Source organism: Brucella lupini (assembly GCF_002252535.1).
GTDB lineage: Bacteria > Pseudomonadota > Alphaproteobacteria > Rhizobiales > Rhizobiaceae > Brucella > Brucella anthropi.
Window position 1 is genome coordinate 57,672 of the sequence record NZ_NNRN01000054.1, and the last position, 86,832, is coordinate 144,503.

Sequence of the window (86,832 nt, forward strand, 5' to 3'; positions counted from 1 at the left end):
CAAAACCAGCAAGGATTCCGGTCTCTTCGCTGCGGATGGAATGGCGCCGGTTCTGACGACACATGGCGGGTTTATCGAACATCACGTTGAACTCAATGAGCAGGTGCAAGCGGGACAAAAAGTGGCTAGTCAGAGAAATTCATTTGGGGAAGTCGTGGCTGAATATTCCGCGCCCGTGGCGGGCAAAGTCGGTGCCAGGCGTACCGATGCCTCATGCGAGCCGGGCACGCCGATCGTCTTCCTCTTATTTGATAGCGCAACCGCCACCGGAACCGGTGGTTTGGCCGAATAAGCGCAATAAAACCTGCAACAGATGAGAGCATGAACATGAAGGTCAGACATTTCTTACTGACAGCACTGGTCGCCGTCAGCTTCGGCGTTCCAAATGGCGCGAGCGCTCAGGACAAGACCGAATCTGAACGGAATCTCGAAGCTTTCCCGGCAGCACCGTCGGGCTCTTACCGTTATGTCATCCATCTTCCGCCACTGGAGAAAGAACAGGATGCCAAGGTTGAAATTATCGCGGGCCGCAACGCAACCGTGGACTGCAATATCAGCTGGTTTGGTGGAAGTTTAACGCCGAGCACCGTCGAGGGCTGGGGCTTTGATTATTTCACTCTGGCGGCAAGCGACCGCATGTCGGGTACGCTCATGGCTTGTCCGGAGGACAGCAAGCGAACCGACTTCGTGCCGGTTCGGGGTGAGAACTTCATGCTCCGCTACAACAGCCGGCTTCCGATCGTCATCTATGCGAAAGATGGCTTTGAAATCCGCTATAGAATCTGGAAGCCATCCGACGAAACGCTCAACGCGAAACGAGGATAGCAGACCCTCGATAAGTTCAGGTGGAGTAATGAAACAATGCCCGGATGCTCAGCATCCGGGCATTGTTTGTATCCGACTTACTGGCTGAAATTCCGTCCATCGGCACGTTTTGAAAAACGCAACACGATGAACCCGGCGAGACCGGCAACGAGCGAGCCAATCAATATGCCGATTTTCGCCTCGTTCTGCAGCAACACGTCATCGAAAGCGAGAAGCGAGATGAAGAGGCTCATCGTGAAGCCGATACCGCACAGAAGCGTCGTTCCCAGCATTTGCGGCCAGCTTGCCCCGGCGGGCAGGCCGACGATTCCGGTTTTCACCAGCAGCAACACCGCGCCAAATATGCCGACAAGCTTGCCGATGGCCAGACCGGCGGCAACACCCATCGTCACCGGTGCGAAGAAGGCTTCCATGCCGAGACCGGAGAAGCTGACGCCTGCATTGGCGAAGCCGAATATGGGCACGATGATGAACGAAACCGGCTTGATGAGGCTATGCTCGAGCAGATGCAGCGGGCTTTCGGAGACGGTCGCTTCAGGCTTCGCGGGGGTGCGTTTGATCGGAATGGTCAGCGCAAGCAAAACGCCTGCAATGGTCGCGTGAACGCCCGAGCGATAGGTGAAGAACCACAGCACGAGGCCCAGCAGAAGATAAGGTGTCAGACGCTTAACGCCGCTCAGGTTCAAGGCGACCAGGGCAGCGACGACTGCTGCAGCCAAACCAAGGTCCATCAGTGAAACGCCGGTTGTATAAAACAATCCGATGACAATCACTGCGCCGAGGTCGTCAATGATGGCAAGAGCTGCAAGAAACACCTTCAGCGATGTCGGAACTCTTGGCCCCAGCAAGGAAATAACACCGAGCGCGAACGCGATATCGGTCGCAGCCGGGATCGCCCAACCATGGGCAGCACCGTTATTGAGATTGAAGGCAAGGTAGACGAGCGCCGGCACTGCCATACCTGCCGCTGCTGCTGCACCGGGCAGAATGCGGCGTGGCCATGACGAAAGGTGGCCGTCAACCATCTCGCGCTTGATCTCCAGCCCGACCATGAGGAAGAACACTGCCATCAGCGCGTCATTGACCCAGTGCTGGACAGAAAGCGGTCCGAGATAGGCATGAAGGGCGCCAAAATAAGCTTCTGAAAACTGCGAGTTCGCCACCAGCAATGCCGCTGCTGCAGAAGCTATAAGCAGCAGGCCGCCTGACGACTCACTATCAAGAAAATTGCGTATAGTATTTTGAATGCGACCAGCCATGGCAGCTCCCTGACAGAAACGGTTAAAAACAGTCTCCGTATTCAGGGTAATCCCTGGGCGCACGCAGCACACGCCATGAAGCCAAGATAGCGACAAATTCTGCGCTTTCAAGTCGTTTATGGAGTTGGAATTCGATTTCTGACGGTATTTATGTGGTGTTACAAGTAAATATGTATAGTTTTTGATTTTTATTTAAATTACTCGATGATTTATCATATTGTAGTTTTATAAATCTTGTTATTTCTTGTTTATCGAGGTTTTAATTTTGATAGAATACCGCTTCGAGCTTTGAGATTATATCAAAATTCAGCAGGTCTGGCCAATGGCGGACTGGACGCTTGACAAGCCGCGCCCAGCTTTCCATGCTCGGCGACACAATTTGAACAAAATTATTCTGGGAACGGAGAGCAGATATGACAATGGGAAAGTTCACCCGGCGCGGTGTGGTTGCTGCATTTGCAGGAATTGTGGCTGTCGGAGCCAGCATCGCTCTTGCACAGGCTCCCGCCTTCTTTCGTATAGGCACCGGAGGAACAGCGGGCACCTATTATCCGATCGGTGGCTTGATCGCCAACGCGATTTCCGGGGCAGGGGATAAAGGCGTTCCCGGTCTGGTGGCGACGGCGGTTTCATCGAACGGTTCGGTCGCCAATATCAACGCTATTCAGTCCGGATCGCTGGAATCCGGCTTCACCCAGTCGGACGTGGCTTACTGGGCGCATACCGGCACCGGTCTTTATGACGGCAAGGGCAAGGTCGAAGATCTGCGCCTGATTGCTACGCTCTACCCCGAAACCATTCATCTGGTCGCCCGCAAGGATGCAGGAATCAAATCCGTTGCCGATCTCAAGGGAAAGCGCGTTTCCATCGATGAGCCGGGATCGGGTACGATTGTTGATGCCCGCATCGTGTTGGAAGCGTATGGATTGAGCGAAAGCGACATCAAGGCTGAACATCTGAAGCCGGGACCTGCAGGAGAGCGTCTGAAGGACGGCGCGCTCGATGCCTATTTCTTCGTTGGCGGCTATCCGACCGGTGCAATCTCCGAACTGGCCACATCGAACGGTATATCGCTGGTTCCGATTTCCGGTCCGGAAGCGCAGAAGATTCTTGAGAAATACTCGTTCTTCTCGAAGGATGCTGTTCCTGCCGATACCTACAAGGATGTCGGTCAGACCGAGACTCTGGCAGTCGCTGCGCAATGGGTGACGAGCGCCAAGCAACCGGATGAACTCGTCTACAACATCACCAAAACCCTGTTTAACGACGACAGCCGAAAAGCACTCGATGCCGGGCACGCAAAGGGCAAGCTCATCAAGCTTGATACGGCAACGACCAGCCTTGGCATTCCGCTACATCCCGGCGCAGAACGCTTCTACAAGGAAGCAGGCGTTCTGAAATAAGCCGACCATTCCGGTTCGGATGAACAAGTTGCACGGAGTTTCACCGGAACTCCGTGCATTTGCTTCCAGTCCGGTACAAAGCATCTTTCAGGTATATAAGCATTTTAAAACAAGCGATTAGAGTGTTTTTTGATTCAAGTGGATCAGCTGCGCTCTGGATGGAGAGGCCAGTATGGTGAGCGAGCAAGAGGCGAAACTGTCGCCCATGGAACTGGATGAAGCCAAGGCGCGCGAGCTAGAAGAGAAATTCGACTCCGAGATTCGCTTTCGCCCGCTGAGGCCGCTCGCAGCCCGCATCGTTGGCGCGCTGCTGATCGCACTTTCCATCTTCCACTATTACACTGCGGGTTTCGGCCTTCTGTCGGAAATGGTGCATCGCGGTATTCACCTTTCCTTCGTACTCGGTCTCGTCTTTCTTGTTTTCCCGTTTTCCCGCAAGGGATACGACAAGCCCACCACATCGTCGTGGCTGAGACCGCTCGGCATTTCCATTATCGATTGGGCGCTGGCAATCATCGCGGTCGTGTCCGTCGCCCACGTTCCAATGATACCGCTCGACGATCTGGCTTTCCGCGTCGGCAATCCGACGACCACGGATGTCGTTCTCGGCGGCCTTCTCATTCTGGTCCTTCTGGAAGCGACGCGACGCTCCGTCGGCTGGCCACTGCCGATCATATCGGTCCTGTTCATGCTCTATGCGCTCTATGGGCAGCATATGCCGGGCATTCTCGTGCATCCCGGTGCAACGGTCAGCCAGCTTGTCGATCATCTTTATCTGACGACACAAGGTATCTACGGTATCGCGCTCGGTGTGGTCGCGACCTATGTTTTCCATTTCGTGCTGTTTGGGGTTTTTGCAACCCGCATCGGTCTCGGTCAGCTGTTTCTGGACTGCGCGGCCTGGGTGGCAGGCCGTTTCGCAGGCGGTCCGGCAAAGGTCTCCATTTTTGGCTCCGCCTTGTTCGGCATGATTTCGGGCTCGTCGGTCGCCAATACGGTGACAGTCGGTTCGCTGACGATCCCGGCGATGATCCGGCTCGGTTATAAACGCCACTTTGCCGCTGCCGTGGAATCAGCATCATCGACAGGCGGGCAGATCACGCCGCCGATCATGGGCGCTGCGGCGTTCCTGATGATCGAATTTCTGAACCTGCCTTATACGACGATCATTCTGGCAGCCATCGTGCCAGCCTTCATGCATTTCTTCGGCGTTCTGATGCAGGTTCATTTCGAAGCCAAGCGCAACGGCTTGCGCGGCATGACGAAGGAAGAACTGCCTGACCTGAAGGAAGCATTCAAGCGCGACTGGCCGACCGTTATTCCGCTGATCGTGCTGATCGGTGTTCTGCTGTCGGGTTATACGCCTTATCTGGCTGCGTTTTGGGGCATTACGCTCTGTATTGCGGTGGGATTGCTCAATCCGCGCAAGCGCATGTCGATAGGCGAGATTTTTGACGGACTGCGCGACGGCGCCAAATATGCACTCGCCGTTGGCGCTGCGGCGGCCACCGTCGGCATTATCGTCGGCGTGGTGACGCTTACCGGCGTTGGCTTCAAGATTTCCTATATCGTGACTTCGACTGCAGGCCAGCTTGCCACCTATTTCGGTACCATTCTGCCTGCCGCCTGGTTCGGTCCGCAGACACTGACGCTGCTTTTCACGCTCGTCATGACGGGGATTGTCTGCATTCTGATGGGCTGTGGAATTCCGACGACAGCCAATTATATCATCATGGCGACAATTGCCGCGCCCGCGCTGGGGCTGCTGGGTGTTGAGCCCATTGTGGCTCACTTCTTTGTCTTTTATTACGGGGTGCTGGCGGATATCACGCCGCCTGTTGCGCTTGCCGCCTATGCGGCGGCAGGTATGGCGGGCGCCGATCCGTTCAAGACAGGCAATACGGCCTTCCGGCTCGGTCTCGGCAAGGTGCTCGTGCCGTTTGTCTTCGTCTTCTCTCCGTCACTCCTGCTGGTTACATCGGACTTCAACTGGCCGGATTTCCTGGTGGCGTTCCTTGGTTGCGCCATAGGCATCACCGCTCTGGGTGCCGCATTGTCAGGTTTCTTCCTGGTGCGGACCAAGGCCTGGGAAAATGTCCTGATGATTTTTGCAGCCATTCTTCTGGTCGCGCCGGAGATTTACTCGTCGATCGTGGGGCTGCTGCTGCTGGTGCCGGTTGTGGTTCGCCATCTCTCTTCGGTGAGGCAGCCACAGGCTGTGTAGGGATTATCGGATCGATGACGCACGGTCGGCAACAAGCCATGCGTCATCGCCGAAACAGCGTTACTGGTTGATTTCAGGCTCGACGAGCTTCTTCAGCTTGTCCAGACATTCTTGCCAGCCGAGATAACAGGCTTCAGCCGGAATTATATCGGGGACGCCCTGCTGTTCGATGTTGATTTCCGTTCCGACCGAAACGGCTTTCAAGGTTATCGTGACCTTCATTTCGCCGGGCAGGTTCGGATCGTCGAAACTGTCCGTATAGACCAGCCGTTCTCCCGGAACGAGTTCCACATATGTGCCGCCAAAGGAATGGCTGTGACCGGTTGTGAAATTCCGGAACGACATTCTGTGTTTGCCGCCGACCTTTGCGTCCAGTTCATAGACGGTGCAAGTGAAGCCATATGGCGGCAACCAGCTGGCCACCGCATCCGGCTCGACGAATGCGCGATAAACCTTCTCCGGCTTGGTGGCAAATACACGGTGCAGGCGAATAGTGCTGGGCATGGTTTCCTCCCTTTGTCGGTTTTCTGTTCAATGGGTATTGGCGGGGTGTTTGAAGAGCAGGCTTATATACCGCTTGAGATGGTCGACACTTTCCACCGCACGCAGCGGATCACCGCTTGCCTTGGCGATGATGAAAGCGCCTTGAATGACCGCCTGCGTATGCAGAGCCAGGCTTTCAGCGGTGAACTCACCTGCAACCGGATAGCGTTCCATCGCGGCTGCGATATCCGGAACAAGCGTGTCTGCATGGCTTGAAATGCTGTCCCAGCAGGCATCGCGGATCACGGAATTGGTCTCGTAGACCTCCTGTGTCATGGTGCCGACGAGACAGGTGAAATCAGGCAACTCGCCTTGAATCAGCTGCTTACGCAACTCGACATAGGCCAGCACGCGCTCAAGCGGGTCTTCGGGAGCATGATAGGTGGCCTCCGCAAAGAACGTGCCGGTCATTTCCGACCAGTAATTCGCGGCAGCAACGGCCAGATCTTTCTTGCTGGAAAAATGATGAAAGAAAGCACCTTTGGATAAGGACGCTTTGTTGCAGATGTCATCGACCGTCGTTGCGGCATAACCCTTGGTGCGAATAACGCTTAATGCTGCATCAAGCAGGTTGGACCGGGTCATTGGATTTTGTTTGCGTGCCATAATCGTGCTCCTTAAGATACAATACCAACTGGTTGGTATGAAATCAAGTGGCCAACCGACGTATCACTATTTGCTGCGGGGAGGGCTGTCGGTGATTGCGATGCGGATGATTCTGAAAGTTGGTTTGGATTCGAGTACAGGGCCGGGTTTGTGGATAAGTTTGATGTCATTGAAAAAGCCCGGAAATCGGGTGTTCTGCAGCAAAATCGAAAATTCTTATTCTTTCTTCGTGACCCTTGCTTGACACTTGTTCGAGAACCCCTTAAACGACCGCTCACACCGGACGGAAACGCCGGTGCGACGCAACCGAAAGGTTGCCGAGAAATGCGCGGGTGTAGCTCAGTTGGTTAGAGTGCCGGCCTGTCACGCCGGAGGTCGCGGGTTCGAGCCCCGTCACTCGCGCCACTTTCCTCTCAACAAATCACTAGATTGAACGTTGACACGAAAGTGGCGCCTACCGCCGTTTTTGCTTCTTTCAAGCCAGAATTGCTGATCGTGAACGGGCATTGAAATGCCCTGTGAATGATTTTTGCAATATCGCAATTCTTCTCCAAACACGCGCTTGACACTTGTTCGAGAACCCCTTAAACGACCGCTCACACCGGACGGAAACGCCGGTGCGACGCAGCCGCAAGGTTGCCGAGAAATGCGCGGGTGTAGCTCAGTTGGTTAGAGTGCCGGCCTGTCACGCCGGAGGTCGCGGGTTCGAGCCCCGTCACTCGCGCCACTTTCCTCTCAACAAATCGATAGATTGAACGTTGACACGAAAGTGGCGCCCACCGCCTTGTCTCTCGGGTCGCCGCATCTTCAAAGAATCTTGATGGAATTGCCGGAGCGTAGCTGTTTCGCCGAACCGTACGCCTGCTATTTGGAAAACTGCTTCCAGGATAGATAGGCGACTGACAGGATGATCGCGGCAATGGCGAGAAGATCGCCGCTGGCGAGCAGATAATGGCTCATACGTGACCTCCTTGCGATACTTTGGCCGACAATGTGCTTCATGATAGCCGGGGCGAACGCGATCTGAAGGCATGGCTTCGCAAAGCTTGCAGCATTTGGAACGCTTCCATTCCAACTTTCTCGATAAACGCGAACGGAATTTCTCAATGTCCGCGCCGCAGGCACTTCGCGACAATTTGAGTTGGCGAGAAGCGGCCCATTTGGTCCATGCATTGCCATGGAACGAATTTCCTGTTTTCAATCGCGTGAAATCGGATGACAGGAACGGATCGCTGCGACGATGACCCGACGCGCTTATCTTGGTGTGCTTGCAACGTTTTTGATTCTTGCCGGGTGTGGCACACCCCGCGCTGTGCTGTGGCATGGACCGAATTCAAGCCCGCAATCGGTGGCCGCAGCCGAAGCCGCTATCGTCAAGCCTGCAAAACCGGCGGCGGTAGTTCCTATTTATGTTGCGACGAGCCGCCAGCGCTCGGATAATTTCTCGCAGCCTTACAATTCAAAGCGCTCGGAAACGCTGAATTTTGCGCAGGTTGATGTCGGGATTCCGGCAGCTCACGTCAAAGGACAAGTTGAGTCTACCGGCTACAAGCCTGATCCCGCCAAAAATTTCGCTGCCACGGCATTCCAGCCTTACGACAATGCCGAGCAGTTTCTCGCGCAATTGAATGCCGCCCTGGCGAAGCAGGGACCGAAGGACAAGGAAATCCTGATCTTCGTGCATGGCTACAACAATAATTTTGCCGACAGCACATTCCGCACTGCGCAATTTGTCCATGATTACAAAATGAAGTCGGTGGCGGTCGAATATGCCTGGCCGTCGGGCGGCGATCTTGGGCTTTATGTCTATGATCGTGATAGCGCGGACTTCGCACGTGACGGTCTGGCGCGATTGCTGGAACTCGTCGCCCGCAGCAAGGCGGAGCGTATTGTTCTCGTCGGGCACTCCATGGGCAGCTTCGTGACTATGGAGGCTCTGAGAACCTTGTCGCTCCGTGGCGAAAAGAATGTGCTGCGTCGCATCAATGCGCTGTTGCTCGCCGCACCGGACATCGATCTCGACGTGTTCGAAAAACAGATCAAGGATATCGATCCCATGCCGCGCCCAACGGCGGTGATGACATCGCGCAGCGATCGCGCGCTCGGGGTCTCATCCTTTATTACGGGCGGCCATGCGCGAGTAGGGGACGGCACCAGTATTCCGACGCTCCAGAAATATGGAATCGCGGTGATCGACGCTACCGATTTGGATGGAGGCGAACATAATGTCTTTGCATCGTCGCCATCGCTCATGGCTCTGGTCAGTGATGGCAGCCTTTCGCTGGATGCTCTGAACGGGCGGGAGAAGCAGACAACGGGGCAGGCGGTGCTGGCAGACGGTGCCTCTGCAATCAAGGGAGCTGCATCGCTTGTGCTTTATCTGCCCGGTAGGCTGGTCGGGGCAACGGCTTCTGCTGCTCCATGAGTTCATTTTAAAGCGAGAGCTGAAACCCCCAACTTTCATTCCCAAGTTGCAGGCAATTGATTCTCCTGGCGATTGCTAAGCCGACCAGTCCGTGCGACTTTTCCTCACGAAATTATGATCTTTTCATGTTATACGGGTTTTCAGTGGGATATGCGGGCTTGATGCCATGGCTTGTTAAGCATCTTGGCTCGTCTTTGCCCAATAGATCATGCCGGAGGGGTTGCGCTTGCGAACGCGCTGCGATAACCGTCCCGGCGAAAAGCGCTTAGTTCGCACGGCATGCCTTTTGAAGCTGCTTGGGCGACGAGGTTGCAACAGATGCAATGTGTCGCATGGTCGTCAGCTCCAAAAAGCTTATGACAGGCGGCGCAGCCTCGTATTCAAGCCGGATAAAGGACCATGAACGAGCTTTTAAGTTCCTACCTGCCGATCGTCATCTTTCTCGGCATTGCGATGGTAATTGGTGTAGCCCTCCTGGTTGCGCCGTTTCTTGTCGCCTATAGACAGCCCGACCCCGAAAAGCTTTCTGCTTACGAGTGCGGCTTCAATGCCTTCGATGACGCCCGTATGAAGTTCGACATCCGTTTCTATCTGGTGTCGATTCTTTTCATCATCTTCGATCTGGAAGTCGCCTTCCTTTTCCCATGGGCTGTGTCCTTTGGCGAAATTGGCTGGTTCGGCTTTGCATCGATGATGGTGTTCCTTGGCGTTCTGACCATCGGTTTCATTTATGAATGGAAGAAGGGAGCGCTGGAATGGGATTGACCACAGCCAACACAACGCTCGTGGCTCCGCAGCCGAAGGGCATTCTTGACCCGCGCACGGGCAAACCTGTCGGTTCCGACGATGCATTCTTCAACGATCTGAACAGCGAACTGTCCGACAAGGGGTTCATTGTCACATCCGCTGACGCTCTGATTACCTGGGCGCGTACCGGTTCGCTGATGTGGATGACCTTCGGTCTCGCCTGCTGCGCCGTGGAAATGATGCACATTTCCATGCCGCGCTACGACGCCGAGCGCTTCGGTATCGCTCCGCGCGCATCACCGCGTCAGTCCGACGTGATGATCGTTGCCGGCACGCTGACCAACAAGATGGCACCCGCTCTCCGCAAGGTCTACGACCAGATGCCGGAGCCGCGTTACGTTATCTCGATGGGTTCCTGCGCCAATGGCGGCGGCTACTACCACTATTCCTATTCGGTGGTGCGTGGCTGCGATCGCGTGGTTCCGGTCGATATTTATGTTCCGGGTTGCCCTCCGACCGCTGAAGCACTGCTCTACGGCATTCTGATGCTTCAGAAAAAGATCCGTCGCACGGGTACGATTGAGCGCTGAGCCGGTTATCGACCGGTTTGCGCAAGACAAGTTTTGTTAGGGTTCGACTGCCTGCCATCCCCTGAAAAGGGCCTCCCAAAAGGCAAGTGCGGTGTGAGTTCTAAAGAAGGAAGTTAGGAAAATGAGCGAAGAAGCTCTCGGTGAACTTTCCGGCTATATCAAGGAACGCCTCGGCGACGCGATCGAAGAGGCGAAACTTGCCTATGGCGAGTTGACGCTTTCGGTTCCGGCCGCGAGCATCATCAGCGTTCTGACCTTCCTACGTGACGACGTGCAGTGCCAGTTCGTCAACCTGACGGATATTTCAGGCGTCGACTATCCGCAGCGCGCCAAGCGCTTCGATGTCGTTTATCAGCTGATGTCTCCGCGCCAGAACCAGCGCATCCGCGTCAAGGTTCAGGCTGACGAAGATACGCTGGTGCCTTCCGCAGTGCCGGTCTTCGTTGGTGCCGAATGGTTCGAGCGCGAAACCTACGACATGTACGGCGTTCTCTTCTCCGGCCATCCGGATTTGCGCCGCATCCTGACCGACTATGGTTTTGAAGGCCATCCGCTGCGCAAGGACTTCCCGCTCACCGGCTTCGTTGAAGTTCGTTATAACGACGAGCTGAAGCGTGTCGTGTACGAGCCTGTCCAGCTGCGTCAGGAATTCCGCAACTTCGACTTCCTCTCGCCTTGGGAAGGAACGGATTACGTTCTGCCGGGCGACGAGAAAGCCAAGGCGAACTGAGGGCATACTCATGGGCGCAGGCGAAAGATTGAACGGTCAATGTCTTTGCGGAGAGGTGAAGTTCACTGCTTCTCCGGTGAAGATGGAAATGGATGTCTGCCATTGCAGCATGTGCCGGCGTTGGTCGGGGGGTGCTTTCATGGCCGTCAATTGCGGCACTTCGGTTGAAATCGAAAACGAAGCTGCCCTGGCGACTTACTCTTCTTCGGAATGGGGCGAACGCCGCTTCTGCTCGAAGTGCGGTTCGTCGCTGTTCTGGCGCGGTGTCCATGATGGAATGACGGTTGTTTCGATGCAGGCCTTTGCCGAGCCGGAACGTTTTCATTTCGCCGAAGAAATCTTCATCGATAACAAGCCTGCGAATTACGATTTTGCCAATGACACCCACCGGATGACCGGCGAGGAGTTCTTGGCGGCTCTTGCAGCCAAACAGGAAGCTGAACATGGCTGAGACTCAGGTCCGCAATTTCAATATCAACTTCGGTCCGCAGCACCCTGCCGCGCACGGCGTGCTGCGTCTGGTGCTTGAACTCGACGGTGAAGTCGTCGAGCGCGTCGATCCGCATATCGGTCTGCTGCATCGCGGCACCGAAAAGCTGATGGAAGCCAAGACCTATCTTCAGGCTCTGCCTTATCTCGACCGCCTCGATTACGTGGCGCCGATGAACCAGGAGCACGCCTATGCACTCGCCGTCGAACGCCTTCTGGGCATCGATGTGCCGAAGCGTGGCCAGCTGATCCGCGTTCTCTATTCGGAAATCGGCCGTATTCTGAACCATCTTCTGAACGTGACCACGCAGGCCATGGACGTCGGTGCGTTGACGCCGCCGCTCTGGGGCTTCGAAGAGCGCGAAAAGCTGATGGTGTTCTACGAACGCGCTTGTGGCGCACGTATGCACGCAGCCTATTTCCGTCCGGGTGGCGTCCATCAGGACCTGCCGGATCAGCTCGTTGAAGACATCGGCAAATGGATCGATCCGTTCTTCAATACGCTCAACAATCTTGATGATCTCATCACGCCGAACCGTATTTTCAAGCAGCGTAACGTCGATATCGGCGTCGTGAAGCTGGAAGATGCATGGGCATGGGGCTTCTCGGGCGTCATGGTGCGTGGTTCAGGCGCGGCATGGGATCTGCGCAAGTCGCAGCCTTACGAGTGCTACAACGAGATGGAATTCGACATTCCGATCGGCAAGAACGGCGACTGCTATGATCGCTACCTGATCCGTATGGAAGAAATGCGCCAGTCGGCACGCATCATGCGCCAGTGCGTTGATCTTCTGCTCGGCAAGGAGCGCGTCGGTCCGGTTTCCAATGCCGACAACAAGATCGTGCCGCCTAAGCGCGGCGAGATGAAGCGCTCGATGGAAGCGCTTATCCATCACTTCAAGCTTTACACGGAAGGCTATCACGTGCCTGCCGGTGAAGTTTACGCAGCAGTTGAAGCACCGAAGGGTGAATTTGGCGTCTTCCTCGTGTCGGACGGCTCCAACAAGCCTTATCGCTGCAAGCTGCGCGCTCCGGGCTTTGCCCATCTTCAAGCCATGGATTTCCTGTGCCGCGGCCATATGCTGGCTGACGTGTCGGCAATTCTTGGCTCGCTCGATATCGTGTTTGGTGAGGTTGACCGCTGATGTCCGTTCGCCGTCTCGCAGATGATGCCGTCCAGCCAGCCGCTTTCGCGTTCAACGCGGAAAATCAGGCATGGGCGCACAAGACGATCGCAAAATTCCCCGAAGGCCGTCAGCAGTCGGCTGTTATTCCGTTGCTCATGCGTGCGCAGGAGCAGGACGGCTGGGTCACGAAAGCTGCTATTGAACATGTCGCAGGCATGCTCGAAATGCCGCTGATCCGCGTTCTGGAAGTCGCGACTTTCTATACGCAGTTCCAGCTGAAGCCGGTTGGCACACGCGCTCACATTCAGGTTTGCGGCACCACGCCATGCATGCTGCGTGGTTCGGAAGCGCTGATGGATGTCTGCCGTCACAAGATCAACCACGACCCGTTCGAGCTCAATGCCGACGGAACGCTGTCGTGGGAAGAAGTGGAATGCCAGGGCGCCTGCGCCAACGCACCGATGGTCATGATCTTCAAGGATGCCTATGAAGATCTGACGCCGGAGCGTCTTGCCGAAATCATCGATGCTTTTGAAGCTGGCAAGGGCGACACCGTGAAGCCGGGCCCGCAGGATGGACGTGTGACGTCCGAGCCGATCAACGGCCTGACCGCTCTGACCGAAGATCTCGACTACAAGAAGGTCGGTCTTGAGACCCGCAAGGCATCCGATGCCGCCGCAGCCAAGGCGAAGGCCGAAGCTGAAGAGAAGGCAAAGGCTGAAGCCGCCGCAAAAGCTGCCGACGAAGCGAAGAACGTCGCTCCGTCGAATGCTGCAAAGCCGGTAACCAATGCGCCTGAAACCGATCCGGCGCTCAAGACGCCTTCGGATGTCAAGGTGTCGAAGGCTGCCGAAAAGGCCGCGTCGGTCGACAGCAAGCAGGCATTCAAGCTTGATGACAAGAACCGCCCGGTTGCCATGGAGCGTCCGGAAGCTGTCGATGATCTGAAGCTGATTTCCGGCGTTGGCCCGAAGATTGAGGAAACCCTGCATGAGCTGGGCATCTTCACCTTCAAGCAGGTCGCTTCCTGGAAGAAGGCCGAGCGCGAGTGGGTCGACGGCTATCTCAGCTTCCACGGTCGCATCGAGCGTGAAGACTGGGTAAAGCAGGCCAAGGCTTTGGCCAAGGGCGGCGTCGAGGAATACATCAAGGTATTCGGAAAGAAGCCGGTATGATGACTTCGATATTGGCAAACACGAACGGAAACAGGTGAGACATGCTGGCTGATAAAGATCGCATCTTCACCAATATTTACGGCTTCAAGGATCAGTCCCTGAAGGGTGCCATGGCGCGCGGCCATTGGGACAACACCAAGGGTCTGATCGAAAAGGGCCGTGACTGGATCATCGACGAGATGAAAGCGTCGGGCCTGCGTGGCCGTGGCGGCGCAGGCTTCCCGACGGGTCTCAAGTGGTCGTTCATGCCGAAGCAGAGCGACGGTCGCCCGCATTATCTGGTCGTCAATGCCGACGAATCCGAGCCGGGCACCTGCAAGGACCGCGAAATTCTGCGCCACGATCCGCATACGCTGATCGAAGGCTGCGTAATCGCCGGTTGCGCCATGGGCGCACACACCGCCTATATTTATATTCGCGGCGAGTTCATGCGTGAGCGTGAAGCGCTGCAGGCCGCTATCGACGAGTGCTACGAAGCCGGTCTGCTCGGCAAGGGCAACAAGTGCGGCTGGGATATGGATGTTCTCGTATCCCACGGCGCCGGTGCTTACATCTGTGGCGAAGAAACGGCTCTGCTCGAAAGCCTTGAAGGCAAGAAGGGCCAGCCGCGTCTGAAGCCTCCATTCCCGGCAAATATGGGCCTTTATGGCTGCCCGACGACCGTGAACAACGTGGAATCGATTGCCGTTGCGCCGACGATCCTGCGTCGTGGCGCGGCCTGGTTCTCGTCCATCGGACGCCCGAACAACGTCGGCACCAAGCTGTTCCAGATTTCGGGTCATGTGAACACGCCTTGCGTCATCGAAGAAGGCCTCGGCATTCCGTTTCGTGATCTGATTGAAAAGCACGGCGGCGGCATTCGTGGCGGCTGGGACAATCTGCTGGCGGTTATTCCTGGCGGTGCATCGTGCCCGGTCATCAAGGGCGAAGACATGATGGATGCCATCATGGACTTTGACGGCATGCGCGATAAGAAATCGTCGTTCGGCACCGGCGGCCTGATCGTCATGGACAAGTCCACCGACATCATCAAGGCGATTGCCCGTCTGGCAGCGTTCTTCAAGCACGAGAGCTGTGGCCAGTGCACGCCTTGCCGCGAAGGCACCGGCTGGATGTGGCGCGTGATGGAACGCATGGTCAAGGGTAACGCGCAGAAGCGTGAAATCGACATGCTGTTTGATGTGACCAAGCAGATTGAAGGTCACACGATCTGCGCTCTCGGTGATGCTGCTGCATGGCCTATTCAGGGCCTGATCCGCAATTTCCGTCCGGAAATTGAAAAGCGCATTGACGATTATACCCGCAACGCCGTTCAGAGCCGCAATATCCGTCTGGAAGCAGCGGAATAAGGCTTAACGAGTTGCATGCGGTTTGAAGAAGACCGCTCGAAAGTTTGAGATCTGGAAGATGCGGCATAAGCCGCAGGTTTGGATAAGCGATGGCAAATATTAAGGTTGACGGCACAGAGATCGAAGTACCCGATCACTATACGCTCCTTCAGGCTGCCGAAGCCGCGGGGGCTGAAGTCCCGCGTTTTTGTTTCCACGAACGGCTTTCCATCGCCGGAAACTGCCGCATGTGCCTTGTTGAAGTAAAGGGCGGACCGCCGAAGCCGGCGGCATCCTGCGCCATGGGCGTGCGCGATCTGCGTCCCGGCCCGAATGGCGAAGCGCCTGAAATCTTCACCAATACGCCGATGGTCAAGAAGGCCCGCGAAGGCGTGATGGAATTCCTGCTCATCAACCACCCGCTGGATTGCCCGATCTGCGATCAGGGCGGTGAGTGCGATCTGCAGGATCAGGCAATGGCTTTCGGCACCGACGGTTCGCGCTATCGCGAGAACAAGCGTGCCGTTGAAAACAAATATATCGGTCCGCTCGTCAAGACGGTGATGACGCGCTGCATTCACTGCACGCGCTGCGTCCGCTTCACGACGGAAGTTGCGGGCATTTCGGAACTCGGCCTCATCGGTCGTGGCGAAGACGCCGAGATCACCACCTATCTCGAACGCGCCATGACGTCGGAACTGCAGGGCAACGTTATCGATCTTTGCCCGGTTGGCGCTCTGACCTCGCGTCCTTACGCGTTCCAGGCCCGTCCGTGGGAACTGAACAAGACCGAAACCATCGATGTGATGGATGCGGTCGGTTCGAACATCCGCGTCGACACCCGTGGCCGCGAAGTGATGCGCGTCATGCCGCGTGTCAATGAAGCGGTGAACGAAGAGTGGATTTCCGACAAGACCCGCTTCATCTGGGATGGCCTGCGCACCCAGCGCCTCGACCGCCCTTATGTTCGCAGGGATGGCCGTCTGGCCGCCGCAAGCTGGCCGGAAGCTTTTGCCGCTATTGCTGCCAAGGTCTCCGCAACCTCCGCCGACAAGATTGGCGCAGTCGCTGGCGATCTGGCTTCGGTTGAAGAAATCTATGCGCTGAAGGGCCTGATGGCTTCGCTCGGCTCCGCCAATATCGATAGCCGTCAGGATGGCGCTGCTCTCGATCCGGCGCTGGGTCGTGCAAGCTATCTCTTTAACGCAACGATAGAAGGCATTGAAAACGCTGATGCTTTGCTCATCATCGGTTCCAATCCGCGCGTGGAAGCCGCAGTCCTGAACGCACGTATTCGCAAGCGTCAGCGCATGGGTCATTTCCCGGTCGCCCTGATCGGCGAACAGGCTGAACTGCGCTACGAATATGAATATCTGGGTGCTGGCGCTGAAACGCTTGGCTCGCTCGCTGCTGGCAAAAACGCATTCCGCGACGTGCTGGCCAAGGCCGAGCGTCCGCTGATCATCATCGGTCAGGGCGCGCTCACCGGCGAAAACGGTTCTGCAGTTTTGTCGACCGCAGCCAAGCTTGCTCAGGACGTCGGCGCCATCAAGGACGAGTGGAACGGCTTCTCCGTTCTGCACACTGCCGCTTCGCGCGTTGGTGCTCTGGATCTCGGCTTCGTGCCGGGTGAGGGCGGCAAGGTGGCTGGCGACATGCTGGGTAATCTTGATGTCGTGTTCCTGCTCGGTGCAGACGAACTCGACATGACCAAAAAGGGTTCGAGCTTCGTCGTTTACATCGGCACGCACGGCGATGCCGGCGCACACGCTGCCGACGTTATTCTGCCGGGCGCAGCCTACACGGAAAAGTCGGGCACCTGGCTCAACACCGAAGGTCGCGTGCAGCTTGGCAGCCGCGCCGGTTTCGCACCGGGCGAGGCAAAGGAAGACTGGGCAATCCTGCGCGCTCTTTCCGACAGCCTTGGCAAGCGCCTGCCGTTCGATTCGATGCAGCAGCTTCGCGCCAAGCTCTATGCGGACTATCCGCATATGCTGGCCATCGACACCATCACGCCTGCTTGCGCCGACGATCTCGTCGCGCTGGCAGCGAAAGCATCCAATCCGGGCGGCGGCGCTGCGTTCGTTTCCCCGGTCAAGGACTTCTACCTGACGAACCCAATTGCGCGCGCTTCCGCCGTCATGGCCGAATGCTCGGCGCTCGCGGCTGGCGGCTTCCAGCAGGCTGCCGAGTAAGCGAGAGAGAGACGGAACAATGGAAGGTATTTTTGCAGCTTACGTCTTGCCCGCGCTTATCATAGCGCTGAAGTCGGTCGTTCTGCTCGTCGTATTGCTGATCGTCGTCGCTTACCTGCTTTACGCAGATCGCAAGATCTGGGCAGCGGTACAGCTTCGCCGCGGTCCGAACGTTGTCGGTCCCTGGGGTCTGTTCCAGGCTTTCGCCGACTTGTTGAAGTTCGTCTTCAAGGAACCAATCATTCCGTCTGGCGCAAACAAGGGTGTCTTCCTCCTTGCGCCTTTCGTTTCTGCCGTGCTTGCAATGGCAACCTGGGCGGTCATTCCGGTCAATGAAGGCTGGGCCATCGCCAATATCAATGTCGGCATTCTCTATATCTTCGCCATTTCTTCGCTCGAAGTTTACGGCGTGATCATGGGTGGCTGGGCATCGAACTCGAAGTATCCGTTCCTCGGTGCGCTTCGTTCGGCTGCACAGATGGTTTCCTACGAAGTTTCCATCGGCTTCGTGATTGTCACGGTTCTGCTGACGGTTGGCTCGCTCAACCTCACCGACATCGTGCTTTCGCAGAATACGGGCCTTGGAACCATGCTTGGCCTTCCGGCTTCGTTCCTCGACTGGAACTGGCTGGCTCTGTTCCCGATGTTCGTGATCTTCTTCATTTCGGCACTTGCCGAAACGAACCGTCCGCCATTCGACCTCGTCGAAGCTGAATCCGAACTCGTGGCCGGTCACATGATCGAATATTCGTCCACGCCGTTCCTTCTGTTCTTCCTTGGCGAGTATGTGGCGATCACGCTGATGTGCGCCCTGATGACGACGCTCTTCCTCGGCGGCTGGCTGCCTCCGGTGGACGTGTGGTTCCTCAACTGGGTTCCGGGCATCATCTGGTTCATGCTGAAGCTCTGCTTCTGCTTCTTCCTCTTCGCAATGGTGAAGGCTTTCGTTCCGCGTTACCGCTACGACCAGCTGATGCGCCTTGGCTGGAAAGTGTTCCTGCCGATCTCGCTCTTCATGGTTGTCGCAACCGCGACCTTCCTCAAAGTCTTCGGTCTGGCGTAAGGAGTAATAACTATGGCTTCATTCGCTCAAGCAGCCAAATCGCTCCTGCTCAAGGAATTCGTCGGCGCGTTCTTTCTTTCCATGCGCCAGTTCTTCGCGCCCAAAGCGACGTTGAACTACCCGCATGAAAAGGGTCCGGTCTCTCCGCGTTTCCGTGGGGAGCATGCGCTGCGCCGTTACCCGAACGGTGAAGAACGCTGCATCGCCTGCAAGCTTTGCGAAGCGATCTGCCCGGCGCAGGCCATCACCATCGAGGCCGGTCCGCGCCGCAACGACGGCACCCGCCGCACGGTGCGTTACGACATCGATATGGTGAAGTGCATCTATTGCGGCTTCTGCCAGGAAGCATGCCCGGTGGATGCCATCGTGGAAGGTCCGAATTTCGAATTCGCGACCGAAACCCGCGAAGAACTCTACTATGACAAGGACAAGCTCCTTGCCAATGGCGACCGTTGGGAACGCGAAATCGCGCGCAATATCGCGATGGATGCGCCATATCGCTGATTGGTTTTGCTGAAACCTCGTTTCGGCATCCGGTTTGAAAAGCGGCAACAGGAAGGGGCGGCCCATCTTGTTGCTGGAATTTAAGTTTCGCGAATATTCGCGGCAAACAAAGACTAAAGCGAGCGAGGCAATAAGGCTTTGCTCACGGAAAGGTGTTGGGGGATCCCCATGCTGACAGGTATTGCGGCAGCGTTTTTCTATCTGTTCGCTTTCATCATGATCGCCAGTGCGTTCATGGTGATTGCGGCACGCAACCCCGTGCATTCGGTGCTGTTTCTGATCCTCACGTTCTTCAATGCGGCAGCTCTGTTCCTGCTGACCGGGGCCGAGTTCCTCGCCATGATCCTGCTCGTCGTTTACGTCGGTGCAGTGGCGGTTCTCTTCCTCTTCGTCGTCATGATGCTGGATGTGGACTTCTCCGAACTGAAGCGCGGCGCATTGCAATATGCACCGGTCGGCGCTCTGGTCGGTCTGATCTTGCTCGGCGAACTGATCTTCGTGTTCGCAAGCAACATGTTTGCGCCGAAGCTGGGGCAGGGTTCCGTGCCGATCCCGAATATCGCCGAGCGGAGCAATACCGCTGCACTGGGTGACATTCTCTACACCGACTTCGTCTTCTACTTCCAGGTTGCTGGTCTCGTCCTTCTGGTCGCGATGATCGGCGCCATCGTTCTGACGCTGCGGCACAAGCCGAATGTCAAGCGCCAGTCCATCCCGACCCAGGTAGCTCGCACGCCCGAAACGGCGATCGAGATCAAGAAGGTCGAAACGGGCAAAGGCATCTGAGGATAAGCATATGGAAATCGGTATCGCCCACTATCTCACCGTTTCGGCCATCCTGTTTACGCTTGGCGTCTTCGGCATCTTCCTGAACCGCAAGAACGTCATCGTCATCCTGATGTCGATCGAATTGATCCTTTTGTCGGTCAATCTCAATTTCGTGGCGTTCTCCAGCCAGCTCGGCGACATGGTCGGGCAGGTCTTCGCCCTTTTCGTTCTGACTGTTGCGGCTGCCGAAGCAGCCATCGGTCTGGCAATTCTCGTTGTTTTCTTCCGTAATCGCGGCTCCATCGCGGTGGAAGACGTCAATGTTATGAAAGGTTGACGGGCAAATGCTCTATTACGCGATCGTCTTCCTTCCGCTTCTCGGCTTCCTGATTGCCGGTCTCTTCGGCAATCAGATCGGAGCCAAGGCGAGCGAATACATCACTTCCGGTTTCATGGTCATCGTCGCGATCCTGTCCTGGGTCGTCTTCTTCCAGATTCCGCTCGGCCACGATGCAGAAACCGTCCGCATCCCGGTTCTTCACTGGGTGACGTCGGGCGCGCTTTCCTTTGACTGGTCGCTGCGCGTCGATACGCTCACCGGCGTCATGCTGGTCGTGGTGAACTCGGTGTCGGCTCTCGTGCATATCTATTCCATTGGATATATGCACCACGATCCGCATCGTCCGCGCTTCTTCGCCTATCTGTCGCTCTTCACTTTCGCCATGCTCATGCTGGTCACGTCGGACAATCTGGTCCAGATGTTCTTCGGCTGGGAAGGCGTGGGTCTGGCTTCGTACCTCCTGATCGGTTTCTGGTTCCAGAAGCCTTCGGCCAATGCAGCCGCCATGAAGGCGTTCGTCGTCAACCGCGTCGGCGACTTCGGCTTCCTGCTCGGCATCTTCGGCGTGTTCGCGCTGTTCCAGTCGGTCGACTACAACACGATCTTCGCTGCCGCAGCCAATTATCTGCCGGCTGAAGGCGCTGCCGATGCCAATCAGGTCGTTCTGAACTTCCTCGGCTATCAGCTCGACAAGCAGGGCGCGATCACGATCACCTGTCTGCTGCTCTTCATGGGCGCGATGGGCAAGTCGGCGCAGTTCCTGCTGCACACCTGGCTTCCGGACGCCATGGAAGGCCCGACCCCGGTTTCGGCTCTCATTCACGCCGCTACCATGGTTACCGCGGGCGTGTTCATGGTCGCCCGCATGTCGCCGATCTTTGAACTGTCGCAGACCGCACTTCTGGTCGTGACCATCATCGGCGCCACCACTGCCTTCTTTGCGGCAACGGTCGCTCTCGTGCAGAACGACATCAAGCGCGTGATCGCCTATTCGACCTGTTCGCAGCTCGGCTATATGTTCGCAGCGCTCGGTGTAGGTGCCTATGGCGCCGCCGTGTTCCACCTGTTCACGCACGCTTTCTTCAAGGCGCTTTTGTTCCTTTGCGCCGGTTCGGTTATCCATGCCGTTTCGGAAGAGCAGGACATGCGTCGCATGGGCGGCCTGCGCAAGCTGATCCCCATCACCTACTGGATGATGGTCATCGGTACGGTTGCCATTACGGGCCTCGGTATTCCGGGCACGATCATCGGCACCGCCGGTTTCTTCTCCAAGGATGCGATCATCGAATCCGTCTTCGCTTCGCACAGTGCTGCCAGCGGCTACGCTTCGACGCTTCTCATCGTTGCAGCGCTCTTCACGAGCTTCTATTCATGGCGTCTGATTTTCATGACCTTCCACGGCAAGCCGCGCGCTTCGGCGGAAGTCATGCATCACGTCCATGAATCGCCAGCCGTCATGTTCGTTCCGCTGCTGATCCTCGGCGTCGGTGCACTCTTTGCCGGTGTCGTGTTCAAGGAACTCTTCTTCGGCCACGAATATGCCGAATTCTGGAAGGGCGCGCTGTTCACTTCGGCTGCCAACCAGATCCTTGAGGAATACCACCATGTTCCTCTGTGGGTTAAGCTGTCGCCGTTCATCTCGATGGTTCTCGGCTTCATCGTCGCCTGGATCTTCTACATCCGCTCGCCGGAAACGCCGAAGGCGCTGGCTGCCCGTCATCGTGGCCTCTACCAGTTCCTTCTCAACAAGTGGTACTTCGACGAACTGTACGATTTCCTCTTCGTACGTCCGGCTCGCTGGCTTGGCCGCTTGTTCTGGAAGGGTGGCGACGGCTGGCTTATTGACGGCTTCGGCCCGGATGGCATCTCGGCTCGCGTGCTCGATGTCACCAACCGCGTCGTCAAGATGCAGTCCGGATACCTTTATCACTACGCATTCGCGATGCTGATCGGCGTCGCCGCGCTCGTCACTTGGATGATGCTCGGGAGCTCTTTCTGATGACCGACTGGCCAATTCTCTCAACGGTCACGTTTCTGCCGCTTGTCGGCGCGTTACTGATCCTTCTGATCAAGGACGACAGCGAGGCTTCGCGTCGCAATATCCGCAATGTCGCGCTGCTGACGACGATATTCGTCTTCATCCTGTCGCTCGTCATCTGGGCAGGGTTCGATAATTCGAACCCCGGCTTCCAGATGGTCGAACAGATCGACTGGATGGGTGGCGGCATCAGCTACCACATGGGCGTGGACGGTATCTCCGTCCTGTTCGTGGTGCTGTCGGCTTTCCTCATGCCCTTCTGCATTCTCGCAAGCTGGATATCGGTGGAAAAGCGCGTCAAGGAATACATGATCGCGTTCCTCATTCTGGAAACGCTGATGATCGGCGTGTTCTGCGCGCTCGACCTGTTCCTGTTCTACGTGTTCTTCGAAGCAAGCCTTATCCCGATGTTCATCATCATTGGCGTGTGGGGCGGCAAGCGTCGCGTCTATGCGAGCTTGAAGTTCTTCCTCTACACGCTTCTGGGCTCGGTTCTGATGCTTATCGCCATCATGGCCATGTACTGGCAGGCTGGCACGATGAACATCGTGGAACTGCAGAAGTACAGCTTCCCTGCTGGGATGCAGACATGGTTATGGCTCGCCTTCTTCGCGTCCTTTGCCGTGAAGATGCCGATGTGGCCGGTCCATACCTGGTTGCCGGATGCGCACGTTGAAGCACCGACGGCAGGCTCGGTCATTCTGGCCGGTATCCTGCTGAAGCTCGGCGGTTACGGCTTCCTGCGCTTCTCGCTGCCGATGTTTCCGCTGGCGTCCGCCGATTTCGCTCCGCTGATCTTCACGCTGTCGGTCATAGCCATCATCTACACGTCCCTGGTCGCTCTGGTTCAGGAAGACATCAAGAAGCTGATCGCCTATTCGTCGGTTGCCCACATGGCCTATGTGACCATGGGTATCTTTGCCGCGAACGAGCAGGGCATTCAGGGCGCCATCTTCCAGATGCTGTCGCACGGTATCGTGTCGGGCGCGCTCTTCCTCTGCGTCGGCGTGATCTATGATCGCATGCATACCCGTGAAATTGCGGCGTTCGGCGGTCTGGTGAACAACATGCCGAAATATGCGGTGGCCTTCCTCATCTTCACGATGGCGAATGTGGGCCTGCCGGGTACTTCGGGCTTCATCGGTGAATTCCTGACGCTGTTCGGTGTGTTCCGGGTCAATACCTGGGTGGCACTGTTCGCAACCACGGGTGTCATCCTCTCGGCGGCTTATGCGCTCTGGCTCTACCGTCAGGTAGTCTTCGGCGCATTGACGAAGGAAAGCCTGAAGGCGCTCCTCGACTTGAGCCCGCGTGAGAAGATCATTCTCTACCCGCTTGTGGCGCTCACCATCTTCTTCGGTGTGTATCCGACCCCGGTCTTCGACGTGACCGCCGGTGCCGTGAACGCCCTGGTCCAACATTACGACGCAGCACTCGCGGGCACCGCGAGCGCCGTGCTGGCACAGTAAGAAATAAAGGCGTAGGTCATGCAGACTGATCTGATAGCTCATCTGACCCTTGCAGCACCGGAGGTTCTCCTTGCTGTAGGCGCCTTGGCACTGCTCATGATTGGCGTGTTCTCCGGCGAACGGGCGACCACGCTCGTCAACGGATTATCCGTCGCGGTGCTTATTGCAGCGCTGGCTCTGGTGGTCCTTTTCCCAACGAACGGCGCCGCATTCGGCGGTGCCATCGTCAATGACAGCTTCAGCCGCTTCATGAAGGTGCTGACGCTGATCGGCTCCATCGTGACGCTGATCATGTCGGTCGGCTTCGCCAAGGCGGAGAAGTTCGACAAGTTCGAGTTCCCGGTCCTGATCGTGATTTCCACGCTCGGCATGTTGCTGATGGTTTCAGCATCCAACATGCTGTCGCTCTATCTCGGTCTCGAACTGCAATCGCTGGCGCTCTACGTTCTGGCAGCATTCAACCGCGATAGCGTCCGTTCGACGGAAGCTGGTCTGAAATACTTCGTTCTCGGTTCGCTTTCCTCGGGCATGCTGCTTTACGGCATTTCACTCGTCTACGGTTACACCGGCCACATCGGCTTTACCGAAATTGCCCAGGCCGTCTCCGGTGGTCAGCGTGAACTCGGTCTGGTGTTCGGTCTCGTCTTCATTCTGGCCGGTCTGGCATTCAAGATTTCTGCCGTTCCGTTCCACATGTGGACGCCGGACGTCTATGAAGGCGCGCCGACCCCGGTAACGGCATTTTTTGCCGCCGCCCCGAAGATGGCTGCCATGGCGCTCATCATTCGCGTCGTCTCCGAAGCCTTTGCTCCGGTCACCCATGACTGGCAGCAGGTCGTGATTTTCATCGCGCTTGCCTCGATGGTCCTCGGTGCGTTTGCCGCCATCGGCCAGCGTAACATCAAGCGCCTGATGGCTTATTCCTCGATCAGCCATATGGGCTATGCGCTCGTTGGTCTGGCCGCCGGAACGGTGATCGGCGTGAAGGGCGTGATGATCTACATGGCAATCTACCTTGCCATGACGCTCGGCACCTTCGCGTTCATTCTTGCAATGCGCACCAAGGACGGCAATGTGGAGAGCATTGAGGACTTGGCCGGTCTGTCCCGCACCAATCCGGTGCTGGCAACGATCATGACCATCTTCCTGTTCTCGCTCGCCGGAATTCCGCCGCTCGCCGGTTTCTTCGGAAAGTGGTACACCTTCCTTGCCGCCGTTGAAGCAGGCCTCTATCCGCTTGCCATCATCGGTATCGTGGCTTCGGTCGTGGGCGCGTTCTATTACCTGCGCATGATCAAGATCATGTGGTTCGATGAGCCGACGGGTGGTTTCGTTCCGGTCGCAGGCGAGCTTCGTCTCGTTCTCGGCGTAACGGGTGCCTTCGTGCTCTTCTACGTCTTCCTTGCTGGTCCGATCGGCGGATTTGCCGAAGCCGCAGCCAAGACGTTTTTCTAAAGCATGTCTCCCAAAAGTGGGAACCGCCTTCGCGGGGAAATCAGTTCACTGGACTGATTTCTGGTCCCGCTACGATAGGATGAAGACATGCGTAGGAATATAATGAGAGAGCAAAAGGCGGAAGCATAAATGAGTTTTGCGCTTTCGCCTGTTGCGGCAAATGAGGGCTACCGTCTCGAAACTTTCGAGACGGTAGGTTCCACCAATGCGGTTGCTCTGGAACGGGCAGCCAGCGGTGATCCGGGCAAGCTCTGGCTTGTTACGAAGAAACAGGAAAGCGGTCGCGGAAGACGGGGCCGTGCCTGGTCTACGCCGGAAGGCAATCTTGCCTCCACGCTGCTTCTTGTTGAATCCTATGAAATGAAGACGGCTGCGACGCTTGGTTTTGTTGCCGGCTTGTCGCTTGCCGATGCACTTGATGCGGTATTCGCTGCGACGGGGCCTGCCGTGCCGCCGACAATCGGCCTGAAATGGCCGAATGACGTGCTGGTCAATGGCGCGAAACTCACCGGCATCCTGCTTGAATCGTCCATTCTGGCGAAGAATTTGTTCGCCGTTGCCATCGGTATCGGGACCAATGTGGTCGCCTTTCCCGATGACCTGCCTTATGCAGCAACGTCGTTGCAGGCTCTCGGCAGCAAATGCGATGCCGAGACTTTGTTTGCAGCCTTGTCGGATGCCTGGTCGGTCAACTATCGCGTCTGGAATGAAGGGCGCGGTCTCGACGATATTCGCAAGCGCTGGCTGCAGCGCGCGCATGGCCTTGGCCAGAATGTAACCATGCAGGTTGAAGGCCGTATCATCGAAGGTCGTTTTGAGACAATCGATGAGGCATGCCGTTTTGTTATTCGCGAGGACGAAGGCTCGCGAGTTGCGGTAACGGCTGGCGATGTCTATTTCGGAACTGCTGCTACAATTCGCAAATAATTGTTTTGTTTTGTCTTGCTAGGGTTGCAACAGGACAACTTTAGGTCCAGTTGATGCCGCAAGGCGGGATTAATCACAGAGGAAATTTCATGGCCCGATCCAATACTACTGAACTCGTCTTTCTGCCGCTTGGCGGCGTAGGCGAAATCGGCATGAATTTGGCCATGTATGGCTTCGGTCCTGCGGATAACCGTGAATGGCTTGTCGTGGATATGGGGGTGAGCTTTGCGGGGCCTGAACAGCCAGGCGCTGATCTCATCCTGCCGGATATCCGCTATCTCGAGGCTGAAAAGCACAATCTGCGCGGCATCGTTATCACCCATGCGCATGAAGACCATTTCGGTGCTTTGCTCGATCTGTGGCCGCGCCTGAAGGTTCCGGTTTATGCGACGCCATTCACCGCCGGTCTACTTGAAGCCAAGCGACAGTCGGAACACGGTGCGCCCGAAATTCCAATCACGATCTACAAGGCAGGCGAGAAATTCGAAGTCGGGCCTTTCAAGCTTGAAGCTGTCGCAGTAACCCACTCCATTCCCGAGCCGGTTTCGCTGGCTATTACGACACCGCTCGGCACGGTCGTGCATACGGGTGACTGGAAGATGGACCCGGAACCATCGCTCGGACCGGTTATCGATGAGGCGCGTTTCCGCGCTATCGGTGATGCAGGCGTTCTGGCGCTGATCTGCGATTCCACCAATGCTTTGCGCGAGGGCGAGTCTCCTTCGGAACGTCAGGTGGGCGAGAGCCTGCGCGAGTTGATTGAAAATGCGCGCGGTCGTGTGGCCATCACCACTTTCTCTTCCAATGTCGGTCGTATCCGGTCGATTACCGAAGCAGCACGCGATGCGGGCCGTCAGGTGCTGGTGGTTGGGCGTTCGATGAAGCGCGCCATCTCCGTCGCCACAGAACTTGGCTATATGGAAGGCTTGCCGGAATATCTCAGCGAAGAGGATTACGGCTATATTCCACGCGAAAACGTGGTGATGATCCTTACCGGCAGTCAGGGCGAACCGCGCGCGGCACTCGCCAAACTGGCGCGTGACGAAATGCGCAGCCTCGCGCTGACGGTGGGCGATACGGTCATTTATTCATCGCGTGCCATCCCGGGCAATGAAAAATCCATTCTCGACATCAAGAACCGCCTGATTGATCGCGGTATCAAGATCATCGGTGATGAGGATGCATTGGTCCATGTGTCGGGCCATCCACGGCGCAGCGAATTGCGTCGCATGTATTCCTGGGTTCGTCCGCAAATTCTGGTGCCGGTGCATGGCGAAGCCGCTCATCTGGTCGCGCAAGGTTCTCTTGGCGCGATGGAGGGCATCGAGCAGGTCGCGCAGGTGCGTGACGGCGACATGCTGCGTCTGGCACCCGGCAAGGCCGAAATTATCGATGAAGCGCCGGTTGGCCGGATTTACAAGGACGGCAAGCTGATCGGTGACGAGGAAGAAATCGGCATGGTCGAGCGTCGCAAGCTCGCTTATGTCGGTCATGTCGCCGTTTCGGTGCTGCTGGACCGTGAACACAAGATCATCGATGAGCCCGACCTTGTGACTTTCGGGGTGCCGGAGGAAAACGCACAGGGCGATCTGTTGGAAGACATCCTGCTGGATGCAGCCATCGAGGCCATCGACAGCATTCCGCGCGTTCGCCGCAAGGATATCGAGCTTGTCCGGGAGTCCGTGCGCCGTGCCGTTCGCGCTGCGGCAAATGAAGCATGGGGCAAAAAGCCGGTAGTGACCGTATTCGTGAATAGGATACGGTAGTCATACGGATTGCAAAATGACCGGCATGGGAGGTGCTGATGCTCGAACGCTTGAACCACGTGGCGATTGCCGTTCCGGATATCGGTGCGGCGGCAGCGCTTTATCGCGGCAAGCTCGGTGCGAAAGTCACCGAGCCGCAGGCACTGCCTGAACATGGCGTAACCGTGGTTTTTATCGACGTCGGCAACACCAAGATCGAATTGCTGGAACCGTTGGGTGAGGGGTCGCCGATTGCGGCGTTTCTGGAAAAGAATCCTTCCGGCGGGATGCACCATCTGTGCTATGAGGTTGCGGACATAATTGCTGCTCGCGACCGCCTCAAGGCGGAAGGTGCGCGTATTCTTGGAGATGGCGAGCCGAAGACCGGCGCCCATGGCAAACCGGTTCTGTTCCTGCATCCCAAGGATTTCAACGGCACACTGATCGAACTGGAAGAGGTGTAATCATGTCTCTGGTTTCAGGAATCGCGATTTACTTCATCATCTGGTGGACGACGCTGTTCGCGCTGCTGCCTGTTGGCTTGCGCACGCAGGCTGAAGAAAACGAAGTGACTTTGGGCACGGTGGCCAGCGCTCCGGCAAAACCACGCATCGGTCGTGCCTTTCTGCGGACGACCATCGTCGCAACACTCATCTTCCTGCTCTATTATTATGTGACGCAGATCAGCGGTTTCGGCCTCGATGATATCCCGCATTTCTTCCCGGATCTGACCTGAGCATTCGTTCACGTTCCGACATGAATTTTTGAGGCTGCCTAAATTATAGGCAGCCTTTCTTTTGTATAAAGAAAAGTGGACGCGCCTACCATGGGTTGCGTCAGATATCGAGCTCGTTGGCGTAACGTATTGAATTTACGACACAGCACAACCCGGCGTCATTTGTGACAGCGATAGCGCTCCCTGAGCAATGTTCTTCATATAAATCGATTTATACTTAAGTGAAATTTAATACTTGAATGCGCAGAGGGCGCTGCGATAAATCCCACAAAATCAATGTGTTATTGCAAGCTATAAAATAGGGAAACTGCGGAAAGCATGGAGGTGCTACAAGTTCAAAAAAAAAGCAAGGCTTTCGCCTTGCTAATCAAATACGCGTTCGATCCGTTTCCATTTGACTGGCGGCTGCGAAAGTCGCGCCTGGATCCATCCTCCCAAGACTTTGACCGCGTGAAACCAACGGTTTTATTCCGTTGTTGCTCTTATGCTGAAAAAAATAGCGAACTGCACAGCTTTTGTCACGAAAAATCTTCTATGGCGTCATATTTCTTTCGCAAATTTTCCCGAATGAGAGTGATATATCTGTAATATATTGAATTTGAATGTGAATCCGGAAGCCGCATTTCGCGTCTCTGGTTCTTTCGACAGGCGATCATGGTTGTGGATGGGGAAATCCGCTATCGCGAAAGCTTTTCAGGCGGGTTTCCAACCGGTGTATAACCCGGTAAGAAACCGACAAATATGCTTAATTTTTGCCTGATTCTTGAAGCACTCAGGCAGTCCCTCTTGATTGGTGGTTACGATGCGTCTGTCGCGGTATTTTTTGCCTATTCTGAAGGAAAACCCCAAGGAGGCGGAAATCGTCTCCCACAGGCTGATGCTGCGCTCGGGCATGATCCGTCAACAGTCGGCCGGCATCTATTCCTGGCTGCCGATCGGTCTGAAGGTTCTCAACAAGGTCTGCGATATCATTCGTGAAGAGCAGAACCGCGCGGGCGCCAATGAAATCCTGATGCCGACCATCCAGTCCGCAGACCTGTGGCGCGAAAGCGGTCGCTACGATGCCTATGGCAAGGAAATGCTGCGCATTCAGGACCGTCAGGAGCGCGATATGCTCTTCGGTCCGACCAATGAGGAAATGGTCACCGACATTTTCCGCTCCTATGTGCGCTCCTACAAGGATCTGCCGCTCAATCTCTACCACATCCAGTGGAAGTTCCGCGACGAAGTGCGCCCGCGTTTCGGCGTCATGCGTTCGCGCGAATTTCTGATGAAGGACGCCTATTCGTTCGACCTCGATTATGAGGGCGCGAAAATGGCTTACTACCGTATGTTCGTGTCTTATCTGCGCACTTTTGCACGTGTTGGCCTGCAGGCCATCCCGATGCGCGCCGATACGGGACCGATTGGCGGCGACCTCAGCCACGAATTCATCATTTTGGCGGAAACGGGCGAAAGCCAGGTTTTCTGCGACAAGGCCTATCTCGATCTGGCCGTGCCGGGCGCGGACACCGATTTCCGCAACGATGCGCAGCTGACCGATATCGTCAATCGCTGGACGACGCCTTATGCGGCAACCGACGAAATGCACGACGAGGCCGACTGGTCCAAGGTGAAGCCGGAAGATCAGGTCTCTGCACGTGGCATCGAAGTGGGGCACATCTTCCATTTCGGCACGAAATATTCCGAACCGATGGGCGCGAAAGTGCAGGGTCCGGATGGCAAGGAACATCTGGTTTCCATGGGTTCCTACGGCATCGGTCCGTCGCGCCTTGTTGCGGCAGCCATTGAAGCCTTCCACGACGATGCGGGCATCATCTGGCCGAAATCCATCGCGCCGTTCGGTGCCGGTATCGTCAACATGAAGCCGGGCGACGAAGGCTGCGACGCTGTAAGCGAGAAGATCTACGAAGCGCTGACCAATGCAGGCGTCGATCCTCTGCTGGACGACACGGATGACCGTCCGGGTGCAAAGTTCGCCACGATGGACCTGATCGGCCTGCCGACGCAGGTGATCGTTGGCCCGCGTGGCGTTGCCGCCGGTGAAGTCGAGATCAAGGATCGCAAGACCGGTGAACGCCAGAGCCTGAGCGTTGAAGCTGCGATCAATCTGTTGACGGCAGAAGCATGAGCAGCGCGGCGGCAGCAAAATCCGGGGATCAGGCAAAGGCAGCTCAAAAGGCTCCAAAGTCAGGTCCATTCTCGGCTTTCGAACGGATGATCGCTTGGCGATATCTGCGCGCGCGCCGCCGCGAGACTTTTATCTCGGTCATTGCCGGTTTTTCGTTCACCGGCATCATGCTGGGCGTGGCGACCCTCATCATCGTCATGGCGGTGATGAACGGTTTCCGTGCCGAGCTTCTTTCGCGAATTCTCGGCATCAATGGCCATCTCATCATGCAGCCGATTGATCGTCCGCTGGATGATTATGCCGATCTCATCAAGCGGATCGACGGTATTTCCGGCATCAGGTTCGCCATTCCCGTGGTGGAAGGGCAGGCGCTCGTCCAGGGGAATATCGGCGCAGGAACGGGTGCATTGGTGCGCGGTCTTCGTGAAGAGGATCTCGACAAGCTCAAGCTCGTCTCCGGCAATATTCGCCAGGGCACGCTTCAGGGCTTCGATCAGGGCGGCGGCGTCGCCATCGGAACCCGCATGGCCGAAAATCTCGGCCTTTCAATCGGCGATACGCTACGGGTGATTTCGCCGGATGGCGATGTGACCCCGTTCGGCGTCAATCCGCGCGTGAAGGCCTATCCGATTGTAGCGATCTTCGAGATCGGCATGTCGGAATACGACTCGTCGATTGTCATGATGCCGCTGTCCGAGGCGCAGCTTTTCTTCAATCAGGAAGGCAAGGTGCAATCGCTTGAAATCTTTGTCGATAATCCCGACAAGGTGGATGCGATGCGCGCGCCGGTGGAAGAGGCAGCGGGACGTCAGCTCTCGCTTGTCGACTGGCGCCAGCGCAATCAGACTTTCTTCTCGGCGCTGGAAGTCGAGCGCAATGTCATGTTCATGATCCTGACGCTGATCGTGCTCGTGGCGGCGCTGAACATCATTTCCGGCCTTATCATGCTGGTGAAGGATAAGGGGCACGATATTGCGATCCTGCGAACCATGGGGGCCACCCGTGGCGCGGTGATGCGCATATTCCTGATGACGGGCGCCGCCATCGGCGTCACCGGCACGGTAGCCGGTGTCGTTCTGGGCGTTGTCGTTTGCCTCAATGTCGAGCGTCTGCGGGAGTTCTTCTCGTGGCTCTCGGGAACCACGCTCTTCAATCCGGAACTTTACTTCCTGAGCCAATTGCCTGCGAAGATGGACCCCGGTGAAACCATCTCCGTTATCGTCATGGCTCTGGTGCTTTCATTCATTGCCACCATTTTCCCGGCCTGGCGCGCTGCCAAGCTCGATCCGGTCGAAGCATTGAGGTACGAATAAATGGCGGCTGAAATCATCATGCGGCTGGAGCGTGTCGGCCGCGCCTATAAGGAAGCCGACCGCGAACTGGTCATTCTGAAGGATGCCGATTTCACACTTCGTCGTGGGGAAATGGTTGCGCTTGTCGCGCCATCGGGAGCGGGCAAGTCGACATTGCTGCACACGGCAGGCCTGCTGGAGCGTCCCGACAACGGAGACGTTTTCTTGGATGGGCGTTCCTGCAGCAAATTGTCCGATGATGAGCGCACGGCTGTGCGCCGCAACGACGTCGGTTTCGTTTATCAGTTCCACCATCTTCTGCCGGAATTTTCCGCGCTGGAGAATGTGATGATGCCGCAGATGATCCGCGGTCTGTCCAGGAAAGCCGCAGCAGAGCGTGCGCAGCAGCTTCTTGAATATATGAAGATCGGCAAGCGCGCTTCGCATCGCCCGTCGGAACTTTCCGGCGGTGAACAACAGCGCGTCGCTATTGCCCGCGCCGTTGCCAACGCGCCGCTCGTTCTTCTGGCAGATGAACCGACTGGCAACCTCGATCCAACGACATCGTCTTACGTCTTCGGAGCTCTTGAGGCCCTCGTGCGTCAGTCGGGGCTTGCGGCTCTGATCGCGACCCATAATCACGAACTTGCCCGCCGCATGGACCGGCGCGTCACGCTGAAGGACGGCAAGGTCGTCGATCTGTAAGCCTTTCAGGTCACAGCAGCACCTCATCCCGAGGAGCCGCCGCAGGCGGCGTCTCGAAGGGCGAGGTGCGGTTCCGCTGCCTGCGCGTTCCGGTTTGCTCGAACAGGACCTCTGCTCCACCCATTTGTTCTGACGTGCGTTTGATCGGGCGGTATAGGCTTGCAGGACCATATTCCCGTACAAGTGTCTTGGCGTTCGGGGTGGTCTTGGAAGCGCTCCCAGCACCTCATCCTCAGGAGCCGCCACAGGTGGCGTCTCGAAGGGCGATGTGCGTCTCCGCCTGAATATGGCGCTTTCGTTCCCCGCTCACGCAGCCAGCGTCTGCGGTTGTATATTCACTATTCGTAAACCCTAAAATGAATGGCGGGCTAGAACGGGTGTTGACTTTGGAACAAAAATAGAACAAAAAATAAACATACGTGAACACAGAGGAGTTTCCAACATGACCGATCTCGTCCACGACGTTCTGTCTTTCATTTCGGTAAGCCTGTTTATTGCAACTTTCGCCATCTGGGTGAGTGCGATCTGAAGGAAATAGAGCATGTCTCCCAAAAGTGGGAACCGGTTTTGGGATATAGACATGCGTGAAAACGATAGGGCATTTCCGATGACCCCGGAAAAATTGGAGATGCTCTGGCTGGTTCTTGTGAACCCGCTGCAAGGTGGCGATAGTCTTACTGGACATCGCCATATCATTCCCCGAAACTGATGCTATCAGGCGACAGAGTCGCCAGCCGCGATGGGCCATGCGTGTGGCCCATCTTGCAAGCAATGTGCTATCAGGCGGCTACTGCAGCGGCCCGAAGATCTGAATCGGTTTTCGGAAAGCGCGATGCGTGGATTTAGAGCGCCGGATGTATGTCCATCCGGGCGGCTCGGCAGATGATCGGGGTCGATGGAATGAGTGATGCAGCAGCAGGCAATGCAGCAAAAGACGGTGCTTTGACGCCACGTTTTGTGCACCTGCGGGTACACTCGGCCTATTCCTTGCTGGAAGGCGCATTGCCGCTCGGCAAGATCATCAAACAGGCGATTGCCGACGAGGCGCCGGCTATCGCAGTCACCGACACCAACAATCTGTTCGGTGCGCTTGAATTTGCGCAGAAGGCATCGAAAGACGGGCTGCAACCCATCATCGGTTGTCAGGTCGATATAGCCTTCGGCGATCACAATGATAATGGCCGCAGCGTCAATCGCCGTGTCGCGCTGGACCTCGCTCCAGTTGTGCTGCTGGCGGCAACGGAAGAGGGCTATGCGAATATCGTGCGGCTCGTCAGTCGCGCGTTTCTGGAAACACCGGCAGGTGATCCGGTGCATGTCGAAGCAAGCTGGCTGCCACCATTGTCGAAAGACGTCATTGTTCTTTCCGGCGGCGCATTGGGACCAATCGGTCGCGCTTTTGCCGCCGACCGTCCCGACAGGGCAGAGACACGGCTTGCTTTCCTGCGTGAAGCATTTGGCGATCGGCTTTATGTCGAATTGCAGCGTCAGGCAGGTTACGACCGTGCGCTGGAAGCAAAGACCGTCGCGCTTGCCTATGAGATGGATCTGCCTCTCGTAGCCACCAATGAGGCATTCTTTCTCAAGGCAGAAGACTTCGAGGCCCACGATGCGCTTCTTGCCATCGCGGAAGGCCAGATTCTCTCAAACGATGATCGCCGCCGCCTGACGCCGGACCATCACATGAAAAGCCGTGCGGAAATGGCTGCGCTTTTTGCCGATCTGCCGGAAGCACTCGACAACACCGTCGAAATTGCAGAGCGTTGCAGCTGGTACACGCAGACCCGTGCACCGATCCTGCCGCGGTTTACCGGCGAATCCGATGATGCGGAGGCCGCCGTTCAGGAGGAAGCCGACGAGCTGGCGCGGCAGGCCCGCGAAGGCCTGAAGATGCGCCTGGAGACCGTCGGTCTCGCAGAAGGCTATACGACGGAGCAATATGCCGAACGTCTCGAATACGAGATCGGCATCATCACCCGCATGAAGTTCCCGGGCTACTTCCTGATCGTTGCGGACTTTATCAAATGGGCGAAAGCCCATGGCATTCCGGTCGGGCCGGGCCGTGGCTCGGGTGCCGGTTCGCTCGTCGCCTATGCGCTGACGATTACCGACGTCGATCCTTTGCGGTTCTCGCTGCTTTTCGAACGCTTCCTCAACCCGGATCGCGTTTCGATGCCCGACTTCGATATCGACTTCTGTCAGGACCGCCGTGAAGAGGTGATCCGCTATGTGCAGGGAAAGTACGGGCGGGATCAGGTAGCCCAGATCATCACATTCGGAACCCTGCAGGCACGCGCTGTGCTGCGCGATGTCGGTCGCGTTCTGGAAATGCCTTACGGGCAGGTCGATCGTCTCTGCAAGCTGGTGCCGCAAAACCCGGCCAATCCAGTGTCACTGGCACAGGCCATCGACACAGAACCGAAGATCAATGAGGAGCGTGAGAAAGAGCCGGTGGTCGGACGGCTGCTGGATATGGCGCTCAAGCTTGAAGGGCTTTACCGCCACGCCTCGACCCATGCCGCCGGTATCGTGATCGGTGACCGTCCGCTGTCGGAACTGGTCCCCATGTATCGCGATCCGCGTTCCGACATGCCTGTCACCCAGTTTAACATGAAATGGGTCGAGCAGGCAGGACTGGTCAAGTTCGATTTTCTTGGTCTCAAGACGCTGACCGTTCTTGAAACGGCGGTCAAACTGGTGGCGCGCAAGGGCGTTGAGATTGATCTGTCCCATGTGCCGCTCGACGACGAACTGACCTATGAGATGTTGTCGCGCGGCGAAACCGTCGGCGTGTTCCAGGTGGAAAGTGCGGGTATGCGCAAGGCGCTGCTCGGCATGCGCCCGGACCGGATCGAAGATATCATCGCACTTGTGGCGCTTTATCGTCCCGGTCCGATGGAGAACATCCCGACTTATAATGCGCGCAAGAACGGTGAGGAGGAGATTGCCTCCATTCACCCGAAGATCGATCACCTGATCAAGGAAACGCAGGGCGTTATCGTCTATCAGGAACAGGTGATGCAGATCGCACAGGTGCTTTCCGGCTATTCGCTCGGGGAAGCTGACCTTTTGCGTCGCGCCATGGGCAAGAAGATCCGCGAGGAAATGGACAAGCAGCGCGTCCGCTTCGTGGATGGCGCGATTGAGGGCGGTGTCGACAAGGCGCAGGCCAACATGATCTTCGATCTGCTGGCCAAGTTCGCTGACTACGGCTTCAACAAGTCGCACGCCGCAGCCTATGCCATCGTGTCCTACCAGACGGCCTATATGAAGGCCCACTATCCAGTCGAGTTCATCGCGGCGTCGATGACCTACGATATGTCGAACACCGACAAGCTCAACGATTTCCGCCGCGAGGCGAACCGTTTGGGCATTGAGGTCGTGCCGCCTTCGGTGATGACGTCCTTCCGTCCGTTTGAGGTTGGCGAAAAGCAGATTTTTTATTCGCTTGCCGCCATCAAGGGCGTCGGCGAGGCGGCAGTCGATCATATTGTCGATGTGCGCGCAGAGAAACCTTTTGAAAGCCTTGAGGATTTCTGCGAGCGGGTCGATCCGCGCATCGTCAACCGGCGCGTGCTGGAAAGTCTCATCAATGCCGGTGCGATGGATTGTTTCGGTCGTGAGCGCCCGGCCATGAGTGCGGGCATGGACCGCATCATGGGCTTTGCCCAGCGCACGCAGGAAAATGCCGCAAGCGGTCAGTCTGATATTTTTGGTTTGTCAGGCGCTCCGAAGGAAACGCTTATCCTGCCGCAGGCGGCTCCCTGGCTGCCATCGGAAATGCTGCATCGGGAGTTCCAGGCGGTCGGCTTCTATCTGTCGGCCCATCCGCTTGATGAATATCGCGATGTGCTGAACCGCATGCGTGTTCAAAGCTGGGCAGATTTTTCCGCAGCCGTGAAACGTGGCGCCAATGCCGGTCGTCTGGCGGGCACCGTGACTGCTCGGCAGGAACGCAAGACCCGCACCGGCAACAAGATGGGTATCGTGCAATTGTCCGATGCCAGCGGCCAGTTCGAAGCGGTGCTGTTTTCCGAAGGGCTGGCGCAATATCGCGACCTTCTGGAGAGCGGCAAGTCGGTGGTGATCACGGTTCAGGCGGAAAACCGTCCTGAAGGTATAGGCTTGCGTATCCAGACGGTCCAGTCGCTTGAAGATGAGGCCTGCCGTATGCAGAAGGCGTTGCGGCTTTACCTGCGCTCGGCCGATGCGGTTCGTCATATCGCACCGCATTTCAACACGCGCGGCGACGGGCAGGTGAGCCTCATCGTCATCAAGGATAACGGTCAGCGTGAGGTCGAGATCGAGCTGCCGCATCGCTATCGCGTCAGTCCGCAGATCGCCAGCGCCATGAAAGCCATTCAGGGCGTCGTGGATGTGGAACTGGTGTGAGTGAGAGCGCATCCCGAAAAGTGTGAAACGGTTTTTCGGAAAAGATGAGCGCTCCAATTAAGGCAAAGCAACGGTAGAACCGTTCTGCGGTCTTTTTGCGCGAAAAACCGGTGGTGTTGTGCGTATTTCACCACCGATTTTGCGGCGAACGCCTGTCGAAAACATGGCGTTTTTGTGATTGGCATCAGTAGGCGGCTGTGAAACGCTTGCGAATGTGCTGGCTCTTTTCAGCCTCATCCAGAATGGCGACGGCCAGATCAGCAACTGAAATCTTGCTTTCACCCTTGTCGTCGAAAACCGGTTCGTCGCCGCCGAGACGATACTTTCCGGTGCGTTCGCCCGGCTGAAGAATGATCGCCGGTGACACGAATGACCATTCCAGTTCTTTCTCACCGCGCAGGTCGTCGAGCGCCTGACGGGCGCCGAGCGCGCCTTCCTTCCATTCGGCAGGGAATTCCGGCGAGTCGACCAACTGGTTACCATTGATCGAAAGGCTACCTGCGCCGCCGACTGCTATAAGACGCTTGATGCCTGCTTTTTTGGTGGCTTCCGTGATGGAACGGCTGCCGTTGATGTGCTTTTCGCGGATGTCCTTGTCGCTCCAGCCCGGATTGTAGGCGGAAATCACGATGTCATGCCCTGCAAGCTGCTTTGCAAGCGCGTCGGTATCGAACACGTCGGCCTTTACCGCCGTCACATCGGGCAGTTTTTCGACTTTCTCCGGATGACGAACGAGTGCGGTAACCTCGTCGTCGCGTGCCGCAGCTTCCTTGAGGATTGCAGCGCCTACGAAACCCGTTGCGCCGATCAGTGCGATCTTGGTCATGGCATTCTCCTTTTTTCGACCTTCTCGTATCAAACGAATTAAGGTATGTTTCATAATCAGGTTATTTCTGATAACTACATATGTGATGCCATCATGCTTGTGAAGAACGCACTTTTACATGAGCAGGATACACCGAAGTAACCGCTTCAAAGGCAAGTGTTCAGAGATGCTCCGGTCGAAACAGAACGATGAAGCTGCTATAACTAATTGTTTTTACGCATGTTATGACGCGTGGCTGATGCGTATTTCAGTGAAAACTCTCTAACTTAACCGATGGAGAAAACGCCGGTCTGCCAACCGGTTTTTGTGGAGAAAAAGATGACAATACCGACACGCCCAGACGGGAAAACACCTTTGCTTTCGTCGACACCTGCCTTCGAGAACGATGGTGACGGTTCTTGCCCGATCCGTGAAGTGCTGGATCGGGTTGGCGACACGTGGAGCATTCTCGTCATTTTCAATCTTCAGGAAGGCTCGATGCGTTTCAATGCGTTGCGACGGACCATTGAGGGTATTTCACAGCGCATGCTGACCGTTACGCTACGATCGCTGGAGCGGGATGGCCTCGTGTCTCGACGTGTGCGCCCGACTTCTCCGCCCGAAGTGGAGTATTCGCTGACTGAACTTGGACACTCTCTTGCTGTGCCTATCGACGTGCTGGGGCAATGGGCCGTCAGGAACCGCGATTTTCTTCGCGACGCCCGCTCACGTTTTGATGGAAGCATTGAATAAAAAGGAACCGGCCTCAGTCCGTTTGCGTTTGTCTTTCAAACAGGAGAAGTCTGATGCCCGCGAAATCCCAGGCCCAACAGAAAGCCGCTGGCGCTGCGCTTGCTGCCAAACGCGGTGAAATCAAGAAAAGCGAACTCTTCGGTGCGTCGAAGGAAATGTATGAATCGATGACCGAGAAGGAACTAGAGGAATTTGCCGAGACAAAGCGCAAAGGCTTGCCGGAACACGTAGATGACAAGAAATAACACTGAATAGAATTGGCGAGCGCCGCCGGGCACTCGCCGCATTGACCAGATGGTTACTTGCCAGATTTGTTCGGAGCCAGCTCGATTGCTTTCAGCTTGCCATCGGTAATGCCGCAGCGCAGCGTGACGCTATCCCATTTTGTTGATGCGCCTTTGGTTCGTGCTTCACCGGGAACCGAGATGACAGCCGAAACCTTGCGTGGATCGCTGGTGCTGAATTTCGCAGACTTATCATTGGTTTCTGCCGAAGAGATGTCATCTTTGGTGAAGCCGAGACGATCATATTTTTTACTTTTCTTGACGTAATCATAAGCGCTGGCAACGCAATCCGCGACCTGTGGAGCCGCTTGCTGATCCTTCACGAGTGTCTGATAGTTGCCCGTAAAATCCTTCGATCTTTTCGGGACGGAATCTGCATTCGCGGCGGTGGTGAAGCCCAGTGCTAAAATTGCAGAAATTATAAACTTGGTCGATTTCATGCCCATGTCCTTCTGGAAACCCGTCGCTCGGTGGCGGGCGGCGGAATTGAATCGATAATGAAATAGAGATTACAGACGCGAATCTGATTTTTTTTATGAATTTCCAACGGTTACGACGATATCTTATTGGCAGATGCGCGCAAGACAGGATTTGCCGTGGCAGCCTTGGTCGAGATGCATGTTGGTGCGATGTGCGGCATCACCGTCCGGGCCGATTACCGTCATGAAAAGCTTGCAGCTCGCGCTATGCACGGCGCGCCAGAAAGCCTTCTCCTTGTCGGTGCCGTTCCAGCCGCTTTCCAGTTCCGTCTTGCTGCCATCCGAAAACTTGAACGACATGATGTCGAGCGCGTTGGCAAAGGCGTGTTCGGAAACGCGTCCTGTGGACGCGCCGTTGACCTTCCGGCACTGGTAGTCCGAGCCGGTGCCGATTTCAGCGATTTTCGAATCCGGTCCATAAACATCTTTGGCTGCCTTGGTCACCTCGCTGCTCCACTGCGCCAGCGTGACTGCCATTGCGCAATTTGTGGTGACGGCATTGGCAAATTTCAAAGGGGCGTCCTTGCCAATGGCGGTCAGTGACAACGGAGAGTGAGCGCCGCATTGTTCGCCATCCTTGATCGGAGGCAGCAGCTTGCCCTCTACATCGCCGGATATCAGCGCCGGGCAGGATACCTGATAGACGCGCTCGTCCTTTTCCGGCTTTGGCTGTTGATCGGGGGCGGGTTTCGTTTCTTGCAGTTTTTCGTCCATCGGCTTCGGATCATCAGCCGGTTTTGGCGGGTCTGCCTGGGTCGGGGTTGTAGGAGCAGGCTTGGCCAGCGGTTGATTTTGGGGTTCTGCCTCCGGCTTTTCCGTTGGAATGGGTGGAGTTTCCGGTTCTGCCCCCTTGGTTGCTGTATTTTCCGGGCGAGGGGCAGGCGTCGGAACGGGTATCATGGGAGCAGGTTTGGTTTCGGCTTTTGCCGGAGCGCTTTCAGATTGCGTTGCCGTTTGCTGTTTCGAAGCCGGTTTCTTTTGGCTGCGCTTTACCGCCGGGCGTTTGCGATGCTGTTTTGCCTTTTGGGCGTCCTGTTTCAGGATGCGTTCGATGAAAGTTTGCGCCTGTGCTTGATCGGAATCGATGCCTAAAAAACACGGCATCGCAACAAGGCCCAAGGCAATCAGAGCGGTGAATGCACCCTTGCCGGGCAGGAAAAAAGACAAAGCCATTGATGCCTCATGAATTGCGGATCCGTCATGACTAATGATGAAACAGGCGATGGCGTTCCTTCACGCTTGATGGCAGGTCGTAGCAAATGGTAGGAAACACCCTCAGCGGTCCGGTTTTTCAGGCTTTTTCGACTGCTTGAGCTTGACAAGATAACAGCTGCATGACTAAAAGCCGCCCATCGCTGGCGCGTTCTCGCACCGGCGTTTCATTTGACGTGTCCCGTGGATGAAGATTGCGCTCGCGCGCTTCATCCTGTCAGTCCTCTCAAACGGAGGGCAGAGGAGGGCGCGTTTCCTCCAGCGCCTCCGGGCGCTATAACCTTTTGAAGGAAATGCGATGAGCAAGCGCGAATCCGCTAAGTACAAAATTGATCGCCGTCTTGGCGAAAACATCTGGGGCCGTCCGAAGTCCCCTGTAAACCGCCGTGAATATGGCCCGGGCCAGCACGGCCAGCGCCGCAAGGGCAAGCTGTCGGACTTCGGTGTACAGCTCCGCGCAAAGCAGAAGCTCAAGGGCTTCTACGGCGATATCTCCGAAAAGCAGTTCCGCAAGACCTACGAAGAAGCCGCTCGCCGCAAGGGCGACACCGGTGAAAACCTGATCGGTCTGCTGGAATCGCGTCTTGACGCAGTTGTGTATCGCGCCAAGTTCGTTCCGACGATCTTTGCTGCCCGCCAGTTCATCAATCACGGCCACGTGAATGTGAATGGTCGCCGCGTCAACGTTCAGTCCTACCGCCTGAAGACCGGTGACGTTGTTGAAGTTCGCGAAAAGTCGAAGCAGCTGGTTATCGTTCTCGAAGCTGTTCAGCTCGCAGAACGTGATGTTCCGGATTACATCGAAGTAGACCACAACAAGCTGGTTGCGACGTACTCCCGCGTTCCGACCCTGACGGATGTGCCTTACGCTGTCCAGATGGAACCGAACCTGGTCGTCGAATTCTATTCGCGTTAATTCCAGGCGCGCTCTGGCGCGCTGGATATATGCCGAATTCGAAAAGCCGCGCTGTACTGCAGCGCGGCTTTTTCTTTGCTTTTATCCCGGCACTTTGGCGATGGGGCCGGGAGGGCCGAGCGTATCGTCAATCTGCCGGTCGGAATGATATGTGGCGCAGGCCGACAACAATGCTCCAATGAATAACAGTAAGGACAGTTTTCGGAGCGCGATGATGTGCGGCTTTCGCCGAAGAACACTTATAGAACCAACATACTGAGCCATAGATATCTCATCCGTGAATGCCTGCATGAGTTCTAGAGCAAAAGGCAGCTGCAAACACTCATACATTTTTGCTGGCAAACGGTGGTCGATGTGTGCTGATGCACGCAATCATAAAGAAATCTTGTTTGACGGTTTTCCCGACAGCCAGTTTTCGCTATTAAGCCTTCAACATCTTCAATCGTTTTTCCGGGAAGCACCATGAACGCTTTCGATCCAGATATTGCAGAAGACGCGGGCAGCGACGGCTGTCATCCGCTATTCCGCGATGTGCCGACCACGGTCGAGTTCAACAAGCTGCGCAAACGTCTTTTGCGTCTGACGCGGCAGGCTATCGAGGATTTCTCGATGGTGAAGCCCGACGAGCGCTGGATGGTCTGCCTTTCGGGTGGCAAGGATTCCTATGGCCTGCTTGCGCTGCTGCTCGATCTCAAATGGCGCGGCCTGCTGCCGGTTGAGCTGCTGGCGGTCAATCTGGATCAGGGGCAGCCGAACTTTCCCAAGCACATTCTGCCGGATTTCCTCAATCGTTATGAAATCGAACACCGTATCGAATATCAGGATACCTATTCGATTGTGACCGATAAGCTGCCTGAAACCAGCACCTATTGCTCGCTCTGCTCGCGTTTGCGCCGGGGGAATCTCTATCGCATTGCGCGTGAAGAGGGCTGTTCGGCGATCGTTCTTGGCCATCACCGGGAAGATATTCTCGAAACCTTCTTCATGAACCTGTTTCACGGCGGGCGTCTGGCTGCGATGCCGCCGAAGCTGTTGAACGACGAAGGAGACCTGATGGTGTTCCGTCCGCTGGCTTATGCGGCGGAGGACGATCTGGAGAAATTTGCGACGGCCATGCAGTTTCCGATCATTCCATGCGACCTGTGCGGCAGTCAGGAAGGGCTGCAGCGCAATGCGATGAAAGCCATGCTGACCGACATCGAAAAGCGTATGCCGGGGCGCAAGGACACGATGATCCGCGCCATGACGAATGTGCGTCCGAGCCATTTGCTGGATCGCAAACTGTTCGATTTTGCAGGACTGATGCTGAATGGCGAGGGAGAGGGTGACCATGCGGTTTGACGAAGGACAGATGGACTGGCTGGCCGATTTGCTGGCAGATGCGGCCCGTCAGGAAATCATGCCCCGGTTTCGCAGGCTGGACGTCGGTGATATCCGGCAGAAGACGTCACCCGCCGATCTGGTGACGGAAGCGGATGTGAATGCTGAACGGTTCATCACTGCCAAGCTCAAGGAACGCTTTGCCGATGCGGTGATCGTCGGTGAGGAAGCCTGCTCGGACAATCCGGCTTTGCTGACCGGCCTCGATGATGCGGAGCTTGCCTTCACAATCGATCCGGTCGATGGCACTTTCAACTTTGCATCTGGTGTTCCGCTCTTTGGTGTCATGCTTGCGGTGGTGTCAAAAGGCGAAACCGTTGCCGGTATCATTCATGACCCCGTCGGTAATGACTGGATCATGGCTTCAAAGGGAGGCGGAAGCTACATCCGCCACGCCAATGGAGATGTGAGCAAGGTCGGCGTTGCCGAACCGACTTCTATCAACCAGATGACCGGTTCGATTTCCTGGCAGTACACGGCTGAGCCGACACGGTCGCGTCTGGCGCGTAATCATACGAAATTTCTGTCCCAGATCGGCTATCGCTGTGCAGCGCACGAATATCGCATCCTCGCCACCGGCGGCGCGCATTTCGTGGTCTACAACAAGCTGATGCCGTGGGATCATCTGCCCGGTGCGCTGATCCATCAGGAAGCCGGTGGCTATCTCGCGCGCTGGGATGGAAGCGATTATCTGCCGTCACATACCGGCGGCGGCATTCTGGCCGCGCCGAGCAAGGATAGCTGGCAGTCCATTCAGGCGGCGCTCTGGGAAGAATAAAACCGTCAGAGTATTATCCAATACGAAAGGCCCGCTACATCGGCGGGCCTTCATTGTTTTGGCATCGCGAAATCGATCAGATCACGTGTTCTGCGGGCGGGTTTTGCACCCTGAACAACCGTCCGCGTTCGGCTATCAAAACGCAGCCGAGCGCGACGAATCCGAGCACGCAATAGCCGGTTGCAACCGGCGTTGTGGTGCCGTCAAAGGCCTGACCGATAATCGCGCCCAATGCTGCACCGATCACCGTTTGAGCAAAACCCAGAACGGACGAGGCTGTTCCGGCTACTTCGCCGAGAGGCTCCATCGCCAGTGCGTTGAAATTGGCGGTCACGAGGCTGAACGAGAACATGATGGTCATGTAGATCGCCATCAGGATCGGGAAGGGAACAGGGCCTTCCATCGTGACCGAAAGTACCATCCACAAAAGGCTGAAGCTGGTGAAGACCAGCAACATGGTCTGGGAAATTCGCCGCATACCGTAACGACCGACCAGGCGCGAGTTCATGAACGAGGCGAGCGCCAGCGTCATGGCGACGGCAGCGAAAGCCAGTGGGAACAAGGCGCCGAGCTTGTAGATGTCGACGAAAATCTGCTGAGCCGAGTTGATATATCCGAACAGCGCGCCGAGAATGAACGAGGTGCCGAGCATATAAAACAGGGCAACGCGGTTCGAAAGAACGATGCCGAAACCGCCAATCACGCTCTTGACCGTCAGCGGGCGCCGGTTGGTAGCAGGCAGGGTTTCGGGCAGGCGAAGAAACGCCCAGATACCGATGACAAATGCCATGAAGGCCATCGACAGAAAGATCAGGTGCCATTCGCCGAAAAGCATGATGAGCTGGCCGGTTGCGGGCGCAACGACGGGCAGGATCATGAAAACCATCATGACGAGTGACATGACCTCGGCCATCTGACGCCCGGCGAACTTGTCGCGAACGACGGATACGGCGATCACGCGCGTGGCAGCAGCGCCAAGCCCCTGCAATACACGCAGGATGATAAGCGTCGTGAAATCGGTGACGATGGCCGCTCCCAGAGCTGCCAGAATGTAAATGACGAGCCCGGCGAACAGCGGCAGCCTGCGGCCGAAGCGGTCGCTCAAGGGGCCATAGAAGAGCTGCGAAACGCCAAACCCGAGCAGATAGGCAGTGATGACGAACTGGACGTGGTTTTCCGACTGAACGCCGAGGCTTGCACCGATCTGCGGCAGGCCGGGCAGCATGATGTCGACCGCCAGCGCATTGATGGCCATGATCGCCGCGATGAGCGCGATGAATTCGCCGCGTCCACGCATGGAAGTCTTCTGGTCCGACGAACCGTTCTTGATGTCGAGCGGCATGACTGGCATTCCTTGGCAAAGTGGCGCATCGCGTCGCGAGACACGATACGAAAGACAAAATTTAGAAAGCAGAAGCAGACAGATGAAAATCTGTCGTTGCAGCATCTAGAGCATTTCCAGCAAAAGTGCGAAGCGGTTTTGCGTAGGATAATGCGACGGAAAAATACTTAGAGCGGTTCCAGTGACTCCGTTTTAACTGGAACCGCTCTAGCAAATGCAAAAGGCGCCGTAGAACGGCGCCTTTGGAAAAAGGTGAGGCTGAAGCCGTATAACCGGCAATTAATCCTCAAGCTGCCTTTGTGGCAATACCCTTATCGGTAAAAAGTGCCTGCAACTCGCTCGATTGGAACATTTCGCGTATGATATCGCAGCCGCCGACGAATTCGCCCTTTACATAAAGCTGAGGAATGGTTGGCCAGCTCGAATATTCCTTGATGCCCTGGCGCAGTTCGTCCGAGGACAGAACGTTGACGCCCTTATATTCCACACCGAGATAGTCGAGGATCTGAACGACCTGACCGGAGAAACCGCACTGCGGGAAACCCGGCGTGCCCTTCATGAAAAGCACGACGTCGTTGGTCTTCACTTCATTCGCGATGAAATCGTTGATGCCGGTCATTTGCGGTCCTTTCCAAGCATAATCCTGTCCGAAAAGTCGCCTGACCTTTCGGACAGGATTATGCGCTAAACAAATACGTCGAGGCAAATTTCGACGCAAACAGGGAGGTCTTCCCCAATATAGTCATTTGAATGCTGGTAACCACCCCGTTGGGGCGAATGCAAGTCAAATGCTCAAGAAATCCGTATCAAGGGGAGCTGCATCTTGCCGCAGCAGGATTTGCTCCTCGAAATGGGGCTCCCCCAGAACGGCCTTCCGTTATTCCGGTACGCTGGTCTGCAGGGCGAGTGCATGCAGCACACCGCCCATATTACCCTTCAGCGCATCATAGACCATCTGGTGCTGCTGCACGCGGGACTTGCCACGGAAACTTTCAGCGACAACCTCGGCGGCATAATGGTCTCCGTCTCCGGCAAGGTCGCGGATCGTCACCTTTGCGTCGGGAATCCCCTCGCGTATCAGTTTTTCGATCTCATGTGCGTCCATAGCCATGCAAAATCTCCCGCCGTTTCCGGCTTATTCTTCTCATTTTATCGAATCGTAACGCACCATCGTGGAACGTCAACTAACATCTGTCTAACGCTTAAATAGCCGACAAGCAAACCGCCCGGACAGGCTTTCCATCCGGGCGGTAAAAGATATCAACGATGTGAAACCAGGTCAGTTATCGCTGACCGGTTCGCCACTCATGAAGCCCGGGAACCAGCCTTCAAAGGCGTCAGTCAGATCGGCAACGCTGACATCGACGACGTTGCCGATCTTCAGGCTGTCGCCGCCAACCGTGCCGAGCACGCGGAACGGAACGCCTGCGCCTTCAGCATTGAGGGCAATGAGCTTTGCCATTTCCGCCGTAGCCGCGACGACATAGCGCGCCTGATCTTCACCGAAAAGAACTGCGTGCGGCAGACCGTCACCGGCATCGAGCTCTGCACCCTTACCGGACTTGATCGCCATTTCCGCGACGGCAATCGCCAGACCGCCATCGGAGAGGTCATGGCAGGCCGTAACCTGGCCGTTGCGGATGGCCGAGCGGACGAACTCGCCGTTACGCTTTTCAAGTGCCAGATCGACTGTCGGGGCGGGGCCATCGGCACGGTCGAACAGATCGCGCAGGTAAACCGATTGGCCAAGATGTGTGCCATCGCCACCAAGCAGAACCAGCGTGTCACCATCCTGCATGCCACCGATCTTGGCGGTTTGTGTCCAGTCCGGGATGAGGCCAACGCCGGCAATGGTCGGCGTTGGCAGAATGGCCTGACCGTTGGTTTCGTTATAGAGCGAGACATTGCCCGAAACGATCGGGAAATCGAGCGCACGGCAGGCTTCACCGATGCCTTCGATGGCCTTGACGAGCTGGCCCATGATTTCCGGCTTTTCAGGATTGCCGAAGTTCAGGTTGTCGGTCGATGCCAGCGGCTCAGCGCCAGTCGCTGTGATGTTGCGCCAGCATTCGGCCACGGCCTGCTTGCCACCCTCGAATGGATCGGCTTCGCAATAGCGCGGGGTCACGTCGGATGAGAAGGCGAGAGCCTTGGTGTCATGGCCCTCAACGCGGATCACACCGGCATCGCCGCCCGGAACCTGCAACGAGTTGCCCTGAATGAGTGTATCGTACTGTTCATAGACCCAGCGACGGGATGAAAGATCAGGCGAGCCAATCAGCTTGAGAAGGGCAGTGGAGTAATCTTCCACTTGCGGCACATTGCTCGCGGGAAGCGGCGCGTGCTTGCCTGGCTCCATCCACGGACGATCATATTCCGGCGCTTCGTCGCCCAGATCCTTGATCGGCAGGTTGGCGACTTCTTCGCCCTGATGAATGACGCGGAAACGAAGATCGTCAGTCGTCTTGCCAACGATGGCGAAGTCGAGACCCCATTTGCGGAAGATCGCCTGCGCTTCCGCTTCCTTTTCCGGCTTCAGAACCATGAGCATGCGCTCCTGGCTTTCCGACAGCATCATTTCATAGGCGGTCATGTTCTCTTCGCGCACCGGAACATGATCGAGAATGAGTTCGATACCGAGGTCACCCTTGGCGCCCATTTCGACAGCCGAACAGGTGAGGCCAGCCGCACCCATATCCTGAATGGCGATAACCGCGCCGGAGGCCATCAGCTCAAGGCAGGCTTCGAGCAGGCACTTTTCGGTAAATGGATCGCCGACCTGAACGGTCGGACGCTTTTCTTCAATCGACTCGTCGAATTCAGCCGATGCCATGGTCGCGCCGCCGACACCGTCGCGGCCCGTCTTGGCACCCAGATAGACAACCGGCAGGCCGACGCCCTTGGCTTCCGACAGGAAGATGCCATCATGCCTGGCAAGACCGGCAGCAAAGGCATTGACGAGGATATTGCCGTTATAGCGCTTGTCGAAGTTCACTTCGCCACCAACGGTCGGCACGCCGAAGGCATTGCCATAGCCGCCGACGCCCGACACGACGCCGGATACCAGATGGCGGGTCTTCGGATGATCCGGTTCGCCAAAGCGGAGCGCATTCATTGCCGCAACGGGACGCGCGCCCATGGTGAACACGTCGCGCAAAATGCCGCCAACGCCGGTCGCTGCACCCTGATAGGGCTCGATGTAGGACGGATGGTTGTGGCTTTCCATCTTGAAGACGACGCAATCGCCATCGCCGATGTCCACCACGCCTGCGTTTTCGCCAGGGCCCTGAATAACGCGCGGTCCGGTTGTCGGAAGCGTGCGAAGCCATTTCTTGGAGGACTTGTAGGAGCAATGCTCGTTCCACATCGCCGAGAAAATCCCGAGCTCTGTGAAGGTGGGCTCGCGTCCGATCAGATCAAGAATGCGCTGATACTCGTCCGGCTTAAGACCATGCGCTTCGATCAATTCCGGCGTGATGTCTCGCATATTGGAAATAGTCATGGAAATGGGGAACCCCGTCGCAGGCTGCGGCGTCCGACGCCCTGTGCCTAAGGGACGGTCGCCTAAGGTTTCAAGGCGCCTCTTTAACCTATGTTTTCACGAAGTGCGACAGGAAAATACCGCTTTTCCAGCCCTTCATCGAATATCCATAATAATCGCACGCAAGCGCACGCGGTCAGACGCTTCCTTCATATCCTGCCTGTTCGTTTTCAAGCAGGCGACGGAGCGTCAGAAAACTGTTTTCGACGACACTGCGATCAGCCGGAGACGAGAAGGCAACGCGGACCCTGTGATAAATCTGATCGACACGTCCGGCCTTGAACTCATCTTCGTCGTCGATCAGGATTCCGCTTTCATACGCGGCGGCCTTGAACGTGCCCGAAAGCCACGGCTCGGGCAGTCCCATCCACAGAAATGGAACTGTCGGACGGGATACGAAATCGAAACCGTCGAAGATTTCTCGCGCCATCTTTTCGCGAATGCCCGTTTCTTCGCGGCATTTGCTGTGAATGGCGTCTGCCTCGCCGGACAACACCAGCTGAGCGCCGGTTTCAGCGAGCAGGAATGCTGCGCCGCCTGTGACCATCTTGTGCGTTACCTTCACGCGTTGGGCGCAATGCACAGGGCAGGCGACCCATCCGCTGCGTATGCCTGCGGCAACGGCCTTTGACAGACCGGAGACGACGAATGTGCGTTCAGGTGCAAAGCTTGCCAAGGGTGGAATCTGGCTGTCGCACATGATGCCATAGATATCGTCTTCGATAAGCCAGACATTGTAACGCCTTGCGATGTCGGCGATTGCACGACGGCGTTCTTCCGGCATGACGGACAGGGTAGGATTGTGCAGCGTCGGCATCAAAAAGGCGAGGGTCGGATGCTGCTGGCGGCAGGCTCGTTCGAATTCTTCCGGGATCAGACCGTATTCATCCAGACCGGCCTGAATGGTACGGCGCCCGAGAAGGCGCACGGAGCGGCTGATCTGCGCATAGGTCAGATTTTCGAACAGGATGCGATCGCCCGGATTCGTGAAGGCCGTGATGATGGCGATGCTCGCAGCCTGCGCCCCATTGGTAACGACAATGCTGTCAAGATCTGGTCGCCAGTCGGCTCGCGAAAGCCATTTTTGTCCGGCTTCCAGCCAGTGCTGCGGAAAATAGCGCGAATAGCTCGCAATATCCTGCGGAAAATCCCGATGAATGTCGGCATTGATTTTGGCCAGAACTTCATGCTGGCCGACATCCGGCGCCGCAGTCGTGTCGAAACGTATTTTCCCAGAAGGGACATCGGCAGGCTTTGTACCGGCAATGCCAGAGGCGGTCAGCGCGTTGTCTGCCGGTTCTTCGCCCAGAACGTAAGTTCCTCGACCGACTTCGCCCGTCACGAGACCGCGTTCATGGGCCAGCGCATAGGCACGACCGATTGTGCCGATTGTCACCTTCAAGTCGAATGCGAGATTGCGCTGTGGCGGAAGTTTGATACCCGCTGGCAATCCACCATTCCCGATGGCTTCTTCGATGGCATCGGCAAGCTGCAGGTAAAATGGACCGGATTTACCGGCAAGGTCTGGAATCCAATTTGTCATGGTGACAACTTATAAATTGTACCTATTGCCAAGTCAATTGTAGAGTCAATTCGTCGCTACTTGGTGACAATGCAGACATCGAGCTAAACACAAGGTTTGTCTCGACTGCTTCCCAGCTCCCAACTGGCCCAACTGGCAATGAAATGGACCGAGCCAATGTTTTACTTTAGACCGCAGACCGAGACAATAGATACAATTCTTCCTGTGCCCGTGGCTGATGGCATTACGGATTTGCCAAAAGCTTTGCAGGTCAATCTGATGGCGGCGTCCCAACCGCAGATCGGATATGTACGGCGCGTTGTCTCTTTTTGTTCTTACGCATTGTCCGACGCATCGAAGCTGGAAAAGAAATCAGTCCAGCGGACTGATTTCCCTGCGCAGACGCTTCGCACTTTTGCTGGAAGGGCTCTGAATTGGATGTCTTATCGAATGATGCTGCGGCGCAGTCGGATCGCCCTCGGCGAACTGACCGACGATCAGTTGCGCGATATCGGACTACAGCGCGACGAAGCAGAGCGCGAAGCGCGTAAGGTGCGTTTTCACTTGCGTTGAAGTATGTCGCGGAAAGCAGCTTTCCGCGACAGCTTGATTACTGGCAACCGCTCTGGCCTGAAGCCCAGCGGTTGACGTCGGCGGCGATCCTGCCGCCATGGCTTTCCTGCATCATGGGACCGAAAGCCTCGACGCGTGCAGGATTGCCTTGCGCCTGCACGACGAGCAGCGGACGTAATGCCGGATTACGGGCGGGCACGACCAGAATGCGCGGACGTCCGGTGAAGGAATTCAGTTCCGGCGCGAGTGAGTAACCGCGGAAATCCTTGTCCTTGGATTTGAACCAGCAGCTATTTGCTGCCAGCGCGATGCGCTCCATGGTTGGCAGTGCCGCCTTGCTGGCGTCGACGGCGATGGGCCCCGTGGGCTTGCTGGAAGTGCAGGCTGCAAGCAATGCAATGGCCGGGAGGGCCAGAAGAGCGAAAGTCTTGGTCTTCAAGGAGGGGCTCCGATAGTGCGTGCCTTCAAAAAGGCACGCATGAGAGGTGGGGGTAAACAGTGTCAGGCTAGTGGTCTGATTCCGACATTTGCGTCCCTCTGATACAGGCGCCGAGCAAATGTCGGAATCGCAAAGACCACTAGCAACTTTATGTATCTAGTGGATTTTTCGAATTTGACGTTTGAAACAGCATCTCATTCAGTCGGCATTCAAACGTCAAATTCAATCCACTAGTTGCGGCATGAAAGCTTTCAGTCCGTCATCCATCTCGTTCCAGATGCGCTCAAAAACCGGATGCTGTTTTGCCTTGGCGGCATATGCATCAAACTTCGGGAACTCGTCCAGCAAATCCGCTCTGCCCGAGAGTTTCTTCAATGGTTCCATCAGAAAACGCACCGGCAACAGCCAGCAATCTGCAAGGGTCGGTTCGTCTCCGGTGGCATAGGCTTTGTCCGAGAGACGGCTTTCGACCACTTTCAGGCCGGTATGCATCTTTTCGAACAGGCGTTCGATGCTTGCATTGTCGCGCTCGGGCTTGCTCAAAAGGATGAAAAGCTTCATCGCGGGTCCAAGCACGTCCAGTTCCGTCACGCGGGCAAGGAGGCGAATAAGTGCGCGCTCGCGCGGCGTTCCGGGCAGCACGGATATTTCCGGAAAATGATCCTCGAGATATTCGGCGATCACCGTCCCTTCGTACAGCGTTTCTCCGGAACTGGTAATCAGCACGGGAACGCGGCGGAGCGGTGTGATATTGCCGAAATCGGCTGGAAACGGGTAGGGCATGTTCATCGGCTTGAACGACAGGTCCTTCAGGTAAAGAACCCCGCGGACAAAGGCCGAGTAAGGGGAAAGAGGTCTGGAATAAAGCTGCATGAATGAAGTTCCCCTGATTCGTTATCGCTAAAATGTGCGAGGCATTTCCAGCAAAAGTGTGAACGCTCCTGCCTGGATAGCGCATGAAACAAATATGGGGCGATCCCGACGATTCCTCCTGATCAGGACCCTCCCGAAGTCAAGCTGCCACGAAAATAGACGCTTTGCCAGTGCAGTTTTGCAGCTGAGGCGTCAGAGCAGGCGCAATAAAAAAGGCGGCTTCAATCGAGCCGCCTTTTCCGTTTATCTGTGTGCCAGCTTATGCAGCGAGGCCCAGCGCGCCAGCGAAGAGCGCCCGACCGTCATCACCGCCATGCGCGGATTCGATCAGGTTTTCCGGATGCGGCATCATGCCGAGCACATTGCCGCGTGCGTTGACGATACCGGCAATGTCGTTGACCGATCCGTTCGGATTGGTGCCTTCGGCATAGCGGAACACAACCTGGCCTTCGCCTTCGAGACGCTTCAGCGTTTCGGCATCGGCGAAATAATTGCCGTCATGATGCGCGACCGGGCAGCGGATGATCTGGCCCGGCTTGTAGCCGCGCGTGAACGACGTGTTGGCGTTGGTTACTTCGAGCTTTACTTCGCGGCAGACGAACTTCAGCGAAGCATTGCGCATCAATGCGCCCGGCAGAAGCCCGGCTTCGACGAGGATCTGGAAACCGTTGCAGACACCCATGACCATGACGCCCTTATCGGCCTTCTCGCGAACGGCCTGCATCACCGGCATACGGGCTGCAATCGCACCGCAGCGCAGATAGTCACCGTAGGAAAAGCCGCCCGGAATCAGGATCAGGTCCACATCGTCGGGAATGCTCGTATCGGTCTGCCAGACGGTCACCGGTGCCTGTCCGGTGATCTTGGTGAGTGCTGCGATCATGTCGCGATCGCGATTGAGACCGGGAAGGAGAATGACTGCGGATTTCATGAGCGTCTCTGTCCTTTGCCTGGTCAGCCGATGGCGATGGAATAGTCTTCGATCACCGTGTTGGCGAGCAGCTTTTCGCACATGGCCTTCAGGTCGGCTTCGGCCTTGCTCTTGTCGGAGCCATTCAGTTCGAGGTCGAAAACCTTGCCCTGACGGGCCGAGTTGACGCCGTCAAAACCGAGGCTGCCGAGCGCGCCGACGATTGCCTTGCCCTGCGGGTCGAGAACGCCGTTTTTCAGTGTAACGGTGACGCGTGCCTTGATCACTCTGTAGTTCCTGCAATTTTAGAACGAATGAAACAGCCCGGAAGGCTTAATCTGGCATGATCCCGAAAACCGTGTCGACTTTCCGGGATCGTGCCCTTCCGGGCTGGGCGGATCATTTTACTTCACAAGCGTAGGGCCAGCCGGGCGCGGCGTGTCGTTCTCGTTCATGATGCCGAGACGGCGAGCCACTTCCTGATAGGCCTCAACCAGTCCGCCCATGTCGCGGCGGAAACGGTCCTTGTCGAGCTTGTCATTGGTGGTGATATCCCAAAGACGCGCAGAGTCCGGAGAAATTTCGTCGGCGACGACGATGCGCATCATGTCGCCTTCCCACAAGCGACCGCATTCCATCTTGAAATCGACAAGCTGGATGCCGATGCCGAGGAACAGGCCGGTCAGGAAGTCGTTGACGCGAATGGCGAGCGCCATGATGTCGTCGATTTCCGGCGGGCTTGCCCAGCCGAAAGCCGTGATATGCTCTTCGGTGACCATCGGGTCGTCGAGTGCGTCGGCCTTGTAATAGAACTCGATGATCGAGCGCGGCAGCACGGTGCCTTCTTCAAGGCCAAGGCGCTTTGCCAGAGAACCGGCGGCGACATTGCGCACAACCACTTCAAGCGGAATGATTTCCACTTCCTTGATCAGCTGCTCACGCATGTTGAGGCGGCGGATGAAGTGCGTTGGAATGCCAATGCGGTTAAGCTGGGTGAAAATATGCTCGGAAATGCGGTTGTTCAGCACGCCTTTTCCGTCGATGACTTCATGCTTCTTTGCATTGAAAGCGGTTGCATCATCTTTGAAAAATTGGACGAGCGTACCGGGTTCAGGGCCTTCATAAAGAATCTTGGCCTTGCCCTCGTAAATACGGCGGCGACGGTTCATGGCTTTTCTCGGATTTCCATATTTATGGTGATCGGCTCTAAGCCGCTATTCTCGCGGGCTACCTATAGCAATTGTGGGCTTTTAACAATCCTGCTTTGTGCCCGTTCCCCCGTTTTCGCTGTTTCTGATGCAAGTTTATGCATGAGTCGCAAGAAAGTAGTCTTTAGCTCTTGTATAATCTTGCTCCCCTTGCCAGCTTTAGGCAAGAGAACGGATGACGATCTCTTCTAACTTGTAAGTCTGGGAGCTTTATGAATGACCACTGGCATGGATGATCGCCGCGACGCTTTTGAAAAGAAATTCGCGCTTGATGCGGAACTGCGCTTCAAGGCGGAGGCACGCCGCAACAAGCTTCTGGGACTCTGGGCCGCAGACCAGCTTGGCAAGAAGGATGCGGATGCCGAAGCCTATGCCAAGGAAGTCGTTGCCGCCGACTTTGAAGAATCTGGTGATGAGGATGTTTTCCGCAAGGTGCGCGCCGACTTCGATGCGGCAAGTGTAAGCGTTGCAGACGAAGTTATTCGTGAGAAGATGTTTGCTTTCCTTGAAGAGGCAATCCGCCAGGTAAAGCAGGATTGATGGATGGTTCGGGGCGGAATGATAGATAGCACTTCCGCCCTGATCCTTTTGAAATGAAGGAAATTCGAATGTCGTTGTCTTCGCGCCTCCGCGCCGGGGAAACAGTGCTTTCTGCATGGTCCTCCCTTCCCGAACCCCTGACGGTCGAAATTCTCGCCCATAGCGCCTTCGATGCTGTAACGCTGGACATGCAGCATGGCGGCCACGACGAGGCGAGTGTTCTTCGCTCTCTCGGCCTTATCCTGAACGCTGGCAAGCCGCCGGTCGTGCGCGTTCCTGTCGGACGCTTCGACATGGCAAGCCGTGCGCTGGATTTTGGTGCGCAGGCGGTCATCGCTCCGATGATCAATTCCGTCGAGGATGCCCGCAGGTTTGCAGCCGCCATGAAATATCCCCCGGTGGGCGAACGCTCATGGGGCGTGTTCCGGGCCAATGCGGATTACGGCGCACCGGGTTCCAACGATTATCTGACTACCGCAAATCACGATACGCTTGCCTTCGCGATGATAGAAACGCGCGATGCCTACGATGCGCTGGATGCCATTCTGGATGTTCGCGGCATCGACGGCGTTTTCGTCGGCCCTGCGGATTTCTCCATTGCGTGGAGCAACGGGCGTGAGGCAAATCCGAATTCGGATGCGATTGTGGAACCTATCGGCAATATTGCCCGCAAGGCCGCTGCGGCAGGAAAGATTGCCGGTATTTATTCACCGTCACCGGAGTTTGCGCGTCGCTACATTCCGCTTGGTTTCCGCTTCCTGACACTCAGCAATGATGGCGGTTATATCCGGCTCGCAGCAGAAACGCTGACCAAAGCGGTTCGCGACTAATTCCATTGCAAGATATTCAACAAGAAAAGGCGGGCTAATGACCCGCCTTTTTCATGCTGTATGAATAAACATCAGTGATGCTTGGGCGTCTGTAGTTGCGTCATGAACTCGGCGAACACCATCGAGCCTTCTGGCCACGGTCCATGACCGGATTCCGAGTTGATATGCCCGGATTCGCCAGCGTCGATCAGCATTGCACCCCAGTCCTTCACGACATCTTCGGCAGCTTCAAAGCTGGAGAAGGGATCGTTACGGCTAACCACGGTGATCGTGGGGAATGGCAGACGTTCACGCGGGTAGGGGCCGAACGTCATCAGATGCTTGGGGCGGATCTTGTCGTTGGAAACATCCGGAGGCGCCACGAAAAAGGCTCCAGCCACCTTGTGCTGAAAATGCGGCAAGGCATGAACTGCAGTTGCAACGCCGAGCGAATGCGCGACGAGAACAATCGGCCTGGTCGCCGCATTGGCGGCCTTTACCACTTCACCAATCCAGTCTTCGCGAACAGGTTTGGTCCACTCGGCCTGCTCGACGCGCCGCGCCGTCGAGAGTTTGCTCTCCCAACGGGTCTGCCAGTGGTCGGGGCCGGAATTGGTATAGCCGGGGATGATGAGGATATCTGCGTCTTTGACTTTCATGGCTTCCCATTTAGAGAGGCTTTGTAACTTCTTCAAGCCGTGCTTGTTGTATGCTTGGTAAAGAAGGCATGCGAATGATGAACAGCCTGTTCGCTGATCGTGATCTTGTGAAACATGTCCCAAATGGTGATGTTTAGGCAAGATTTGAAACACGACGGAGAGACTGGCATGACAATCAGCAGACGTAATATCCTCGGCGCTGCCGGGGCTGCTGTCATGGCCAATATTCTTCCTGTTCGCGCAGAAATGCCGTCGAAGGAGGGCGACATGACACAGCATTTGAGAGCAACCGCAGTCGAAACCGAACGTACGGTTGCTCCGCTTCCATTCGCAATGACTACGCCAATGCGTGTGGCTCGCGTTGGCCTGAAGGCGCGCGATGCCGAAACATTGGCTGAATATTATCGCGATGTCGTCGGCTTGCGTGAGATGACGCCTCGCGGCGCGTCGATTGTACTCGGCGCCGGCGACCGCGAACTGATGGAAATTGAACAGTTTTCGGCGGCCAGGCCGGACGATCCGCGCAGCGCCGGTCTGTATCACACCGCATTCCTGCTGCCGACACGTGGCGACCTTGCGCGCTGGTCGCGCCGCGCCATCGACAAGCAATTGCCGGTCAGCGGTGCATCGGATCACAAGGTAAGCGAAGCCATCTATCTGACCGATCCCGAGGGCAACGGTATCGAAATCTATTCAGATCGTCCGAATAATGAGTGGCAATGGAATGGCGACCGTGTTGCCATGAGCACCGATCCGCTCGATGTCAGCAATCTGCTCGATGTCATCAAGCGCGAGGGCGGAGAATGGGACGGCGCACCGCAAAACACCGTGGTTGGTCACGTTCATCTGCGCGTCGGCAATGCCCATGAAGCCGAAACCTTCTGGCACAATGAACTCGGCCTCGAAACCGTTCAAACCTATGGTGACCGGGCTGTGTTCATGTCCACCGGGCGCTACCATCACCATATCGCTGCCAATGCCTGGCAGAGTGCCGGTGCGGGCAAGCGTGACGAAGATCGGACCGGCCTAGGCTGGGTTGAGCTGGAAGACACGCGTGGCGGTAACAACAGCACCTTCGTGGATCCATGGGGCAACGTGGTCAATACGATCAAGACCAAGGCGTAACCAGCCGGTCTTCAGAATGTAAAAAAGCCCCATGTTTTCATAAACATGGGACTTGTTCCTGTTTTCGTGCTTCCTCCCTCATCCTGAGGTGCGGAGCGAAGCGAAGCCTCGAAGGACGAGGGCAGGCGGAGTGTTTCCCTCAGCCCTTCGAGACGCCGTTTTCAACGACTCCTCAGGGTGAGGGAGGGGTGGGCAGCGCCACTTCAACCGAAGACGCGCTTGAAAATCGTATCTACATGCTTGGTGTGGTAGCCGAGATCGAACTTTTCGCGGATCTGTTCTTCGGAAAGGGCCGCGCGTACTTCCGCGTCGGAGAGCAGTTCTTCGAGGAAGTCGGCACCCTGTTCCCAGACCTTCATGGCGTTGCGCTGCACGAGACGATAGGCGTCTTCGCGTGATACGCCAGCCTGTGTCAGCGCCAGCAGCACGCGCTGCGAATGCACCAGACCGCGGAACTTGTTCATGTTTTTCAGCATGTTGTCGGGGTAGATGACCAGCTTTTCGATCACGCCAGCCAGACGGTTGAGCGCGAAGTCGAGCGTGATGGTGGTGTCCGGGCCAATCGCACGTTCGACGCTCGAATGCGAAATATCGCGTTCGTGCCAGAGAGCCACGTTTTCCATTGCAGGCGTTACCGACATGCGAACCAGACGGGCAAGGCCGGTCAGGTTTTCGGTCAGAACCGGGTTGCGCTTGTGCGGCATGGCCGACGAACCCTTCTGGCCCGGCGAGAAGAATTCTTCCGCTTCCAAAACTTCCGTGCGCTGCATGTGGCGGATTTCGATGGCGATGTTTTCCATCGAAGAGGCGATGACGCCGAGCGTTGCAAAGAACATTGCATGGCGGTCACGCGGGATCACCTGCGTCGAAACCGGCTCTGCCTCGAGGCCGAGCTTGGCGCAGACATATTCTTCCACACGCGGGTCGATATTGGCGAATGTGCCGACGGCACCGGAAATAGCGCCTGTTGCGATTTCCGCGCGCGCCGCAACGAGGCGGGCACGGCCACGTGCCATTTCGGCATAGAAACGCGCAAAGGTGAGGCCCATGGTCGTCGGTTCGGCATGGATGCCGTGGCTGCGGCCGATGCGGACCGTGTCCTTGTGTTCAAAAGCACGCTTCTTCAGAGCTTCCAGAACGCGGTCCATGTCGGCAAGCAGCAGATCGGCAGCGCGTACGAGCTGGACGTTGAGCGTGGTGTCGAGCACGTCCGAAGAAGTCATGCCCTGATGCACAAAGCGGCTGTCCGGACCGATGAATTCGGCCAGATGGGTCAGGAATGCAATGACGTCATGTTTCGTGACGGCCTCGATCTCGTCGATACGGGCGACGTCGAACTTCGCCACGCTACCCTTTTCCCAGATGGTCTTGGCCGCTTCCTTCGGGATGACGCCGAGTTGCGCCAGTGCCTCGCAGGCATAGGCTTCGATCTCGAACCAGATGCGGAACTTCGTTTCGGGCGACCAGATGGCGACCATTTCAGGCCGGGAATAGCGCGGGATCATGGGTGCATCCTATAGAATGGAATAGACGGACGGAGTTTAGTGATTACGTGCGGCCTCGGCAGCGGTGCGGATCGCCTGGATATTGGCGCGGTAGCTCTCGACGGAGTTGCCCTTGTAAACGGCAGAACCGGCCACGAGAATGTTGGCGCCTGCTGCAACGACCGAGCCTGCGGTTTCCGGTGTAATACCGCCGTCAACTTCGATATCGATAGGGCGGTCGCCAACCATTTCGCGGACGCGCTTGATCTTGTCGAGCATCGGCGTGATGAACTTCTGGCCGCCAAAACCGGGATTGACGGTCATGACGAGGACGAGATCGACATCTTCGATAACGTTCGTCAGCGCCTCGACGGGCGTTGCGGGGTTGAGCGCCAGACCGGCCTTTTTACCGAGAGCGCGGATCGACTGCAGCGAACGGTGCGTGTGCGGACCGGCTTCGGCGTGAATTGTTATGAGATCGCATCCAGCATCGGCAAACGGGGCCAGATACGGGTCGCAGGGCGCAATCATCAGATGCGCATCGAAGAATGCCTTGGTACGCGGGCGGATCGCCTTCACCACCTGCGGGCCGAAAGTGATGTTCGGCACAAAATGCCCATCCATGACGTCGATATGCACCCAGTCGGCACCGGCTTCCAGCACGGCGTCGACTTCTTCGCCAAGACGGGCGAAGTCGGCGGAAAGGATGGACGGGGCGATGGCGATGGGGCGCATATGTGATCTCCGTAACTTTGGCCAGCCCCTAGCACATGAGGGGCAGGAATCCTATCCCCAGCGCTTGTGGAACCACATCCACTGGCCGGGATATTCGCGTACCCATGTTTCGACGGTATCGTTCAACAGCTGTGCGGTTGCGGCAACATCGATCTCGCCCTTGTCGTCGCGCGGCAATTCCATGCGCTCATAGAGTTCGAGACGATAACGCCCGCCGGGAAGGCGGATACAGCGTGCCGGATAGACGTCGCAATCATATTGCCGCGCAAGCTTGGCCAGTAGTGGATTGGTCTTCACCGGACGATTGAAGAAGGTGGAAGGCACACCGCGGCGGAATTTCTGGTCCACCAGCATACCGACATTGCCGCCTTCATCGAGGATATGCGCAAGCGACCACGCAGCCCCGGCTTTCGACGGCACCAGATGGCCCATATTGGTGCGACGGGCCTTCAGAACCTTGTTGGCGATATAGGGATTGTTTGGCGGGCGGAAGAGCGCCGTAACGTTCAGGCCGAAGGTGGCGGCGCAGATCGGCAGAAGCTCGAAATTACCGGTATGGGCGGTGAAGAAGATATGCGGCTTCTTTTCGTCGCGCAGGCGTTCGAAAATCGGAATGCCTTCCACTTCGACCAGTCCCGGTGTCGTGGCATAGGGATCAAAATCGAAGATAGCGTCGAGGAAGATATATTCCGCGAAAAGGCGCGCCATCGAATCCCACATTTCGCGGGCGATTTCCTCGATTTCGGCGTCGCTTTTCTCAGGATAAGCCTGACGCAGATTATCGGTGGCAACCTTGTGGCGCGGCGTCAGCGGCCCAATGAAGCGGGCTGCTTTCGCCGAAAAGCTTATCGCTGCCTTCGCCGGGAAAAGGCGCAGCAGGCCAAGCAGCAGAAAGACGGCCTGCGCCCAGAGCCAGTAGTTGAACTGCTTCAGCTTGCGGGTCCAGCGGAAGAGCAGAAGTTTCAGCTTGAACATCATGGACGTGGGCGACTCAGTCGATCTCGAGAATGATCTTGCCGAAGACGTCGCGGCCTTCCATGCGCTTCAGCGCCGTGTCGATATCGTTGAAGCCGACCACGGTGTCGATGACCGGATGCACGATGCCACGCGCCATTTTCTGCATGGCGTCGGCCATGTTTTCCATACGGCAACCGAAGGAACCCAGAATCTTGAGCTGCTGCTGGAAAAGCTGCATCAGGTTCATGTTTGTTGAGACGCCCGAGGTCGAACCGCAGGTGACGAGACGCGCGCCGCGCTTCATGCAGAGCATGGAACCGGCCCAGGTGTCTGCGCCGACATGTTCAAAGACGACATCGACGCCCTTCTTTTTGGTGAGCTTGCGCACCACGCCCTCGAAGCGGTCTTCGCGATAGTTGATGACGTGATCTGCGCCAAGCGCCTTGGCCTTCTCGATCTTGTCGTCGGAACCGACTGTGGTGATGACGGTGCAGCCCATCTTCTTGGCAAGCTGGATCGCGGCTGAACCGATGCCGGAACCGCCAGCCTGTACGAGAACGGTTTCGCCGGGCTCAAGCTTGGCATTGTCGAACAGCATATGCTCGACCGTACCGAAGGTTACAGGTGCGACGGCGGCACCTATGGCGTCCACACCGGGAGGTGCCGGAACGAGCAGGCGGGCAGGCAGGTTCACAGCCTCGCAGGCAAAGCCGTCGAGATGGAAACCGTGTACACCGCCGACATGTTCGCACAGATTGTCACGACCTTCGCGGCAGGCGCGGCAAAGTCCGCAGGTGCGCGCGCCATAGATCGAGACGAGCTGACCGGGCAGGAGATTGGAAACGCCGGGGCCGACAGCATCCACGACGCCTGAAGCTTCCGCACCGATAACCAGCGGCATCTTGCGCTTGGCAAACGCCATGCCGCGCCAGCCCCACACGTCGATGTGGTTGAGCGCAACGGCCTTGATCTTCACGGTTACCTCGCCAATGCCGGGGGCAGGCGGCGGTGCGATATCTGTAATTTCAAGGCGGCGATCATCGAGAAGCTGCAAGGCGCGCATGAAGTAATCCTTTTCAAGACATAATCCCGGAAACGGCGAACCGTCCGGGATCATGGGAAAATTCGTATTTGCCGGACCGATTAATTCGGATTTGCCGCCAAAACAAGGCTCGTATTCTGTCCGCCGAAACCGAACGAGTTGGAAAGCACGGCAGAAACCTCCGCCTGACGCTTCACATTCGGCACGACATCAAGCGGAATAGCCGGGTCCGGATTGTCATAATTGATGGTCGGGGGCAGGGTGCCCGTCTGGATCGTCAGCAGCGAGAAGACGGCCTCGATAGCACCCGCAGCGGTCAGTGTATGGCCGATCATCGACTTGTTGGAGGAAACCGGAATGGAGCCAAGACGTTCACCGAAGACCGACGAAAGCGCCAGATATTCCATCTTGTCGTTTTCCGGCGTCGAGGTGCCGTGGGCGTTGATGTAAGAAATCTGCTCTTCGGTCAGACCGGCATCGGCCAATGCGGCGCGCACCGTGCCAATGGCAGGTGAAGCGTCCGGCTTGGAACGGGTGCGGTGGAAATCATCGGCCTTTTCGCCGCAACCGGCCAGAATGCCCAGAACCTTGGCGCCGCGTGCAACAGCGCTTTCGAGTGATTCCATCACCAGCGCGCCGGAACCTTCCGACATGGCAAAGCCGTCGCGGTCCTTGGAGAAGGGCTTGGAAGCCTTTTCCGGCTTGTCGTTCTGGGTGGAAAGGGCCGAAAGCAGCGAAAAGCGGATCAGGGCTTCGGCAGAGACGGAGCCGTCAGTTCCGATGGAAAGAACCCGATCACTTTCGCCACGACGGATGGCTTCGACACCAAGCTGGATCGCAGTCGCACCCGAGGCACATGCGGTCGAAAGCGTGATCGGCAGGCCGCGCGTGCCAAAAGCTTCCGACAGGCGTTCAGCGATATAGCCGAACTGGGTCGTATTGAAGAGGTCATTCTGACGGGCGCGGCGGCATGCTTCCAGCAGGAGCTGATAGCTTGCCGGACCTTCATTCTTCACGGTCGCATCAAGTGCGAACCGGCTTTTCCAGTCCAGTTCGACCGGAGGAGCCGCCAGAAAAAGCGGACCGCCGAAATCGGTAGACGAAAGACCGGACTGGGCAAGGGCTTCCTCACCTGCGAGCCGGGCCAGCGCTTCGGAGAGCGCCGATGCGCCCACATCGCTTTCGGCCAGGAAATCGACAGTTCCGGAGAAGCGTGTATTGAGGTTGTCGGTTGGAAAGCGGGTGATGGCATGGATACCCGATTTTCCGCCGGTCAATGCAGCCCAATTGTCTTCCTTGCCCTGACCGAGCGAGGAAACCACACCTGCGCCGGTGATGGCGACAATGGGACGGCCGAGATGGTCTGTATATTTCGTCATCTTATACTCTCACCAGCTTTGCTGCGCCTTCGGCACGAGTCGCTCCGACTGCGGTGACAATTGCTTCGCTGATTGGGCCACTGGCATCCTTTTCGGATGCATCCAGCGGTGCAAAAGCCTCGCCTTTCCAGACGGATATGGCCGCAAGTGCCAGCGCCAGCGGGAACTGCGCTTCGCGCAAATGACCGGTCAGGCCGGATATGCCGCGATAAGTGGCTGACAGAGCGTCCAATGCGGTTTTCTCCGCGCCGGTCGCTTCATGGGCGCCGGAAGCAGCGGAAACAACATAGGAGGGGTCCTTGCCGTCATTGGCTGCGAGGATGAGTTCACGGATGGTGTTCGTAAGATCGGCATTGTCGCGCCGGATCTGTGCACTTTCGATGCCGGCAACTTCCGCATAGGCGCGTGCGCCGCGCTTGGCTGCGTGGTCAGCGCTTTCCAGAACAAGGAACACGCCGCCGGAACCGGAAATCATGCCGCCGCCAGCCGAACCGTCACGCTGCCAGAGCGGCGCCCAACCATCATGCTTGAGCAGTCCGCCAAGCTCGTGACCGAGAATCATGTCGAAATGTTCGGCATTGTAGGAACCGCCAACCAGCGCATGGGTGCTCTGACCCGTGCGAATGCGCGCCGCTGCGGTTTCGATAGCCGAAAGGCCGGAACCTTCTTCGCCCATGAAGGTACGCGAAGAACCGGTCACCTTGTGGACGATCGAAATATTGCCTGCGAGCAGGTTGGAAAGCTGCGCCAGAAACAGGGTCGGGCGCAGTTCGGTCGAGAGTTTCTCGTTCAGCATGACGCCGCGATCGTTGCGGGTGCGGCCTTCATCCAGAATCTGCATATCGACGGTGATGTCGCGTTCGCCGCCACCGGCACCCACGACCATATCCATGGTCGCGCAAAGCGCTTCGTCGTCCTTCATGCCAGCATCCTGCAGAGCAAGCCCTGCGGCATAGGTGCCAAGGCGCTGCCAGGTTTCCATCTGGCGCTGATCGCCACGCTTTGGAATCTGCAGGCTCCAGTCCACTTCACCCAATGGATGAACAGTGTAAGGCGCAAAGGCTTCCTTTTCGAGGCGCGGCTCAGTGCCAGCCTTCGAGAAAGCGTTCCAATGCACATCGACCCCTTCGCCGAGCGAGGAGATGATGCCGATACCTGTGATGACGACTTTATTGTTCTGCATGGGTCCCGTTTGTCCGTCGATGCTGAGACTGCTCTGACACGCGAAAAATTCGCGCTACCAGAAACGGAATCAGGGCGAACATTTCTGTTCACCCCTCAATACCGCCATATTATGTGCCGGATCAGCCTTTTTTGGCTGCAACCAGCTCATCGATTTTTGCGCAGAGGTTCTTGAGAACGAAATATTCTTCGGTCGGAACCTTGCCTTCGTTCACTTCCTGGGTCCACTGCTCAAGCGGAATCTTGATGCCGAAAGCCTTGTCGATGGCGAAGACGATGTCGAGGAAGTCGAGGCTGTCGATGCCCAGATCGTCGATGGTGTGGCTATCTGGCGTGATGGTGTCACGGTCGATTTCACTGGTTTCGGCGATGATGTCGGCGACTTTGTCAAAAGTAGAGGACAAGTTTCGATTCCTTTATTCATGGCGGTGCCACAGTTGGCACGCATCTGACTGTTTGCGCGTGTCTAGCGTTTTTCCGGTGACAGGGAAAGTCATATTACTTTCATAGTCACCGAGCTTTCAAAACCGCATATAAGGCGCGCAACATACGAAGCGCAACATAAAGACAAACTCTAATTTTGGAAATATTCTCAAAACTGAGTTATTACAACTGGGCTAGGGTTCGTTTCTGACGCGCCGCACAAAATACCAAAGACCAACCGCAGCACAGGCGATCATCACAATTGCCAGTGCGTATTGCACCGGGCCATTCCCCGATGCAATTGCCACGAGGCCTGATGCCACGCTCCCCATTGTCCCCAAAGCTTCCGGGTGCTTCAAAACAGATGTGACGGCCATATCGCCCTGACGGGCCTTGGGTGAGATATCATTCGTCGGTCCTGCGGCATGGATGATGGGCGCGTTGGCAGCGAGCGCCAGCGCGCGCGAACGCACCCGTTCGACACGGGCGAGCCAGCCTTTGCCGAAGGTTGAGGCTGTAGACAATCCTTCCAGCCAGGATGCGCGTGCATCGCACAAAGCATTGATGACCTCGTCGGTAGATCGCATATTGGCGGCCGCAACCGTCTGGGCTCCAATTATTCCATCTTCGGGCAAGCCCAGAATACCTTGCAGCATCCTTGCCGCGCGTGCGGGACCTGAATTGACCGAAAAGTCGAACAGGGCGTAGTCGAGACCCGAAGGCAGGTTGTCTCCGTCGATCTTGTTCCAGAATTGCACCTGATAGATTTGCGTGGCAGTTGCTGGCATCATTTCCTTTACGTCTTCGGGCGATGCCTGATGTCCGTCCCATGCGGACAGGGTTGCGATGGTGATACCCATATTGGTTGCGCCGCCGGGATCAGCGGGATTGTCTGCATATCCGCCTTCTTCACTAAAAATATAAGGCATGACTTTCTGGAAATTCGATTTCATTGAAAAAGCCTCTAATTTAGTATTTATCGATAAAAAACAGTAATTTATAGCTCAGGATATCATTGGTTCTTCAGAAGAAAATAGTGTGAAAACTACTTGTTCATGCATTCAATCAAGATTGGTTCAAAATCATTATTTGATCACGATGTGTCTTGCGTACTGCACGATGATGCGGCTTCATGAGCATCTCATCGCTGCATCATTGACAGGCGGGCAAAAGTGAATTCGGAAATCTTTGGATATGCACCGGACGGGCAGGCGGTTCACCGGCTCACGATCTCCAATGGCCCGCTGACGGCCAGGATCATCAATTGGGGCGCAGCCATTCAGGATCTGCGCATGGAGGGCCATGCGGCTCCGCTGGTGATCGGCTATCGCGACTTTGCCGATTATCCGGCCCATTCACCGCATCTGGGTGCGATTGCGGGTCGTTCGGCCAATCGTATCCGCAATGCCCGGTTTGATCTGGACGGAACGACTTACGAGGTAGACCCGAATTTTCAGGGCCGCCACAACCTGCACGGCGGCAGCAAGGGGCTCGGCAATCGCGTCTGGAAGATAACCGGAAACGGTCCGGATTTCGTGACGCTTGCGACGGTGGCAACCGATGGCGAGATGGGGTTTCCCGGCAACCTGAATGTCAGCTGCACCTATATGCTCACCGGGGATGGGACGCTCATCGTGCGGCTGGAAGCGGTGACCGACAAGCCGACCGTCTGCAACCTGCTGCATCACAGCTACTTCAATCTCGATGATGGCGGCGAGGGCGATATCCTCGATCATCAGCTCAAGATCGGAGCCGACGCCTATATGCCGGTCGATGATGCTCTCATTCCGGACGGACGCGTTCTGCCGGTCAAAGGAACGCCTTTCGATTTCCGGGAGTTCCGTCCGATTCGCTTTGAGGAGAATGGCAGTCAGGTCCAGTACGACAGCAATTTCTGCCTGACCGCAGCGCGGGGTCCATTGCGCCCATGCGCGTCGGTCAAGGGCGCTCGTTCCGGTATTCGTCTCGATATCTCAACGACAGAACCGGGCGTTCAGTTCTATGCAGGCAACACCATGGCCAATGATTGCATCGGCCTGATGGGCAAGCCTTACGGAAAACACGCGGGTTTCTGTCTTGAGCCGCAGATATGGCCGGGATCGCTGGAATATCCGTATTTCCCGCAGGCAATATTGCGTCCGGGCGAGATTTACGCCCAGACCAGCCATTTCAGCTTTTCACGCGAAAAGTAATCAATCAGCAAAAGCGGCGCGTGCGGTTTCCATCGGAGCGAGCGCGCCGCGTATCTCGACGACACGCGCTGCAACCAGATGCGCCTTGCGGGCTGCATCCACCGGCGCGAGCCCGTTTAATCGCGCAGCAAGATAAGCACCGTTGAAGCTGTCGCCAGCGCCGGTGGTGTCCACGGCTTGCGCCATAACGGATGGTACCGACACTCTTTCATCGCCGGAGACGACCAGAGCCGGTTCGGTGCCGTCCTTGACGACGATCTCTTTCACGCCGAGTGCGGCAAGGCGATCTGCACAGGCGCTGGCATCCTTGTCGCCAAAGAGCGCTTGTTCATCGGGAAATGTGGGTAGGGCAATATCCGCAATGCGCATCGCTTCGCTGATGATCTCCTGCGCAACTTTCCGGTCAGGCCAGAGCTGGTGGCGGAAATTCGGATCGAATGCGATTCGTGAGCCGGCGGTGCGGCACTTCCGCAAGACATCGAAAAACGTGTCGCGATGCTCGGGCAGGATGATGGCGATTGAAATGCCCGAAAAATAGATGATGTCGCGGCCGGTCAGGCTTTTTTCCAGGGCTTCGCGGTCGCTGGCGAGACGCCGTGCCGCGGCGTCGCTCCGCCAATAGGTGAAGGAACGCTCGGCGCCGTTGAGCGTGATTGCGTAAAGACCGGGATGAAGCCCGTCAATAATGGGGCTATGGGCGATTCCGATTCCATTTGATGTCAGGAATACGCGCTGCTTCTGGGAGAAGCTGTCTTCGCCGAAAGCGGTCACATATTCGACAGGGTAGGATTTCTCCATCAGTGCCCGCATGTACCAGGCGGTGTTCAGCGTATCACCCGCAAAACCCATGCGCCATTGATCGCCTTCATTGCCTGAAAGCTCGATCATGCATTCGCCGATAGACGCAAATCCGCCCATGTCAGTCTCCTCACTTCCAATGGGGCTAACGCCTATACTAATTTGCCGCTATGTAAAATTGGTTTGTCGGTAGTCATCCAGCCTTTATCGACTTGCCACATTCATTGTGTAAGCATCCCCCGACTGCATCGCCCTCAAAATCGGGATAGCTTTTCAAAAGCACGATGCATTACCTGATATTTTGGAGTTCCGCTGACGCCGTGTAGCGAACCTCAGCCAAGGATTTGACATGCGTTATGCGATTTATTTCACGCCGCCATCCAATGATGCGCTTTTGAAGGTTGCCGCAAACTGGCTCGGGCGCAATGCGTTCAGCGGGGAGCCGGTCAAAATGCCTGCGATTCGCTCGCTCGCGACCGCTGAAATCGCCCAGCTGACCGAAGAGCCGCGCCGTTATGGTTTTCATGCGACCATGAAAGCGCCGTTCCGTCTGGATGAAGAGCATACTGAAAATGACCTGCTTTCCGCATTGATGCATTTCGCATCGTCGGCGTCACCGGTCGTCATTCCCCGTTTGAAGCTGCATGCAATTGGCCCGTTCTTCGCGCTCGTGCCGGAAGAGCCGGTTGCTGAGCTGAACCAGCTCGCCAATGATGTTGTCGTTGCCTTCGACCGGTTTCGCGCACCGCTCACTGAGGCGGAAATTGCAAAGCGGCGGCCGGAGCGTCTCAGCGAGACACAGCGGCACAACATCGAACGCTGGGGCTATCCTTATGTGTTCGAGGAGTTCCGCTTTCACATGACCCTGACCGGCCCGGTTGAGGAGAAAGACCGCGCCCGCGTGGAGCGGACGCTGGACGAATTCTTTACGCCGCTGCTGGACGACGCCGTAGAGGTTGCGAATCTCGCTCTGTTCGTGGAACCTGAGAAAGGGGCTCCTTTCGAGATTCATTCGCTGCATCCTCTGACCGGTGGTAAGGTTGCGTCTGCTCGGGCCTCACGAGCGGTTGGGAGGCCGTAAGCAATGGGAAATGAAACGGTTCTGCGCAACGCCCGTATCGTGCTCTCCGACGATGTCGTTCTCGGTTCGCTGAAGCTCGTCGACGGCAAGATCGCCGATATCTCTACCGGCACCTCCAGTGTCGGCGACGATATGGAAGGCGACTTCCTGACGCCGGGACTGGTGGAACTGCACACAGATCATCTCGAAGGACACTATGCTCCGCGCCCAAAGGTGCGCTGGAACCCTATTGCCGCCGTACAGGCGCATGATGCCCAGATTGCCGCCTCAGGGATTACCACCGTTTTCGACGCATTGCGCATTGGCTTTGATGACGACGCCGAAACGGGTATCGACGATATGCGCAAGCTATCGTCGGCAATTGCCGAAGGCCGCGATGCGGGCCGTTTGCGCGCCGACCATTTCCTGCATTTGCGTTGCGAGGTTTCCGCACCCGACTGCCTTCCTGCCTTCGAACAGTTTGGCAATCAGGCGCTGGTCAGGCTGGTGTCGCTGATGGATCACGCGCCGGGGCAGCGTCAGTTCACGGATATCGAAACCTACAAGACATATTTTATTCGCAAGCTGAAATTCTCGGAAGAAGAATTCCGGCTCTATTGCGAGCGGCGTATCGGGCAGTCCCAGCAATATTCCGCGCCGACACGCAAGGCGATTGCCGAATTGTGCCACCAGCGCGGGGTTATTCTGGCGAGCCACGATGACGCGACGACAGAGCATGTCGCGGAAGCACAGGCACAGGGAATACGCGTCGCGGAATTTCCCACGACACACACAGCTGCGAAAGCGTCAAAAGATTCCGGAATGTCGGTGCTTATGGGAGCGCCGAATGTCGTACGCGGCGGTTCGCATTCGGGAAATGTGTCTGCGCGCGAGCTGGTCGAAGCCGGGCATCTCGATATCATATCGTCGGATTATATCCCGGCCAGCATGATGCAGTCGGCTTTTTTTCTAGCTGATGTCGTCGAGAATATCTCGCTGCCGCAAGCCATTCGTCTGGTTTCCGCCAACCCCGCCAAAGCGGTAGGGCTGGATGATCGCGGCGAGATTGTTGCCGGCAAACGGGCTGATCTGGTTCGTGTGCAGATTGCCGATCACGTTCCGATCATCCGCACCGTCTGGCGAGAGGGACGGCGGGTTATTTAGAGCATCGATCTGATTGGATCAGACCGACGCTCTAAATATTTCTATTTCAAGCATAATCTTATCGATCCTCGTTTCACTCCGGTCGGATTATGCTCTAACCCACCGAGATGGGCGTGGTCGGTTCGAGCACCAGTCTGCCATCATCCAGAATATCGAGCCGCAGAGAGCGATAGCTTTCAATGCTCAGATGGGATGTCTTTGGGGAGTGCGGATGCGTTGCGGTGACCACGACAACGCTCGCACCGGCAGTTTCTCCGGCAACGATACCGGCTGGCGCATCCTCGAACACAAGGCAATTGTGCGGATCGAAACCAAGTCGTTTCGCGCCAAGCTGGAAACATTCGGGGCTCGGCTTGCCACGCTCTACATCTTCGGCGGAAACGATGGTCTTTGGCATCGGCAGTCCTGCTGCGGCGACGCGGCGGGTAGCAAGTTCAAGTGGCGCCGAGGTAACGATTGCCCAACGGTCTTGCGGCAATGAACTGAGAAAGTCATACGCGCCGTCGATAGGTGCGATACCGTCCAGATCCGCCATTTCGGCCTGAAACAATATCTCCGCCTCGCGGATCGGGTCCACGCCCGGCAGAGCGAGGCGACGGACGGTTTCGACGGCCCGAACACCGTGGATCGTCGGCAGGAATGTGACCGGATCGATGCCATGACGTATCGCCCATTCGCTCCACACACGTTCGGTCGCTTCAATGGAACTCAATATCGTGCCGTCCATGTCGAAAAGAAACGCATCGAATGATTTGCCGAAAGGGGAAAAGGAGGTCACGCTGAATGTCCTTTAACTACGCGGATGAGAATCGGGAGAATGCTTCTGTGATTGATCATAATGTTTATTGGGTGAGAAGACAGTCTTTGGAGCAGCCAGAGTCCCCACATCGGGTATGAAAATTCGCTTCGGCTCATTATATTGAGGAGCGACTGCAGTATTGGTGAAACTTGATCATTTCGATCAATTGTGGCTTTTGGCACCCTTCCGAATTCAAATAAATGCCGAAAGCGCCGATTGCGACTGAATCGCATTCTCAGGATTGTTGTATAAATGACTGAAATAAAATCAAAAAAACGCAACTATCCGGATGTGCGCTTTGCTGTTGCGCCCATGATTGACTGGTCGGACAGACATTGCCGCTACTTTCACAGGCTCTTTTCGAAGCAGGCATTGCTCTATACTGAAATGGTCGTGGCGGATGCCATCATTCACGGCCCACGTGATCGGTTGCTGGGTTTCGACACCGCTGAACATCCTGTGGCGCTGCAGCTGGGCGGTTCCGATCCGGTGAAGCTGAAAGAAGCTGCGAAGATCGGCGCCGATTACGGCTATGATGAAATCAATCTCAATGTCGGTTGCCCGTCGGATCGTGTGCAGTCCGGTACATTCGGAGCCTGCCTCATGCAGACCCCGGATGTGGTGGCGCGTTGCGTTTCGGCCATGAAAGAGGCTGTTTCCGTGCCCGTTACGGTCAAATGCCGTATTGGCGTTGACGATCAGGATGTGGAAGTTGCGCTCGACACTTTGACCGATCTGACGCTTGACGCTGGCGCTGATGCGCTTTGGGTCCATGCCCGCAAGGCCTGGCTGAAGGGATTGTCGCCGAAGGAAAACCGCGAGATTCCACCACTCGACTATGATCGCGTCTATCGCCTCAAGGCGCGGCTTGGTGATGTTTTCGTCGGCATCAACGGGGGGATCAATACACTGGACGAAGCAGAGCAGCACTTGCAGACGGTCGATGCGGTGATGCTCGGTCGCGCCGCTTACCATAACCCCGAGATTTTGGCGGAGGTGGATGCGCGCCTTTATGGCGGCGATCAGGCAGATACCTCGATCGCTGATATCATCGATGACATGTGCGCTTACACTGATCGCCATATCGCGACAGGCGGCAGGCTTTCGCATGTGAGCCGCCATATGGTCGGGCTTTTTACCGGACAGCCGGGCGCGCGGCGCTGGCGGCAAATCCTTTCGACAGACGCCACCAAGCCGGGCGCAAACAGCGACGTGCTGCGTCAGGCCTATGCCGTCGTGACTGAAGCGGCAGCAGAAGCTGCTTAGAATACGTTTCGATCTGATTGGATCAGATCGGCGCTCTCAGTATTTGTTTTGACGCGCATCTTATCCGAAAACCGTTTCACACTTTTCGGGATGCAGTCTAATCAATCAGAATAAGCTGGTCGCCGCGGACAGTGAACCCGCCGAGGGTTTGAAGGAAGTTCATGCCGAGTAGGCTGCCGGTCATCAGGCCTTCCTTCGTCACCATGGCGCGCACATTCTGGCGCTCGATATCGCCAATCTGCAATGTGGCAATGTTGATGACTGCTGCACTTGCCGTGCCGTTGGCCGTCATGATCGGAACCGAATAGTTGAGCGAGGCCGTGTCTATGCCCGCGCGCTCTGCATCTTGTTGGGACAGGACGACCGAAGATGCGCCGGTATCGACCAGAAAGTGAACGCGTTCGCCGTTTACGCGCCCGTTGACCTCGAAATGACCGTTTGCAGCCTTTGCAAGCGTGACAGTCAGGGCACCATCGGCATTGCGGCCTGAAATAGGACTGCCGGGGATTAGCCCGGCCGTGACCCGGCTCGCGACATCCTGCAGCTCATAACGATACTGGTAGCCAGCGACGAGACCGAGGATAATTACGGCCCACATGGCCATATTGCGCGCGAAGTCGGTCAGCTTGATGCCGGAGCCGAGCAAGCCAGCGGCAAGCACGACGCCCCAAATGCCCAGATAGGCTGCGCGGGCAAACACGTCATTGTCCATGCCAAGCGTTGAGCCGCTGTCATTGTTGGACATCAGCAGCAGGACAACAATCGCGACTGCCGCAATAATGAGCCAGAAAAAGCGCCCCATCAGCCAATTCTCTTTTCTACAATAATCTCATGCCTGTCGGCGAGAAGCGCCCAGACGGCCATTCGCTCTTCTGCACTCATGCTGGACCAGCGTGCGATTTCATCCAGCGTCCGGGCACAGCCGAGACAGAAGCCGGTTTCCGTATCTATCGTGCAAACCAATATGCACGGGGATTCGATGGTTGTCGTGTCCATGAATGCAATGTGGTTGCATCAAAGGGCCATGACAAGCCCGGCGAGGACGGCAACCGAACCGATCTGCTGCGCCGCGCCTAGCGTGTCACCCGTCTGCCCGCCGATTTTTGCGATGCAAAGTCTGGCAAAGCCGAAAAGCAGACCCGTCGCCAGCACAAGCGCATTGATGAGCGAGAGAAATCCGCCCGCTGGAATGAGCGTGAAGACAAGAAAGGCCAACCCAATCCCGAAACCGCAAACTACGGTCTCCCATTGTGGCTGGCCAACACTGTCAGACAGTCCACCGGGACGCGCGGAAGGAAGGGCGTGCCAGAATGCCAGCATGCCTGATCGGCTTGTCGCCTCGCAGCCGACCAGCGCAAGTGCTGCGTATCCCGCGCCTGCGCGGTCGATGATTGTCATCAGTAGAGCCGCTTTCAAACCGACGAAGACAATCAGCGTCAGCGCCGCGAAAGTCCCGATGCGGGAATCTTTCATGATATCCAGCCGACGATCAGGCGAAGAAGCACCGAAGAAACCGTCAGCAGTATCGCCCAGACCATCTTCATGGAGCGCGCCGGTCATCGCCGCCAGAGCGCCAATTGCGAGCATCGCGCAGGCAAGGGGTGGCAGGTTCACTTTATAGGCCATGAAAAGCACCGCGCCTGCCAGCAGGCCCAGAACCGCTCCCGCGAGCGGAAAGGCACGGGCATTGCGCGGCAACGAATCATCGCCATCCTCGAACCATCTCTGCGGAAGCGGCAGGCGGCTTAGAAAGCCCAGACTCCGGATCGTGTCGCCAATGAGACTATTTCGCTGCAAGTGACTGTTCCACTTTGTTTCCCGAAATGGATTTCCGCGATAATTCGCCTCAATGTTGCTTCAACTCAAAGAGGTGATTTGAAAATTCGCGTCAGTGCTTATAGGACGAGCCCAACGAATTTACACCTCCCATCATTGATTGGACTGAACTTATGAGCGCCAGCGGCCTACCTTTTGACGATTTCCGAGAATTGATCCGAAATCTACCGGGGCCTGATCTCGGAGCGGAAAGGGCCGTTCGCGAGCGTGAGGCTACACTAACCAAGCCCGCCGGTTCGCTCGGACGCATGGAAGACATCGTGGCATGGCTTGCCGCATGGACTGGCAAGCGCACACCGCAGATCAATCGCCCGCTGGTCGCGGTGTTTGCTGGCAATCACGGGGTTACGGCCAAGAACATCACGCCATTTCCGCCAAGTGTCACGGCACAGATGGTCGAGAATTTCGCCGCCGGTGGCGCAGCCATCAACCAGATCTGCATTGCCAACGATCTTGGGCTAAAGGTTTTCGATCTGGCGCTGGAGCATCCAACCGGTGACATTACCGAAGAACCGGCCATGGATGAGCGCACCTGCGCCGCGACCATGGCTTTCGGCATGGAAGCGATTGCCGGTGGAACCGATCTCCTATGCATCGGCGAAATGGGTATCGGTAATACCACGATTGCCGCAGCGATCGCGCTGGCGCTCTTCGGTGGTACGGCGGAAGACTGGGTAGGGCCGGGCACGGGCTCAACGGGTGAACTGCTGCAGCGCAAGCTCGCCGCCGTTCGTCAGGCCGTAGCCCTCCATCAGGCACACCTGCAGGACCCGCTGGAAGTGCTGAGCCGTCTCGGCGGTCGTGAAATCGCAGCCATGGCCGGTGCAATTCTGGCGGCGCGCATGGAGAAAATTCCGGTCATCGTCGACGGTTTTGTGGCAAGCGCTGCCGCAGCTGTTCTCTATGCCGCCAATCCGGAAGCCATCGACCATTGCCTGTTCGGCCATGTTTCTGCCGAGCCGGGCCATCGCAAGCTTCTGGAGAAGATGGGCAAGCAGCCGCTTCTTGATATGGGAATGCGCCTTGGTGAAGGAACCGGTGCGGCGCTCGCAGCCAGTATCGTCAAGGCGGCAGCGCTGTGCCACAGCGGCATGGCCACGTTCGAACAGGCTGGGATATCCGGTTCGAAATGACGGTCACCGCATCGTCAAAAAAGCCCGCCATTTGGCGGGCTTATCTTTTAAATCAAAGATTTAAGAGCGTCAGTTGTTGTCTTTGTCGAGCACCATGTAGTCGAGCGGCAATTCGGTGGTGTACTTGATCTGCTCCATGGCGAAGGACGAAGACACGTCGCGAATTTCGATCTTGCTGATGAGGCGCTTGTAGAAAGCGTCATAAGCGCCGATGTCCGGCACGGCTACACGAAGCAGATAATCCACATCACCGCTCATGCGGTAGAATTCGATGACTTCAGGGAATTCCTGAACCACTTCAGAAAAGCGCTTCAGCCATTCATGGCTGTGGGAGCTTGTGCGCACCGATACGAACACCGTCACCCGCGCATTGACGCGGATCGGATCGAGAATGGCGACACGGCGCTTGATGACGCCATCTTCTTCAAGTTTCTGGATGCGGCGCCAGCATGGCGTCGTGGAAAGGCCAACTTTCTTGGCAACGTCTGCCACCGCAAGTGTCGCGTCTTCCTGCAATAAGCGCAGTATCTTCCTGTCGAGCCTGTCCATGCGTTTCCGTTCCCGGTTTTAGAAATCGTTTCCCGAACTGTGCGAATAGGTGAAACGTCATACCTTATGGTTCGCAATGATCCGAAGTTACAGGAAAAATATTCTGATGAAAACGAATGGAGTAAAAATTATTTATCGTCTTGGATGAGGTCTCGCACTTTTGCCCGAAGAACAGGCACAACTTCAGCATCGAACCATGGATTTCGCTTGAGCCAGCCGCTGTTGCGCCAGGATGGATGCGGCAAGGGCAGGGCGATTCGACCTGCCGGATTGGGTGTCTCCAAGAAATACCGCCAGTTCCTGACGGTTTCAGTCAGATTGCGGCCCCGATAATCGGGCAGGTGATAGGCAAGAGCGTATTGTCCTACGACCAGAATGAATTCCAGCTGCGGCATTGCCGCGAAAACACGGTCATGCCAGGTCTGGCGGCATTCGCGGCGCGGCGGGAGATCACCGCCATGCTTGTCATAGCCGGGAAAGCAGAAGCCCATCGGGACGATGGCAAAGCGTGACGGATCATAAAACTCCTCTCGTGAGACGCCGAGCCATTGCCGCAGGCGATCACCGGACGGGTCGTTGAACGGCAGGGAGGTGTTATGCACGCGAATGCCGGGAGCCTGACCGCAAATGGCAATTCTCGCTGTATCCGAGACGATGCAGACGGGATTGGGCTCGTGCGGTAGGGGCGGCGGAAACTGCGGTGTGTCGCGACAGATACGGCAAGCCCGGATCGAGTGACTGAGTTCGTCCAGTTTTTCCATGAATACTATCAGTTTCGGGGCAGGATCATTTCGATGAAGGTTCGAATATGTTCCCTAATATAGGTAAAGCCATCGCCAATTACAGCCAGCAACGGTTCGCGGCCGGACGGCTGTTCAATTTCAAGATCGCGATGGTTCTTGCGCCATAGGGACGGTTGCTCAAACTGACCGGCCCAGATACCGCGCCGGTTGCGGCGGGCGTCGCGTTCCTCGCGCTGATAATCGCCGTAGGAGACGGCCCAGCCCTGTTCAACCATCCAGCGGTTGAGGTCGATTTCCCCAAGATAACAGCGCGCCAGGTCGCGATTATACTGATCTCGTCCCTCTTTCTCGCACCGAATCGAGGACTTCCCGATTCTGGCCCGCAAGATGTTGCGGGCTTCCTTGCCGCAATCGTAAGGGGTTTCTGCCCGAACACACTGCTGTTGCATCTCCGGTGCGTCGATACCCTTGAGACGTATATGTTTCTTGCTGAGAACGACAGTATCGCCATCAATCACATAGACCGGCCCGTTCAATGCCGCTTTAGGCGCTGATTGGATTGGCAGATAGGCGATAAGCACGGCTAAAAAAGAAAATAGTAATATAGTCAATAAGATACTGCGAAAGCTTATGCTGTTGCTTTTGCGAGCCGGACGATAGGGACGTCTGTAAGGGCGACGGTATTTGCTCATAGATAGCTTCGCGACTCCCCGGCATCCTTCATTTTGCGCAGACTGCGAGCTCCTGTCGCTGACGTCAACAAGAGCAGATTGTTGACCGGAACAACAGTCAGTTTGTTGTCAATTAGCAACAGTCTTTACCGTTGCTTTAGGTTAGAAAGAGCTCAGGCACATTTTGCCCATTTCCCGCCACAAACTGGCGTCACCGATCATGGAAAGGCAGAAGCCACCAAAGTATTGAGAGCTGTCAGGCTCCAGCAGGATAGGCAGGAATGACGAAGGGCGCGTTGTTGCACAGCAAACGGATTAGGAACAGGATCACCCCTGTTCGCGCACCCTTTATTCTTTCCAATGATGGTAAGGCTTTTTTCGGCCAAGATCGGGTCTCAGTCTTGACGAAAACAGCGTGCATTCTGTCCTCTATGAATGTTTCCTCTGAATGTGAAAGACCAGCGTTGTGATGCGTATCCGCAGTTTTTCATATAGCGCCCTTGCTATGGCTCTCGGCTTGGCCATTGCCTGTAACAGCGCCTTTGCTTTCGACCTTAATGACGATTCCGAAAAGTCGAGAAGCCCGTTTGAACTCTTCAAGTTCGGCTTTTCCGCATACAAGAATGGTCACAAGGACGAAGCGATCAAGGCACTGCGTTATGCTGCGGATCGCGGCCATCAGGGTGCGAAGTGGAAACTGGCCCGCATGTATGCCGATGGCGACGGCGTGCCGGAAAATGACTATGAAGCCTATAAGATTTTCGAAAAGATCGTTCGCGAAGGTTCTGAACCGGGTTCGGAAAACGACTCTTATGTGGCTGACGCTCTCGTGGCGCTTGCAGGCTATGTGAAGCGCGGTATTCCGGGCTCGCCGGTCAATGCCAATCCGGGTATGGCACGCAATCTCTATGTGCAGGCCGCCTCGAATTTCGGTGATTCCGCTGCCCAGTTCGAGCTTGGCAAAATGCTGCTCGACGGCGACGGCGGAGAACGCAATTCCATTCAGGCCGCACGTTGGTTCCAGCTTGCCGCTAAGAAGGGTAATGCCGGTGCGCAAGCCATGCTCGGCAACATGCTGTTTCAGGCAGGCAAGACCGTTCGTGGCCTCGCTATGATGACCGCAGCTTTCGAACGCTGCCCGACCGAAGATTGCCCATGGATACGCGATATGCAGGAGCAGGCATTCTCGATTGCCGGCGAAGCGGACCGTCGTAATGCGATTGCACTCTCCAGTGACTACGTCACCAAAGGCGACTTCTGATTTAACTGGAAACGCTATGGTCTTGATTTAGCGTCAGTTCTCAGACCGAAAGCGTTATCGTCACCGGCACATGGTCGGATGGCTTTTCCCACGCACGGACGTGCTTTTCCACATCACTCGATATGAAACGATTGGCCGCCTCCGGCGACAGCATGAGATGGTCGATACGGATGCCGTTGTTCTTCTGCCAGGCACCAGCCTGATAATCCCAGAACGAGTAAATCCCGCTATCGTCGGTTGACGCACGGATTGCATCGGTAAAGCCCAGATTTTCAAGCCTGCGGAATGCCTGGCGCGATTGTGGCTTGAAGAGCGCGTCGCCCACCCACTGCTCGGGATTCTTGGCATCGTCCGGCTCGGGAATGACGTTATAGTCACCGGCAAGCACTAAAGGTTCTTCAAGAGCAAGGCGATCTTTCGCCCAGAGCTCAAGCCGCTGCATCCACGAAAGCTTGTATGGAAATTTCTCCGTATCCACGGGATTGCCGTTCGGCAGGTAAAGTGAAACGACGCGGACAACGCCCTTGTCCGTCGAGTAGACACCTTCGATAAAGCGCGCCTGCTCATCGCCATCGTCGCCGGGAAGACCGCGATTGACCTCATCCGGTGATTTCTTGGACAGAAGTGCGACACCGTTGAAGCCCTTCTGGCCGTGTGTTTCCACATGATAGCCAAGCGCTTCAATCTCCAGACGCGGAAACTGGTCATCGACCGACTTGATTTCCTGCAGGCAGGCAATATCGGGCGAGGACTCCTTCAGCCAGTGTTGGAGGTTCTCGATACGGGCTTTGACGCCGTTGATGTTCCAGGTCGCGATTTTCATATCGCTATGATTATGCGCTTGGGGAGGTGAGGGCAAGCAGGGCGCAATCGCGCGTCACAGCTTTTCATCGGCCACAATTTCGGTATCCGGGGAAAAATCGGCTCAAGACTATTTGTATTGGCGGTTTTGCATTCCTATTTGCTCTGGACAGGAGCCAAACAGGAGATATTCGAATGTTCGACGCCAAGAAACTTCTCGAGCAGTTTCTGGGATCACAAGTACCCGGTACATCGGGAAGTGTCCGCGACAAGGCCGGGCAGGTGACAGACCTGGCAAAGAAGAACCCGCTTGCAACGGGAGCCATTGCCGCCGCCATTCTTGGCACGAAGACCGGGCGCAAGCTCGCAGGCAATGTGGCGACCGTCGGCGGCATCGCTGCCATCGCCGGATTGGGATATCTTGCCTACAAAAATTACAAGTCCGGTCAGGCACCGCAGACGGCTGAACAGCCGGTCGCGAAGGAGCCCGAGCTTCTTCCTCCGCCCCCAGCCGATTCTCCGTTTCACCCGCAATCTCCCGCTATGAGCAACAGTTTTGCGCTGACACTCGTGCAGGCGATGATTGCCGCCGCGAAAGCCGACGGTCATATTGATGATGCCGAGCGGGCTCGCATCATGGAGAAGGTGAAGATTTCCGGTCTTGATGACGAGGCGGAAGCCTTCCTTGAGAAGGAGCTTGCCGATCCCGTTGATCTCAATGTTCTGGTTTCAGCCGCGCAGACTGAGGAGCAGAAGGTCGAGCTTTATACGGCTTCGCGTCTTGCAATAGACCCCGATAACAGGGCTGAACGTGGATATCTGGATATGCTGGCTGGTCGTCTCGGCCTGCCGGATGCCTTGGTGGATCACATCGAAGCGACGGTCGCTTCGGTAAAGGTATGAGGCCGGTTGTTTTCCGGCAGCCATGAAAAAACCGGCCGCCACATGGCAGCCGGTTTTAAATCTTCTATTCGCGTATTCGCGCGCCCGTCAGATGGCGAAACTGGTTCCGCAGCCGCAGGCCGAAGTGGCGTTCGGATTGCGAATCTGGAACGACTGTCCCATCAGATCATCGACGAAATCGATTTCTGAACCATCCATATAGGGAACCGAAATGGAATCGATCAGCACCTTGGCGCCGAGCTTCTCGATGACGATGTCGTCGTCGGTCTGCTCATCAACCAGATCGTATTTATAGGAGAAGCCGGAACACCCGCCGCCCTCGACAGAAACGCGAAGGGCAGTCTTTCCCGGTTCCGATCCGAGAATCTTGGCGATCCGCTTTGCTGCGGAATCTGAAACGGTAATGCCTGTCATCTGCCTTGTTCCGTTTGCAATTGCGAATATCGAACCGGGTGATTTCTCCAGATTTCCGATAGCCGCATACTTGCCTTCATGATTAGCTGATAGCTATGAACGCGAACTGCGGAAGTCAATATTCGCACCAGTTTTGTGTAATCATATTACAGTGAAGGATGCATCGCAATGTCGCTGGAAGGAATAGGCTTCGGTTATCGCGAACGCGCGCCCTATGCCTGTGATCCTGCACGGAGCCGTGGTCGTCTGGTGCCAGAGCCGGAAAGCCCGACCCGCACGCCATTCCAGCGCGATCGCGACCGTATCATCCATTCCACAGCATTTCGTCGTCTGAAACATAAAACGCAGGTTTTCATCGCTCATGAAGGCGATCATTACCGCACGCGGCTTACGCATACGATAGAGGTCGCCCAGATTGCGCGTGCGTTGGCGCGCGCATTGCGGCTCGATGAAGATCTGGCCGAGGCGGTAGCGCTTGTCCACGATTTTGGCCACACACCCTTTGGCCATACGGGCGAGGAAGCGCTCAACGATCGCATGAAGGCGTTCGGCGGGTTCGACCATAATGCACAGTCGCTCCGGATCGTGACCAAGCTCGAACATCGATATGCCGATTTCGACGGGCTTAATCTCTCGTGGGAAACGCTGGAAGGGCTGGTCAAGCACAACGGGCCGCTGTTGGGCGCTCATGCAGCACATCCGGATGCCGCTGTTCCGTTGCCGATCCTCGACTTCAATGAACGCTATGATCTGGAGCTCACGCGGTTCGCCAGTCTCGAAGCGCAATGCGCGGCCATTGCCGACGATATTGCCTATAACGCTCATGACATCGATGACGGCTTGCGGGCAGGGCTTTTGAGCCTTGATGCGCTTGACGAAGTGCCGTTGACGAAACGCCTGCTCGATCTCGTGCGGACGCGTTATCCCGACCTCGATCCCGTGCGAACCGGACATGAACTGGTTCGCAGGCAGATCACCATCATGGTGGAAGATGTGATCGAAGAGGCCCAGCGCCGTCTGGCAGCGGCAAAGCCGCAGAGCGTGGAAGATGTGCACGGCCAGTCGCATGCACTGGTGGCGTTTTCCGATACCATGCGCACCGACGAAAAAGTGCTGAAGCGATTTCTGTTCAAGAACCTCTATTTCCACGACAGCGTCGTGGTGCGCAGACATGCCGCCGACAAGATATTGCAGGACCTTTTTGATACCTGTTTCGCCAATCCGTCGATCATGCCGTCAGAGTGGCAATCGGGCTGCGAGACGCTGGATGAGGCGGCGCGGGCGCGGCGGGTCGCTGACTATCTTGCCGGGATGACTGACAATTATGCCGTGCGAGAACACCGACGATTGTTTGACCACACACCCGATTTAGCTTAATCGGGGGCCAAACGAAGCGGCATCTATCGGCAGTTTGACCGGATTCCGTACAGGATTAGAGCATTTCCAGCAAAAGTGCGAAGCGGTTTTGCGTCGGACAATGCGACAAAACAAAGCCCGGCGTAAGCCTGACAGGACAGACCATGAATATCTTTGCAGATTTCGACGCACGTATCAAAAAGACGTTGCAAGATATTGATCTGAAACCGAAAGACGGTGGCGATTTAGACCTTTCGCGCATCGGTGTCGAGCCGCCGCGAGATGCTTCCCATGGTGATATCGCAACCAATGCTGCGATGGTGCTCTCCAAGGCCGTCGGTCAGAATCCGCGTGAACTTGCCGGTCGCATCGCCGAGGCTCTTGCCTCGGATACCGACGTCGAAACGGTTGATGTCGCCGGTCCGGGCTTCATCAATCTGCGTCTGAAGGCCACTTACTGGCAACGCGAACTCTCGGCGATGCTGAATGAAGGTAAGGATTTCGGTCGCTCCAAACTTGGTGCAGGATCGAAGGTCAATGTCGAATATGTTTCGGCAAACCCGACGGGCCCGATGCATGTGGGCCATTGCCGCGGCGCAGTTGTGGGCGATGTTCTGGCCAATCTGCTGAAATTTGCAGGCTATGATGTGGTCAAGGAATACTACATCAACGATGCCGGTGCGCAGATCGATGTGTTGGCGCGGTCCGTCATGCTGCGCTACCGTGAAGCGCTCGGTGAAAATATCGGTGAAATTCCGTCTGGTCTTTATCCCGGCGACTATCTCGTTCCGGTCGGGCAGGAGCTTGCCAAGGAATTTGGTTCGAAGCTTCTGGAAATGCCGGAAGCCGAAGCGCTTGCTCTCGTAAAGGATCGCACGATCGATGCCATGATGGCGATGATCCGCGCCGATCTTGATGCGCTCAACGTGCACCATGACGTGTTCTTCTCCGAGCGCAAGCTGCATGTTGATCACGCACGGGCGATTCGCAATGCAATCAACGATCTGACGCTCAAGGGCCATGTCTACAAGGGCAAGCTGCCGCCCCCGAAGGGGCAGCTTCCGGAAGACTGGGAAGATCGCGAGCAGACATTGTTCCGTTCGACGGAAGTGGGTGACGATATCGACCGTCCTCTGATGAAGTCCGATGGCGCTTTCACCTACTTTGCAGGCGACGTGGCCTATTTCAAGGACAAGTACGACCGCGGCTTCAACGAGATGATCTATGTGCTGGGTGCCGACCATGGCGGCTACGTCAAGCGTCTGGAAGCGGTCGCAAGGGCTGTTTCCGACGGCAAGGCGAAGCTGACGGTGTTGCTCTGCCAGCTGGTCAAGCTGTTCCGCGATGGCGAGCCTGTGCGCATGTCGAAGCGATCAGGCGAATTCATCACGCTGCGCGATGTGGTGGATGAAGTCGGCCGCGATCCGGTTCGTTTCATGATGCTTTACCGGAAGAACGATGCGCCGCTGGATTTCGATTTTGCCAAGGTGACGGAGCAGTCGAAGGATAATCCGGTCTTCTACGTGCAATATGCTTCCGCGCGTTGCCATTCGGTTTTCCGTCAGGCTGCCGATCAGCTTGGTCTCGCCGATCTCGACCGAGTCGGTATGGCTGCGCATTTCGACAAGCTGACCGATGAGAGCGAAATTGCACTCGTTCGCAAGCTCGCCGAATATCCGCGTCTGATCGAGGCTGCGGCCATTCATCAGGAGCCGCATCGGCTTGCTTTTTACCTCTATGATCTCGCCAGCGCGTTCCATTCGCAGTGGAATAGAGGCACAGAGAACCCGGACTTACGTTTTATTAAGGTTAACGATCCAGACTTGTCATTAGCCAGGCTAGGGCTGGTACAGGTTGTTTCCGATGTGCTGACTTCCGGATTGACGATAATCGGTGCGGATGCTCCAACGGAAATGCGCTAGAGTATAGTTCGAAGGTGAAAGCCTTTTGAGATGGATTATACTCGAAGAATGGTCTCCGCAGCTCACGGGCCGCACTATGTGGTTCGAGATGACTTCGGAGGTCAGGCGACTGTCACGAAGCTTTTCAGGTCGAAAGACTGATTGAAGGCAAAAGTTGGCAAGTCGAACAGGTGGAAGGCCATAATGAACGCAAGTCATTGGTCTTCCTTCTGGCGCAGGAAACTTCCGTCAACTTTTGCCCACATTGCCTCGCTACAAAGCAATGTATGGAGACGTCTTGCGACGTCCAGGGTTTGAGTTAGGAACACGCTATGACGGACAGCAGTGCAAATCCCCGTAATTACGGCGAGCGTCCGTTGCACGAAGACGATCCACTGATGGAACTGTCGCGGATCATGGACTTCGGCACGCCTGCTGATGACAACGTCGCTTGGAATGAGCGCCGACCTAGTTACTTTGAAGATAACCGGACAGAGCCGGGCTTCGATCCATCGCTGGATCTGGAGCGCGAATTGCTCGGTGACTTCAATGATTATTCTCAGCCTACGGACCCGTCACAGTTCGCAGCGACCCCTGCACAAGATGATTCTCATCTGTTGGATGAACCTCTGATTCATGAGGAAGAACTTGCTTCGGCTCTGGAAGACGAGCTTGATCTTCAAATGGATGAAGATGAGCAGGCGCCGGAATTGGAAACGCCCTCATTCGAAGCACTTGAGTTCGAAGAAGCTGACCGCACTGAACCTGTGCCGCAATTCGATTACAGTGATTATTCGGCTGCGCGCGATTCGAACGAAGAGACCTATGTCTCATCGTCGTCGGTCTACGCTCGCCGGGAAACTGTCGAGCCGCTTCATGTCGATCAGACCGATTACGATCCGACCATCTATCAGCCAGCCATAGAGCCGCATCAAGAGGCTTATCAGCCTGCGCGCGATCATGACTGGAACGTTCAGGCTGTTGAGCCTGCCGAACAGTCCTATGCCACCGCTGCGCCGGTTTCGCTTGAGGACGAGCTGGAAAATCTCCTTTTCGGCGATGAGCCGCAGCCAGTGTCTCACGACGAGACCCGGTTTTCCCATGTCGCGTCCCATGTCGCGTCCCATGTCGCGCCTGCAGAGGAGCCCTACGTCCACCACGACGTGGTGCCGGTGCAGAATGTTGGATATCAAGACGAGACCGAGCTTGCAGATTTGCATTTCGATGATCTGCAGCTCGATGAGCCGGCTTACGATGCTGCACCACAGACGGCTGCACCCGTTGAAACCTATGCGCCTCAGCCTCAGGTCGTGCCTGCAGGATATCCGTACTATACGCGGAGCAATTTCTCCTCGGGCATCGCAGGGCAGGACGCAGTGGCGACAGCCCCGCAGGCCGACTATGCGCCGGTTACAGAAACTGCGCCTTCTCTTGGCGACGACGACGATTTCTCTTTCGACGACGATTTTTCGTTCAATGTTGAGGAAACAGCCGCTGCAATCGCTGCTGAAGGAACCGAAGACGACCTTTCGGAGCTGGATGAAATCAGCCTTTCGGAAGATGATTTCGGTTTCGAAATGTCCGGCGATGTTTCCAGCATTCAGGATGAGAACGCTTTCAGCGAAGATGATTTCTTCACGGAAGATGATCTCGATCTGAGCTCGGAACCTGAAGAAGAAGCCACCGCCTACGCACATGCGGTGCGTCCGGACGACGATTACCGTTCTTCATCGACTTCGTTCCAGCAGTTCGGCGGTGCTCATACGGCTGCGGTCAGCGCCCCGGCGCCCGAAGTCGAAACCTTGAGCGTGGCCGAAGAAAGGGTTGAGCAGACGCATTCCCTCGATTTGCCGGAAATCAACTACGGCGAAGAAGAAACCAACGCCGGTTTGACTGATCTCGAAGCCGAATTCGCCGAGGTCTTCGACACGGTTGGTGTGGATGAATCGGCAAAAACAGACGCACAGAGCGAAGCTGACAGGGCTTTTGAGGACATATTCCGCGAAAGCGCTTCGAGCTATCTGCCAAACTCCGGTGCCAGCCTTGGTGCTGCTGTCGGTGCTGCAGCAGTGGGTGTCGGCGCTGCCGCAGCTGCGGGAGCGTATGGCCGCTCACAGGCAACAGCCCAGGCGCCAGCACAGCCAAAAGCCTCCAATCCGTTGGGCAATGAAGACGACTTCTATAACCATTGGGCAGCCCAGGGTGCACAGACCCTTGAAGGAGGCGACTTTGGCGAACGCGCTGCGATGCAGGCGGACGATGATCTTGGCAGCGCTGCCGAAGCTTATCGTAATCGCCCGGTTCGTGGCCGTCGTGGTCTTATTCTGGCCAGCGTGGCCGGTGCGGCGGTGCTTCTTGGCGGGATCGGCTATCACTTCCTCGGAGGTAGCGGTTCCGGTGAGCCGGTCGTGATTCGTGCCGACAATCAGCCGATCAAAATGCAGCCGGAAAATCCGGGCGGTGCCACGGTACCGAACCAGGACAAGGCGGTTTATGACCGCGTTGCCGGTACGCTGCCGAACAATCCGGAACAAAAGTCTCTGATTACTTCCGGTGAAGAGCCAGTGGACATTTCCGGCACGGATGACAGCGAGAACATGGCGGACAATACGCCTGACGAGCCGCCAGTGACGAATAATGCTTCGGCCGAGAATCAGAACACGAACCACAATGCGCCATTGGTCCAGCCGCGCGAAGTGGAAACCATGATCGTTCGTCCAGACGGCTCTATTGTCCAGCCTTCTCCGGCTCCGCAGGAAACAGCCTCGCAGCTGCCACCAGCAAACACTGCTCAGCCGGCGGCTCCCGCCGGTGGTGATGAAATTGCTGCGCTGGCCGCTGGCAACGTACCGGCAGAACCGGCTGCGCAAACACCTGCACCGGCTCCTGTGACACAACAGCCTGAGCCGGCTGCGGAAGCGCCGCGTCTTCCTGTCCGTGCTCCGGTGGTGCCATCACGGCCTGCTGAACAACCGGTCAACATCGTCGGCAATGTTCCGCAGCGCACGCAGGCTCCGGCTGCAACCAATCCTGCTCCGGCAGCGTCGCAGGTTGCATCGGCAGCAGGTGCAGGCGGTTATTTCATCCAGATTGCTTCGCAGCCATCTGCCGAGCTGGCACAGAAGTCCTATGCCAATATGGCCCAGAAGTATGGCAGCGTAATCGGTGGCCGCAGCGTCGACATCAAGCGTGCCGACATTCCGGGCAAGGGCACCTACTATCGTGTCCGCGTTCAGGGTGGTTCCAAGGAAGATGCATCCGCACTTTGCGGACGCCTTAAGTCCGCTGGCGGCAGCTGCTTCGTAACGCAGTGATTTGTCGGACATTGAATATGGAAAGGGCGGCCTCGGTCGCCCTTTTTCATGGGTGCGCCGAGCATGGCGCGTGGTGCGCAAGCATCGCTC

The 86,832-nt window shown here is 56.5% G+C and carries 83 protein-coding genes and 2 tRNA genes (1 of these 85 cut by a window edge); 50 read left to right on the plus strand and 35 right to left on the minus strand.

Annotation, left to right across the window (positions count from 1 at the left end):
- Both CES86_RS19160 and eco read left to right on the plus strand, forming a co-directional pair.
- Positions 1-292, plus strand: the 3' portion of a protein-coding gene (locus CES86_RS19160) for a succinylglutamate desuccinylase/aspartoacylase family protein (protein WP_094515099.1). The gene continues 899 nt to the left of window position 1, outside the view; the window shows 292 of its 1,191 coding nt (coding positions 900-1,191); its start codon lies off the left edge, out of view; it ends in the stop codon at positions 290-292.
- Positions 293-327: 35 nt separating this feature from the next.
- Entirely contained in the window at positions 328-825 is a 498-nt protein-coding gene (gene eco / locus CES86_RS19165; RefSeq protein WP_231771373.1) for a serine protease inhibitor ecotin, read from the plus strand.
- Between the two features lie 77 nt (positions 826-902).
- Here the strand turns inward: eco and nhaA are convergent, their stop codons facing one another.
- On the minus strand, positions 903-2,084 hold the full coding sequence (nhaA, locus tag CES86_RS19170) for a Na+/H+ antiporter NhaA (protein ID WP_010661165.1): 1,182 nt from the start codon (positions 2,082-2,084) through the stop codon (positions 903-905).
- Positions 2,085-2,497: 413 nt separating this feature from the next.
- On the opposite strand from nhaA, the gene CES86_RS19175 reads away from it, so the two are divergent.
- Positions 2,498-3,487, plus strand: coding sequence for a TAXI family TRAP transporter solute-binding subunit (locus CES86_RS19175; RefSeq protein ID WP_010661166.1), 990 nt, complete (start codon positions 2,498-2,500; stop codon positions 3,485-3,487).
- A gap of 172 nt (positions 3,488-3,659) precedes the next feature.
- Positions 3,660-5,711, plus strand: coding sequence for a TRAP transporter permease (locus tag CES86_RS19180; RefSeq protein WP_094515100.1), 2,052 nt, complete (start codon positions 3,660-3,662; stop codon positions 5,709-5,711).
- 60 nt (positions 5,712-5,771) lie between these two features.
- Here the strand turns inward: CES86_RS19180 and CES86_RS19185 are convergent, their stop codons facing one another.
- Together CES86_RS19185 and CES86_RS19190 are read right to left on the minus strand one after the other, a co-directional pair.
- The gene (locus CES86_RS19185) at positions 5,772-6,215 is read right to left on the minus strand and encodes an SRPBCC family protein (RefSeq protein ID WP_012092264.1); all 444 of its coding nucleotides are present in this window, start codon (positions 6,213-6,215) and stop codon (positions 5,772-5,774) included.
- 27 nt (positions 6,216-6,242) lie between these two features.
- Entirely contained in the window at positions 6,243-6,860 is a 618-nt protein-coding gene (locus tag CES86_RS19190; RefSeq protein ID WP_094515101.1) for a TetR/AcrR family transcriptional regulator, read from the minus strand.
- Between the two features lie 328 nt (positions 6,861-7,188).
- On the opposite strand from CES86_RS19190, the gene CES86_RS19195 reads away from it, so the two are divergent.
- From CES86_RS19195 to dnaE, 27 genes are all read left to right on the plus strand, one after another.
- Positions 7,189-7,265: transfer RNA gene (locus CES86_RS19195), tRNA-Asp, on the plus strand.
- Between the two features lie 245 nt (positions 7,266-7,510).
- Positions 7,511-7,587, plus strand: a tRNA-Asp gene (locus CES86_RS19200).
- Positions 7,588-8,100: 513 nt separating this feature from the next.
- Positions 8,101-9,285, plus strand: coding sequence for an alpha/beta hydrolase (locus tag CES86_RS19210; RefSeq protein WP_029925027.1), 1,185 nt, complete (start codon positions 8,101-8,103; stop codon positions 9,283-9,285).
- A gap of 399 nt (positions 9,286-9,684) precedes the next feature.
- Positions 9,685-10,050 (plus strand): NADH-quinone oxidoreductase subunit A, encoded by a 366-nt coding sequence (locus tag CES86_RS19215; RefSeq protein ID WP_006466588.1) that lies wholly within the window; start codon positions 9,685-9,687, stop codon positions 10,048-10,050.
- Positions 10,041-10,622: a NuoB/complex I 20 kDa subunit family protein gene (locus CES86_RS19220; protein WP_010661172.1), complete on the plus strand. Its 582-nt coding sequence runs from the start codon at positions 10,041-10,043 to the stop codon at positions 10,620-10,622. The genes CES86_RS19215 and CES86_RS19220 overlap by 10 nt, the downstream gene beginning before the upstream one ends.
- Positions 10,623-10,743: 121 nt before the next feature.
- Complete coding sequence (locus CES86_RS19225; protein WP_010661173.1) at positions 10,744-11,352, plus strand: NADH-quinone oxidoreductase subunit C; 609 nt, start codon at positions 10,744-10,746, stop codon at positions 11,350-11,352.
- Between the two features lie 10 nt (positions 11,353-11,362).
- Positions 11,363-11,803 carry a GFA family protein gene (locus CES86_RS19230; RefSeq protein ID WP_010661174.1) on the plus strand — a complete coding sequence of 147 codons (441 nt, stop codon included), beginning with the start codon at positions 11,363-11,365 and terminating at the stop codon, positions 11,801-11,803.
- A complete protein-coding gene (locus CES86_RS19235) occupies positions 11,796-12,986 on the plus strand; it encodes an NADH-quinone oxidoreductase subunit D (protein WP_010661175.1) in 1,191 nt (396 codons plus the stop codon). The genes CES86_RS19230 and CES86_RS19235 overlap by 8 nt, the downstream gene beginning before the upstream one ends.
- The gene (locus CES86_RS19240) at positions 12,986-14,143 is read left to right on the plus strand and encodes an NADH-quinone oxidoreductase subunit E (RefSeq protein ID WP_010661176.1); all 1,158 of its coding nucleotides are present in this window, start codon (positions 12,986-12,988) and stop codon (positions 14,141-14,143) included. Before CES86_RS19235 ends, CES86_RS19240 begins: the two co-directional genes overlap by 1 nt.
- A 41-nt stretch (positions 14,144-14,184) precedes the next feature.
- Positions 14,185-15,492: an NADH-quinone oxidoreductase subunit NuoF gene (gene nuoF, locus CES86_RS19245; RefSeq protein WP_010661177.1), complete on the plus strand. Its 1,308-nt coding sequence runs from the start codon at positions 14,185-14,187 to the stop codon at positions 15,490-15,492.
- 89 nt (positions 15,493-15,581) lie between these two features.
- Entirely contained in the window at positions 15,582-17,666 is a 2,085-nt protein-coding gene (gene nuoG / locus CES86_RS19250) for an NADH-quinone oxidoreductase subunit NuoG (RefSeq protein WP_094515103.1), read from the plus strand.
- A 19-nt stretch (positions 17,667-17,685) separates the two neighbouring features.
- Positions 17,686-18,729 carry an NADH-quinone oxidoreductase subunit NuoH gene (gene nuoH / locus CES86_RS19255; RefSeq protein WP_010661179.1) on the plus strand — a complete coding sequence of 348 codons (1,044 nt, stop codon included), beginning with the start codon at positions 17,686-17,688 and terminating at the stop codon, positions 18,727-18,729.
- A gap of 12 nt (positions 18,730-18,741) precedes the next feature.
- Complete coding sequence (gene nuoI / locus CES86_RS19260; protein WP_007874549.1) at positions 18,742-19,233, plus strand: NADH-quinone oxidoreductase subunit NuoI; 492 nt, start codon at positions 18,742-18,744, stop codon at positions 19,231-19,233.
- Positions 19,234-19,401: 168 nt separating this feature from the next.
- Complete coding sequence (locus CES86_RS19265) at positions 19,402-20,019, plus strand: NADH-quinone oxidoreductase subunit J (RefSeq protein WP_010661180.1); 618 nt, start codon at positions 19,402-19,404, stop codon at positions 20,017-20,019.
- A 10-nt stretch (positions 20,020-20,029) separates the two neighbouring features.
- Positions 20,030-20,338 (plus strand): NADH-quinone oxidoreductase subunit NuoK, encoded by a 309-nt coding sequence (gene nuoK / locus CES86_RS19270; RefSeq protein ID WP_006466598.1) that lies wholly within the window; start codon positions 20,030-20,032, stop codon positions 20,336-20,338.
- A 7-nt stretch (positions 20,339-20,345) separates the two neighbouring features.
- Entirely contained in the window at positions 20,346-22,340 is a 1,995-nt protein-coding gene (gene nuoL, locus CES86_RS19275) for an NADH-quinone oxidoreductase subunit L (protein WP_012092258.1), read from the plus strand.
- On the plus strand, positions 22,340-23,848 hold the full coding sequence (locus CES86_RS19280) for an NADH-quinone oxidoreductase subunit M (RefSeq protein WP_010661182.1): 1,509 nt from the start codon (positions 22,340-22,342) through the stop codon (positions 23,846-23,848). Before nuoL ends, CES86_RS19280 begins: the two co-directional genes overlap by 1 nt.
- Before the next feature lie 18 nt (positions 23,849-23,866).
- Positions 23,867-25,303 carry an NADH-quinone oxidoreductase subunit NuoN gene (gene nuoN, locus CES86_RS19285; RefSeq protein WP_010661183.1) on the plus strand — a complete coding sequence of 479 codons (1,437 nt, stop codon included), beginning with the start codon at positions 23,867-23,869 and terminating at the stop codon, positions 25,301-25,303.
- Between the two features lie 129 nt (positions 25,304-25,432).
- Positions 25,433-26,230 carry a biotin--[acetyl-CoA-carboxylase] ligase gene (locus tag CES86_RS19290; RefSeq protein WP_010661184.1) on the plus strand — a complete coding sequence of 266 codons (798 nt, stop codon included), beginning with the start codon at positions 25,433-25,435 and terminating at the stop codon, positions 26,228-26,230.
- Between the two features lie 89 nt (positions 26,231-26,319).
- Positions 26,320-27,996: a ribonuclease J gene (locus tag CES86_RS19295; RefSeq protein ID WP_094515104.1), complete on the plus strand. Its 1,677-nt coding sequence runs from the start codon at positions 26,320-26,322 to the stop codon at positions 27,994-27,996.
- Positions 27,997-28,034: 38 nt separating this feature from the next.
- The gene (gene mce / locus CES86_RS19300; RefSeq protein WP_094515105.1) at positions 28,035-28,439 is read left to right on the plus strand and encodes a methylmalonyl-CoA epimerase; all 405 of its coding nucleotides are present in this window, start codon (positions 28,035-28,037) and stop codon (positions 28,437-28,439) included.
- A gap of 2 nt (positions 28,440-28,441) precedes the next feature.
- Positions 28,442-28,711: a DUF1467 family protein gene (locus tag CES86_RS19305; RefSeq protein ID WP_012092254.1), complete on the plus strand. Its 270-nt coding sequence runs from the start codon at positions 28,442-28,444 to the stop codon at positions 28,709-28,711.
- Between the two features lie 802 nt (positions 28,712-29,513).
- Complete coding sequence (gene proS, locus CES86_RS19310; RefSeq protein WP_010661187.1) at positions 29,514-30,842, plus strand: proline--tRNA ligase; 1,329 nt, start codon at positions 29,514-29,516, stop codon at positions 30,840-30,842.
- A complete protein-coding gene (locus CES86_RS19315) occupies positions 30,839-32,155 on the plus strand; it encodes a lipoprotein-releasing ABC transporter permease subunit (RefSeq protein WP_094515106.1) in 1,317 nt (438 codons plus the stop codon). The genes proS and CES86_RS19315 overlap by 4 nt, the downstream gene beginning before the upstream one ends.
- Positions 32,156-32,839 (plus strand): ABC transporter ATP-binding protein, encoded by a 684-nt coding sequence (locus CES86_RS19320; protein ID WP_010661189.1) that lies wholly within the window; start codon positions 32,156-32,158, stop codon positions 32,837-32,839. It begins immediately after the preceding gene.
- A gap of 580 nt (positions 32,840-33,419) precedes the next feature.
- Positions 33,420-33,548, plus strand: coding sequence for a hypothetical protein (locus tag CES86_RS28130; RefSeq protein WP_255411949.1), 129 nt, complete (start codon positions 33,420-33,422; stop codon positions 33,546-33,548).
- A 191-nt stretch (positions 33,549-33,739) separates the two neighbouring features.
- Positions 33,740-37,231 (plus strand): DNA polymerase III subunit alpha, encoded by a 3,492-nt coding sequence (gene dnaE, locus CES86_RS19325; protein WP_094515127.1) that lies wholly within the window; start codon positions 33,740-33,742, stop codon positions 37,229-37,231.
- A 184-nt stretch (positions 37,232-37,415) separates the two neighbouring features.
- On the opposite strand, the gene CES86_RS19330 is transcribed toward dnaE, so the two are convergent.
- Positions 37,416-38,057: an NAD(P)-dependent oxidoreductase gene (locus tag CES86_RS19330; protein ID WP_029925016.1), complete on the minus strand. Its 642-nt coding sequence runs from the start codon at positions 38,055-38,057 to the stop codon at positions 37,416-37,418.
- Between the two features lie 318 nt (positions 38,058-38,375).
- Here CES86_RS19330 and CES86_RS19335 point away from each other — a divergent pair, with 318 nt between their 5' ends.
- Positions 38,376-38,789: a winged helix-turn-helix transcriptional regulator gene (locus tag CES86_RS19335; RefSeq protein ID WP_029376244.1), complete on the plus strand. Its 414-nt coding sequence runs from the start codon at positions 38,376-38,378 to the stop codon at positions 38,787-38,789.
- A gap of 53 nt (positions 38,790-38,842) precedes the next feature.
- Positions 38,843-39,034: a DUF3008 family protein gene (locus CES86_RS19340; protein ID WP_094515107.1), complete on the plus strand. Its 192-nt coding sequence runs from the start codon at positions 38,843-38,845 to the stop codon at positions 39,032-39,034.
- A gap of 53 nt (positions 39,035-39,087) precedes the next feature.
- Here CES86_RS19340 and bspC read toward each other — a convergent pair whose 3' ends face one another.
- Both bspC and CES86_RS19350 read right to left on the minus strand, forming a co-directional pair.
- Complete coding sequence (bspC, locus tag CES86_RS19345) at positions 39,088-39,513, minus strand: type IV secretion system effector BspC (RefSeq protein ID WP_010661194.1); 426 nt, start codon at positions 39,511-39,513, stop codon at positions 39,088-39,090.
- 123 nt (positions 39,514-39,636) lie between these two features.
- Entirely contained in the window at positions 39,637-40,656 is a 1,020-nt protein-coding gene (locus CES86_RS19350) for an extensin-like domain-containing protein (protein WP_235819949.1), read from the minus strand.
- 406 nt (positions 40,657-41,062) lie between these two features.
- Between CES86_RS19350 and rpsD the strand changes: the two genes are divergently transcribed.
- The 3 genes from rpsD to CES86_RS19370 all read left to right on the plus strand — a co-directional run bounded on the left by rpsD (position 41,063) and on the right by CES86_RS19370 (position 43,838).
- Positions 41,063-41,680 (plus strand): 30S ribosomal protein S4, encoded by a 618-nt coding sequence (rpsD, locus tag CES86_RS19355; protein ID WP_010661196.1) that lies wholly within the window; start codon positions 41,063-41,065, stop codon positions 41,678-41,680.
- Between the two features lie 462 nt (positions 41,681-42,142).
- Positions 42,143-43,021, plus strand: a complete 879-nt coding sequence (gene ttcA, locus CES86_RS19365) for a tRNA 2-thiocytidine(32) synthetase TtcA (RefSeq protein WP_010661198.1) — start codon at positions 42,143-42,145, stop codon at positions 43,019-43,021.
- On the plus strand, positions 43,011-43,838 hold the full coding sequence (locus tag CES86_RS19370) for an inositol monophosphatase family protein (protein WP_094515109.1): 828 nt from the start codon (positions 43,011-43,013) through the stop codon (positions 43,836-43,838). Before ttcA ends, CES86_RS19370 begins: the two co-directional genes overlap by 11 nt.
- 76 nt (positions 43,839-43,914) lie before the next feature.
- Here CES86_RS19370 and CES86_RS19375 read toward each other — a convergent pair whose 3' ends face one another.
- The 5 genes from CES86_RS19375 to CES86_RS19395 all read right to left on the minus strand — a co-directional run bounded on the left by CES86_RS19375 (position 43,915) and on the right by CES86_RS19395 (position 50,264).
- Positions 43,915-45,180, minus strand: coding sequence for a multidrug effflux MFS transporter (locus CES86_RS19375; RefSeq protein WP_010661200.1), 1,266 nt, complete (start codon positions 45,178-45,180; stop codon positions 43,915-43,917).
- A gap of 286 nt (positions 45,181-45,466) precedes the next feature.
- Positions 45,467-45,799, minus strand: a complete 333-nt coding sequence (gene grxD, locus CES86_RS19380) for a Grx4 family monothiol glutaredoxin (RefSeq protein WP_010661201.1) — start codon at positions 45,797-45,799, stop codon at positions 45,467-45,469.
- Positions 45,800-46,057: 258 nt separating this feature from the next.
- Positions 46,058-46,291: a BolA/IbaG family iron-sulfur metabolism protein gene (locus tag CES86_RS19385; protein WP_006466620.1), complete on the minus strand. Its 234-nt coding sequence runs from the start codon at positions 46,289-46,291 to the stop codon at positions 46,058-46,060.
- Between the two features lie 168 nt (positions 46,292-46,459).
- A complete protein-coding gene (gene purL / locus CES86_RS19390) occupies positions 46,460-48,682 on the minus strand; it encodes a phosphoribosylformylglycinamidine synthase subunit PurL (protein ID WP_094515110.1) in 2,223 nt (740 codons plus the stop codon).
- A gap of 175 nt (positions 48,683-48,857) precedes the next feature.
- Positions 48,858-50,264, minus strand: coding sequence for an aminotransferase-like domain-containing protein (locus tag CES86_RS19395; protein WP_094515111.1), 1,407 nt, complete (start codon positions 50,262-50,264; stop codon positions 48,858-48,860).
- 138 nt (positions 50,265-50,402) lie between these two features.
- Between CES86_RS19395 and CES86_RS19400 the strand changes: the two genes are divergently transcribed.
- Positions 50,403-50,816, plus strand: a complete 414-nt coding sequence (locus CES86_RS19400; protein WP_012092241.1) for a DUF1127 domain-containing protein — start codon at positions 50,403-50,405, stop codon at positions 50,814-50,816.
- 37 nt (positions 50,817-50,853) lie between these two features.
- On the opposite strand, the gene CES86_RS19405 is transcribed toward CES86_RS19400, so the two are convergent.
- The 5 genes from CES86_RS19405 to purC all read right to left on the minus strand — a co-directional run bounded on the left by CES86_RS19405 (position 50,854) and on the right by purC (position 54,207).
- Positions 50,854-51,255: a hypothetical protein gene (locus CES86_RS19405; protein ID WP_012092240.1), complete on the minus strand. Its 402-nt coding sequence runs from the start codon at positions 51,253-51,255 to the stop codon at positions 50,854-50,856.
- Positions 51,256-51,477: 222 nt separating this feature from the next.
- Positions 51,478-52,128, minus strand: a complete 651-nt coding sequence (locus CES86_RS19410) for a glutathione S-transferase family protein (protein ID WP_012092239.1) — start codon at positions 52,126-52,128, stop codon at positions 51,478-51,480.
- 259 nt (positions 52,129-52,387) lie between these two features.
- Positions 52,388-53,059 carry a phosphoribosylformylglycinamidine synthase subunit PurQ gene (purQ, locus tag CES86_RS19415; protein ID WP_094515112.1) on the minus strand — a complete coding sequence of 224 codons (672 nt, stop codon included), beginning with the start codon at positions 53,057-53,059 and terminating at the stop codon, positions 52,388-52,390.
- Positions 53,060-53,082: 23 nt separating this feature from the next.
- The gene (gene purS / locus CES86_RS19420) at positions 53,083-53,325 is read right to left on the minus strand and encodes a phosphoribosylformylglycinamidine synthase subunit PurS (RefSeq protein ID WP_010661208.1); all 243 of its coding nucleotides are present in this window, start codon (positions 53,323-53,325) and stop codon (positions 53,083-53,085) included.
- 117 nt (positions 53,326-53,442) lie between these two features.
- On the minus strand, positions 53,443-54,207 hold the full coding sequence (gene purC / locus CES86_RS19425) for a phosphoribosylaminoimidazolesuccinocarboxamide synthase (protein WP_010661209.1): 765 nt from the start codon (positions 54,205-54,207) through the stop codon (positions 53,443-53,445).
- Between the two features lie 255 nt (positions 54,208-54,462).
- On the opposite strand from purC, the gene CES86_RS19435 reads away from it, so the two are divergent.
- Both CES86_RS19435 and CES86_RS19440 read left to right on the plus strand, forming a co-directional pair.
- Positions 54,463-54,786: a DUF1476 domain-containing protein gene (locus tag CES86_RS19435; RefSeq protein ID WP_012092237.1), complete on the plus strand. Its 324-nt coding sequence runs from the start codon at positions 54,463-54,465 to the stop codon at positions 54,784-54,786.
- 62 nt (positions 54,787-54,848) lie between these two features.
- Entirely contained in the window at positions 54,849-55,616 is a 768-nt protein-coding gene (locus CES86_RS19440) for an HpcH/HpaI aldolase family protein (protein ID WP_029376246.1), read from the plus strand.
- A 71-nt stretch (positions 55,617-55,687) separates the two neighbouring features.
- On the opposite strand, the gene CES86_RS19445 is transcribed toward CES86_RS19440, so the two are convergent.
- Entirely contained in the window at positions 55,688-56,254 is a 567-nt protein-coding gene (locus CES86_RS19445) for an alpha/beta hydrolase (RefSeq protein WP_094515113.1), read from the minus strand.
- 168 nt (positions 56,255-56,422) lie between these two features.
- On the opposite strand from CES86_RS19445, the gene CES86_RS19450 reads away from it, so the two are divergent.
- The gene (locus tag CES86_RS19450; protein WP_374828161.1) at positions 56,423-57,379 is read left to right on the plus strand and encodes a VOC family protein; all 957 of its coding nucleotides are present in this window, start codon (positions 56,423-56,425) and stop codon (positions 57,377-57,379) included.
- A 203-nt stretch (positions 57,380-57,582) separates the two neighbouring features.
- Here the strand turns inward: CES86_RS19450 and purB are convergent, their stop codons facing one another.
- From purB to CES86_RS19490, 8 genes are all read right to left on the minus strand, one after another.
- Positions 57,583-58,884 carry an adenylosuccinate lyase gene (gene purB, locus CES86_RS19455; protein ID WP_094515114.1) on the minus strand — a complete coding sequence of 434 codons (1,302 nt, stop codon included), beginning with the start codon at positions 58,882-58,884 and terminating at the stop codon, positions 57,583-57,585.
- Positions 58,885-58,920: 36 nt separating this feature from the next.
- On the minus strand, positions 58,921-59,598 hold the full coding sequence (gene rpe, locus CES86_RS19460) for a ribulose-phosphate 3-epimerase (RefSeq protein ID WP_094515115.1): 678 nt from the start codon (positions 59,596-59,598) through the stop codon (positions 58,921-58,923).
- A gap of 51 nt (positions 59,599-59,649) precedes the next feature.
- A complete protein-coding gene (locus CES86_RS19465; protein ID WP_094515116.1) occupies positions 59,650-60,576 on the minus strand; it encodes a lipid A biosynthesis lauroyl acyltransferase in 927 nt (308 codons plus the stop codon).
- A gap of 13 nt (positions 60,577-60,589) precedes the next feature.
- A complete protein-coding gene (locus CES86_RS19470) occupies positions 60,590-61,618 on the minus strand; it encodes a zinc-binding dehydrogenase (protein ID WP_010661217.1) in 1,029 nt (342 codons plus the stop codon).
- 80 nt (positions 61,619-61,698) lie between these two features.
- Positions 61,699-62,976, minus strand: a complete 1,278-nt coding sequence (locus CES86_RS19475; RefSeq protein ID WP_094515117.1) for a beta-ketoacyl-ACP synthase — start codon at positions 62,974-62,976, stop codon at positions 61,699-61,701.
- 1 nt (position 62,977) lies between these two features.
- Positions 62,978-64,159: a beta-ketoacyl-ACP synthase gene (locus tag CES86_RS19480; RefSeq protein WP_012092231.1), complete on the minus strand. Its 1,182-nt coding sequence runs from the start codon at positions 64,157-64,159 to the stop codon at positions 62,978-62,980.
- Between the two features lie 121 nt (positions 64,160-64,280).
- A complete protein-coding gene (locus CES86_RS19485) occupies positions 64,281-64,562 on the minus strand; it encodes an acyl carrier protein (protein WP_006466638.1) in 282 nt (93 codons plus the stop codon).
- A gap of 213 nt (positions 64,563-64,775) precedes the next feature.
- Positions 64,776-65,534, minus strand: a complete 759-nt coding sequence (locus CES86_RS19490) for a glycoside hydrolase family 108 protein (RefSeq protein ID WP_012092230.1) — start codon at positions 65,532-65,534, stop codon at positions 64,776-64,778.
- A 219-nt stretch (positions 65,535-65,753) separates the two neighbouring features.
- Here CES86_RS19490 and CES86_RS19495 point away from each other — a divergent pair, with 219 nt between their 5' ends.
- On the plus strand, positions 65,754-66,773 hold the full coding sequence (locus tag CES86_RS19495) for an aldose epimerase family protein (RefSeq protein ID WP_094515118.1): 1,020 nt from the start codon (positions 65,754-65,756) through the stop codon (positions 66,771-66,773).
- Here the strand turns inward: CES86_RS19495 and CES86_RS19500 are convergent, their stop codons facing one another.
- The gene (locus tag CES86_RS19500) at positions 66,774-67,691 is read right to left on the minus strand and encodes a sugar kinase (RefSeq protein ID WP_094515119.1); all 918 of its coding nucleotides are present in this window, start codon (positions 67,689-67,691) and stop codon (positions 66,774-66,776) included. It abuts the gene before it with no gap.
- Positions 67,692-67,920: 229 nt separating this feature from the next.
- Here CES86_RS19500 and CES86_RS19505 point away from each other — a divergent pair, with 229 nt between their 5' ends.
- Both CES86_RS19505 and CES86_RS19510 read left to right on the plus strand, forming a co-directional pair.
- Complete coding sequence (locus CES86_RS19505) at positions 67,921-68,652, plus strand: DUF1045 domain-containing protein (RefSeq protein WP_010661223.1); 732 nt, start codon at positions 67,921-67,923, stop codon at positions 68,650-68,652.
- A gap of 3 nt (positions 68,653-68,655) precedes the next feature.
- Positions 68,656-69,795, plus strand: a complete 1,140-nt coding sequence (locus tag CES86_RS19510) for an alpha-D-ribose 1-methylphosphonate 5-triphosphate diphosphatase (RefSeq protein WP_012092227.1) — start codon at positions 68,656-68,658, stop codon at positions 69,793-69,795.
- A gap of 94 nt (positions 69,796-69,889) precedes the next feature.
- Here CES86_RS19510 and CES86_RS19515 read toward each other — a convergent pair whose 3' ends face one another.
- A complete protein-coding gene (locus tag CES86_RS19515; RefSeq protein ID WP_012092226.1) occupies positions 69,890-70,573 on the minus strand; it encodes an HAD family hydrolase in 684 nt (227 codons plus the stop codon).
- 273 nt (positions 70,574-70,846) lie between these two features.
- On the opposite strand from CES86_RS19515, the gene dusA reads away from it, so the two are divergent.
- Positions 70,847-71,860, plus strand: a complete 1,014-nt coding sequence (gene dusA, locus CES86_RS19520) for a tRNA dihydrouridine(20/20a) synthase DusA (protein ID WP_094515120.1) — start codon at positions 70,847-70,849, stop codon at positions 71,858-71,860.
- Between the two features lie 97 nt (positions 71,861-71,957).
- Here the strand turns inward: dusA and CES86_RS19525 are convergent, their stop codons facing one another.
- The 3 genes from CES86_RS19525 to CES86_RS19535 are packed head-to-tail and all read right to left on the minus strand — an operon-like array spanning position 71,958 to position 73,657.
- Positions 71,958-72,662: a TIGR02281 family clan AA aspartic protease gene (locus tag CES86_RS19525; RefSeq protein ID WP_010661227.1), complete on the minus strand. Its 705-nt coding sequence runs from the start codon at positions 72,660-72,662 to the stop codon at positions 71,958-71,960.
- Positions 72,662-72,856 (minus strand): DUF1289 domain-containing protein, encoded by a 195-nt coding sequence (locus CES86_RS19530; protein WP_012092224.1) that lies wholly within the window; start codon positions 72,854-72,856, stop codon positions 72,662-72,664. The genes CES86_RS19525 and CES86_RS19530 overlap by 1 nt, the downstream gene beginning before the upstream one ends.
- A gap of 18 nt (positions 72,857-72,874) precedes the next feature.
- Positions 72,875-73,657, minus strand: coding sequence for an adenosylcobinamide-GDP ribazoletransferase (locus CES86_RS19535; RefSeq protein ID WP_094515121.1), 783 nt, complete (start codon positions 73,655-73,657; stop codon positions 72,875-72,877).
- A 152-nt stretch (positions 73,658-73,809) separates the two neighbouring features.
- Between CES86_RS19535 and cobT the strand changes: the two genes are divergently transcribed.
- Entirely contained in the window at positions 73,810-74,829 is a 1,020-nt protein-coding gene (gene cobT, locus CES86_RS19540) for a nicotinate-nucleotide--dimethylbenzimidazole phosphoribosyltransferase (RefSeq protein WP_012092222.1), read from the plus strand.
- A 69-nt stretch (positions 74,830-74,898) separates the two neighbouring features.
- Here cobT and CES86_RS19545 read toward each other — a convergent pair whose 3' ends face one another.
- From CES86_RS19545 to CES86_RS19555, 3 genes are all read right to left on the minus strand, one after another.
- Entirely contained in the window at positions 74,899-75,378 is a 480-nt protein-coding gene (locus CES86_RS19545; RefSeq protein WP_010661230.1) for an Lrp/AsnC family transcriptional regulator, read from the minus strand.
- 128 nt (positions 75,379-75,506) lie between these two features.
- Complete coding sequence (locus CES86_RS19550) at positions 75,507-76,148, minus strand: uracil-DNA glycosylase family protein (protein WP_094515122.1); 642 nt, start codon at positions 76,146-76,148, stop codon at positions 75,507-75,509.
- On the minus strand, positions 76,148-76,813 hold the full coding sequence (locus CES86_RS19555; protein WP_094515123.1) for a thermonuclease family protein: 666 nt from the start codon (positions 76,811-76,813) through the stop codon (positions 76,148-76,150). The genes CES86_RS19550 and CES86_RS19555 overlap by 1 nt, the downstream gene beginning before the upstream one ends.
- A 448-nt stretch (positions 76,814-77,261) precedes the next feature.
- On the opposite strand from CES86_RS19555, the gene CES86_RS19560 reads away from it, so the two are divergent.
- Complete coding sequence (locus CES86_RS19560) at positions 77,262-78,053, plus strand: tetratricopeptide repeat protein (RefSeq protein WP_010661233.1); 792 nt, start codon at positions 77,262-77,264, stop codon at positions 78,051-78,053.
- Positions 78,054-78,093: 40 nt separating this feature from the next.
- On the opposite strand, the gene xth is transcribed toward CES86_RS19560, so the two are convergent.
- Entirely contained in the window at positions 78,094-78,876 is a 783-nt protein-coding gene (gene xth / locus CES86_RS19565; RefSeq protein WP_010661234.1) for an exodeoxyribonuclease III, read from the minus strand.
- 173 nt (positions 78,877-79,049) lie between these two features.
- On the opposite strand from xth, the gene CES86_RS19570 reads away from it, so the two are divergent.
- Positions 79,050-79,757 (plus strand): tellurite resistance TerB family protein, encoded by a 708-nt coding sequence (locus CES86_RS19570; protein WP_010661235.1) that lies wholly within the window; start codon positions 79,050-79,052, stop codon positions 79,755-79,757.
- Positions 79,758-79,844: 87 nt separating this feature from the next.
- Here the strand turns inward: CES86_RS19570 and erpA are convergent, their stop codons facing one another.
- Complete coding sequence (gene erpA / locus CES86_RS19575; RefSeq protein ID WP_006471759.1) at positions 79,845-80,171, minus strand: iron-sulfur cluster insertion protein ErpA; 327 nt, start codon at positions 80,169-80,171, stop codon at positions 79,845-79,847.
- A gap of 168 nt (positions 80,172-80,339) precedes the next feature.
- On the opposite strand from erpA, the gene CES86_RS19580 reads away from it, so the two are divergent.
- The 3 genes from CES86_RS19580 (at position 80,340) to CES86_RS19590 (ending at position 86,742) form a co-directional block, all read left to right on the plus strand.
- Positions 80,340-81,548, plus strand: coding sequence for a deoxyguanosinetriphosphate triphosphohydrolase (locus CES86_RS19580; RefSeq protein ID WP_012092219.1), 1,209 nt, complete (start codon positions 80,340-80,342; stop codon positions 81,546-81,548).
- Between the two features lie 143 nt (positions 81,549-81,691).
- Positions 81,692-83,449 carry an arginine--tRNA ligase gene (gene argS, locus CES86_RS19585; RefSeq protein ID WP_010661237.1) on the plus strand — a complete coding sequence of 586 codons (1,758 nt, stop codon included), beginning with the start codon at positions 81,692-81,694 and terminating at the stop codon, positions 83,447-83,449.
- A gap of 311 nt (positions 83,450-83,760) precedes the next feature.
- Entirely contained in the window at positions 83,761-86,742 is a 2,982-nt protein-coding gene (locus CES86_RS19590; protein ID WP_094515124.1) for an SPOR domain-containing protein, read from the plus strand.
- The last annotated feature ends 90 nt before the right edge of the window (positions 86,743-86,832 follow it).

Coding starts and splice junctions, on each gene's coding strand:
- CES86_RS19475 (WP_094515117.1), bottom strand. CDS start 62,976: ATGACGAAATATACAGACCATCTCGGCCGTCCCATTGTCGCCATCACC.
- CES86_RS19240 (WP_010661176.1), top strand. CDS start 12,986: ATGTCCGTTCGCCGTCTCGCAGATGATGCCGTCCAGCCAGCCGCTTTC.
- nuoG (WP_094515103.1), top strand. CDS start 15,582: ATGGCAAATATTAAGGTTGACGGCACAGAGATCGAAGTACCCGATCAC.
- CES86_RS19410 (WP_012092239.1), bottom strand. CDS start 52,128: ATGCAGCTTTATTCCAGACCTCTTTCCCCTTACTCGGCCTTTGTCCGC.
- purQ (WP_094515112.1), bottom strand. CDS start 53,059: ATGAAATCCGCAGTCATTCTCCTTCCCGGTCTCAATCGCGATCGCGAC.
- CES86_RS28130 (WP_255411949.1), top strand. CDS start 33,420: ATGCGTGAAAACGATAGGGCATTTCCGATGACCCCGGAAAAATTGGAG.
- nuoF (WP_010661177.1), top strand. CDS start 14,185: ATGCTGGCTGATAAAGATCGCATCTTCACCAATATTTACGGCTTCAAG.
- purC (WP_010661209.1), bottom strand. CDS start 54,207: ATGAACCGTCGCCGCCGTATTTACGAGGGCAAGGCCAAGATTCTTTAT.
- CES86_RS19470 (WP_010661217.1), bottom strand. CDS start 61,618: ATGCGCGCCTTGCAGCTTCTCGATGATCGCCGCCTTGAAATTACAGAT.
- CES86_RS19560 (WP_010661233.1), top strand. CDS start 77,262: ATGCGTATCCGCAGTTTTTCATATAGCGCCCTTGCTATGGCTCTCGGC.
- CES86_RS19375 (WP_010661200.1), bottom strand. CDS start 45,180: ATGCCGCTCGACATCAAGAACGGTTCGTCGGACCAGAAGACTTCCATG.
- CES86_RS19330 (WP_029925016.1), bottom strand. CDS start 38,057: ATGACCAAGATCGCACTGATCGGCGCAACGGGTTTCGTAGGCGCTGCA.
- dusA (WP_094515120.1), top strand. CDS start 70,847: ATGACTGAAATAAAATCAAAAAAACGCAACTATCCGGATGTGCGCTTT.
- CES86_RS19530 (WP_012092224.1), bottom strand. CDS start 72,856: ATGGACACGACAACCATCGAATCCCCGTGCATATTGGTTTGCACGATA.
- rpe (WP_094515115.1), bottom strand. CDS start 59,598: ATGCGCCCCATCGCCATCGCCCCGTCCATCCTTTCCGCCGACTTCGCC.
- argS (WP_010661237.1), top strand. CDS start 81,692: ATGAATATCTTTGCAGATTTCGACGCACGTATCAAAAAGACGTTGCAA.
- CES86_RS19235 (WP_010661175.1), top strand. CDS start 11,796: ATGGCTGAGACTCAGGTCCGCAATTTCAATATCAACTTCGGTCCGCAG.
- CES86_RS19335 (WP_029376244.1), top strand. CDS start 38,376: ATGACAATACCGACACGCCCAGACGGGAAAACACCTTTGCTTTCGTCG.
- CES86_RS19265 (WP_010661180.1), top strand. CDS start 19,402: ATGCTGACAGGTATTGCGGCAGCGTTTTTCTATCTGTTCGCTTTCATC.
- CES86_RS19590 (WP_094515124.1), top strand. CDS start 83,761: ATGACGGACAGCAGTGCAAATCCCCGTAATTACGGCGAGCGTCCGTTG.
- CES86_RS19505 (WP_010661223.1), top strand. CDS start 67,921: ATGCGTTATGCGATTTATTTCACGCCGCCATCCAATGATGCGCTTTTG.
- purL (WP_094515110.1), bottom strand. CDS start 48,682: ATGACTATTTCCAATATGCGAGACATCACGCCGGAATTGATCGAAGCG.
- CES86_RS19315 (WP_094515106.1), top strand. CDS start 30,839: ATGAGCAGCGCGGCGGCAGCAAAATCCGGGGATCAGGCAAAGGCAGCT.
- dnaE (WP_094515127.1), top strand. CDS start 33,740: ATGAGTGATGCAGCAGCAGGCAATGCAGCAAAAGACGGTGCTTTGACG.
- eco (WP_231771373.1), top strand. CDS start 328: ATGAAGGTCAGACATTTCTTACTGACAGCACTGGTCGCCGTCAGCTTC.
- CES86_RS19435 (WP_012092237.1), top strand. CDS start 54,463: ATGACCACTGGCATGGATGATCGCCGCGACGCTTTTGAAAAGAAATTC.
- xth (WP_010661234.1), bottom strand. CDS start 78,876: ATGAAAATCGCGACCTGGAACATCAACGGCGTCAAAGCCCGTATCGAG.
- bspC (WP_010661194.1), bottom strand. CDS start 39,513: ATGAAATCGACCAAGTTTATAATTTCTGCAATTTTAGCACTGGGCTTC.
- CES86_RS19500 (WP_094515119.1), bottom strand. CDS start 67,691: ATGGGCGGATTTGCGTCTATCGGCGAATGCATGATCGAGCTTTCAGGC.
- proS (WP_010661187.1), top strand. CDS start 29,514: ATGCGTCTGTCGCGGTATTTTTTGCCTATTCTGAAGGAAAACCCCAAG.
- CES86_RS19340 (WP_094515107.1), top strand. CDS start 38,843: ATGCCCGCGAAATCCCAGGCCCAACAGAAAGCCGCTGGCGCTGCGCTT.
- CES86_RS19580 (WP_012092219.1), top strand. CDS start 80,340: ATGTCGCTGGAAGGAATAGGCTTCGGTTATCGCGAACGCGCGCCCTAT.
- rpsD (WP_010661196.1), top strand. CDS start 41,063: ATGAGCAAGCGCGAATCCGCTAAGTACAAAATTGATCGCCGTCTTGGC.
- CES86_RS19230 (WP_010661174.1), top strand. CDS start 11,363: ATGGGCGCAGGCGAAAGATTGAACGGTCAATGTCTTTGCGGAGAGGTG.
- CES86_RS19490 (WP_012092230.1), bottom strand. CDS start 65,534: ATGAAATCGAATTTCCAGAAAGTCATGCCTTATATTTTTAGTGAAGAA.
- CES86_RS19295 (WP_094515104.1), top strand. CDS start 26,320: ATGGCCCGATCCAATACTACTGAACTCGTCTTTCTGCCGCTTGGCGGC.
- CES86_RS19185 (WP_012092264.1), bottom strand. CDS start 6,215: ATGCCCAGCACTATTCGCCTGCACCGTGTATTTGCCACCAAGCCGGAG.
- cobT (WP_012092222.1), top strand. CDS start 73,810: ATGAGCGCCAGCGGCCTACCTTTTGACGATTTCCGAGAATTGATCCGA.
- grxD (WP_010661201.1), bottom strand. CDS start 45,799: ATGACCGGCATCAACGATTTCATCGCGAATGAAGTGAAGACCAACGAC.
- CES86_RS19350 (WP_235819949.1), bottom strand. CDS start 40,656: ATGCCGTGTTTTTTAGGCATCGATTCCGATCAAGCACAGGCGCAAACT.
- CES86_RS19225 (WP_010661173.1), top strand. CDS start 10,744: ATGAGCGAAGAAGCTCTCGGTGAACTTTCCGGCTATATCAAGGAACGC.
- CES86_RS19190 (WP_094515101.1), bottom strand. CDS start 6,860: ATGGCACGCAAACAAAATCCAATGACCCGGTCCAACCTGCTTGATGCA.
- nuoH (WP_010661179.1), top strand. CDS start 17,686: ATGGAAGGTATTTTTGCAGCTTACGTCTTGCCCGCGCTTATCATAGCG.
- CES86_RS19290 (WP_010661184.1), top strand. CDS start 25,433: ATGAGTTTTGCGCTTTCGCCTGTTGCGGCAAATGAGGGCTACCGTCTC.
- CES86_RS19395 (WP_094515111.1), bottom strand. CDS start 50,264: ATGACAAATTGGATTCCAGACCTTGCCGGTAAATCCGGTCCATTTTAC.
- CES86_RS19510 (WP_012092227.1), top strand. CDS start 68,656: ATGGGAAATGAAACGGTTCTGCGCAACGCCCGTATCGTGCTCTCCGAC.
- CES86_RS19555 (WP_094515123.1), bottom strand. CDS start 76,813: ATGAGCAAATACCGTCGCCCTTACAGACGTCCCTATCGTCCGGCTCGC.
- ttcA (WP_010661198.1), top strand. CDS start 42,143: ATGAACGCTTTCGATCCAGATATTGCAGAAGACGCGGGCAGCGACGGC.
- nuoL (WP_012092258.1), top strand. CDS start 20,346: ATGCTCTATTACGCGATCGTCTTCCTTCCGCTTCTCGGCTTCCTGATT.
- CES86_RS19570 (WP_010661235.1), top strand. CDS start 79,050: ATGTTCGACGCCAAGAAACTTCTCGAGCAGTTTCTGGGATCACAAGTA.
- CES86_RS19215 (WP_006466588.1), top strand. CDS start 9,685: ATGAACGAGCTTTTAAGTTCCTACCTGCCGATCGTCATCTTTCTCGGC.
- CES86_RS19385 (WP_006466620.1), bottom strand. CDS start 46,291: ATGGCTATGGACGCACATGAGATCGAAAAACTGATACGCGAGGGGATT.
- nhaA (WP_010661165.1), bottom strand. CDS start 2,084: ATGGCTGGTCGCATTCAAAATACTATACGCAATTTTCTTGATAGTGAG.
- CES86_RS19545 (WP_010661230.1), bottom strand. CDS start 75,378: ATGGACAGGCTCGACAGGAAGATACTGCGCTTATTGCAGGAAGACGCG.
- mce (WP_094515105.1), top strand. CDS start 28,035: ATGCTCGAACGCTTGAACCACGTGGCGATTGCCGTTCCGGATATCGGT.
- nuoK (WP_006466598.1), top strand. CDS start 20,030: ATGGAAATCGGTATCGCCCACTATCTCACCGTTTCGGCCATCCTGTTT.
- CES86_RS19400 (WP_012092241.1), top strand. CDS start 50,403: ATGAAATGGACCGAGCCAATGTTTTACTTTAGACCGCAGACCGAGACA.
- CES86_RS19320 (WP_010661189.1), top strand. CDS start 32,156: ATGGCGGCTGAAATCATCATGCGGCTGGAGCGTGTCGGCCGCGCCTAT.
- CES86_RS19180 (WP_094515100.1), top strand. CDS start 3,660: ATGGTGAGCGAGCAAGAGGCGAAACTGTCGCCCATGGAACTGGATGAA.
- CES86_RS19175 (WP_010661166.1), top strand. CDS start 2,498: ATGACAATGGGAAAGTTCACCCGGCGCGGTGTGGTTGCTGCATTTGCA.
- CES86_RS19210 (WP_029925027.1), top strand. CDS start 8,101: ATGACCCGACGCGCTTATCTTGGTGTGCTTGCAACGTTTTTGATTCTT.
- CES86_RS19445 (WP_094515113.1), bottom strand. CDS start 56,254: ATGAAAGTCAAAGACGCAGATATCCTCATCATCCCCGGCTATACCAAT.
- CES86_RS19450 (WP_374828161.1), top strand. CDS start 56,423: ATGACAATCAGCAGACGTAATATCCTCGGCGCTGCCGGGGCTGCTGTC.
- nuoI (WP_007874549.1), top strand. CDS start 18,742: ATGGCTTCATTCGCTCAAGCAGCCAAATCGCTCCTGCTCAAGGAATTC.
- CES86_RS19220 (WP_010661172.1), top strand. CDS start 10,041: ATGGGATTGACCACAGCCAACACAACGCTCGTGGCTCCGCAGCCGAAG.
- CES86_RS19305 (WP_012092254.1), top strand. CDS start 28,442: ATGTCTCTGGTTTCAGGAATCGCGATTTACTTCATCATCTGGTGGACG.
- CES86_RS19465 (WP_094515116.1), bottom strand. CDS start 60,576: ATGATGTTCAAGCTGAAACTTCTGCTCTTCCGCTGGACCCGCAAGCTG.
- CES86_RS19370 (WP_094515109.1), top strand. CDS start 43,011: ATGCGGTTTGACGAAGGACAGATGGACTGGCTGGCCGATTTGCTGGCA.
- CES86_RS19525 (WP_010661227.1), bottom strand. CDS start 72,662: ATGGGGCGCTTTTTCTGGCTCATTATTGCGGCAGTCGCGATTGTTGTC.
- nuoN (WP_010661183.1), top strand. CDS start 23,867: ATGCAGACTGATCTGATAGCTCATCTGACCCTTGCAGCACCGGAGGTT.
- CES86_RS19280 (WP_010661182.1), top strand. CDS start 22,340: ATGACCGACTGGCCAATTCTCTCAACGGTCACGTTTCTGCCGCTTGTC.
- purB (WP_094515114.1), bottom strand. CDS start 58,884: ATGATCCCGCGCTATTCCCGGCCTGAAATGGTCGCCATCTGGTCGCCC.
- erpA (WP_006471759.1), bottom strand. CDS start 80,171: ATGACAGGCATTACCGTTTCAGATTCCGCAGCAAAGCGGATCGCCAAG.
- CES86_RS19480 (WP_012092231.1), bottom strand. CDS start 64,159: ATGCAGAACAATAAAGTCGTCATCACAGGTATCGGCATCATCTCCTCG.